General features: G+C 39.8%; 113 protein-coding genes and 2 pseudogenes (1 of these 115 running past the window's edge). 87 read left to right on the forward strand and 28 right to left on the reverse strand.

The genetic code is table 11. The annotated features are described in order from the left end of the window. Window positions 1-79 precede the first annotated feature (79 nt). Entirely contained in the window at window positions 80-1,030 is a 951-nt protein-coding gene (locus MH117_RS03930; protein WP_239327328.1) for an NAD(P)-dependent alcohol dehydrogenase, read from the reverse strand. Between the two features lie 102 nt (window positions 1,031-1,132). Then, window positions 1,133-1,357, reverse strand: a complete 225-nt coding sequence (locus MH117_RS03935) for a helix-turn-helix transcriptional regulator (RefSeq protein ID WP_239327329.1) — start codon at window positions 1,355-1,357, stop codon at window positions 1,133-1,135. Between the two features lie 754 nt (window positions 1,358-2,111). On the opposite strand from MH117_RS03935, the gene MH117_RS03940 reads away from it, so the two are divergent. The 11 genes from MH117_RS03940 (at window position 2,112) to MH117_RS03990 (ending at window position 11,956) form a co-directional block, all read left to right on the forward strand. After that, the gene (locus MH117_RS03940; RefSeq protein WP_481857243.1) at window positions 2,112-2,957 is read left to right on the forward strand and encodes a copper amine oxidase N-terminal domain-containing protein; all 846 of its coding nucleotides are present in this window, start codon (window positions 2,112-2,114) and stop codon (window positions 2,955-2,957) included. A 204-nt stretch (window positions 2,958-3,161) separates the two neighbouring features. Next, complete coding sequence (locus MH117_RS03945; protein WP_239327331.1) at window positions 3,162-3,671, forward strand: DUF2199 domain-containing protein; 510 nt, start codon at window positions 3,162-3,164, stop codon at window positions 3,669-3,671. Between the two features lie 195 nt (window positions 3,672-3,866). Then, window positions 3,867-4,301 (forward strand): GNAT family N-acetyltransferase, encoded by a 435-nt coding sequence (locus tag MH117_RS03950; RefSeq protein WP_239327332.1) that lies wholly within the window; start codon window positions 3,867-3,869, stop codon window positions 4,299-4,301. A gap of 511 nt (window positions 4,302-4,812) precedes the next feature. Then, entirely contained in the window at window positions 4,813-5,868 is a 1,056-nt protein-coding gene (gene vanG / locus MH117_RS03955; RefSeq protein WP_239327333.1) for a D-alanine--D-serine ligase VanG, read from the forward strand. Between the two features lies 1 nt (window position 5,869). Beyond that, on the forward strand, window positions 5,870-6,832 hold the full coding sequence (locus tag MH117_RS03960) for a M15 family metallopeptidase (protein ID WP_239327334.1): 963 nt from the start codon (window positions 5,870-5,872) through the stop codon (window positions 6,830-6,832). Continuing rightward, window positions 6,819-8,048 carry a serine racemase VanT catalytic subunit gene (vanT, locus tag MH117_RS03965; RefSeq protein ID WP_239327335.1) on the forward strand — a complete coding sequence of 410 codons (1,230 nt, stop codon included), beginning with the start codon at window positions 6,819-6,821 and terminating at the stop codon, window positions 8,046-8,048. The genes MH117_RS03960 and vanT overlap by 14 nt, the downstream gene beginning before the upstream one ends. A gap of 451 nt (window positions 8,049-8,499) precedes the next feature. Then, window positions 8,500-8,655 (forward strand): hypothetical protein, encoded by a 156-nt coding sequence (locus tag MH117_RS03970; RefSeq protein ID WP_239327336.1) that lies wholly within the window; start codon window positions 8,500-8,502, stop codon window positions 8,653-8,655. 148 nt (window positions 8,656-8,803) lie between these two features. Then, entirely contained in the window at window positions 8,804-9,781 is a 978-nt protein-coding gene (locus MH117_RS03975) for a phosphotransferase family protein (protein ID WP_239327337.1), read from the forward strand. Window positions 9,782-9,784: 3 nt separating this feature from the next. Further along, a complete protein-coding gene (locus tag MH117_RS03980; RefSeq protein WP_239327338.1) occupies window positions 9,785-10,195 on the forward strand; it encodes a hypothetical protein in 411 nt (136 codons plus the stop codon). A gap of 246 nt (window positions 10,196-10,441) precedes the next feature. Further along, a complete protein-coding gene (locus tag MH117_RS03985; RefSeq protein WP_239327339.1) occupies window positions 10,442-11,365 on the forward strand; it encodes a DUF7638 domain-containing protein in 924 nt (307 codons plus the stop codon). Window positions 11,366-11,563: 198 nt separating this feature from the next. Next, window positions 11,564-11,956, forward strand: coding sequence for a hypothetical protein (locus MH117_RS03990; RefSeq protein ID WP_239327340.1), 393 nt, complete (start codon window positions 11,564-11,566; stop codon window positions 11,954-11,956). Window positions 11,957-12,208: 252 nt separating this feature from the next. Here the strand turns inward: MH117_RS03990 and MH117_RS03995 are convergent, their stop codons facing one another. The 3 genes from MH117_RS03995 to MH117_RS04005 all read right to left on the reverse strand — a co-directional run bounded on the left by MH117_RS03995 (window position 12,209) and on the right by MH117_RS04005 (window position 13,581). Beyond that, window positions 12,209-12,667: an AraC family transcriptional regulator gene (locus MH117_RS03995; RefSeq protein ID WP_239327341.1), complete on the reverse strand. Its 459-nt coding sequence runs from the start codon at window positions 12,665-12,667 to the stop codon at window positions 12,209-12,211. Window positions 12,668-12,881: 214 nt separating this feature from the next. Beyond that, on the reverse strand, window positions 12,882-13,097 hold the full coding sequence (locus tag MH117_RS04000) for a helix-turn-helix domain-containing protein (RefSeq protein ID WP_239327342.1): 216 nt from the start codon (window positions 13,095-13,097) through the stop codon (window positions 12,882-12,884). A 10-nt stretch (window positions 13,098-13,107) separates the two neighbouring features. Continuing rightward, on the reverse strand, window positions 13,108-13,581 hold the full coding sequence (locus MH117_RS04005) for a DUF2975 domain-containing protein (RefSeq protein ID WP_239327343.1): 474 nt from the start codon (window positions 13,579-13,581) through the stop codon (window positions 13,108-13,110). A gap of 425 nt (window positions 13,582-14,006) precedes the next feature. Here MH117_RS04005 and MH117_RS04010 point away from each other — a divergent pair, with 425 nt between their 5' ends. The 10 genes from MH117_RS04010 (at window position 14,007) to MH117_RS04055 (ending at window position 22,201) form a co-directional block, all read left to right on the forward strand. Next, window positions 14,007-14,921 carry a serine hydrolase domain-containing protein gene (locus MH117_RS04010; protein ID WP_239327344.1) on the forward strand — a complete coding sequence of 305 codons (915 nt, stop codon included), beginning with the start codon at window positions 14,007-14,009 and terminating at the stop codon, window positions 14,919-14,921. Between the two features lie 399 nt (window positions 14,922-15,320). After that, on the forward strand, window positions 15,321-15,587 hold the full coding sequence (locus MH117_RS04015; RefSeq protein ID WP_239327345.1) for a translation initiation factor 2: 267 nt from the start codon (window positions 15,321-15,323) through the stop codon (window positions 15,585-15,587). A 630-nt stretch (window positions 15,588-16,217) separates the two neighbouring features. Continuing rightward, window positions 16,218-16,835: a cyclase family protein gene (locus tag MH117_RS04020; protein WP_239327346.1), complete on the forward strand. Its 618-nt coding sequence runs from the start codon at window positions 16,218-16,220 to the stop codon at window positions 16,833-16,835. Window positions 16,836-16,904: 69 nt separating this feature from the next. Continuing rightward, on the forward strand, window positions 16,905-17,708 hold the full coding sequence (locus MH117_RS04025; protein WP_239327347.1) for an HNH endonuclease: 804 nt from the start codon (window positions 16,905-16,907) through the stop codon (window positions 17,706-17,708). Window positions 17,709-17,884: 176 nt separating this feature from the next. Then, window positions 17,885-18,643, forward strand: a complete 759-nt coding sequence (locus MH117_RS04030; RefSeq protein ID WP_239327348.1) for a hypothetical protein — start codon at window positions 17,885-17,887, stop codon at window positions 18,641-18,643. Window positions 18,644-19,405: 762 nt separating this feature from the next. Further along, window positions 19,406-19,825: a DUF1259 domain-containing protein gene (locus MH117_RS04035; protein ID WP_239327349.1), complete on the forward strand. Its 420-nt coding sequence runs from the start codon at window positions 19,406-19,408 to the stop codon at window positions 19,823-19,825. Window positions 19,826-19,879: 54 nt separating this feature from the next. Beyond that, on the forward strand, window positions 19,880-20,302 hold the full coding sequence (locus MH117_RS04040) for a DUF1259 domain-containing protein (RefSeq protein WP_239327350.1): 423 nt from the start codon (window positions 19,880-19,882) through the stop codon (window positions 20,300-20,302). Between the two features lie 465 nt (window positions 20,303-20,767). Further along, window positions 20,768-21,313 (forward strand): hypothetical protein, encoded by a 546-nt coding sequence (locus MH117_RS04045; protein ID WP_239327351.1) that lies wholly within the window; start codon window positions 20,768-20,770, stop codon window positions 21,311-21,313. Between the two features lie 12 nt (window positions 21,314-21,325). Beyond that, window positions 21,326-21,547, forward strand: coding sequence for a helix-turn-helix domain-containing protein (locus MH117_RS04050; RefSeq protein ID WP_239327352.1), 222 nt, complete (start codon window positions 21,326-21,328; stop codon window positions 21,545-21,547). 156 nt (window positions 21,548-21,703) lie between these two features. Then, window positions 21,704-22,201 carry a CPBP family intramembrane glutamic endopeptidase gene (locus MH117_RS04055; protein ID WP_239327353.1) on the forward strand — a complete coding sequence of 166 codons (498 nt, stop codon included), beginning with the start codon at window positions 21,704-21,706 and terminating at the stop codon, window positions 22,199-22,201. A 257-nt stretch (window positions 22,202-22,458) separates the two neighbouring features. Here the strand turns inward: MH117_RS04055 and MH117_RS04060 are convergent, their stop codons facing one another. Both MH117_RS04060 and MH117_RS04065 read right to left on the reverse strand, forming a co-directional pair. Next, entirely contained in the window at window positions 22,459-22,995 is a 537-nt protein-coding gene (locus MH117_RS04060; RefSeq protein ID WP_239327354.1) for a hypothetical protein, read from the reverse strand. A gap of 23 nt (window positions 22,996-23,018) precedes the next feature. Continuing rightward, window positions 23,019-23,210 (reverse strand): hypothetical protein, encoded by a 192-nt coding sequence (locus MH117_RS04065; RefSeq protein ID WP_239327355.1) that lies wholly within the window; start codon window positions 23,208-23,210, stop codon window positions 23,019-23,021. Window positions 23,211-24,145: 935 nt separating this feature from the next. On the opposite strand from MH117_RS04065, the gene MH117_RS04070 reads away from it, so the two are divergent. The 14 genes from MH117_RS04070 (at window position 24,146) to MH117_RS04135 (ending at window position 37,404) form a co-directional block, all read left to right on the forward strand. Next, window positions 24,146-24,301 (forward strand): hypothetical protein, encoded by a 156-nt coding sequence (locus tag MH117_RS04070; protein ID WP_239327356.1) that lies wholly within the window; start codon window positions 24,146-24,148, stop codon window positions 24,299-24,301. 61 nt (window positions 24,302-24,362) lie between these two features. Continuing rightward, window positions 24,363-25,019, forward strand: a complete 657-nt coding sequence (locus MH117_RS04075) for a hypothetical protein (RefSeq protein WP_239327357.1) — start codon at window positions 24,363-24,365, stop codon at window positions 25,017-25,019. A 247-nt stretch (window positions 25,020-25,266) separates the two neighbouring features. Then, on the forward strand, window positions 25,267-27,360 hold the full coding sequence (locus MH117_RS04080; RefSeq protein ID WP_239327358.1) for a DEAD/DEAH box helicase: 2,094 nt from the start codon (window positions 25,267-25,269) through the stop codon (window positions 27,358-27,360). Continuing rightward, window positions 27,353-28,009 (forward strand): DUF2290 domain-containing protein, encoded by a 657-nt coding sequence (locus MH117_RS04085; protein WP_239327359.1) that lies wholly within the window; start codon window positions 27,353-27,355, stop codon window positions 28,007-28,009. The genes MH117_RS04080 and MH117_RS04085 overlap by 8 nt, the downstream gene beginning before the upstream one ends. Before the next feature lie 214 nt (window positions 28,010-28,223). Beyond that, the gene (locus tag MH117_RS04090) at window positions 28,224-29,018 is read left to right on the forward strand and encodes a DUF4145 domain-containing protein (protein WP_239327360.1); all 795 of its coding nucleotides are present in this window, start codon (window positions 28,224-28,226) and stop codon (window positions 29,016-29,018) included. 245 nt (window positions 29,019-29,263) lie between these two features. Further along, a complete protein-coding gene (locus MH117_RS04095) occupies window positions 29,264-29,413 on the forward strand; it encodes a hypothetical protein (protein ID WP_239327361.1) in 150 nt (49 codons plus the stop codon). A 222-nt stretch (window positions 29,414-29,635) separates the two neighbouring features. Next, on the forward strand, window positions 29,636-29,797 hold the full coding sequence (locus MH117_RS04100) for a DUF255 domain-containing protein (RefSeq protein ID WP_343224430.1): 162 nt from the start codon (window positions 29,636-29,638) through the stop codon (window positions 29,795-29,797). Window positions 29,798-30,055: 258 nt separating this feature from the next. After that, window positions 30,056-30,904, forward strand: coding sequence for a HamA C-terminal domain-containing protein (locus tag MH117_RS04105; protein WP_239327362.1), 849 nt, complete (start codon window positions 30,056-30,058; stop codon window positions 30,902-30,904). Beyond that, complete coding sequence (locus tag MH117_RS04110; protein ID WP_239327363.1) at window positions 30,901-33,042, forward strand: DEAD/DEAH box helicase; 2,142 nt, start codon at window positions 30,901-30,903, stop codon at window positions 33,040-33,042. Before MH117_RS04105 ends, MH117_RS04110 begins: the two co-directional genes overlap by 4 nt. A gap of 612 nt (window positions 33,043-33,654) precedes the next feature. Beyond that, on the forward strand, window positions 33,655-34,128 hold the full coding sequence (locus tag MH117_RS04115) for a hypothetical protein (RefSeq protein WP_239327364.1): 474 nt from the start codon (window positions 33,655-33,657) through the stop codon (window positions 34,126-34,128). Further along, on the forward strand, window positions 34,110-35,147 hold the full coding sequence (locus MH117_RS04120) for a serine/threonine-protein kinase (RefSeq protein ID WP_239327365.1): 1,038 nt from the start codon (window positions 34,110-34,112) through the stop codon (window positions 35,145-35,147). Before MH117_RS04115 ends, MH117_RS04120 begins: the two co-directional genes overlap by 19 nt. A 293-nt stretch (window positions 35,148-35,440) precedes the next feature. Next, window positions 35,441-35,803, forward strand: a complete 363-nt coding sequence (locus tag MH117_RS04125) for a hypothetical protein (RefSeq protein ID WP_239327366.1) — start codon at window positions 35,441-35,443, stop codon at window positions 35,801-35,803. Between the two features lie 22 nt (window positions 35,804-35,825). Further along, entirely contained in the window at window positions 35,826-36,458 is a 633-nt protein-coding gene (locus MH117_RS04130; protein ID WP_239327367.1) for a hypothetical protein, read from the forward strand. A gap of 268 nt (window positions 36,459-36,726) precedes the next feature. Then, the gene (locus tag MH117_RS04135; RefSeq protein ID WP_239327368.1) at window positions 36,727-37,404 is read left to right on the forward strand and encodes a hypothetical protein; all 678 of its coding nucleotides are present in this window, start codon (window positions 36,727-36,729) and stop codon (window positions 37,402-37,404) included. A gap of 423 nt (window positions 37,405-37,827) precedes the next feature. Here MH117_RS04135 and MH117_RS04140 read toward each other — a convergent pair whose 3' ends face one another. Beyond that, complete coding sequence (locus tag MH117_RS04140) at window positions 37,828-38,040, reverse strand: hypothetical protein (protein ID WP_239327369.1); 213 nt, start codon at window positions 38,038-38,040, stop codon at window positions 37,828-37,830. Between the two features lie 42 nt (window positions 38,041-38,082). Between MH117_RS04140 and MH117_RS04145 the strand changes: the two genes are divergently transcribed. The 6 genes and pseudogenes from MH117_RS04145 to MH117_RS04170 all read left to right on the forward strand — a co-directional run. Next, the gene (locus tag MH117_RS04145) at window positions 38,083-38,880 is read left to right on the forward strand and encodes a recombinase zinc ribbon domain-containing protein (RefSeq protein WP_239327370.1); all 798 of its coding nucleotides are present in this window, start codon (window positions 38,083-38,085) and stop codon (window positions 38,878-38,880) included. A gap of 927 nt (window positions 38,881-39,807) precedes the next feature. Beyond that, on the forward strand, window positions 39,808-40,950 hold the full coding sequence (locus MH117_RS04150; protein WP_239327371.1) for a hypothetical protein: 1,143 nt from the start codon (window positions 39,808-39,810) through the stop codon (window positions 40,948-40,950). After that, window positions 40,947-41,450, forward strand: a complete 504-nt coding sequence (locus MH117_RS04155; RefSeq protein WP_239327372.1) for a three component ABC system middle component — start codon at window positions 40,947-40,949, stop codon at window positions 41,448-41,450. The genes MH117_RS04150 and MH117_RS04155 overlap by 4 nt, the downstream gene beginning before the upstream one ends. Then, window positions 41,435-43,393 carry a DUF3732 domain-containing protein gene (locus tag MH117_RS04160; protein WP_239327373.1) on the forward strand — a complete coding sequence of 653 codons (1,959 nt, stop codon included), beginning with the start codon at window positions 41,435-41,437 and terminating at the stop codon, window positions 43,391-43,393. The genes MH117_RS04155 and MH117_RS04160 overlap by 16 nt, the downstream gene beginning before the upstream one ends. Before the next feature lie 143 nt (window positions 43,394-43,536). After that, complete coding sequence (locus MH117_RS04165; protein WP_239327374.1) at window positions 43,537-46,053, forward strand: DEAD/DEAH box helicase family protein; 2,517 nt, start codon at window positions 43,537-43,539, stop codon at window positions 46,051-46,053. A 437-nt stretch (window positions 46,054-46,490) separates the two neighbouring features. After that, window positions 46,491-46,643: pseudogene (locus tag MH117_RS04170) on the forward strand (hypothetical protein); the annotation flags it as partial. A 137-nt stretch (window positions 46,644-46,780) separates the two neighbouring features. Here MH117_RS04170 and MH117_RS04175 read toward each other — a convergent pair. The 3 genes from MH117_RS04175 to MH117_RS04185 form a co-directional block, all read right to left on the reverse strand. Then, window positions 46,781-47,413, reverse strand: a complete 633-nt coding sequence (locus tag MH117_RS04175) for a LysE family translocator (RefSeq protein WP_239327375.1) — start codon at window positions 47,411-47,413, stop codon at window positions 46,781-46,783. Window positions 47,414-47,735: 322 nt separating this feature from the next. Beyond that, complete coding sequence (locus MH117_RS04180; protein ID WP_239327376.1) at window positions 47,736-48,023, reverse strand: hypothetical protein; 288 nt, start codon at window positions 48,021-48,023, stop codon at window positions 47,736-47,738. A 4-nt stretch (window positions 48,024-48,027) separates the two neighbouring features. After that, on the reverse strand, window positions 48,028-48,327 hold the full coding sequence (locus MH117_RS04185; RefSeq protein ID WP_239327377.1) for a DUF2089 family protein: 300 nt from the start codon (window positions 48,325-48,327) through the stop codon (window positions 48,028-48,030). A 463-nt stretch (window positions 48,328-48,790) separates the two neighbouring features. On the opposite strand from MH117_RS04185, the gene MH117_RS04190 reads away from it, so the two are divergent. The 3 genes from MH117_RS04190 (at window position 48,791) to MH117_RS04200 (ending at window position 51,209) form a co-directional block, all read left to right on the forward strand. Further along, the gene (locus MH117_RS04190; RefSeq protein WP_239327378.1) at window positions 48,791-49,456 is read left to right on the forward strand and encodes a metallophosphoesterase family protein; all 666 of its coding nucleotides are present in this window, start codon (window positions 48,791-48,793) and stop codon (window positions 49,454-49,456) included. Between the two features lie 444 nt (window positions 49,457-49,900). Then, window positions 49,901-50,848, forward strand: coding sequence for a ketopantoate reductase family protein (locus MH117_RS04195; RefSeq protein WP_239327379.1), 948 nt, complete (start codon window positions 49,901-49,903; stop codon window positions 50,846-50,848). Window positions 50,849-50,888: 40 nt separating this feature from the next. Further along, window positions 50,889-51,209, forward strand: coding sequence for an ArsR/SmtB family transcription factor (locus MH117_RS04200; RefSeq protein WP_239327380.1), 321 nt, complete (start codon window positions 50,889-50,891; stop codon window positions 51,207-51,209). Window positions 51,210-51,462: 253 nt separating this feature from the next. Here the strand turns inward: MH117_RS04200 and MH117_RS04205 are convergent, their stop codons facing one another. Further along, on the reverse strand, window positions 51,463-52,134 hold the full coding sequence (locus tag MH117_RS04205) for a lipase family protein (RefSeq protein WP_481857227.1): 672 nt from the start codon (window positions 52,132-52,134) through the stop codon (window positions 51,463-51,465). Between the two features lie 582 nt (window positions 52,135-52,716). After that, a complete protein-coding gene (locus MH117_RS04210; RefSeq protein WP_239327753.1) occupies window positions 52,717-52,956 on the reverse strand; it encodes a helix-turn-helix transcriptional regulator in 240 nt (79 codons plus the stop codon). A gap of 569 nt (window positions 52,957-53,525) precedes the next feature. Between MH117_RS04210 and MH117_RS04215 the strand changes: the two genes are divergently transcribed. From MH117_RS04215 to MH117_RS04235, 5 genes are all read left to right on the forward strand, one after another. Then, window positions 53,526-55,457 (forward strand): AraC family transcriptional regulator, encoded by a 1,932-nt coding sequence (locus MH117_RS04215; RefSeq protein ID WP_239327381.1) that lies wholly within the window; start codon window positions 53,526-53,528, stop codon window positions 55,455-55,457. Between the two features lie 211 nt (window positions 55,458-55,668). Then, a complete protein-coding gene (locus MH117_RS04220; RefSeq protein ID WP_239327382.1) occupies window positions 55,669-56,253 on the forward strand; it encodes a helix-turn-helix domain-containing protein in 585 nt (194 codons plus the stop codon). Window positions 56,254-56,308: 55 nt separating this feature from the next. Next, entirely contained in the window at window positions 56,309-57,046 is a 738-nt protein-coding gene (locus MH117_RS04225) for a hypothetical protein (protein WP_239327383.1), read from the forward strand. 12 nt (window positions 57,047-57,058) lie between these two features. After that, window positions 57,059-58,744 carry a vWA domain-containing protein gene (locus tag MH117_RS04230; protein ID WP_239327384.1) on the forward strand — a complete coding sequence of 562 codons (1,686 nt, stop codon included), beginning with the start codon at window positions 57,059-57,061 and terminating at the stop codon, window positions 58,742-58,744. 23 nt (window positions 58,745-58,767) lie between these two features. Next, window positions 58,768-59,907: a toxic anion resistance protein gene (locus MH117_RS04235; RefSeq protein ID WP_239327385.1), complete on the forward strand. Its 1,140-nt coding sequence runs from the start codon at window positions 58,768-58,770 to the stop codon at window positions 59,905-59,907. A 209-nt stretch (window positions 59,908-60,116) separates the two neighbouring features. Here the strand turns inward: MH117_RS04235 and MH117_RS04240 are convergent, their stop codons facing one another. Then, entirely contained in the window at window positions 60,117-61,229 is a 1,113-nt protein-coding gene (locus tag MH117_RS04240) for an alpha/beta fold hydrolase (protein ID WP_239327386.1), read from the reverse strand. 143 nt (window positions 61,230-61,372) lie between these two features. On the opposite strand from MH117_RS04240, the gene MH117_RS04245 reads away from it, so the two are divergent. From MH117_RS04245 to MH117_RS04285, 9 genes are all read left to right on the forward strand, one after another. After that, window positions 61,373-61,975 (forward strand): TetR/AcrR family transcriptional regulator, encoded by a 603-nt coding sequence (locus MH117_RS04245; RefSeq protein ID WP_239327387.1) that lies wholly within the window; start codon window positions 61,373-61,375, stop codon window positions 61,973-61,975. Then, window positions 61,975-62,784, forward strand: coding sequence for a GNAT family N-acetyltransferase (locus MH117_RS04250; protein ID WP_239327388.1), 810 nt, complete (start codon window positions 61,975-61,977; stop codon window positions 62,782-62,784). Before MH117_RS04245 ends, MH117_RS04250 begins: the two co-directional genes overlap by 1 nt. Window positions 62,785-62,843: 59 nt before the next feature. Continuing rightward, window positions 62,844-64,457, forward strand: coding sequence for a helix-turn-helix domain-containing protein (locus MH117_RS04255; protein WP_239327389.1), 1,614 nt, complete (start codon window positions 62,844-62,846; stop codon window positions 64,455-64,457). A gap of 112 nt (window positions 64,458-64,569) precedes the next feature. Then, window positions 64,570-65,619 carry an ABC transporter substrate-binding protein gene (locus MH117_RS04260; RefSeq protein ID WP_239327390.1) on the forward strand — a complete coding sequence of 350 codons (1,050 nt, stop codon included), beginning with the start codon at window positions 64,570-64,572 and terminating at the stop codon, window positions 65,617-65,619. Between the two features lie 221 nt (window positions 65,620-65,840). After that, window positions 65,841-67,823 (forward strand): AraC family transcriptional regulator, encoded by a 1,983-nt coding sequence (locus MH117_RS04265; protein WP_239327391.1) that lies wholly within the window; start codon window positions 65,841-65,843, stop codon window positions 67,821-67,823. A gap of 49 nt (window positions 67,824-67,872) precedes the next feature. Further along, on the forward strand, window positions 67,873-68,625 hold the full coding sequence (locus MH117_RS04270; RefSeq protein ID WP_239327392.1) for an alpha/beta hydrolase: 753 nt from the start codon (window positions 67,873-67,875) through the stop codon (window positions 68,623-68,625). A 207-nt stretch (window positions 68,626-68,832) separates the two neighbouring features. Continuing rightward, on the forward strand, window positions 68,833-69,387 hold the full coding sequence (locus MH117_RS04275; protein ID WP_239327393.1) for a MarR family winged helix-turn-helix transcriptional regulator: 555 nt from the start codon (window positions 68,833-68,835) through the stop codon (window positions 69,385-69,387). 102 nt (window positions 69,388-69,489) lie between these two features. Next, window positions 69,490-71,301, forward strand: a complete 1,812-nt coding sequence (locus MH117_RS04280) for an ABC transporter ATP-binding protein (RefSeq protein ID WP_239327394.1) — start codon at window positions 69,490-69,492, stop codon at window positions 71,299-71,301. 9 nt (window positions 71,302-71,310) lie between these two features. Further along, on the forward strand, window positions 71,311-72,537 hold the full coding sequence (locus MH117_RS04285; RefSeq protein ID WP_239327395.1) for an MFS transporter: 1,227 nt from the start codon (window positions 71,311-71,313) through the stop codon (window positions 72,535-72,537). A gap of 229 nt (window positions 72,538-72,766) precedes the next feature. On the opposite strand, the gene MH117_RS04290 is transcribed toward MH117_RS04285, so the two are convergent. From MH117_RS04290 to MH117_RS04300, 3 genes and pseudogenes are all read right to left on the reverse strand, one after another. Continuing rightward, window positions 72,767-72,940, reverse strand: coding sequence for a hypothetical protein (locus tag MH117_RS04290; protein WP_239327396.1), 174 nt, complete (start codon window positions 72,938-72,940; stop codon window positions 72,767-72,769). Between the two features lie 48 nt (window positions 72,941-72,988). After that, a complete protein-coding gene (locus MH117_RS04295; RefSeq protein WP_239327397.1) occupies window positions 72,989-73,198 on the reverse strand; it encodes a hypothetical protein in 210 nt (69 codons plus the stop codon). Between the two features lie 233 nt (window positions 73,199-73,431). Beyond that, a pseudogene (locus MH117_RS04300) lies at window positions 73,432-73,638 on the reverse strand (LysR family transcriptional regulator); the annotation flags it as partial. Window positions 73,639-73,995: 357 nt separating this feature from the next. On the opposite strand from MH117_RS04300, the gene MH117_RS04305 reads away from it, so the two are divergent. The 6 genes from MH117_RS04305 (at window position 73,996) to MH117_RS04330 (ending at window position 80,039) form a co-directional block, all read left to right on the forward strand. Further along, window positions 73,996-75,036 (forward strand): helix-turn-helix transcriptional regulator, encoded by a 1,041-nt coding sequence (locus MH117_RS04305; RefSeq protein ID WP_239327398.1) that lies wholly within the window; start codon window positions 73,996-73,998, stop codon window positions 75,034-75,036. Window positions 75,037-75,161: 125 nt separating this feature from the next. Next, a complete protein-coding gene (locus MH117_RS04310; RefSeq protein ID WP_239327399.1) occupies window positions 75,162-76,106 on the forward strand; it encodes an ABC transporter permease in 945 nt (314 codons plus the stop codon). After that, complete coding sequence (locus MH117_RS04315; RefSeq protein ID WP_239327400.1) at window positions 76,103-76,879, forward strand: ABC transporter permease; 777 nt, start codon at window positions 76,103-76,105, stop codon at window positions 76,877-76,879. The genes MH117_RS04310 and MH117_RS04315 overlap by 4 nt, the downstream gene beginning before the upstream one ends. Before the next feature lie 22 nt (window positions 76,880-76,901). Then, complete coding sequence (locus MH117_RS04320) at window positions 76,902-77,696, forward strand: ATP-binding cassette domain-containing protein (protein WP_239327401.1); 795 nt, start codon at window positions 76,902-76,904, stop codon at window positions 77,694-77,696. 2 nt (window positions 77,697-77,698) lie between these two features. Continuing rightward, window positions 77,699-78,397: an ATP-binding cassette domain-containing protein gene (locus tag MH117_RS04325; RefSeq protein WP_239327402.1), complete on the forward strand. Its 699-nt coding sequence runs from the start codon at window positions 77,699-77,701 to the stop codon at window positions 78,395-78,397. A 49-nt stretch (window positions 78,398-78,446) separates the two neighbouring features. Next, entirely contained in the window at window positions 78,447-80,039 is a 1,593-nt protein-coding gene (locus MH117_RS04330) for an ABC transporter substrate-binding protein (RefSeq protein WP_239327403.1), read from the forward strand. A 198-nt stretch (window positions 80,040-80,237) separates the two neighbouring features. Here the strand turns inward: MH117_RS04330 and MH117_RS04335 are convergent, their stop codons facing one another. Beyond that, on the reverse strand, window positions 80,238-81,434 hold the full coding sequence (locus MH117_RS04335) for an MFS transporter (RefSeq protein ID WP_239327404.1): 1,197 nt from the start codon (window positions 81,432-81,434) through the stop codon (window positions 80,238-80,240). A 124-nt stretch (window positions 81,435-81,558) separates the two neighbouring features. Between MH117_RS04335 and MH117_RS04340 the strand changes: the two genes are divergently transcribed. Both MH117_RS04340 and MH117_RS04345 read left to right on the forward strand, forming a co-directional pair. Next, the gene (locus MH117_RS04340) at window positions 81,559-82,149 is read left to right on the forward strand and encodes a TetR/AcrR family transcriptional regulator (RefSeq protein ID WP_239327405.1); all 591 of its coding nucleotides are present in this window, start codon (window positions 81,559-81,561) and stop codon (window positions 82,147-82,149) included. 153 nt (window positions 82,150-82,302) lie between these two features. Beyond that, complete coding sequence (locus MH117_RS04345) at window positions 82,303-82,980, forward strand: DUF7002 family protein (protein WP_239327406.1); 678 nt, start codon at window positions 82,303-82,305, stop codon at window positions 82,978-82,980. A gap of 688 nt (window positions 82,981-83,668) precedes the next feature. On the opposite strand, the gene MH117_RS04350 is transcribed toward MH117_RS04345, so the two are convergent. Beyond that, window positions 83,669-84,286 (reverse strand): histidine phosphatase family protein, encoded by a 618-nt coding sequence (locus MH117_RS04350; RefSeq protein WP_239327407.1) that lies wholly within the window; start codon window positions 84,284-84,286, stop codon window positions 83,669-83,671. Window positions 84,287-84,401: 115 nt separating this feature from the next. Between MH117_RS04350 and MH117_RS04355 the strand changes: the two genes are divergently transcribed. Together MH117_RS04355 and MH117_RS04360 are read left to right on the forward strand one after the other, a co-directional pair. Then, entirely contained in the window at window positions 84,402-85,310 is a 909-nt protein-coding gene (locus MH117_RS04355; RefSeq protein ID WP_239327408.1) for a LysR family transcriptional regulator, read from the forward strand. Window positions 85,311-85,369: 59 nt separating this feature from the next. Further along, entirely contained in the window at window positions 85,370-85,885 is a 516-nt protein-coding gene (locus MH117_RS04360) for an NAD(+) diphosphatase (protein ID WP_239327409.1), read from the forward strand. 173 nt (window positions 85,886-86,058) lie between these two features. Here the strand turns inward: MH117_RS04360 and MH117_RS04365 are convergent, their stop codons facing one another. Further along, entirely contained in the window at window positions 86,059-86,694 is a 636-nt protein-coding gene (locus MH117_RS04365) for a TetR/AcrR family transcriptional regulator (protein ID WP_239327410.1), read from the reverse strand. A gap of 166 nt (window positions 86,695-86,860) precedes the next feature. On the opposite strand from MH117_RS04365, the gene MH117_RS04370 reads away from it, so the two are divergent. From MH117_RS04370 to MH117_RS04385, 4 genes are all read left to right on the forward strand, one after another. Next, window positions 86,861-87,778 (forward strand): SDR family oxidoreductase, encoded by a 918-nt coding sequence (locus MH117_RS04370; RefSeq protein WP_239327411.1) that lies wholly within the window; start codon window positions 86,861-86,863, stop codon window positions 87,776-87,778. 340 nt (window positions 87,779-88,118) lie between these two features. Beyond that, the gene (locus tag MH117_RS04375; protein WP_239327412.1) at window positions 88,119-88,811 is read left to right on the forward strand and encodes a response regulator transcription factor; all 693 of its coding nucleotides are present in this window, start codon (window positions 88,119-88,121) and stop codon (window positions 88,809-88,811) included. Further along, window positions 88,789-90,348 (forward strand): HAMP domain-containing sensor histidine kinase, encoded by a 1,560-nt coding sequence (locus MH117_RS04380; protein WP_239327413.1) that lies wholly within the window; start codon window positions 88,789-88,791, stop codon window positions 90,346-90,348. The genes MH117_RS04375 and MH117_RS04380 overlap by 23 nt, the downstream gene beginning before the upstream one ends. Before the next feature lie 239 nt (window positions 90,349-90,587). Beyond that, window positions 90,588-91,559, forward strand: a complete 972-nt coding sequence (locus MH117_RS04385; RefSeq protein WP_239327414.1) for an ETX/MTX2 family pore-forming toxin — start codon at window positions 90,588-90,590, stop codon at window positions 91,557-91,559. 187 nt (window positions 91,560-91,746) lie between these two features. Here the strand turns inward: MH117_RS04385 and MH117_RS04390 are convergent, their stop codons facing one another. From MH117_RS04390 to MH117_RS04400, 3 genes are read right to left on the reverse strand one after another with little or no spacing between them, the layout of a single operon-like run. Then, entirely contained in the window at window positions 91,747-93,153 is a 1,407-nt protein-coding gene (locus MH117_RS04390) for a nucleoside recognition domain-containing protein (RefSeq protein WP_239327415.1), read from the reverse strand. Then, window positions 93,131-93,865, reverse strand: a complete 735-nt coding sequence (locus tag MH117_RS04395; protein ID WP_239327416.1) for a FeoB small GTPase domain-containing protein — start codon at window positions 93,863-93,865, stop codon at window positions 93,131-93,133. The genes MH117_RS04390 and MH117_RS04395 overlap by 23 nt, the downstream gene beginning before the upstream one ends. Beyond that, a complete protein-coding gene (locus tag MH117_RS04400; protein WP_239327417.1) occupies window positions 93,862-94,119 on the reverse strand; it encodes a FeoA family protein in 258 nt (85 codons plus the stop codon). The genes MH117_RS04395 and MH117_RS04400 overlap by 4 nt, the downstream gene beginning before the upstream one ends. A 369-nt stretch (window positions 94,120-94,488) precedes the next feature. Between MH117_RS04400 and MH117_RS04405 the strand changes: the two genes are divergently transcribed. From MH117_RS04405 to MH117_RS04445, 9 genes are all read left to right on the forward strand, one after another. Then, entirely contained in the window at window positions 94,489-95,298 is an 810-nt protein-coding gene (locus MH117_RS04405; RefSeq protein ID WP_239327418.1) for a TrmB family transcriptional regulator, read from the forward strand. Window positions 95,299-95,378: 80 nt separating this feature from the next. After that, window positions 95,379-96,107, forward strand: a complete 729-nt coding sequence (locus MH117_RS04410) for an AzlC family ABC transporter permease (protein ID WP_239327419.1) — start codon at window positions 95,379-95,381, stop codon at window positions 96,105-96,107. Next, window positions 96,098-96,424 carry an AzlD domain-containing protein gene (locus MH117_RS04415; RefSeq protein WP_239327420.1) on the forward strand — a complete coding sequence of 109 codons (327 nt, stop codon included), beginning with the start codon at window positions 96,098-96,100 and terminating at the stop codon, window positions 96,422-96,424. Before MH117_RS04410 ends, MH117_RS04415 begins: the two co-directional genes overlap by 10 nt. 389 nt (window positions 96,425-96,813) lie before the next feature. Beyond that, window positions 96,814-97,374: a quinolinate synthase gene (locus MH117_RS04420; RefSeq protein ID WP_239327421.1), complete on the forward strand. Its 561-nt coding sequence runs from the start codon at window positions 96,814-96,816 to the stop codon at window positions 97,372-97,374. After that, window positions 97,346-98,869 (forward strand): AAA family ATPase, encoded by a 1,524-nt coding sequence (locus MH117_RS04425; protein WP_239327422.1) that lies wholly within the window; start codon window positions 97,346-97,348, stop codon window positions 98,867-98,869. Before MH117_RS04420 ends, MH117_RS04425 begins: the two co-directional genes overlap by 29 nt. Before the next feature lie 143 nt (window positions 98,870-99,012). Then, window positions 99,013-99,885, forward strand: a complete 873-nt coding sequence (locus MH117_RS04430) for a 3-hydroxyacyl-CoA dehydrogenase family protein (RefSeq protein WP_239327423.1) — start codon at window positions 99,013-99,015, stop codon at window positions 99,883-99,885. Further along, complete coding sequence (locus MH117_RS04435; protein ID WP_239327424.1) at window positions 99,882-101,099, forward strand: acetate/propionate family kinase; 1,218 nt, start codon at window positions 99,882-99,884, stop codon at window positions 101,097-101,099. The genes MH117_RS04430 and MH117_RS04435 overlap by 4 nt, the downstream gene beginning before the upstream one ends. A gap of 60 nt (window positions 101,100-101,159) precedes the next feature. Further along, window positions 101,160-102,455, forward strand: a complete 1,296-nt coding sequence (gene asnS, locus MH117_RS04440) for an asparagine--tRNA ligase (protein ID WP_239327425.1) — start codon at window positions 101,160-101,162, stop codon at window positions 102,453-102,455. A gap of 185 nt (window positions 102,456-102,640) precedes the next feature. Beyond that, window positions 102,641-103,321, forward strand: a complete 681-nt coding sequence (locus MH117_RS04445) for a DnaD domain-containing protein (RefSeq protein WP_239327426.1) — start codon at window positions 102,641-102,643, stop codon at window positions 103,319-103,321. A gap of 195 nt (window positions 103,322-103,516) precedes the next feature. On the opposite strand, the gene MH117_RS04450 is transcribed toward MH117_RS04445, so the two are convergent. Then, on the reverse strand, window positions 103,517-104,299 hold the full coding sequence (locus MH117_RS04450; protein WP_239327427.1) for a Cof-type HAD-IIB family hydrolase: 783 nt from the start codon (window positions 104,297-104,299) through the stop codon (window positions 103,517-103,519). A gap of 617 nt (window positions 104,300-104,916) precedes the next feature. On the opposite strand from MH117_RS04450, the gene MH117_RS04455 reads away from it, so the two are divergent. From MH117_RS04455 to MH117_RS04480, 6 genes are all read left to right on the forward strand, one after another. Beyond that, window positions 104,917-105,780, forward strand: a complete 864-nt coding sequence (locus MH117_RS04455; protein WP_239327428.1) for an alpha/beta fold hydrolase — start codon at window positions 104,917-104,919, stop codon at window positions 105,778-105,780. A gap of 53 nt (window positions 105,781-105,833) precedes the next feature. Next, a complete protein-coding gene (locus MH117_RS04460) occupies window positions 105,834-106,709 on the forward strand; it encodes a phosphotransferase family protein (protein WP_239327429.1) in 876 nt (291 codons plus the stop codon). Window positions 106,710-107,167: 458 nt separating this feature from the next. Beyond that, window positions 107,168-109,084, forward strand: coding sequence for a threonine--tRNA ligase (thrS, locus tag MH117_RS04465; RefSeq protein WP_239327754.1), 1,917 nt, complete (start codon window positions 107,168-107,170; stop codon window positions 109,082-109,084). A gap of 243 nt (window positions 109,085-109,327) precedes the next feature. Further along, complete coding sequence (locus MH117_RS04470) at window positions 109,328-109,714, forward strand: hypothetical protein (protein WP_239327430.1); 387 nt, start codon at window positions 109,328-109,330, stop codon at window positions 109,712-109,714. Between the two features lie 114 nt (window positions 109,715-109,828). Beyond that, window positions 109,829-110,524, forward strand: coding sequence for a response regulator transcription factor (locus MH117_RS04475; protein WP_239327431.1), 696 nt, complete (start codon window positions 109,829-109,831; stop codon window positions 110,522-110,524). After that, window positions 110,514-111,713 carry a sensor histidine kinase gene (locus MH117_RS04480; RefSeq protein WP_239327432.1) on the forward strand — a complete coding sequence of 400 codons (1,200 nt, stop codon included), beginning with the start codon at window positions 110,514-110,516 and terminating at the stop codon, window positions 111,711-111,713. Before MH117_RS04475 ends, MH117_RS04480 begins: the two co-directional genes overlap by 11 nt. Before the next feature lie 218 nt (window positions 111,714-111,931). On the opposite strand, the gene mtnB is transcribed toward MH117_RS04480, so the two are convergent. The 4 genes from mtnB to proC all read right to left on the reverse strand — a co-directional run. Further along, window positions 111,932-112,573 carry a methylthioribulose 1-phosphate dehydratase gene (gene mtnB / locus MH117_RS04485; protein WP_239327755.1) on the reverse strand — a complete coding sequence of 214 codons (642 nt, stop codon included), beginning with the start codon at window positions 112,571-112,573 and terminating at the stop codon, window positions 111,932-111,934. Window positions 112,574-112,641: 68 nt separating this feature from the next. Continuing rightward, complete coding sequence (locus tag MH117_RS04490) at window positions 112,642-113,328, reverse strand: 2-hydroxy-3-keto-5-methylthiopentenyl-1-phosphate phosphatase (protein WP_239327433.1); 687 nt, start codon at window positions 113,326-113,328, stop codon at window positions 112,642-112,644. Continuing rightward, window positions 113,328-114,542, reverse strand: coding sequence for a 2,3-diketo-5-methylthiopentyl-1-phosphate enolase (locus MH117_RS04495; protein WP_239327434.1), 1,215 nt, complete (start codon window positions 114,540-114,542; stop codon window positions 113,328-113,330). The genes MH117_RS04490 and MH117_RS04495 overlap by 1 nt, the downstream gene beginning before the upstream one ends. Continuing rightward, a protein-coding gene (proC, locus tag MH117_RS04500; RefSeq protein WP_239327435.1) for a pyrroline-5-carboxylate reductase crosses the window boundary here: on the reverse strand, window positions 114,539-115,343 show its 3' portion. It continues 71 nt past the right edge of the window; the window shows 805 of its 876 coding nt (coding positions 72-876); its start codon lies off the right edge, out of view — the gene reads right to left on this strand; it ends in the stop codon at window positions 114,539-114,541. Before proC ends, MH117_RS04495 begins: the two co-directional genes overlap by 4 nt.

Below are 115,343 nucleotides of genomic sequence, written 5' to 3' on the forward strand. Positions count from 1 at the left end.
TGGGCTTGCGGGCGAAACTGAAGTGTTGCTTTTCTACGGTTCAAATTAAGTAGATTGGGTGTGTGATAATCCGCTCTATTTACATCCCCAGTACAATTTTCCCTTTGGTTCGCCCGTTTTCAATATGCCTGTGAGCCTCTACAATCTGTTCTAATGGATAGCATTTCTCAACAACAGAACGTATTTTATTATCCTCTATCAGTTGACTCAAAAATTCCATATCCAAGTCATTCGGTTTTGTAAGATGTAACTTAGCCTTCTTGCGGCCAATCATAGGACCAACCATCAATTGAAATGGGTGGTATTTGGGGCGTAGGGGCTGTTCTGTAATATAGATTCCGGTCTCGGTAAGAGAACGCATACAACTGAAGTAAGTTCTCTTACCAACAGCATCTAGAATAAAATCATATTTTTTTCCGTTGTCCGTGAATTCCTGCTTGGTATAATCGATCACGTGATGTGCCCCGAGGCCTCGCACCCACTGGATATTTGAAGCACTACATACAGCGGTTACCTCAGCCCCATAGTATTTCGCAAGCTGAACAGCAAAGTGACCAACGCCGCCAGAAGCTCCATAGATTAATACCTTTTGACCCTCTTTAACTTGTGCTACATCTCGCAATGCTTGCATTGCCGTCAGGGCTGCACAAGGTACAGCCGCCGCTTCTTCAAACGAGATATTTTTGGGCATAAGAGTTAGTACATTCTGACGAGGACAGACATATTCCGCATGAGATCCAAAACAACTCCCAAATACATCATCGCCAACCTTAAATTTAGTTACGTTATTGCCAACAGCCTCTACTGTACCCGCAACGTCTATACCCAATATGAGATTTTTAGGTTTCGTAAGACCATGCTCTAATCGTATTGGTAAAAATCCTTTACGGCACAGATAATCAAATGTATTGACCGAAGCATTACGTACCCGAATCAACACCCGAACGTCATCCTTGATGGATGGCTGTTGCACATACCTGATCTTCATAACCTCAGGCGATCCATAGGAATTAAAAATCGCTGCTTTCAACCTTTTAACCTCCTATATTATCAACTTAGAGATCGTTAATCCTAGGCAAACTCGTCTTTCCCAAAGAATAAATCCAAATGGTCAACCACAAACCGCTAATTCTTACTGCATTGAATTATCCTCATAAAAAAACACTTCTTCTAAAGGCAAACCAAACGCTCGTGCAATACGAAAAGCCAGTTCTAATGATGGGGAGTAGTTCCCCTTCTCAAGTGCAACAATAGTCTGTCTTGTTACTCCTACCTTGTCAGCTAATTGCTGCTGGGTCATTTCATCGCTGTTAAAACGCAATTTTCTAATGTAGTTGCCGACAAGATTTTTACCCATGTTAGACTCCTTTCCTGTAATGATAAAGTCTCGTAACCGAGCCTGTTACATCAGACATAAATCCCGAAATGATTAGGATAATGAACATTTTTTGTGACGGTTGAAACACGATGAGAGATCCCATTGAAAGAAGAAAACCTAATATAAAAACAAAAAACGAATTTCTTGTTGCTTTCAGAGTTATCATCCGATCAAGTTCGTCCTCAAAAGTTGGTTCCTTTTCTCCTGTTGTTATTCGATACACGATATTAAAAACGATACTGATTATAATGTGGGCAATTATTGAAACCAAAATTAAGATGAAGACAAAAGAACCCCAAAATCGAAAGGTCTCCATTGATTCTAGTCCGCTATTGGGATGCATCGGGTACATGTACAACCAAAAAGAAACGAATATGGTAATAACACTAACTAAAGAAACAACGCTTTTTTTCTCTTGATAAGTCATAATCTCCCTCCCTCAATATTCATCAATGTAAATTGTCTTATTCAGAATGTAAAGCATAGAATACTAAATGTCAAGCAAACTTTACATTGATAATTTGGCATAACTAATACACACTCGTCCCATTGACTTTTTTATTTTTAGCTCTTGATAAACTCTGAAAATAAAGTATTAGACTGACTGGCGATAGTGTTGATTAACGGGCAAGATGGCGCAGTGGAAACAAAGATAGATTGACCCTCAAAATTTCCAATGCGTATTGATGTATAATATAAATACCAATATATCCAAGAAAGGAAGATATAAATGTTGAAAAAAGTTATCTTGGGTGCTTTTCTTGCCATCCTCTCATGTAGTGCATCTACTGCTTATGCAGCAGATACTCAAATAAAAGTTGATGGTATATCTGTCGTATCTGACGTGAAGCCCGAATTTAAGAACAATCGCACAATGGTACCCCTGCGTGTAATTAGCGAAAATTTGGGAGCTAATGTCAATTGGTCGAAATCCGAAGTTACGCTTACGAAAGGCAATATGAAAGTAATTTTAAATCTCAACAGCACTTCAGCGAAAAAGAACGGCGAAAAGATAACACTTGATGCAAAACCATATGTACTACATAATCGTGTTATCGTACCCCTTCGTTTTATCGCAGAAACGTTTGGATGTAAAGTTGATTACAGCAACTCTACAGTAACTGTAGACACCAAGCCATTGGTCATTGATGGTGTGAAAATAAAAGCATTGCAATATGAATACCATATGACGATGGGCGGCGTAGTCCAACAATTAAATGGAAATGCGTATAATGAAGCCATTTATCAACTTATTTCAAAAAACAAGGGTACAAAGGTAAAAGCTCCTGACAGCTTCTCTTGGAGTGTTAATCCTGATACACCTGGCTCTTATTATAAAAATGGGCAGTATAATTTTTTGGACGAGAAGGGAAAAAGCGTAAAGCAATATGATATCTACAGTCTAGTTAAAGCATTCCCAGCTGAATTGATATCAGGACTCCCAGACGTATTGGTTTATGACGCTTCCGAAGACCAATGGTATATATTTAGCAATGCCGCAGGAGATTCCATTGGTCAGATGATAAATAAGGCAGAAAAGAATGGGTTTTTGAAGGTGATCAGTAATAATGTTGCTTAATGATTATCGCACGAACGGGAAAAGATAGCTCAATAAATACAGTTGAAGGCAGCTGACTTTTAAGGGTTAGCCGCCTTTACTTAACTAACGGCCAGGATAACGCAGTAATTTTGCAAATACTCCACATATGGACTTTTTTACAAACTTCACGAATAAGGCAAGGCGTTATCAGAAATCGATGAGGAACTCGAAGGAGCAGAAAACATGAAATGCCCTCACTGTAACAACGAATTAAGTGAACTTCCTTTATGTTACGGAAGTGAAGCACCCTATTATTTTTACACTGTACCAGAAGAGAAAAGAACAGAATTAATTAGAGATTTTTGTGTAATTGATGAACAGCATTTCTATATTAGAGGACATATTGAAATACCAATCATTGATAGTAAAGAGAAATTTATTTGGAGCGTTTGGGTTTCTCTTAGTGAAGAAAACTTCTTGAGAGCTAATGAATTATTGCACGTAGAAGGCAGGGAAACTGAAAAACCTTATTTTGGTTGGTTATCGACAGAACTTTCAATATATCCAACAACTACATTATCGTTAAAGACAATGGTACATACACAAGAAGTTGGTGCTGTTCCGTTAATAGAATTAGAACAAACGAATCATCCACTTGCAATTGAACAAAGAGAAGGAATTACAATGGGCAGAGTTAAAGAAATTGCTCATTTAATATATCATAGTCAGGATGAGCAGAATTTGAAAGTATAGTCGAAGAAGTCGCTGACATCTTATAACATCGTATCTACGCCGCATCGCTGCTGCTATTAAATTTTGACTCCTTTTCTTTAATGAGAAGGAGTTTGTTGTATAATACAGAATTTGAGAAAGATGGCATTATTTAATGGAATAATCTTTGATTGTCATTCACACAGAATTTACAAAAAGAATATAGGGGGAGTATTTATGATAGTCCTTAAGGAAATAGATCGAAGTAATTTTTATGATGTTATCAAGTTGAGTGTAGCTGATGAGCAAAATGAGTTCGTAGCAACAAATTTGTTTTCGCTCGCACAAGCTAAGGCATTTCCAGAGTGTGTTTGCTTGGCTATTTATCATAGTGATGTCCTAGTGGGATTTACGATGTATTGTATGGATGAAGATGACCATGAATATTGGATTTATCGGTTAATGATAGATGCGAAGTATCAGTCAAAAGGTTATGGGAAGGCTGCTATGGAGAGGCTCATTGAAAGGATTAAAGAGGATACACACCATCGGGTCATATACATAAGCTTTGAACCAAACAATGTTTGGGCAAAACATTTATATGAAAAATTAGGATTTAAAGAAGATGGCCGAGTTATCGATGGAGAAGTCGTTTATAAACTGGAGTATTGATCAGACAAAAGAGAAATAGTCGTTCTGCTGTATTTGAGGATTTGTGGATGCAAGAATGTTAGTTGAAACGTATGCAAATTGTAATGGAAAAATTGAATGATAATACTTATCCCAAAGCAAATTTTTGATGGTTAATCAAGAAGGCATATGCATCATCTAATACCGTGACTACGCTGGGGGCTTAGTCCATGATTCGTAAAATGAGGTAAGCATGAAGCGGGCTCAGCTCACAACCAAGCGAGGCTAAGTCCATCGGGCAAGACTGTTGGCGCCCACACGTGAGATAAAGCCTGAAACCATCGGCAAGGCAGCATGGGGCTTGGCCTGTTTATCACGAATCATTTAAGAAATAATTTAGAAATATCCCTATTTCTTCTTAACAAGTTTTCCCTAATCTTAGTTTTATGTAGTACCTAGGGAGAAACCAATGACGAAGAGATAGGGATTTTTGTGTTTCTCCTCCAGCTTATGAGACCACTATGATTTTGATATAGATGTAGGAGGATTACAGATGGAAAAGTTAACGGTTGTCGTATTGTTTGGCGGCTGCTCGAATGAATACGAGGTATCTCTCATATCAGCTGCATCTGTAATTGAGCATATGGACTCGGATAAATACGAACTCGTGCTAGTTGGGATTACGAGAGAAGGAGAATGGTTGAGATATAGCGGTTCTCTAGCGGACATTCGCGATAATCAGTGGCATTTACATCCGAGCTGTATCCCCTCTTTTTTATCGCCGAGCCGCTCTATTCGGGGGCTCATTGAGATTGTGAATACGGAGTATCACGTCACGCCCATTGACGTTGTATTCCCGGTTATGCATGGGAAGTATGGCGAGGATGGAACGGTACAAGGACTTATCGAGCTTGCAGGCATACCGTATGTTGGCTGCGACATGCTGTCTTCTGCCATTTGTATGGATAAAGATATCGCACATGCCTTAGTACAAGCATCTGGAGTCAACACGCCTTATTCGGTAACGATGTATAAAGGTGATCACGAAGAAGAAGGAGTTCAGGATCTTCAAGCATTGAAGTATCCCGTCTATGTAAAACCAGCGAAATCGGGCTCTTCCATAGGCATTACAAAGGCGCATGATATTTCGCAGTTGATGCAGGGCATCAAGCTTGCCTATGAGCATGATCATAAAGTGGTGATCGAAGAAGAAATTAAAGGATTCGAGGTAGGGTGTGCTGTGCTAGGGCATCGAGATCCTATGATCGGTGTCGTTGATGAAATTGAACTAATTGGGGATTTCTTCGACTTTACGGAGAAGTATTCCTTGCAATCCTCAAAGATTCATCTCCCAGCCAGAGTGGACGCTCCTACCGCAGACCGTATCAAGAAGATAGCAAGACAAATATATAAGACACTTGGCTGCAAAGGATTTGCCAGAGTGGACATGTTTGTTACACCTGATGGCAGCATTGTATTCAATGAGGTCAATACGATCCCAGGATTCACATCCAATTCAAGATATCCAAAGATGCTTCAGGCGAGCGGATATACCTATTCGCAAATACTTGATCAATTGATACAGCTCGCAGTTGCGGAGGGATTGTGACATGGAGATGCTATCTATTAGAAAGGAAGATAACAACACCGTTTGTGGGAATAAGAACGTTGTAACCCTTACACGGTCAGATATCTATCGTGGGCATCTTCTTTTAGTGAATCGAAATCATGCAATAAGACAAATGGAGGGCTCACTTGAACTTCATGCTATTGATAATTTGCACGTCTTTGATACAAAGAGAGAATCGATGAGGCTGGAAAAGACATGCTTGAAGCAGCTAACCGCGCTGCTTGAGGCTTGCAACGGGACGCAGGACATTCTGGTTGTAAGCGGCTATCGTTCACAGGACGAGCAGACGGAGCTGTACGAAGCATCGCTCAGAGAGAACGGAGCAGCATTTACATCCAGCTATGTGGCCCGGCCCGGCGAAAGCGAGCATCAGACTGGACTGGCTGTGGATGTTGGACAAAGAACGGAAGAGGTCGATTATATCTGTCCATCATTTCCTGACACAGGCGCTTGCCAAGATTTCAAGCAGCTTGCAGCCCTATACGGATTTATCCAAAGATACAAGGAAAGCAAGGAAGCGATCACGAACATTGCAGCAGAACCGTGGCATTTTCGATACGTGGGTTATCCGCATTCCGCCATCATGGAAGAGTGCGAATGGTGCTTGGAGGAATATATCGAGCATGTAAAGCAATATCAAGTCCATCAAAAGCAAGCGTACGTTGAGGACAAGAATGGAAGGAAAACGATTGAAATCTACTATGTCCCCATTTTTCAAGACATCGCCTGTATCGAGGTACCGAATGGAACACCATACACCGTCTCCGGAGATAACCAAGATGGATGCATCATCACGGTTTATCATGACAAAGGCAGCTTAGAAAAACGCAAGCACGTATCTTCGGAGAATGAGCATATGGATTTACATTATGCACCCCTTAGCGATTATTATCGTTCTAGGAATAGCCAAATTCAATGGGCTGAGTCATATGATGGTCGGTAACAGCCTGATTCACTTTATTCTGGTATCATTTCTTTCTTCTGCAGCAGCTGCCATTGTGGTTTCGCTATGGAAATCGAAGAAGACATCGAATCAATCAGGTCGGTATCGGGCATGGGCAGAAATTAACCTGGCTCATTTGGCGCAGAATGTAAAGGAGCTCAAGCGTCGATTGCCTGCTGATTGTCGGATTATGGCGGTGGTGAAGGCGAATGCATACGGGCATGGCAGTGTTCCCGTTGCAAAATGTCTGCAATCGATCGGCATAAACGCTTATGCCGTCGCAGAGATTCGTGAAGGAGTTGTCCTGCGCAAAGCGGGGATTCAAGGAGAGATCCTCATTCTCGGATACACCTCACCATGGCAATTTGAAGATTTATACCAATATGAGCTCACGCAAACTGTCATAAATGCAGATTATGCCGCTGCTTTAAACCAATATAGCAAAAAGATAAAGGTTCACGTGAAGATTGATACAGGTATGGGAAGGCTGGGAGAGAACGTAGAGCAAGTGGATCGTATCCTCAGCATATACCGTCAGCCCCATTTAACGGTTACGGGTACCTACAGTCATTTTTGTGTTCCAGACTATGATCTGGAAGCGGATATCGCTTTTACAAAGAGACAAATTCAATGTTTCTATGATCTTGTGCATGTGATCAAGTCGAATGGAATCGAACCCGGCAGTCTGCATCTGCAAAGCAGCTACGGGATTTTTCACTTTTCACAGCTGCATTGCGACTTGGCTCGCCCAGGCATTGCTCTGTACGGGGCGATAAGTGCAGTGAAAGACAATGAAGAGTCTACGTTTAGCTTGCTGCCGGTGCTTTCCTTAAAAGCAAGAGTAACCATGGTCAAAAGTGTCAATGCTGGAACCAGCATTGGATATGGGCGCAACTATAAGACGACACAGGACAGTCTCATCGCTACTGTGTCGATCGGGTATGCAGACGGGGTACCGAGATGTTTATTCGAGCAGGGCGGCCATGTATTGGTGAAAGGACAACGAGCGGCTATAGCGGGCAATATATGCATGGATCAGATGATGATTGATGTGACGCATATCGAACATGTTAATGAAGGCGATATCGTAACGCTTATTGGACAAGACGGCGAGTATTGCATTGCTGCAGAAGAGGTTGCGGCACGTTGTCATACGATTCCGAACGAGTTGCTAACCGGCATTGGAAACCGAGTGGATCGAGTATACGTCAATTAAAGGTGCTAATAATGGATGCAAAGAATAGAGAACCTATGGGTGAGTTCCGTGATAGGAAACCATCCATAGGTTTTTTCTTTAGGCTGTTTTCTAAAATATTATTGCTTTTTATAAAATGAAGTTCAAACTATTCAAAACGTATAATTGAAACTAAAGGGTTAAATATTCGTATAAAATATTACAGATAGAAGGGGGCGTTATTTTGAAAAAGCATTTGATAAAAAGCTGAATGATTTTCTATTCGATGCCTCATTAGAGATAATAGAAGTACAATATTCTGCAAATATATTTTTCATAGTGCGTTGATTTTGTATAAGTAGAAAAGTAATGTGATATTTACAAGCAGGTGTCGTCATTTGACGGCATTTTTCACTTCAAGTTGTGGTATTTTTGAATCTAATAGGTTAAGTATTCCTATAAAAGTTTATAGTTTGGAAGGAAGTGTTACAAAATGGACTATACTAAAATATATAATGAGAAACTGATTGCCTCAGTAAAAGAGAAATTAAATTCAATTGGTGAAGTTAAAACGGTGAAGTTTTTGAGAGAAGAAACAGGTATGTCATTAATAGAGGCAAAAAAATTTGTAGATGCTTTTAAAGCATGAGCATAAATTAGAGTGAGTCACTAACTTGTGGCTCTTTTTTATGCACTTCTTACCTTGAAAATGTTCCATCCAACCTTTTAGGCGATGATGAAAGTTATTAACATGTTGAATGTGGTAGATTCCCTTTTTCACAAAGGAGAGATACAAGATGAAAGAGGCATGGGAAAGATCAAGTAAAAGTATGCAGATCAAATTTGAGACGCTAAGTGTTATGATTAGCCAAGTTTTCAGAGGCAAACGGCTCATAAAAGCTGAAAGAACACAAACAGGACTTAGTAATGGCACCTATAAAGTGGAGATTGAAGGGTCTACTACACCCTATCTTTTAAGGATCTTTTCTGGAGGTTCAGACATAGCTATAAAAGAAAAAGCAATCGCTGAGAGATTACGCGGCGTCGTGCCAGTAGCCGATTATATATATCTGGATACAAGCCGAAAGTTAGTGGAATATGATTGGGCTTTAATGGAGTGGAAAGAGGGAGTATTACTGCGTGATATTTTACAAAGAAGAGAAGAACGCCAGATTGCAGAAGTCGCGGAATCTGTCGGCAATATACTAGCTCGGATTCACAGTCATACGTTTGAAAGCCCGGGTCTTTTCGCAGGGGACCTTACGATCGCCCATCCATTTGACATGGATGAGAACGAATTTTTCTCTTTTATTACTGAGAGCTTGGATCATAGTGCGACCAGGCATTGGCTGGGAGCGGAAGCCACGGAAAAGGTTCGATCATTCTGTGTGTCTCACCGTTCGTTATTATCCGAAATTCATGAACCGCCAGTCCTCGTTCATTCGGACTTCAATGGTTTAAACCTTTTGATGATGGAAGGGCTAAATGGGTTCGAAGTATCGGCGGTATTGGATTGGGAGTTTGCTTTTTCAGGAAGACGTTATGTTGATATTGGGAATATGCTACGGTATGAACACGATAAATCCTTGTTCGAACGTCATTTTGTAAAGGCATACCGGAGTTCAGGTGGGTTCTTGAATGAGAATTGGGTTCTATTATCTAAACTGGAAGATTTGATTGCCTTGTGTGATTTATTGAATCGTTCGACTCCGGAAATGACAAACCGGATCGCGGATTTAAGACAGCTTATAAATCAGACTATAGTGGGGGCATAAGCCATGGAGATAACACCTATAAAGACGCAGTACGGCTCACTCGAAGGAAGAGATTGTATATTTTTAGATGATGTTAATTATAAGTACAATGAACGAAAGGTTGAATTGACTGGTGAAATTAGTGGTAGTTTAGCCAGTGAAGGTGAAGAGGACACTTGGATTAGTTATACGATGGTCTTTTCTAATATCCAATATTTTAAGATGGTAGGGCTTGATTTAAGTTATGATCATTTTGATTTGGACTACAGTGAAACGACATCATTTTTTGAAATGACGAACTCAAATCTTTTAGAAATTGTTTTGAAGACAATGGGTGTTCAATCTAGGCACTTTATTGTCGAAACTTACGACGATGTTTTTGAAATCGTTGCAGATCAATATGAAATAAAATTTGGGGATATAACTAGAGATTAAAGCGATTTATGAGTTATTGAGAAGAAGTCCTGAAAGTCACCTAACACCATATTTATGCGTTACAGTCTCAAGGCTGCTAGGTATTCTAGAGTCATTTTAAAGAGCTGAATTTGGATAGGCAACCCTACCAGGCTAAGCCCGTCAGATCCGTCACTTGCGCGTCTTAAGCCAGTGAGGGTTCATGAATAAGACAAGATTATAAGAAATCCACGCAAAATTTAATACTTACAATAGGATGTGAATTATTTGCAGAAAATTCGAAGAACAAAAGAAGTAGAGGGTGTAACTGTACCCGGGATCATTCATAATGGTGGTCATTATTTTTATATCAATGTTGATGTTTATGAAGACGGCATGTCAAATTGCTGGGAACTTGTTGATTTGAATGGACTTAAAGAAAAGCTTAGTTCCAATTGGTTAAATCCATCCATCCCAGAGAGCGAAGACCTATCTATACACGCTTTAGGTATGTATACAGTTCAAAAAGCCGAATGGATATTTGATAAGGATACATATTACGAACATATAAAAGACACAATTAAAACGATTAATCCTAACTTTGAAAATATCTATGAAATCACATCTTGGCAAAAACAATTGGCAGAGAAAAGAAAGATTATGTACTCGCCTCGAGCTACTAATTATTATGTTATGCGTGAAATGTTTTATGAAACTATAGATGGAGATCAGTTCTCCATCTTCATCAAATATGAAAATATAAATTATTTAGCAAATCTAGTTGTTTACGAAGATGGGTTAGTCATTTGTTATTTCCATGAAAATAAACTTACTTTTAGATTAGAGGAGATCTATGAGCTTTTTACGAATGGAACGTTCTTTACAAGCTTTGACGAACCAACAAAAGTAATGTTATCTGATTTAGGTGAAGTGACGTTCTCACAAGTTGTGTATTCAACAGAGATTGAAGATAAATATATCGAGCTGATGGATATTCATAAGAAGCTTAAAGGCGAAAAGACTTCACTGGAAGAGTGCCGAGAAGCATATTATCAATATTTAGAAGATCCAATTGAGTATTACCGTCAAAATCTGAAAGTCAAATATGAACTTGTTCCCGAACATGAACGAATCTTCTTAGGGGATATGGATAGTAAAGATTGGGATTATCAGAGAATCATCTACCGTCCTGAAGAAAAGCGCGAAGTATAAGTGACCCGAAGAAGACAGGGACATTTTATAATAGCATGTTCACACATCGGGCCATTCCGTTCTTGGTTCAGCCGGACACATCCGCATCATCTAACCGCCTCGCGGCCGCTCCTTCGGGGGTTAAGGTAGTAGGACGTCGGAAGCATTAACATTATAAGAAATCCCCGGAAGGGATTTTAAGTGAGGAGTGAGTAAGGGGTGTCGAACGTACATGATAATGAAATACTATCCTATGAGATCAATTTGAAACAAAATAAAATAGTAATCCATACCGAATATATAATTCCAAACAAAACTGAAAATACAACGATTTTCTTTTATGATGTTCTTGCACATTTTTTTGAAACCCAATTACCAGGTAGTATTATATTTGATATCGATACCTATGATATTCATCATTTTATTACAGAAAATAAAGAAATATTGGAAAAACATAAGAACTATAGTTGGCCTATGGACTATACAACGATCGATGAGCTAGAAGGAAAATTGATACAAGAACAATATAAGTATTTTATAATATCCTCGTCGTATGGATTAAGCGGATGGGTCTTAGCAAAAAAGTATGAAATAAATGTAATTGAAATGTAGAAGGATTAGAAATTAGTGTGATTCAACAACTTAGGTGTAAATACTAGGAGTGATTTAATAAATAGGTCTGAGCAAGTATTGCTTAGACCTATTTATTTGTCATTATTATACCGGATGCAGTAAAGGTCAATTACCAGACAATGTAGTTGACGACGTTTTAGTTTTTAGATCAGACGAAACTTTTTTCTAACAACTGTGCCACAATCAGACTCTTAGGAGAGAGGGCTTATAGTACCAAACAAGAAAAACGAATCAAACTTTATCAGGTTTTATAGGTACACATATTTCGCAATAAGGGTTGCTAATCATATCGCCAATATATCTTTCCAAGATGGGCTTGTCGTCCATTTTATAGCCCATGCTTTGTAGAGAAGGGAAAATATCGGCATATGCTTTTTGAATATCTTGTGCTGTGTGTTTCACTTCGAAAATAAGGTATTTGCCACCAGGGAGTTCACCTTCACATATAGAAGCATCGATTTGATAATCCTTTGAAATCACAATACAAGCATCAAATCTACAGTTCTCAGGAAGTGTTGTTTCAGGGTTATCCTGTGGAATTGCAAATAAGGTTGCCGATATAAGAAGATTTTTCTCCTCAGCCCATTTTTTTAACTTCTCCATTACTTCAATATTAGCAGGACCGTATGGACCAACTCCGCGCATATAAGCAATACGATAGTTTGGAAGTGTTTCGACTTTAGATTTCATAAGTTCTTTCTTCCTTTCTTCAATGATATTTGTTGGTTACGTTTCGAATGTAACATGCTTTAAAAAAATATACATGATGATTTTAAAAATATTTGGTAAAAATGTTAAAATGATAATGTGACAAACATGATCTAAGCTGTACGAATAACAATTTCATATAAAAGGGTCAAATAAAAAACCACCCTTAACGGGTGGCCAATGATGAAGAGATTTCCTATGAATCAGTTTCACTTTGGTATTCAAGAATATCTCCAGGCTGACAATCGAGCGCTTTACAAATCGCTTCTAAGGTCGAGATTCGAATTGCTTTTGCCTTTCCATTTTTCAAAATCGAAAGATTAGCCATTGTGATTCCAATTTGTTCCGAAAGCTCCGTCACACTCATTTTTCGTTTCGCCAACATCACATCAATATTTATAATTATCGCCATGGTATTCACCTCAAACCGTAAGTTCATTTTCCGACTTCAGATTAATAGCGTCTTGTAATAATCGTTCAAGTACAGCCCCAAATACGGCAATGACAAACGACGCGAAGGCTACAATCAAACCGAGTAAAATAATACCAGGTGCATCCATGTGCTGTGCCATGATGTACAGTACGGGCTCCATGGCTACAAAAATAATGCCAATACTGATGCCGCAGTATTTGATCTTCTTTAATGCCTGAACTGACAGCTCCGAAAAGGCGATATTTTTATCAATATAACTGAGTAATTTAAATGCCTGATACAGTGCGACGTAATAAGGTATGGTGGCTGCAAAAAATCCGATAACTATTGCATATAATTTGCCTGGGAACGGATCGATTGGTTCTTGAAATAAGGAAACAGCTGACACTACACATATAGCAAGCGCTGGTAAACCCATTACAAATACAGAAATCTTTAAAAACAATGTTGATGCACGTTTCATTGTTAAACACCTCATTTGTATAAATTCAATGTTATTATAATGCCAAATTTATCGTTTTACAATAAATAATAATTGTAATTAAATAAATATATATTGTTTTATTTAGAAAATTAGATAGCGTGAAATTATTAATCTGAATAGTAAAATGGATAATCTCAAAATAATTACAGCGCAAGAAACAGGGAGTGATGATAACAGCTAGTTGAACTCGCATGTTTTTCAAGGAAGCTTGTCTTTCACCTGACAACTTATTCGTGCTGCGGAGCTTACACCTTTTAGTTAGTAGATGTATAATCATGGAAGTGGCTCGGACAACAAACGAGCGAGCATAAGTTAGGAGCATTCTGAGGCTGGTCGAGTCGTTATCGTTAATACGAGAAGCGTTAATGTACGAGAGAAGAAAAACAATCAGAGGAGGTTAAAACATGAAAGCACCAGCACGGACGGATAACAAATTTTCAAGCTTAATCTCATATACAGTAGAAGCAAAAGAAAAGTTTGGGTCCTCTGCCGCGTCTATATTGATCATTCAGGACAACAAAGTTTTAACAGAATGGTATTCAGGAACGCATCATTTAAAGAACGGATCACTCGTCGTAACAGCTGATTCCATGTTCAATCTATATTCACTAAGGAAGACGTATGTCGGACTCGCTACAGCAATTGCTGTTGTGGAAAGTAAATTGTCCGTTGACTGTAAAGTTTCGGATGTCCTCACCCAAATGCCTGAATATGAGTTGGGCAATACTACAATAAGAGATTTAGCAACAAAATCAGGTACTAAATATTTTGGACCCCATCGTGTTGAACGTGAGGAAGTAGCATCTGAACTAATAAAGGAACTTACAGGATATAATATTGCTCAATTAATTACAGATCGAATTTTTAAACCAATGAAGTTAACGGGTACGGAGTGGGTGTCGGTACCTAATGAAAAATTAGTTTGTGATTTTCAAGCTGCTGATGGCTATGCATCCGTTAGAGTGGAGTCAAATGAAGGTCATGAAAGAAATCTGTATTCAAGTACGAGAGAACTGGCACAGTGGGGAAATTTACATCTGAATAGAGGTTTACTTAATCAGAATGAGTTAGTTCCAGCTGACGTTTTTATACTCATCGATCAATTACGAATGGATACCGAAGATAAAAACCGAATTTTTGGATGGTACTATCAGGATAAGTGCTATTATGCATCTGGTGCAGCAGGCTGCCACTGTGTCATTGTGCCAGAGTTTAATGCGGTAGGCGTACGAATGCTAAATAAATATACCGAAAACTACACTGAAGATCAGAATTCTTTTAATGAAATATTCTATGACTGCCTTCAAGCGAGATCGTAAAATATCTTGTGTAAATAGATAAAAAGGAAGACCTTTGTGTCTGATATGACAAATCTTATGAGCAAGCAAGTAGATGCTTTCGTCAAAGGGACGTTAGCTAAGCGTTAGGATTGCGTCTACATCGATGCCGCATACATTGCAGTTAAACTTGAAACCGTCACTAAAGAAGCTGGATGCCTTGCAGTTGATATTCGGGAAGATGGAACTAAGGAAGTTGTATCTGATCGTACAGTATTTAAGATGCTTAACGCTAACAGCGTTTGTAAACGCATCGTTTTGATGTGAACTTAATCATCAACTAAATTATTTTAATTTTTAACATCCTCACCTTTATTAAAAAAATGCATATGATGCACTTAAGGCAATTCACTTTTTCTATGATTGTAAGGAGGATATGAAATGAGTGGAAATGGAAAAAATTCAAAACAATCCTCTGATTCACAAGACATTCAGATCGCAAGACTTGCATTTATTGGGGCCACTATCGCTACATTAGGAGATGGTATAGCTGCGATTGCTGCGGGTCTTGCATTAGAAGCTTTAGAAAAATCAAGTAACCAAGATTCTCAAAATCTGGATGAACAATCAAAACAGTCAGACACCATGCAAAAGCAGATAGACTATATAATAAGTGAGTTAAAACAAATCAAAAGAATGATGAAATAAAATGTTTCCCTAAGCTACATCAAGAGAGCCTAAAATATCTTGTGTAAATAGATAAAGAGCAAAAAGGAAGACCTTTTCTTGTAGAATGAAGTCACATAACACAATTTCCTGAAAAGAGGTCTTCCCTATGAATCATTTAACATCAGACTTGGTCCAAGCCCTAGTCACCAAACAGGATGTGACGGGGGTTTTGTATACCGAGCAGAAGATGAGCAGTTGGTTGAGCGGCCCTAGAGACTTTCTTTGACAAGTGAAACTCTACTTATCCAAGGTCATTAAATCGTTGAGTGAAATCCCGTATATCTTCACGATTTATAGCGTTCCAATGCCGAGCTGAAGAAGGTTTTTTTATTTACACATAATGCTTGACGCTACCCTTCAAGCACAATGATATTAAGTATTTTAATGAAGTCAGAGCCTTTACATAACACAGTATCTACACTGTTTTGGGGATGGGGAATGGTCTCTTGATCGTCTGTAGTATTGCGGAGAAGTGGGATCGGACAAACAATCCTGCAAGATTAAGTCCATCGGCCCCGGCGTGTTCGCTCCTCTCAGTCGCTCGGTTTGTAGATACAAGAAAGATATCGGCAATTTGCGTAATGATAATAAGAAAATGAGGGATGTTTAATGAAGCTTATAGATTTAACTCATGTTCTTCAGCATCAAATCCCTGTATATCCAGGCGACAGTGAGATGGAGCTCGTACAAACGAAGTATTTGTCTAGTGATGGTTATTGTAATCACCAGTTAACGATGAATATGCACACCGGCACACATATAGATGGTCCCATGCATCTAATTGAGTCCGTACTATATTTGAGTGAATTTCCCCTGGATTCATTTGTGGGGAAGGGAACATTACTAGATGTATCTGGCATGAATCGCATTGAGTATAAAGAAGAGTATGAACACTTAATAGGTGAAGGGACAATCTTAATCCTATATACGGGCTTCAGTGTATACTTCGGCCAAGAAAAGTATTTTTCAGAGCATCCGATTATAACAAAAGAATTTGCAGAATTAGTAGTTCGAAAGAAAATAAAACTAATTGGAATGGACACACCATCTCCAGATCGGTATCCATTTGAAATTCATAAATTATGGTTTGATAACCAAGTGCTGATTGCTGAAAATCTCACAAATATTGATCGATTATTGGATGTCAGTTCATTTGAGATAATAGCCCTGCCACTTCTAATTAAGGCAGATTCTTCGGCTGCACGTATTATTGCGCGTACAGAATGAATATACAGCTAAGGAACTGAAGGCCCATTCGAAGAATGCGAAGATATTCGATAACGTAGCATTCACTCAGTGGATCAGCTAGTGCTGATCCTTGGTCACTTGAGAAATGTTGGAATAAAAACAGAAACAGGCGGACAACCCTGCAAGGCAAAATTAATCGAAAGGAGAAGATCAATAATGGCCTTTTCAGAGAAAATCAAATTAGAAGCAAAACGAAGAGCGTGTTTTAGGTGTGTTATATGTCACAAAGTATTTGTAGAAATACACCACATAATTCCACAAGCTGAGGGTGGAAGTGATACAATTGAGAATGCAGCTCCACTATGTGCTTCATGTCACGATCTCTTTGGAGGAAACCCAGAAAAACGTAAACAAATAAGAGAAATGAGAGACGATTGGTATGAACGCATGGAAAGAAGAGCTAATGGTGAAAATGTCATGGAACCAATCATGGAAGAGCATCTTAATATTAATATGTTAAAAAATAGTGGGGTAGCGATATATCATGTTGTTTATGAGCATGAGGATTTTGACACTTCAGCAAGCATACTAGTAAAATTATTACAAAATGCTCAGAAACATAATCCACATCAGAAACGATATTTGTATCTTGATATTGAGGGGCATAAAAATAGTAATGGCGGTTTTGATCATGATATGTTCGAATTACAAAAAGACTTTGCTTTGGGTTTTTTAATGCAATACTTTACGAAAATTTCAATGCCATTAGTTTGTGTCAAGAATAATAAACTACAAAGAAATGACGTCCCTCAGAATTTTGAAATATTTAGTGATGAAAAAATGTTGATTAAAAAATTAAAGAAAGAATCGGGTGAAAGACACTTTATTGTGTATCCTCCCGAAGTCGATTAACTTCGTATCTACGCTGCGGACTTCGCTCTTGAATCGGTTAATGCAGAGAAGCAGATTAAGTCAGGCAACACTACGATCCTGAGTCTGGCGATCTGTTCTCGTTGGTCACTTGAGGATCTCGGGTTTGTGAATTCAAGAACGTTATAAGATATACTACAAAAGGAAGAGTGAAATAATTGAGCCTCACTAATGTTCAATTACCCGTAATAATCTTAGCTATTATTACAGGATTTATTAGTTATCTATATAATTTTAGAGCCAAGAAGAGAGAGTCGTATTTAAAAGAGCTGGGTTTAAGTTATAACGAAGTTTATACCCCAATGTATATTAAATTAAAGCGAATAAAATTTATAAGAGATCATGATAAAAAAATGATCTTAATCAAAGAGTTTTTTGATGAATACAAAGTTGATAATTCTAATGTTAGATTTATTGGAACTACTTCTAATCTAGAGACATATTTTGAATTAGAGGTAATGTATGAAGAATACTTACAAAATCCAGGAAGATCAACAGAATATTTATTTATGAAAAAACTTGAGAGTTTTTATTGGACTATTGAAAATGAGTTTTGGGAAGCACATGACATTATTTATGAGGATCATCTTCAATTTAAAAGTCTAAATAGAAAGAATATTTTTTATAAGTTAGTAATTGAGTTTTTAATTTTATTACATAACGTCTCGAGATTTTTATTGGGAGCCACGTTACTATTTTTATATATTTGTCTTTGGAATCAATATATACAAAAAAATTCATTTTTAAATGCATCTGGATGGTTTGATGTGCAACTAGCCTTGTTATCCCTATTGTGCTCAATAATGTTGTTTTCATTGACTAAAATATTTTATGTATCAGTAAAAAGAGAAAATAGAAAAAGCAATGAAGTATTAAAAAAAATAATTAAAAGGATACCAAAGATTTTTCGTAAATAAATTCTATGAAGATAGTACGTCGTAAAATACTGTGAGTACGCTGAGTGTTTTGCCCATGGTTCGAAAAATGTGGTAAGCGGAGATGTTGAATCAGCTCCCCCTCCCGAGAGGCTTAGTCTGTCGGACTCAGTTCATAGATTAACGATTTGAACGTTTTTTTCGAATATAGAAGGAAGTAGATAGCAAACAGATTATTTAATGAATTAGAACTATCGCGTAAACGATTTTAAGATATATAGGACTGCCGGATGTCTTGCTTAGTATATTTTGTCGATGGCGATCATTTTCACCATTGACCGGCATTGAGGTGAAGGATCGTATATTGGAAAGTGTGAAAACCTCCGGCCAAGGGCTGCTGATACCGAACACAGGATTATAAGGATTTTCACAAATGAATTATGGTCCCGATAAAGCATCATTAAGCAGCATTCATTGAGTACTCAACCAGACTAAGTAAGTATTTTCAAAGAAAAAAAGACGCCTTCAACACACTGATGAGTCAGGGTGAAAGCGTCTTTTTTGTATGAAGACTTGTATTTTAAATATACTCCTATTTCATCCTCGGTATAACACATCTCCTGACTTACCTCTATCCTGATTTTCGCTCGGCTTTTTCTTTTGACAAGCGTTTTGGATTTTCGGGGCAAGTACATCAATAATCAATGCTATAACCTGGTTTATTCGTTTATTCTCAGTGTTTTGCCTATACACTTTCCTTCTTTGATCATAAGATATTTCGATAATGAGCACAGGAGGGTTTATATGGCAGCAAAAGTGAAGGTTAGCCAGCAATTCAAAAGACTTTGTATGCAATTTGGAAAAATTCTAGGTGGTGAATCGGAAGTTGAAGCAGGTCCGGTTTGTTTTGTCATGCGCATGACGAATTTAAGGGAGACGATCCTGGGAAGAAGAACGCGTTCGCCATTGGTACAAATGCAAATGTTTTCGTTTGAATCTCTTGATAAGTCGGGCCGCGCGCTTTGTTTGGGCGAGACTGCCGTACATCAAAATCAAGTGAATCGATTGATGTCAAATCTCCGAAAACGGGGCATAAAAGTGACTTCACTTCATAATCACTGGCTAAAAGAAAATCCTCGTTTAATGTATATGCACTGGGAAGCGATTGACAATCCTGTTGCGTTTGCTAGAAAAACCAAAGAATCCATTGCATTCTTAGGTTAATGCATTGGAGCGGTGAAATTCTATTATTCATTTATTCTGAAAGGATGATTTCGTATGGCGGAACACGTGCAAGCAAGTCCCCGTTTTAGAAGACTATGCAACCAATTTTCAACTATTTTAGGTGGGACCGAGCATGAAATTACTAAGGGCCCGGTTTGTTTTGTTACCAGAAACAGGATAATAAAAGCCTCAATTTTAGGAAGACGTACCACATCTCCATTGGTCCGCTATCAACTGTTCTCGTTTGAATCACTGGACAGTTCAGGCCGCGCGCTGTGTTTAGGGGAAACGGCTCTCTTCCAGAACCAAGTTAATCAATTGCTGTCAAACCTGCGCAGAAACGGGATCACTGTAACTGCAGTCCATAATCACTGGCTATTTGAGAATCCACGTCTTATGTACATTCACTGGGAGTCAATCGATAAACCAGTTGCATTTGCAAGAAAAGTAAAACGTTCGATTGCTTTCCTAGGTTAAAGAAGAGGAATTGTATGAACCTGAAACGTCTTCATCGTCACTGATGTGTCTTTTATTGGGTAATGAGTACTACTGTCATAGTAAGGGTAATTTTCACTTTTGATCTAGTTGAGGCTTATAGGGGAATGCTTAATTATACACATTAAGAGGTGTTTCAAAAGCCATGTAATGGCTGCTGGGGCATCCTCTTTTTTATGTTTGTTAGTACGAGTTGGGGGGAGGTATTCAACGTCTGCCTCAAGATCCACAAAAGGTAGTACATTGAAAAATTACTTCTACGCGCTTAGTGCATTAGGTCGAATATTTATTCGATGAAAATATGAGTCTCAATAAGTCATACCTGAATTTCTTATCTGCCTCAGTTACATTTTTCATAAAATAATTATCGATAAACATTAAATAATTGTTGAAAAACGTAGTTTTTGATGTCATACTTAAATCATCCAAATAAAGGGGGATGATAATATGAACAATAATAAAATTAAGAGAAGTAGTAAATTGTTGGCGGTATGTCTCAAAATCCTTCGCATCATCGTGTTTATAGCTGTTGGCGTTGAAATTTCAGCTATCATTTGGCTTGCGGCAGTGCCAGGGGATGTGAACTCTACAACACTAGGTAGTATTCATATCATTTCACCACTTGGAAATATTGCAGATTACTCCAAATCCGAACTAATTGTTCAACTCTGTGTGAATGTAAGTAAGCAAAGCATTATGATTGTCATGCTATTTTTAGCTGGTGCAATATTTAAGGATATTAGCAGAGAGTATACGCCTTTTGCTGCCAAACATACGAAGCGATTAAAAGCAATCTCCAAGTGGATGGTGCTGCTCGCTATTATTCCCGCATCTGTCGAGATGCTGATGCTGCAGATATTAGCACCTACTGTTAAGGTCTATGATGTATCATTTGAACTATCTTTCATTTTGGTTGCAGTTGTTTTCTTTTGCCTAGCTCAAATTTTTGAATACGGCGGGGTGTTACAACAGCAATCTGATGAAACTCTTTAAGGATGGTGTATGATGGCAATTATTTTAAGATTAGATCGGATGATGGCAGATCGAAAAATGTCGCTAAATGAACTTGCAGAAAAAGTAGGGATTTCTAATGTGAATCTCTCTAACATAAAAACGGGGAAGGTCAGTGCCATCCGCTTTTCCACACTTGATGCGATCTGCAAAGTATTGGATTGTCAGCCCGGTGATATTTTAGAGTATAAAAGGGAAGAAGATGTAGACGGATAAAAACCTGTAAGACTAACTTATAAAATCAAGTTTATGGAGGGGCAGATGACGTTTTCGAGTTTAGTTTCCTCGATCATGCAAGTCGTTCTTGTTAGCGTAATCACTCTCCTATGTTGGTTTACATTTGGGAGAAAAAAGCAGTCATTTTTGAAGTGGATGGGGTTAAAAATCCCAAAAATACATAATAGAATTCGCTTTTTTACCTTTTTAATATTGGGATTTAGTTTGTTTTCCCTAATTGGGGTTGTGATTTTATTGTTCTTTACCAATAAGTCAGCCATTGCAGCATCCCAATTTTATGGAGTTGGCATTTCAGGAATAATAGCCGCTTTGTTATATGCTTTTGTACAGACAGGATTATCTGAAGAAATGTTATTTCGAGGGTTTATTGGGAAACGAGCTATTTCTGCATTTGGATTTGTTGTTGGAAACACAATGCAAGCATTATTGTTTGGCTGCTTGCACGGGATTATGTTCTATTTTAATACTGGAATCTTAAATGCAGCGATAATAAGCACATTCACAGCTGTAATCGGCTGGGTAATGGGTTACATTAACGAAAAATTATCAGATGGATCGATAATCCCAAGCTGGATATTGCACGGATGTGCAAATCTATTTTCAGCGTTCATGATGATGTTTAAAATCTTGTAAGTAGTTAGTTGTATTAGAACATGTTAAAAATGAGAGATTAGGTCATTAGAGCGTGATTATGAATAAATGCTTCAAATATAAAGACGAGTTTAAGGGGCAATTGGTTCAATGATATGAAAATGGGATACCAAGAAAGGATATTGTAAACGGATCAAACAAGTTTAAAGTTGTATGATTTATTGTGGACAGCAAAAAACAGCCCTTAATTTTTATGAGGGCTGTTTTTCTGTTAGATGTATACATTTAATTTCAATATTCTATTTAGCGGGCAAAATGCTAACTCCATCCACATACCATGTGTGAGAACTGGTAATTTTCGTTTTCAACTGAATTACAACGTAAGAACCATTAGCTTTTTCCCAATACACTAAAATTTGTGACTTATCAGGACTTATAAGTAAGGCGGACATTTTATCCCCTATCTCAAGATTCTTGCTTCTCTCCTCACTATAAAAAGCTTCTAGGAAAGAAGATTGTTCTTCTTTAGAGAAAGAAGATAGGATATCTTCTTTTAAGTTATGTGAATTAACAAACGTCCAATTTGTAAGATCTTGGTCTGCATTGACATCAGTTCTGTTTGATACTTTAACCTGTTCACTTTTTTGAATGATTTCCCTTCCTTTATTCCATGAATGGGTTAAACGTTCCTCTACTATTTTGGCTTTATCCTGGTGTTCGGAACTTACTGTTGGAAAAAGAGAAGAGATAGCACCACTGGCGTATACGCTAGTACCAGTTATCAAAATGAAAGTGGCTAATCCAAGGACGATTATTTTTTTATTCTTTCTTTTCATTACTAACACCCCTCATAGAGTAGTTAATTCAAATAATAAGTTTTTTCTCCTGAGTCGGTCCAATCACTACCACTACTATAGTAACCTTTTACTCGTCCGGACCATTTCATTGTATAAGTTCCTGATTGGGTATGCTCACCATCGGTAATATGAGCTGTAGCATATTGGTCAAGATAAAAAAATTCCAATAACATCCATCTTCTCTCAAATTCCATGATATACCATTTGAGAGAACCCCATCACCCGTTAAAGACCAAACTACCACAGGAAAAACTCTAGTGTTCATTCTTTTAGTCCCAATTTATTACTTTGGCAGTACACCTAGTTATAGCCGAAAAAAATGATAGTAAAAGTTTTCGATTAAAAACCGAGGGAGTGAAGCTTAATAATAATATTAAAAGATGTGGTCATATGACAATTCACAGACGGAAAACAAGATACCCACGCCATACAACATTAAGCCTGATGGAAATAATTTAGGCTGTTCAAATATTACTGTTCAACGGTTGCTGACAAGTGAAATCCATTTTTACATCACTTATGGTAAAACCCGTTCAAAACGTGGACAGGTGGAATTGGTTCCCGAATAAGAGTGGTTTAAAGTCATGGGAACTCATGAAAAGTTGAAAACGCCAGAAGAACATGAAGCGGCTGCTTAAGAATCACATGTTGAATCCCAATTCAAGACGTAACATTTTTCCATTGTCAGGCTTGCTTTATTGTGAAAAATGCGGTTCGCTGATGAGCTTCCGGTTGGGAGAGAACAAGAAGCAGGGGCAGCACTGGAGTGCATTGTGCTATCACCAGTATAAAGATGTAAATGTGAGCAGCGCGGCAAGGTAATGGATGTTGATTTTTTCAATGCTCTGTATTGATCGGATTATTCATGTTGACCCGAATATTTTACGGGAGATTGAATTGCATGGAAGTAGGTACAATGTGATACACAGGTCATTATCGAGGTCAAAGAGAAGGAGCTGAAAATGCAGAAACGGGCGCTGGACAAGCTGCATGAATCCTATGAAGAGGACATGATAAACAAGCAAGTATTTTAGAGCAAAAGGCTGTTCGGTCAAGGCAGATACAGAAGCTGGAGGAAGAGTTAAAGGATTTGCGGAAGGTTGTAGTAGATGAAAGGAATTAACCGACTGTGGAGCAGAAATATGAGCGGATAGGTGAGTTTAGGGAGTTGTGGAGCGCTTCGGTGAAGAGTGAAGAGAAGAATCGGGCGTTGAAGAAGCTAGTGAAGCGGATTGTGTATAATCGGGAAGGGAATCGGGTGGAGTTGACGGTTTGTTATAGGTGAGAATACTATACTTGTAGACTTCTGGAATTTATTCTAGAAGTCTCTTTTTATATGGTACAATATGCCTAAAACTATTATTTATCAAAAATATGGAGATGAAAATGTTATGTGGCCTTTAGGGGAATACGAAAGATTAGTACACGAAATTAAAAGGCGAGAAAATTCTGATATTCCTATAACTTTTGGTTTACTTATTGCTGATTATCGACAACAGTTGAACAGGGAGTATATTCTTAACTACATTAACAGATTTAACTATAAGTCTAATAAATATATTAACTTTTATTTGCCAGGCTATTACGAAGAAGAGATTTATGGTTCTGAGCAAACCATTAAAATTAAAGCTAAGAAATATTATTTCAATGAAGAGAAGTACATGGATTTTTTAGAGAAGCTTGAAACTGATTTTGATCTTGAATATTCATATAACCCCAGATTAATTCTAATAGAATATGAGCATGGGAATTTTAAAAACGCTAAAAGAATAATAATTGAGCTGGACAATGAAGGAGCAGATATCAAAAAAACAGGTGAGCTATTTGAAACGATATTTGAAATCGCAAAAAAAGACGTGAATATTAAGGGGTTCTCTAAAGCTTTGACATTACATGAGTTTAAAAAGGGGCTATTTGATCGAATTGTAGAAATAATAGATAACAAATTATTGAATGGAATTGTAGATGACTATAGTAAGGTGAGAAAATATAAAATAATGTAAATGAAACATGTAATATATTTACATATTTCAGCTTTGCTATAGGTGGATACGGATAAGATTCTGGTATAACGTATTTATTCTCGTAGAGGCTCTGCTTTAAACAGGAGTTTCTTTTTTTATATTGGAGATGGAAGGGACTTCTAGCTCATATTAAAGGCGTGGGGTTAATTAATGTTTATTGAGTGTATTATTTTTGGTTTACTTGGTAAAATGGAATAATATCGTACTTTTTGGGGGCAAATCTGTTATGATCAATATTATTAGAGGTAGTTCGGATAAGCACGTTGCTTGCCAAAGTTTGGTTGATTTTTTTGAAAAGTTCAATTCAGAGTACACAGGTATTCTTTATTTAGGTTACCCTATAATTGGCAGCGTAGAAGGGCCATTTAATATTGATGCTATGCTGGTGTCTCCTGATTTTGGCGTAATAATATTTGACTTAGTAGAAGGTATTAGTTATGAAGACAGGTCAGATATTCGTGACGATCTATATATGAAAACTCAATCAAAGCTGGCAGACTATAAGACATTAACTGTTCGTAGAGAATTAAAAGTAATGATAAACGTTGTGACATATGCTTCAGGATGGAGAAATAGTCCTGAGACAGAAGAAGTAATAACCCAGCATGATGAATTGAAATCATATCTAAGTACAATCAAATGGAATGAAAGTGGTTACTACAGTAGTTTACTACAGGCTATTCAAGCTGTGACAAACATCAAAAATACTCCTAAAAGAGACAATGTCAAGCGCGAAAATTCAAAGGGTGCTATATTAAAGTCCTTAGAGGATTCAATTGCTAATTTAGATAATCAACAAAGTGCAGCTGTAATTGAAACATCTGATTCAGTTCAAAGAATTAGGGGATTAGCCGGATCAGGGAAAACAATAGTTCTCGCATTGAAGGTTGCATACTTGCATTCAAAAAATCCCGATTGGGATATCGCGGTGACTTTTCAAACTAGAGCCTTAAAGAAGCAATTCGAAGATTTGATTTCAAGATTTACTTTTGAACACAAAAGAGATAAGCCAGACTGGACGAAAATTAAAATTCTTCAGGCATGGGGAAGTCCGTCGAATAACGGTATTTATTATGAAGTATGTAAAACCCACGGTATTGAATATTTCGATTTTAATAATGCGAAACATTACCTTGGTGGTGGGTTTGATACTGTTTGCAAACGAGCTCTTTCTCAAATAAGTACATTTGTACCTTTATACGATGTAATACTAATTGATGAAGCACAAGATTTTTCAAGCGATTTCTTGAAGATGTGTTATGGGATATTGAGACACCCCAAGAGATTAATATTTGCATACGATGAACTTCAGACCTTGAGTAGGAACTCAATGCCACCTGTAGAAGAAATATTTGGTTTAAACGAGCAAGGGCAACCATTAGTAGAATTGAGAAATGAACGAAATAAGCCCAAACAAGATATTATTCTTAAAGTATGCTATAGGAATTCTAGACCACTACTTGCTACAGCTCATGCACTTGGTTTTGGTGTTTATAGAGAAGAAGGGTTAGTTCAATTGTTTGGTGATAAATCTCTTTGGATGGATGTAGGATATGTTGTTGAAGAAGGGGCATTAAATGATGGTCAAATGGTTAAACTGGGGAGAAATTCTGAATCAAGTCCTGATTTTTTGGAGAACCACTCCGGTATTGATGATTTAATTCAGTTTAAATCATTTAATAATGAACTTTCACAAGAAGATTGGCTTGTGTCAGAAATTATTAAGAATATTCAAGAAGATGAGTTGCGACCACAAGACATAATGGTGATACACACCGATCCAGTATCAACACAAAATGCAATGGGCAATATTAGGAAAAAATTATTTGAAAATGGAGTGAACTCTCATTTAGCTGGTGCTGCAAATCCAGATATGTTTGTAGAAGAAGATTCTGTAACTTTTACTGGAATTTATAGAGCAAAGGGCAATGAGGCAGGAATGGTGTATGTTATAAATGCCCAGAATTGTCATAGTGGACTAGAGCTTTCGAAGAAAAGAAATATATTGTTTACTGCAATTACAAGAAGTAAAGGATGGGTGAGAATTTCAGGTTTCGGTGATGGAATGGAAGCTCTTTCTAAAGAGTACGAGAAGGCCAAGGTTAATAATTTCTTATTGGAGTTTAAATACCCTACAGAAGAGCAAAGAAAAAAAATGAATATTATTCATAGGGATATAACTAAGGATACAAGAAAATTCATTGAATCAAGTATTGAAAATTTGACCGAAGTAATTAAGGCAATTAAACGTAAAGAAATGTATCTTGAAGACCTCCCAGATGAACTTAGAGAAGCATTAAGAGGTATTTTTGATGAGTAGATTAACGCAACAATTGTATAACGAGGTTACTGAGGTAACAAGTCAGCTTATTGACTTTAGTTTAAGTATTGATCAAAACTTTCCGTCTATTCGAAAAAACGACAAATTTGATGTAATTGATTGGGGAAAGTCGGACAATTTATCTATTGTATTCAAAAATATAGAGTACAATTCAATCTATAATGAACTATATACTGATCGGAATTTCAATATTAAAATGGTAGACGGTACTTTAATTCAACTAATGTATATGGTTTATAATGATAAACTAGTTTCTCATAGGTTAGCTGTTTTCCCAAATCCTTATCTGGAACAATTTCAGAATGAACCAGAAATTTATGAAAAAGAAGACCTCTATGCAGATATCCTTGCTAAAAGTATTGTTCCTATACCAATAAGGTTTGATTACAATGAAGATATGCATGATGAATATCATGCTAAATCACATGCGTCATTCGGGCAGTATAAAAATTGTAGAATTCCTGTTCACGCTCCAATTACACCTACTGCCTTTGTGGATTTCATATTGCGTAATTTTTATTCAAATGCTTATCGCAATTTCAATAATCTTCGAAAAACGGAGATTGAATTAGAACGAACAATTTCTATAGATGAAGAGAAGCTTATCCATTTTAACATGACATTATAGTTATGTACTAAAATTAGTTTTTATGGTAATATGAAATCAAATCCGGAAGCATCGGTTAGCCTATTGGAAAGAATCCTATAGGCTTTTTATTTTGCTTAAGCTTAATAAGTAATGTGCTGCTCTCATATGTAGGACAGCAAGAGACATATTGCGTTCAGCTTATTTTTTATTTAGCAGATTCTACCTCTCATTTCATAGAAAAGGTTGGTGTACTGTGAGTCAAGATAGTATCTTATCTGTTACTATTCCACCTTTGATTCCATTCAAACTAATGGATGAATATAGAGATTTTATTAATCCAGAATTAAGGGAAGTAGTTCAAGCTAATTGTTTACGTCGATATTTAGAAGGTGCTATAGATTTATTACTGAAAGATAAACTTAAAAATTTGGCTAATATTTCTGAGGATGAGTGGAGAAAAAGTCAACTTGATGACAAAATTATATTAGTTAAGAATCACATAGATAGAGATGTTGCAAATAAGTATTTTAAAATTAAGAATACCGGAAACAAAGGTGCTCATTATGGTAAAAGATTTACTTCGAATGAAATTAGAATTGCCGTTAATTATGCAGTAAACATATTTGAAGATTTACTTGTCGTCTATTTTAAAAAGAATAAAGTAGGAACTGAACCACAATTATTAACTCTTCTTAGTTCATTACCACCGGTTAAGCGTGTTTACATTCTGGAAAAGGTTTGGCAGCATGATAAGGGTAATCTTATGATTATTGACAAGCTATCTATGGCTTATCTAAAAAGCGGGGAATACCAAAGGAGCTTAAAGTTTCTAGAGACAGTTAAGGGCGATATCGGTGAAACGTATTATGAAGATTTCGTTTGGAAGATAGAGAATCTACAAAAAAATCTACATCGTTTTGAAATCTCTAAGAGTAATGATGACGTAGCAAGGGTATTCAACATATTAAAAGAAGATGAGTATTTTACAAAGTATCCAGAGTTTACAAATATGTTTTGTGTATTGGTATCGGGGTATAACTATAAGTAGGCGTTAGAAAGAGGCAGAAGCCTTGCATATTTAATTTAACAATAGCTTTTGAAGGGGAATATCTAGGGATCCAGGGAACTACAGTGTTTATGGTTTTGATAAGGAAATTTTTTGTGTGCTCTTGGTTGTGTAAATGATCATCTGCGGTAGAGTGCAACGCTGGCAGCGATGAAGTCAAAAGCTCGTTTCCCCATTTTCCTTAGGAGTTTTGGCGAGATTACGGCAGAGATACTGTTTTTTTATTTTTGTCAAAGGAAGTTCAAGTGCTCACCCGCTTGGGCTTTTTTGTGTTGAAGGGAGGAAATGAAATGACAAATACAATTGTCTTGGAGAATCAAAAGGGCGGTGTCGGCAAGATAACAACAGCAATGAGTTTGGGATTTGACTTGGTTTAGTAGGGCAAGTGGGTTGTACTGGTAGATGCAGATGTGCAAGGGAATTTGACGGATTTTCTAGGCTAATTGGAGCGGCCAATATTACTGATTCATTGGCTACGCAGCTTGTAAAAATGATGGTGGAGGAAGCCTACGAAGCAGGAAGGGATTATCCCCACCATTTTGTGTAAACTAACTCTAAGCTACTTAAACCAATTCTAACACGAAACAAAGCGGTGCCCCGTGACAACTCAAAAAGTACTTAAGAGATTAGCCAAGGAAAATTCACCCTATCTACTGCAACACGCACACACCCTAATGACCTGGTTCCTTTTGTCAGAAGAAGCTTTTGAAATCGCTAAGCACAACAACAAATCCATCTTCCTTTCAATTGAGTGTACCTAATTATTTACATTTAGGAGATGCGTTAAGTACATCCGTAAATTGTGCTGAGCTTTTCAAGTCGTAACAATCCATATCAAAATATGAGAAGTTATTTCAGTGAGTATAATAGCGAACTCTTGTTCTTGTTGGTGCGTTTACTTTTGTCGATTTATAGAAAAAAAACAAAAAAACACTTTAATACTGCGAATCCTGTAGAGCAACCAATTTACATGAGATATAATGTATGTAAACCTTGGTAAATTTTAAGCCATTAAGGAGATGGATATTATATCTTTTTTTGGATCACAAACTGTATTGGAGCAATATGTCGATAAATCCCAATTTCGTGGGTTTTCAATAGGATATGAGCTAAATGAATTCAGGTATGATGCGATAGTTGAAATGATCTTTGACGCTTTACCGGATTTTGCTTTAAATTACAGTGAAATTGCAACCTTTGGACCGAATAATTGTGTGAGAAAAATGCGAAGGGCAGCAAAAATGGTCTATGACAGCGAGAAATATAAAAGCCGGGGAGAATTTGGTGAAATACTATTGCACATAATTATGCGAGATTATTACAGTACTATACCTGCAATTTCAAAATTATATTACAAAGATAGCTCTAACGATACTGTTAAGGGCTTTGATGCAGTACATGTAGTGCCTATTGAGGAAGAACTGCAATTATGGTTAGGAGAGGTTAAGTTTTATAGCGATTGTGCTAGTGCAATAAGGGATGTAATCAAAGAGTTGCATATACATTCTAATAAGGATTTTTTGCGTAAAGAATTTCTTTTTGTGAGTAATAAAATCGATAGTTCTTGGCCTCATGCTGAAAAATTGCAGTATTTAATAGATTCAAGAACTTCACTTGACAAGATTTTCAGTAGATTGAAAATACCTGTTCTTTTAACATATGACAGCAAAGTAATTAAAAACTATAAGTATATTTGCGATGATTTTAGGAACGAACTTATTGAAGAGTTAGAAGAAAATAACGCTAAATTCTTGAAAAGTGGTCTTCCGCAAAATATAGATTTTGTTTTAATTTTGATACCTTTAGAAGAGAAGAGAATGCTTGTTGAAAAACTACACCAAAAGCTTAGGATGTGGCAAAGTGTATGAATAATTTGGAATTTGAAAAAATCAAACAAATTATTACTACTGAAGATTTGCATTTTGAGAATATAAGTAGTATTTTATCGTGGATTGACATTAATGAAAAGAAAAGTAATAAACAAGCGGAAATAAGAGAGGTTTTATTTTATTTACTAGATAGAAAAAGTGATATAAATAAAGAATTAATTCCTATTCTATATAATTTTGTAGAGAGGCTCGGGTACTATCCTTATTTAGATACACCAGAAAATGAAATGAATATAAGAAGTCTTTTACACTTTGAATTTTATCGTTCCGAGAACATACCTCATATTGTATTACATCAAAAACAAGCTGAAGTTATGAATAAATTATCAGAAAATAAGAGCGTTATTCTTAGTGCACCAACTAGCTTTGGGAAAAGTTTAATCATTGAAGAAATTGTAGCAGCGGACATCTATAAAAACATTACAATTATACTACCCACTTTGGCACTCATAGATGAAGTTAGACAAAAACTGAGTAAATATAATAATACATATAAACTGGTATTCACGACCAAACAGAGTATGGGAGAAAAGAATATTTTTATATTGACACCTGAGAAATATATTGAATTGGAGAATATGCCTACTATTGATTTTTTTATAATTGATGAATTCTATAAAATTAGTTATCAAAACGATGACAATGAACGAGTAAACGTATTGAATCATGTGTTCTATAATCTTATGAAACAAACTAAAAAGTTTTACCTTTTAGGTCCCAATATAGACTCTATTCCTAAAGATTTTGAGTCGAGATATGGCTGTGACTTTTTCTCTACTGATTTTTCTACAGTAGCAACAGAGGAAATTAGCATTATTAACAATACAAGTGATAAATTTGAACAATTAAAGGTTTTGTTGACTTCATTAGAAGAACCTACTTTGATCTATTGTCAATCACCAGCCTCCGCAGAAAAAAATGCCAAAATGTTCCTTGAAATAATGAGAAAGGTACCAACAATGCAGACTAATTCACATGCAGATGCAATTGAGTGGATTAAGAAAAATATACACTTGGATTGGTCACTTTCTAAAACATTAGAATACAAGATTGCTTTTCATCATGGAGTTATTCCTAGATATCTAGGTAGATATATAATAAACGAATTTAATAAAGGAAATATAAAATACTTATTCTGTACTAGCACATTAATTGAAGGAATAAATACCGCTGCTAAAAATGTTGTTATATATGAGAATAAGAAGGGCATTTCTAAACTTACTCACTTTGATTATAAAAATATAAGTGGTAGAGCAGGTAGAATGAAGCAATATTTTGTGGGTAACGTTTTTACCTTTCATGAGCCGCCAAAAAAATCAACCATGCATGTTGATTTTCCTTGGTTTACACAAGATACTTCTACGGATGAAGTTTTGATACAAATGGAGTATGAAGATTTATCAGCTAAATCTAAAACTAAGATTCAATATTACTTGGATCAAGATGTATTACCATTAGAAGTAATAAAAAAAAATAACAATTTAAATGTGGCAGGACAAATATCTTTAGCCAATGAACTATTAGGTAATATTGATTATTTCCATAAGTTTTTAAGTTGGGATGGTTTACCTACTTCAGCACAGTTAAAAGTATGTTGTGAACTTATATGGAAGCATTTTGTGAAGAAGGGGAGAGATGAAATATACACAGCCAAATCTCTACATTATTTTCTAAATACATACCGTATGTCACAACAACCTGTAGTGTCTTCATTTATTAGATCTATTTTATTAAATGACAATAAAATTACTGAACCAGATGAAGCGGTTCAAAAAGCTTTAAAGATAATTAGAAAGTGGTTTGAATTTAGATTTCCGAAATTATTATTGGGATTGGAGCAGATCCAAAAAAGTGTTTTCTTAAAGCACAAAAAAACATATGGTGACTATAAATTATTCGCTACATCTATAGAATCAGGATTCTTGAATCCTACATTATCTAACTTAGAGGAGTTTGGACTTCCTTTGTCTCTGCTAAGAAAATTAGAATTACATCTTATTAACATTGAAGAAGCAGACTTAGATGAAATTATTAAACAAATTAAGAATCTCGATTTTACAAAAATAGACCTTGATAGGTTTGAGAAGCGACTTATTAATGAATTTATACTTAATTAATTTATAGATTCTATATTGTTTGTTGCTACCATAACGAACGTTATGGTTGAATTCATAATCAGGAGATGTTTAATATAAAAACGTTAATGATTATATTTATTTAGATTGGAATGTAGTTCAGTATTTGAAGAGTCCACGAGAAAAAATTTATTTCAAAGATACAACAACTAAAGAGTTGGTGGTTCAAAATAAATCAAGATATAATTTCCCATATTGTGAAGCACATTTGAGGGATTTGTTGAGTAATTTAAACAAGTCTTCTTATCTATTGGGTATAACTGATGTTGGTAACACACACGTACCTGTCATTGATGGGATGTTTGTGAAAATCAATTATTCAAAGAAGCTTCTGCTGATGTTTTGGTGGGAGTTTTTTGATTTTCAGTCTTGGATTAGTGATCACTATATTGTTTCATTTAATAACATAATAAAAATATACTTCAAAAAAGCAGTTTAAACACGATGTATTCATCTAATTAATTGTATTTCTTATATTTGCGAATTTCGTGAATGTTACGTTAGGTGAAATAATTGCAATACTACTTATGAATATTCTAAAATCTTCAAAAATATGATACATTTGTACTAGATTCAGTACAGGAGGAGAATTCTATGTCAGTTCTTGGAGTCAGATGTACGAAAGAGGAAATATATGTTGCTGTCCTGGAAGGAACAGTTGAGGAACCTATAATCAAAGATGAAGCTAGAATAAAGATTGTTCTTTCTGTACCAAAAACTGCAGAAAGTCGTGCTGAGCAATTGTTCAATTTAAGGAGAGACTTCGAACAAATAATTCAAAAGTATAATCCTACTGTTGTATTAATTAAAGATCAGGAAACGAGTGTACATAAAATTCCTGTGCAGGCGTCGGCACAAAGAGGAGAGATAGAAGGAATTGTTCTAGAAGTGTGTTATAAAAATGAAATACCATCAGATAAAATTTTATATGCGCAAACTAAAACAAAGCTAAATATGGAACAAAAGGGTAAAAGTTATCAATTCACTAAAGTTGACGAAATAATAAATTTTAAACTAAAGGATGAAATGAAGGATGCTTTTTTGTGTGCATGGGCTTGTTTGAAATGAAAGATATAATTGTTAAATATGAAGAGCTAGGGAGTTTAGGTAGTGGAAACTTTGGAAGCGTTTTTAAGGCGCATAATAAAATTGTAGATAGAATTGAAGCTGTTAAGATAGTACATGATATAAGTAAATTAGGGGATAAGGCAAACCTTGAAGCAAGGGTCCAACATAAACTTGAACATACTAATGTTTCTGAGATATATGACGCTTTTATTAAGAATGACAAATTATATATTCTGATGGAGTATCTTCAAGGTGGTTCTATTTTTAAGTTGATTGAGGATAATGGGAAATTACCTATTAAACAGTCGATAAGAATAATAATTGATGCACTTCATGGGCTTCAATACATTCATAACCAGAATTATATCCATCGTGATATAAAACCAAGTAATTTATTATTAGATAAATCAGGAAATGCAAAACTTTCTGACTTTGGTTTAACAGCAGAACTTGACGATTCAGGAAAATATACTTCTTCTTTTGGGTATGTATACCATAAAGCACCTGAAGTGTTGACCAAAGGAGAGTATACTAAAAAGGCAGATATTTTTGCAATTGGTTTGACTCTTTACAGAATGGTAAATGGGGATGGATTTATTTCTATGTTCGATAGATCAACTCTTGGTTACAATATTGTATCTGGTGATTTTCCGCCACGAGATTTGTACTCACCAGATGTCCCCAAAAAGCTCAGAATGATCATAAATAAATCATTAGAAATTGACCCAGAAAAGCGATATCAGAATGCTCATTCGATCAGATCTGAATTAAATAATATCAATATTCCTATTGATTGGCAGTTATCTATAAATACATCTAGAAAGCAAGTTTGGGAAGGAAATGATAGTACAAGTAATTATAGTATTGAAGTGAATAAAAACCTATTTGGGAATAGTTACAATATAAAAACTAAAAAAGGAAAGAATAATCTAAGAGTAGTTAATAAGCATTGTTTTGAGGGGCTTTCATCTAAACAATTAAATAAAGAGTTGCACAAATTGCTTACAATTAAATTGTAACTGTCTAGGAACCTAGTTTATTAACTAGGTTCCTAATGTATCTGTTAGTGTATGGGATGTTCGTGTGAATCAATTATTTTAGAAGCTTCTGCCAAAGGAACTGGCGGAGGCTTTTTGTTTGAAAGTATAAGAATAGTGATCGTCATATTCTTCCATTTAATAGTATAATAAAAACATGCTTCAAAAAGGCTATTTAGACAGGATGGGTTAGTTTAATCAATTGTATTTCTTATATTTACGAATTTCTTGAATATTACGTTAGCTGAAATTTATTGGAAATGAGGAGTGGAAATATGAAATTCACTGTTGATTATTCAGAGTTGAAGGAACAATATAAAAACTTTACACCATATTTTGAAATGCATAGAGAATCTATTAACCAATTATTTGAAGAATTTTTGCAACAAAGTAATTCTCAGGGAATAAATGATTATTTACAAGGAACTAATGATCAGGACATACTAAATGAAATCAGACAAAAGCTTGTTTATCATAGTACATTATGCTTTTTTAGATCATTTGATCTAATGCTAGCGTATATCTCTCTAGATGATAGGAACTTTCATACATGGTCTGAAGTGACTGCTTACTATAGTAAATTTTACATAATTAAGGCAATTAATTTTTTTGCTTCTGAGAGGCTTCCTCACAATTGATCACGATAAGAAAGAAAAATTAGTGGATAACAAGAAAGATACTAACTTTTACTTCTTTTATAATAAGTCGGGGTTTAACATTTACAACTCTAATTCTGAACAATATAAAGAGCTTCGATTTAATCCAGATACTAAGTACAAGTATGGTTCTCATCAAATTTGGTGGAGATTACTTGAAACAGTCAAGGATATTGAAGGAATCGATAAGTTCGATAGAGTAGGGTTCTTACTTGATCATAACTGGACAAATCCTCAGCTAAGGAATCAGATTAATTATTCGTTAGAATATTTAGAAGGTTTTAGAGAATTGGACTGGTTTGATGCTAATCTTAAAGGACATCACAGTTGGAGGAACAAAGACCAGCGAGATTTTACTAGTATGGATAATTTCTTTAAACGAACTAATCCAGAAGATGCTGATTTAGGGGACTACTACACTGATCTTAGAGTGTATTTATGGGAATCTTTAATGTGTTACCTGGAGATTTACAAAGATCTAATAGGTGCGAATTCAATTTTTAAGATTGAGAATTTATTTTATCTGATGGATGTACATGAAATCAATAAGTCGATGCCAGAAGTATTTAGTAGTATAAAGAATATGATTAATGAATTATTTGAAATTGAAACTGAAGAAGACGAATTGCCTTTTTAGCATATTCGAGAAGTCAATGAACTTCAGCTAACAAAACATTCCTGTATCGTCGCTGACGCTTCTTGGTCACCAAGGTGGATTCCCGAGAAGTAGATTCAGGCGACACATCCAACCGGCTAAGTCTGACGACCCGTTCCCTTCAGTCACTTAAGCCGCTTGAACGTCAGGAATGCCAAACGTTATCGGAAAGATAAGGCAAAGAGCAACACTTTCTAAGCGGATTTTGAAAGAATTATAATAAAAGAATATGCCATATAATATCTGTAAAATGCAGCTAAACTGGAATTTGTGGGGGATTAAAATAGAAGAATTAAAACCAAACGAAAAAGAGAAAGAAGTATTATCATTATTTTATAATAGATTCTATGATTTATATGAAGAAGTTGTAAATGATGATTTTATTAATAAGGATGCTAAAATAAGATTTTATAAACTAAGAGAATCATTTTCGATATATAAAGAATTATTGAGTTATGAGCCAATTAAAGAATATATTAATTGGATGAAAAAAGGTGGACGACCTCATTTTGAAGGGATAATTGCGGATGATTTGTTTAGTTTTATAAGAAATTTATTATTACATTTTCCTATTTTTGATACATGGGATGAAGTTTATATAAATAAAAACTTAGCCACGTGGAGTAAAGTGGGACAAATAGATAAATTTCTAACTAAAGGTATTGAAGGGAAAGTTGATGGTAAAGGCACGGTGAAATATAGAATATGGGAAGAAAAAAAGAAAAAAATGACATACTTTTGTATTAATTTTCCTGAGAAATATGATAATACAAATATTTACTTAAAGGATATAATATCTGAAGAAGTTGGAATGAAATTTTGTATGGCATTAATGAGAGCGATATTAGATACTCAGGTAGAGGATTCAGAAGTACCAGATATAAAAATAATGTCTCAAGTATATTTACCAATAAAAACAAATATTTAAAACTGCATAAATCCTAATTTATTAGTGAGATTATGAGTGCAATAGGTATTTTGAAAAATGATAATTCAAGCTCGTATTATCCATGTTATGAAAATAGATTATAGGTATGTAGATAGGTGAACTGCCAGGGGAGAAATCGTTGGTTTGAGGATTCTATCCGCTACTCAGGATTATCTCAATGGTACAAATATCATCAAAACCTTAGGGATATTAGCTATAAAGAAGGCAAGAAAATAATTGGAATATGTATCCAGTATGAACTTATCTCACAACTTTCGAAAGATGATTTCGATGCGCTTGTAACTGCCGCCGACATTTTATGTGGTCCAGGTAACTATAACCTTCGAAAGAGATGGTGAGTGGAACTTAAAACAATCCCATGGCTATTATAGCCATGGGATTGTTTATGTGAGGTTGTTGCATCTAACTGCTCTGTTTCTCTAGATTTTTCTGCTCCAACTGGCTAAAACTCAAATACAAGTCCCCAATCTGCTTCAGAACTTCTTCATTCTCCGGCTGGAAATGCACCGCCCATTCCATATACTTAATGGCTTTACTTAATTCCCCTGACTCCGAGCAAACCTCAGACATGAACTGACTAAGCATAAAAAGTTTTTCTTCCCATTTATTACGCAAGCCCAATATCCAATCATCGGACAATGTTCTAAATGAGTTCTTATGAAGTTGCTCAAACAATTGCGTACAACCCGTTCCAAACGTGGACAGGTGGAATTGGTTCCCGAAGAAGAGCGGATTAAAGTCATGGGAACACATGAAAAGCTGAAAACGCCGGAAGAACATGAAGCAATTATGGAGCGGCTGCTTAAGAATCGCATTCTGAACCCCAATTCAAGGCGTAACATTTTTCCTTTGTCGGGCTTGCTGTATTGTGAGAAATGCGGTTCACGGATGAGATTTAGAGTAGGTGAGAATAAGAAGCAAGGACAGCACTGGAGTGCATTGTGCTATCACCAGTATAAAGATGGCAGCAAATGTGAGCAGCGTGGAAAGGTAATGGATGTTGACTTTTTCAATGCTCTGTATGATCGGATTATCCATGTAGACCCAAACATTCTGCGGGAGAATGAGTTGCATGGGAGTCGTTACAATGATACACAGGTCATTATCGAGGTCAAAGAGCAGGAGTTGAAGAAGCAGAAGCGGGCGCTGGACAAGCTGTATGAATCGTATGAAGAGGATATGCTTACGAAGCAAGTGTTTTTGGAGCGTAAAGCTATCCGGTCAAGGCAGATACAGAAGTTGGAGGAAGAGTTGAAGGATTTGCGGAAGGTTGTAGTAGATGAAGGGAATTATCCGACTGTGGAGCAGATATATGAGCGGATAGGGCAGTTTAGAGAGTTATGGAGCGTCGCGGTAACAAGTGAAGAGAAGAATCGGGCGTTGAAGAAACTGGTGGAGCGGATTGTGTATGATAGGGAAGGGAATCGGGTGGAGTTGACGGTTTGTTATAGGTGAAAGTTTCATTTGGAGAACGAATAATAACCGGCTGGGACAAAGGTGCTGCAAAGTCTCGTACAAGCTGCACAGCGGCGACAATTTGCTTAACTTTTGATACGCCAATACCCTTAATATTAGAAGTTCTTGCTCAGTCACGTCAACTAAAGCTACTGGGTTGGCGTAACGATCAATCAGTTCATTAATTAAACAACTATCGACGTTTTCTCTTAGCGTACTTGCCAGCAAATGTTTATAAGTTTGTTTTTTGCAGTGATCAAATAAGCACAACCTTCCAGATCAGAATTCGGAAAATAAAAGGAGCAGAAGCTACTTGCTTCTACTCCTAGTGGTACTGCTCAATTTCAAAGAAGTCAGAATCCTCGATTTTTCTACCAAGGTTTAATAAATGTGATCATCCCCTTAAGCAATTTTGAAAGCAGTAAGATGTGTGAGACAGTTCGGATCAATCTTTCAAAGCAAGTGCAAGACTATGCGGTATTCTTACGCTTCTTGCTAATAATATATAATTGAAACTGAAAGCTTCTTCGTTATACTAGAGGCTGAGTTCGCTTAGTCGGTCTAATGGAACGTTTTCGACATAATAATCATAAACGCATCTTCACTTGGGTAACTATGCTCACATGAGAATGCGTTTTGTTTTGCAATTTGCTTATTCTAAATTACCATAAATCCAAAATTAAAAATGAGTTTAAAGACCTGGTTCTAATACGCTGATCAAATATGATGATTGCTAAATAATTGATTCAAAAGTCACTCAATTGGTCCGGATTTCTCCAATATCCCTTGATAGCGGCGGAGTACTGGGGCTTAAAGAACTAGAACTAGAACATTCGTTTGGGAGGATTTAGGCGATAAAGCTCGAATTCTGTATAGATAGTGTAGATTAATAAATTAGTCTCTATCAATTGTCAGAGGAGCTTTTGGATGAAGCGAGCAATCAATGATGCGACCCTTACAAGATTAGGGGATATTTTTCAGTATTATATCGCGCTTTTAGAATGTTTCAAAATGGAAGAAGGAGATTCCATTTTGATTGAAGTTAAAGGAGATATAAGTAAGGTCTCTGTGAAAAATTCTTTCCAAATGGAAGTAAAGCATCATTTAAAACCATCATCAATTAGTGATCGCAATATTGAGATATGGAATACTATTGATAATTGGATCAAGGAATTCGATTTAATTAAAGACGTTGATAAGCTACTGCTATACACTACTTCTGGTATTCAGACTAAATCTGTTTTCAATAACTGGAGTAGTAAAAGCAACGAAGAGAAATATGAAGACTTAAAAAAAGTAGGTTCAGAAAAAAAAGCAAGGGAGAAACTATTTAGAGAACTGTATGATTGTGTTTTTCCAGATGATAACTCGTGTGAAGATAAGTTAAGAAGTATTATCGCTAAGTTTGAAATTAAAGACACTCGAAGCAGAATTACAAGTATTAACAACGATTTTAAAGAGTATCTCAGACTAATACCGAAGAGTAACAGAGAAAAATTTATTGCTTCATTGCTGGGCAATATTCTAAGCAAAGTAAAGGACGAACCTCATATTTGGGAGGTTACTTATGAATACTTTGAAGAACTGTTACAAATGACTACTCCGAACTATACAAACTCAAAAGAAACACCATTACCTACTGAGTTTGAACAACTGGAACTTCCGTTAGAAGTAGTTGATAGAAACACTGGCAAGAGATTCGTTCAAGTGATTAAAGCAATTGATTATGATAGCGAGATACCAGAAGCAATCGGTGATTATTGGAAAACCAATATGACGATTGCAAAGTATTACACGGATAACATTTTGTTTAACAGTAGCTTATCTCAGTATACATACAGGCTATCTCAGAAATTGTTAAACTGCAAAAAGCCTTTAATCATTGATAATGATGGTTCTAGCCGGGATACTCAGATTAAAAACTCGAAGAAATTTTATAGTTCTGTAATGGCATGGGATGCAACTCCATTTAGTACTGTTAATCCTAACTTCCCATTCTTTCAAAAAGGGACAATACATAATCATATAGATACCACGGCATTTACTTGGGATGTGGGGGACAAGTCGTGAGTTTTGAACATTTGAGGACATTATCATTAAATCCATTCTTGACAGCCAAAATTGTTCAAAATTTTCTTGAAGGGTATGGTACACCTGCTGACATAAAATTGGTATTCTATGTCCTTCCAATTATAATGTCGAAAGATTCCAGAGAAGTACTTGCTACTGCAAAAACAACGAGTAGAATCGAGACATTATTCGGAACTAAAAAGGAGTATGCTGATACCCAGCTAAAAATATCAAGTCGAGTAAACCTCTCTGGTTTCCTCGAAAGATTTGAACACCTGAAAGACTTGACTAAACTAACTTTAATTGTTTTATCCAGTGAAAATAAAATAAGTATTAATGACAACATAGCTCTTTTGAAAAGTAGTAATTTCAATAAATATTCTGGAAACATAAGAAGTATGTTGAAAGCTTCATTTTATTTAGGGGTAGTATTTAGAAAAACAAATTCCGAAAGTTTAGATATGTATTTAGGGGTGAGTAGTGTATGGAGGGGTACTTAAAAGCAATATTTATTTTTAATAATGAGGGACAAAAACGGTATGTGAATTTGAATCAAGGTGTAAACATAGTTACTGGGGACTCTAAAACAGGGAAAAGTGCTTTAGTTGAAATTATAGATTATTGTCTATGCAGTTCAAGATGTACAGTGCCTAAAGGGAAAATAACTGATTTTGGACATATATATGGATTGTTTCTGGTTATTAAGAAGAAATGTTTGGTTATTGCAAGGGAAACCTGGACGAATGGAGGAAAGATGTACTTTGCGGTTGAAGAAGAATCATTTGATATCAATAATTTTGAAATGAGTTATTTCAACAATCTCAATTTACTTCCTTCAAAAGATGTACAGCATCTTATTGAATATGAGCTAGGATTACAAGTATCAAATGTTGAAAGCGACGAAGAAAGTAAGAGTAAAAAAGCATCTCTACGGAATATGGTCTCTTATATGTTTCAACATCAAAACTTAATGGCCAGTAAGTTTGCTCTTTTTTATAGATTTACAGATTACTATAAGCGGCAAGATGTTATTAATCAGCTCCCTATTTTTGCTGGATTTATCGGTCAAGAATACTATTCAAAAGTAATAGAACTCAATGCTTTGAAGAAACAGTTAAGACAGCTTCAAAAAAACCAAAAACAAAATGCAGATGTTGATAAAAGACTTCGAGTGCGTTTAGTCAGCTTATTTAAAGACTATTATGCACTTGTAGGAGCACCATTTGAGGATAACAAGTCAATTAATGAATTAATTGATTTATCAAGAGCGTTACCTGACCTAGACTTGTCGGAATTTTCATCCAAAGATATTATAGATCGTTACAATTTACTCAATCAAGAGCTAGAGACTTTAAGGAAAAGAGAAGTTGAATTAAGTGTTAAAATCACCGAATTGAAGAATACTGATCAGATTGGAACAAATTATATTGACGTGCTGAATGAACTAAAAGATAACACCCAGATTTCTTCACCAGAAAAAGATCAATACCATTGTCCATTATGTGGTGAACCTAGCACAGAAATAGAGAAATATAAGAATGATTTGTTTGAAGCAAGTAGTTGGCTAGATAGCGAAATTCAATTTACTTATGATTATAGTAGGAACTTTTGGGAAGAGATTAGAAAACTTGACGATGAAAAAGATAAAATAATCTCAGATATTAAGCGCATCTATGGTCAGGTTAAACAAATTGAAAGAACATACTTAAAGTCAGACACTCTTGGTCAAATTAAAGATAAGGCAAGTTATGCAAAAGGTAATATTATGCTCTACATTCAAACCATCAAAGAGGGTATTTTTAATAATGTAGATGATGAAGTTAAAGAATTAAAGGTGCGGATTGACTTATTAGATGAAGAAATTGGTAGCTTTAATGTGAGTGAAAAAATAGGGGCGGCTCGAAAAGCAATAAATATAAACATGAATTTATTAGCTAAAACATTGGATTTTGAAGATGAGTTTAGGCCAATAAACTTGAAATTTGATATTAATAATTTCGATTTATATCACCAGATTGATAGATATGGAAAAGAGGAAAAGATTTTTTTAAGCGAAATGGGAAGTGGGGCTAACTGGGTTTCATGTCATCTTGCCTTGTTTCTTAGCTTGCTGCGTTATTTCACTGAACAAAAGGACAAATCCCCGATGCCATTAATACAGTTCTTCGATCAACCAAGTCAGGTTTATTTTCCACAAAGTATGAGGGAAGTACCTGATGCTGATGAAGAGGGAAATATTAACGTTCAAAAACAAACTGATATTATGGCTGTTAATGGGATGTATAAGACAATATTTGATGAAGTAGCAGGCATACATAAAAAGACGGGTATTCTACCTCAAATTATTATAGTCGATCATGTGGATGGAAAAGAGCTTGAAGTAAGAGATGAGTTTGCACAATTCACAAGAAGAGATTGGAGAGAGGGCAGGGCGTTAATATAGCTCAGATTTTTGATCTGACTAAGATTCAATAGATCAACGATATCGGTTCATAAATAGCCTTTCTAAATTAAATATGAAAGGTGTATTATCATCCGCGCAGTTTTCTTAATATATTGAGATAATTATTCTAGTGAGGTGAAGGTATGGTTGATTTTCGGAAAAAAACTCTAAAAAAACATGTTCAGAAAGTTATCGATCCAAATGAGTTATACGATACATTAGATTTAGCTAGTGATATTGGTCCTATTAGACCTGTACAGGAATCAATATTAAAAATGTGGTTTGAAAAACATAGACATGACAAGGATGTAATTTTAAAATTGCATACTGGTCAGGGGAAAACGCTAATTGGTCTGTTGCTACTTCAATCTAGATTAAACCAAGAAACAGGTCCAGCAGTATATCTTTGTCCAGATAATTATCTTGTACAACAAACGTGTGATCAAGCCGAGAGATTCGGAATTACGTATTGTACAGCAGCTAAAACCGACTTACCTGATGAATTTATTGAAGGGAAAAGTATTTTAATCACTACTGTGAGTAAGTTATTCAATGGTGAATCGAAGTTTAAATTAGGACCCAAATCATTGCCTGTCTCAACTGTACTCATGGATGATGCCCATGCATGTATAGGATACATTAAAAACTCGTATACAATTACTTTGAAAAATACCAGTCCAGTTTATGATGAGATATTAACATTGTTTGGTCCAGAACTTGAAAAGCAGGCTGTTGGTACCTATGCTGATATAAAAAATAAAGACTTTGATTCTTTTTTAGCGGTACCATATTGGGATTGGCAGGACAAGCATGTTGATGTAGCTCAAATATTATCTAAGAGCAGAGCATTAAAAGAAATTAAATTCGCGTGGCCAATTATTAAAGATATTATTAGGGATTGTAGGTGTATCATCTCTGGTGAAAGTCTTGAGATAACTCCGTATGCGCCCCCGTTAGAGTTTTTCGGTTCTTACTTTAACGCTTCGCATCGTGTTTTCATGTCTGCAACCATTAGTGATGATTCATTTTTCATTAAGGGGCTAAGCGTAAGTGCAAAAACTGTGCAAAATCCCTTAATTATTGAAAATGAGAAATGGTCAGGCGAAAAGATGGTTTTAATACCATCGCTAATTGATGAATCTCTAACAAGAACAGAAATTGTTAATCTCTTTGCACAAAAAGGACAAAAAGCTAATTTTGGAATTGTTGCATTGAGTCCGAGGTCCGAGTACTGCGAAGATTGGAAAAAATACGGAAGTGTAATTGCTAAAAAAGAAAATATAATATCAGAAATTGAAAGGTTGAAAAATAAGGACTATAGTTCAACATTAGTTATCGTTAACAGATATGATGGTATTGATCTTCCTGATAATGCTTGTCGTATTTTAGTATTCGATTCAAAGCCTTTTACTGAGTTTCTAGATGATCGATATACTGAAGAATGCAGAAGCAACAGTGAAGTTACTTCAATAAAAGTTGCACAAATAATTGAACAAGGTTTGGGTAGGGGAGTAAGAGGTGAGAAAGATTATTGCGCAATAATTGTTACCGGAACCGAACTTGTTAAATTAATTAGAAGTAAAGAAACAAGAAAGTTTTTTTCTCAGCAAACAAGAACACAAGTGGAAATCGGAATGAAAATTGGTGAATATGCACAGGAAGATATAAAAGAAGGAGTAACAGCAAAACAAGCACTGATTAATTTAATAAATCAGTTGCTTAAACGTGATGATGGCTGGAAAGACTTTTATAAAGAAAGCATGGATGAAATGGAAGAGCAGGTCTCTGAAAAGAAAATTCTTAACATTTTCGAAGCTGAGCAAAAGGCAGAAGTTAAGTACCGACAAGGATATTACTCTGAAGCTGCATCGATTATACAAAGTTTGATTGATACTAACATCAAGTCGGAAGATGAGAAAGGTTGGTATCTACAGGAAATGGCTCGTTATATATACCCCGCGTCTAAGAGTGAATCTAATAAATATCAAATTAGCGCACACAAAAAGAACGAGTATTTGTTTAAACCAAGAGAAGGAATGGTAATTTCTAAAATATCCGCTATTACTTTGAAGCGTATTACAAATATAATTGATTGGTTAAAATCCCATGACAATTTTGAAGGATTAAAATTAAATATTGAAGGAATTGTTTCTCAACTCAGATTTGGTGTTGATTCTGATAAGTTTGAGAAGGCACTTGATGATTTAGCGAAGGCATTAGGTTTCGTAAGCCAAAGACCTGATAAACTTTGGAATGAAGGTCCGGATAATTTGTGGAAAGTTAAGGATGACCAATATTTGCTTATCGAATGTAAAAATAAAGTTTTAAGTACGAGAAAAGAAATTGTGAAGGATGAATCAGGACAAATGAATAATGCTTGTGCCTGGTTTTCTACAAACTATGGTGATGCTAAAGTCAAGAGAATCATGATAATCCCTACAAAAAAAATAAGCCGTGCAGCTGGTTTTAATTTAGAAGTAGATATTATGAGAGAAGGGAATTTGAAAAAACTCAATTCAAATGTATTAAAGTTCTTTGATGAATTTAAAGAAATCGATTTGAAGGATATTCCTGAAAAGAAGGTTCAGGAATTGCTAATGTTACACAATCTAGATGTAGAGGACTTTCTTAATTCGTATACAGAAGTTCCGAGCTACTAAAGTATAGTAGAGTAAAAGAAAGAAATTCGTTGATTGCTTCTCCTATAATGTCTTTCTACAAAGATGGTCAAATATCTAGTCATACGTATTTTGTTATTAAACTCCGATGCCAGAAGACAACTTCATAATGGTACCACGAATCCATTGATATGATTGGGTTTCTGCCTGCTACAAGTTCGTTGCAGATAGTCATTTCTGATCTTGACAGGCTAGGAGTCAGCGACGTACCATATATTTTAGATTACTACATTGGTCACATTTTTGGTCACACTTTTTTTATTTCTGGAATGCCCACGTAGGTATCAACGAGAACTCAATTAGGAGAAGTCTTATAAATTAGTGGGTTTTCGTTCGTTTTACAGGCGTTCCAGAAGCCCATCTCTCCACTGGCAGTGATGAGGTCAGAGATTAGTCCAGTAGACTGATTTCCTTGGTCGGAAGAAGCTTTTGAAATTGCCAAGCGCGACAATAAGCCGGTATTTTTATCTATTGGATATAGCTATTTATTGACCCACACGAACCTCTCATTGATGAGATGTTCGCGTGAATCATTAATCCCTATAGCTTGCATACGCACCAAACATGAATAGATGAACAAAAAAGATGATGTCCCTGTGCCTAACACAGAGATATCATCTTTTTTGATGTGTAAATACAGCAATCATCTATGAGGCAAGTCTGATTCACAAAAGGATTTATATCATGATGCCATCACTTACAATGGCAGCTATAGTATTCCTTTGAGCGCGATAATAAACTGGTATACAAAGTACCCCGAGAAACCTATCAAAATAAATCCAGCAATGATGGATACCCATTTGATCATGGTCGGACTCATTACTTTTCTAGTTAGCGCTACCATCGCAAGTAAGCCCACATCATGCACGAGTATACCAGCTAAAATGCCGGCGCCAACGATTAAAAATTTGGTCGGTTGGGTCATATCATATGAATCAGAAAGTACAGCACCAAACACCGAAACCCAAAACACAAGATTACCTGGTGACAAAGCTACGAGTAAACCGTTACGATATGAGCTGAAAAAGGATTGGCTTGGTTTCTCGCCAGCTAACGTAATATCTTGAGCGGAATGTTTTATGGAATCATAGCCTAAATAGGCCAGGAAACATGCACCAATCAGCCACATTGGAATTTGAATGTAAGAGATAGCAAGTACAGAAGCCAATCCCATATACAATGCAATAATTAATAGAAGATCGACTGTCATACCACCTAATCCTACAGCCCAACCATGCATAAAGCCCTTTTTCAAACCTTGTTTTGTCATCTCAACGGTCATTGCCCCTACGGGCATGGCAATGGCAAGACCTGCTAGTAGATATGTGAAAAATATATCCAAGACACCACTTCTTTCTAAGTTGATAAGCTCATATGTCTATTAATATACACAATTAAGTATTAAAATTCAATAACTGGTTGATTATTATCCCAATGCATCTCTAGCGATTCAGCAGCTATTAATAGCTTTAGTCCAAGATCGTAACGACATTATGAAATGCGAAGTGCTGAAACCTGCCTAAATACGTGGTCTCAAATAAAGGGTATAGAAATAAAGAAGCTAAGATCGTGTGATCTCAGCTTCTTTGATTGTTCATGTGCTGCTATGTAAGTCTCGTATTATGGAATAGATAAGTTAGGGAAGGCTGAGAGTCGTTTCACCATTATCTAAAATCGATTGCATTCATCTTCTCTAGTTCTTTTTGGAGTTTCTTTTGGTAGGTCACTCGTTCTTTACTCCATATGCTAAGTTGTAAGACGAGGTAAAGTGCAAATGGTGCCATATTCGAGTATGTGAAAGATAAATCGTACCTATTAAACATGATGACAGTGCTTACCACGACGATGGCTGGAATGATCCCTCCCCAAGCCCATGAGCTTCTTCTTGATAAATAGATCTGAAGTAACAATCCTCCGATCAGAACGATCCACATGATGATCTTAAACCACATGATGTTATTCCTCCTGTTTTTCTTTCTTGTAATAGTCGATGATTTGTTTGGCTGTATCTAAATCAAGTTTAGAATCAATAGCGAGCTTACTAATAAAAATAGTAAAGGGCTCGCTTTCCTGCTTGTCACTGATCTCGATTTTTTGAATTAATTTATCCAGTCGTAATCGAACGGTGGGGTAAGAGACATCATAAATTTTAGCAATCTCTTTAAGTGATCCTGAATGAACGATGAAATTTTTAATAAACGAAATGTCTTCGATTTCCAGCGATGTGATCCATTGTGGAATTTTATCCCTATCCATTTTTATAGCCTCCTTACAGCAAGCTGTTTAATAATATTTATTATATACTAAACAAAGTTAAAGTAAAAAGTTAAAAATATTTAAATAATATCAATAACAAAGTTTAATTTATGTTTTGAATAAGTGATGTTCATCCTGGATAACGAGTGAGACGGGGAAGAATAGACAGCATAAAAGAAATGACGAATGTGGTTGGGAGAAGAATGGCTTCTTTTTAGGAAGCAAAGAGGTGTAAGGGGAATGTGCAGATTTCCGTTTGCGACACGGACATCATATATATTCATAAATAGAAATTTATAGTAGACTTGATAAATGATCTATTGTCAGAACATGTACGCTTTTATGTACGTTAATTCTAAAATAAAGTACAGATGAATAAATAAATGCGCCTATCAACATTTTAACTAAACATGTTATCGATTCAAAAGTAATTTCCTATTAATCAAAGGAGAAATAATAGCATATGGATCTATTCGTTGTTGGAGATGTGCATGGCTGCCTGCATACGTTTAAAGAGCTTCTAGATCAACATTGGAAGCCTGATGAGGAGCGTCTTATTCAATTAGGTGATCTAATCGATCGTGGGAACGATACACCGGGAACACTCCTTTTTGCTAAACAGTTGAAGCAGCGCCACGGTGCGAACGTTGTTTTTCTCAAAGGCAATCATGAATACGAGTTTGAACAGCATATAGTGAATGGTCCAAACGAATACTGGCTGCCGCAATGTGGCTATGACACGTTGAATCAGCTTCGAGCTGCTGAAATGGAACTGCAGGAGGTATCCGATTGGATTGGTGAGCTCCCACTACTCTGGGAAAACGAACATGTATTAATAAGCCATGCGGGGATTGCTGAGAAGGCAGAGTTCCCCTTGGATGAAGCAAATGAAATCGGTGTACTTTGGAATCGTACTCCGTTAAGGAATGTGGGCAAGCTACAAATTATCGGTCACACCCCGTGCAAGTCCGGCTATCCCGAATATGAAAAAGCGTCTCACTCGTGGAATGTTGATACCGGAGCTTACCGGAAAGTTGCTTTAAGTGCTATTCGCGTGACTTCTCGAGGGGAAGTACTTGAGATCGTTCAGTCAGCGGTTGATCCAAGAGATGTGAGTGAACAGGATTAAGAACCTGTAATGACAATGTCAACTGAAATAAGGTTCAAAGTCGACACAAAGTATCGAATCCCCTTATATTGCATCTCTCATAATAGAGTAGTACTTCACCAGGGTAATCAGAATCAGAGATTCATTATCCCGTAGGAGCGTACATCTACTTTTTCAAATGGGCAGAATAAAACAGAGCCACCGATTGAGTACCGGTACGCTCTATTTTATTCCGAATTGTCGGAAAACCTTAAATTGAACAAAGCTTGGGTATGTTGCTGTGGGCCAGACATAAATACATGTTCCGTTGTTTCAACAAATCAAAAGAAGCCCATAGTAGTATAGGATGTGTCGGAAAGTGAATTGACAATATAGTCCATATTGTATACAATTAATTCGAAAGTTATCGAAATGTAATATTAATATCGGATTTTTAAAACAGAAAAAGTAGGAGGTTTAATGTAAATGAGAATATTGATTTATGGCGCTGGGGTTTTGGGAAGTTATCTTGCCCATGTGTTGGTCCGGGGAGACAATGACGTGACTATGCTGGCGAGAGGGCGACGGGTCGATGAGCTGCAGAAGGATGGACTTGTGATTCGTCATTACTTTCAACTCCATACTACAGTCGATAAGGTGAGTGTGATACGTGAGCTGAGGCCTGAGGATGAATATGACCTTATTTTTGTAGTGATGAAATACTCGGATTTCCAGACGGTACTGCCAGTGCTTGCCGCAAATAACAGCAGGCATGTGGTGATCACGGGTAATAATGCAAGTCCCGCTGAGATGCTGGATTATTTACAGGAAAATAGTCTTGTGGAGAAAAAGGTTGCGTTCGCTTTTCAGAACAGCGGTGGATGGCGGGAAGAGGGGAGAATGATCTGTGTTCGTGGTCCGAAGGTGTACATGTCCATCGGTGGTCTAGGCGAAGAGCTGGTCTGGCGATCGGTGATCGACCAAGCTTTTGTGAATACCAACTATAAACTGACTTATTATGAGGATATGGAGGTATGGTTAAAGAGTCATATGATGCTGATTTTGCCTATGAATTTCATTTCTCCTGCCAGTAACGGTAATCTGCGCCAAGCCGCAGGGAACAAGAAGCTGCTGAATCAGGTCATTGATGCTATAGATGAGGGCCATCAGGTATTGGAAGCACTTGGGTATACGGTTACGCCTGCAAGTCAGCCTAAGTTGGTCCGTGAGAAGCGGAAAATGTTCTATATAGGGCTGAAACTAGTCATAGCAGCCCCTTTCGGAAAAATATTGCTCAGTGATAGGGCAGTGTCTGCAGACGAGATGAATGCGTTACATCATGTCTTTCATGAGTTGAAGCAGCGTGCGAACATTCCGACCCCGAACTGGGATCAGCTTGCAAATCATGGCCCGTCCGTATTCAAATTGACATGAACTCCAGCGTAAGCTAAAATTATTTGATAATTATCGAATAATGACATTGTTTGATTGGGGTTGCTCACTAGTGGATACCAAAAAAATGGCGAAAATCTTTAAAGCTCTTTCGAATGAAAACCGGTTGGAATTATATCTAAAAATCGCGGAGTCCCACGAAGCCAGCTTTGAAGCGGGCGGCGGATTGTGTGTTGCAGATATCATCTCCTGTCTGAATATTGGAGCTCCTACGGTTTCCCATCATATCAAAGAATTGGTGAATGCAGAACTCGTGACCACTGAGAAAAAAGGAAAGTTCTTGATCTGCCGCGTTAATAAACAACTGGTTACGGAGATTACTGAAATGCTAGCTTTACGGTAGATGATTAACATTCATTGATTATATGGCTGAATAATATTTCGATAATTTATAAAGTGTGGAATTGTTGTGAAGCTGTTTCCTAAGATAAGCTTTTCGTTGAACTTCAACAGGAATTTAACATCTACTGATCTCCAATTATAAAAAGACTTTCGCGGCTAGATGTATACCAGCTAGAAATAGGAATTAACTCCCATTACTAAAAGTACGGGAGTTTTTGTTATGCATCCTGTAATACTCATCCTATTTTCAGACACTATTCTACGTTAACGCTTCTTGACTTTTGTGGGTTCACTTCAAGCACTGGACAGAAACCAGGATTCGTTAAACATAACAATTGGGTGAATTTCGGCTTAAGCTGGGCGAGCTCTGCGAAGTAGTTGCCGATCATATGATTAAGGGCTATTGATCCATTTTGGAAAGACAACGATGAGAGGGTCTGAATATGATGGTAGTAATACCTTTTTTCCCGTTTGGGCAGCTTGTATATGGTTGGTGGAGCATGAGGTACGACGTCAAAGTGATTCGCAATCCGGTAGGTGTTTAGAACATATGATGCAAAAGCTTTTGTAAAGGCTGGGTCGCCAACACGAGGAGAGCCGAATGTAAACAAATAAGGCGAGTTACAAGTAGTGTTGGCTGCTATATCAACCGCACATAGTGTCGCGAGTGCTCCACCAAGGCTGTGGCCTGTAATGTATAGGGTTTTGTCGGGTGACAGCTTGCTGATTGTGGAGATAATTCCATTGCGGGCTGAAGAATAGATGTCTGTGAAGCCACGATGTGTTAGAGCGTTTTCTTTAATATATTTGAATCTCTTTTGCGAGGCCTTAATATTAGATACCCAATCGGTCGTTGAGCTGGTTCCCCGAAAGGCAATAATAATCTCTGTCGGAGATTCCAGAATAAATCCAAATCGTTCCTGCACCTTGCTGGCGGACTTTGCTTGAATCGTATGGCGAACTGAATAATGGAGTGGAACGACAAACGAACCATCTGTATTTGTAAATTGTGCATAAGTCTGTCCGCAAACAGCAGCCAGAAAGATAGCACGCTCTTCTAATTCATTATCGTGACGCAGATAAATCCCACCTTTCCCTCCTATCCTATTTATGATAACAACACGAGATCGGTGCTTGTCGATCAGTCGAAACGTACCATTTATTCTAATTTATACTACAAATACATCACTCAATTTTTGAAGTCTCTAACATAATAGTATCCAGCTGATATTGCGCCAACTAATACTGCAATTGAAAAGCACATATAAATGATTTGTTTATAGTATACGGTTTCATCTGGAACAACAACGCTAAAAACCGTGAATAATACAAGGAGCGATATGAACATCGAATTCGTGACATGTAATCTAATTTGCAGACTGTATTCATCTTTTTTTCCAATTTTGTTCAAAAAATAAGTGTATATAATGACACTTATTAGTCCAACAGAAGTAACAATGCCAACAAACAAGTTAAAGTTGCTTCTAATGTCTAACCACGGATCTAAATTATTCAGCATTTTCGTTTCCTCCTTTTTTGTAGGTAAATATTTCCTCAATACTTACACCGAAAAAATTTGCAATTCTGTAAGCAAGCAATAAAGATGGAAAGTAATTATTTTTTTCCATTACAAATATGGTTTGCTTAGATACTCCTACAACTTCTGCAAGATCACTTTGAGACATCCTCTTTAATACCCTGAATTCATAAACTTTATTAACTATTGAGTCTGATTTGTTTTCCAATATTAACTACTCCTTTCGTGTTTAGTGTAAATTATATTTATAAAAAAGTAAAGTTAACTTATATATAATAATGATTTAGTATTATTTTATTGAATACTTATTAAGCTTATACAATCCTGTAGACGGGTACCCGTGAGGCGAAAAACGTTCGCCAAAGTACAGTGGAGAGTAAACCTTTTACTTAAGTAATCGGCTGCAGTATCTGTCATTAATGAGATGTTCGCGTGGGTCTGGATTTTGGTCTGTGGATAACATGCTGTAATAGCCTCGTTCATTGAGAATCACTTGTTGACTAAACAACTGGTGTTTATAATGGATAGACAATCAAGGTGCTCATTTTTTCTTTATGTGTTTATCATGAGTTAAGCAACAGATGAATCTAATTATAGGGCACAATTAGAACAAGAATTTGGAAGGTTTACAGGAATACCCTGTCAACGTAGACCAAAGAGTACTGTCATTATGATGGATGGGGTTGTGTTGTTGAAGAAGAATGATTGGGAAGTAAGGGCTTGATGCTTCTTGAGAAAGGTGCATAAATAAGGATTATGGGAAGGAGCATTCATCATACGATGAAGCAGCAAGAAGAGTACAAAGTCTGGAATCAATTACATATTGAGCTTGCTGATATCCGTCTGCATACACTTGCTGCGGGAGAAGCAGTCAATGACTACCATTTGCCTGCAAGTGCTTTTCTATTCCTGTACAGGGGTAAAGCGAAGATACGGATGGATGGGCTTATTCATCCTGCTGAACATTTTTACTGTTTACATGGCGGCAAGGGCATGAGGCTGGATATTGAAGCAAAGGAATATCTGGAATATTATTTGGTGCTCTATCGTGGTGAATTTTCGCTCCGCCGAAGATATTTTCTGAGCAAGGGAGAAATTCCACCGTATCAGCAAATATTTTCCTTTGCTCCCGCACAACCCGTAGGTCTCTATCAGATACTGCACCGAATGGAAGAGGCATGGAGCGAATCGACGGAGAAGGATAAATTTGTGGTGAAAACACTGTTCTATCAATTTATATTGGAAATGCTTCAGCAAAAGCAGCAGTCAGGAGTTGATCTCCTTCCTACAGAAGTTGTTAAGCAAGTAGTCCAGTATATGCATAAGCACGTAGACGAGCCGTTGACACTGGAGCTTCTAGGACAGAGGTTCGGCTACAATCCACAGTATTTGGCCCGTAGATTCAAGGAATTGACGACGCGCAGTCCAATCGATTATTTAATTGGAATCCGTATTGGCAAAGCGTGCCATATGCTTCAGTATACGGATGCATCGATTTCCGATATCTCCCAGAGTGTAGGTTATGAGGATGTTTTTTATTTTAACCGCATATTCAAAAAGAACGTAGGTCTCTCTCCCAGCCATTTCAGAAAAAAGCTGTGCGATGAAGAGGATGTTCGGTTTAATCCAGATATAAGGTGGGGATTGTCCATATCGGAGTCTACTTCTCGATGTTATATTGATAATGATAATTATTATCGATATAACAAAAGAGGAGAATATTCTATGTACAGAACATCCAGAAAAAATATAATGGCAACACTTTTACTCTGTATGGCCTTATTGGTTACAGCTTGCGGAGGGGGAGCCCCATCGGAAACGTCTGCTCCCGTCTCCAATTCTTCTGAACAAACTCAGAAAGCAACGCCCGTGCCAGCCACCAAGATTGTGAATACCATGTTCGGAGAGGTGGAAATATCAAAAACTCCTGAACGCATCGTGGCTATTCAATATTTGAGCAGTCTTCTGGCAGTAAAGGCTAATGCAATCGCCTCTACGACGCGCATCATGGACAACCCGTATTTCAGAGGTTTAACGGACAATATTGAGATTGTCGGTTCTTCCGGCAATGATGTTTCCTTTGAAAAGCTGATTGATCTTAATCCTGATCTGATTGTTGTAATGACCTCGGATGAGGAAGAATATAAAAAGTACAACAAAATTGCACCAACGGTTGCCATTCCCTATGGGTACTTTTCATCCATTGAGGAGGAAGTGAAGTTCTTTGGAGATCTGCTGGGGCGGGAGGAAGAGGCCATCGCATGGATAGCTGATTATACTGCGCGAATCGCTGCTGCCCATGCGAAGGTCCAAGCAGTGATACCCTCGGATGCAACTTTTAGCATTATGCAAGAGTCAGACAAGACATTAAGTATATATGGCAGTGAGTTTGGCCGTGGCGGAAAAGTTATTTATGAGAATCTAGGACGGAAATCACCTCCATCCTATAATGAAGCTTTTGCGACAGAGAAATATAAGGATATCTCGATGGAATTATTGGACCAATATGCCGGAGACTATATTATCCTGACAACTGAGAAATCACTGGAGGAACTTCGCAAGGATTCAATCTGGGGGAAATTGGAGGCCGTCAAAAATGACAGGCTATATGCTTGGTCCAACAACCGATCTTATTTCATTGACCCGTTGTCGGTGTTGATGCAGACAGAAGAATTGGCTGAGTGGTTGACGAATGTTTCACAGAAAAATTGACCAAGAACCTGATTAACTATTAGAAGCTTCTGCGATCGGACGCAGGAGCTTTTTTTGTTTGGCGGCATCTGACGGCCTTGTTCTATCGCCATTAAAATTATCAAGTTATAAATGGGACAAGGAATGAAATATTTTAATTGTCACGATCTCGTGACGATGGTATTATTTACATAATATAGTACCATTACTTGGAATGTTAGTGGAGGCATGTATGGGGCATCTATTGTGTTTTCAGGTCCTTTTATCGAATGGGGAAAGACTGTGGCCCGCAACTATTTTTCCTGCGTGGGATGAGAGCATGCTGTTAAAGGATTTACATATGGTCCGTGAATTTTTAGAACGAGATGGAAATCTAATCGTTGCTGTTATGGCTTACGACTGCCACGGAGAGAGAATGGAAGGCCATAACCAAGTATTTAAGAAAGAGGAGATCGCTGTGATTCAAGGTCCCATTCTCAGCTTTCCCCCGTGTGGTATTAGCGTCAATGAGGTGTTTGGCTTATCCGAGGCGGCTCGACTGTGGGGAATTGAGGGTGGGGGAGCAACCATACGTAAAGCTCTCGAGCGTGGTGAATTTAGTCCAAGTGAGATTCGTAAATCGGATGGAATATTACTTGTTACTTTTTCTGGAATGCAGCGTAGATACAATGCAGTTATGAAACACCAGTGGCTGGAAATACAGTCTTATTTCGCTCAAGAAGGTGTAATCCGAGAAGAACCTGAGAATCCCCCTACATCACAACACACCTCCTTATCGAACCTTACACGACGTCATCGCAAAGCATCCGAAATTTAATATACCCTCGTTCATTTTAACTTGTCTTGTAGGATTTGCAGAGGAGGATGGAACGTTGTCTAGTACAAATATGATCAAACTAATCGGGCTAATGCTCATCGTAGCTGCTGTGAACATCCTCGTATTTTCACCGGGGTTAATAGGCGTACAGATTGGAACAAGCGCGCTCTCAACAGCAACGGGGGTTACCTTACTCTTTGCCAGTGGAGGGGTTCTTGTTATCGGAATCTATCATTTATTGTTTAAGAAACCGGTTATTATTCCGGTGAAACAAATCAAAACGTATGACGAGTATATTGAACATCTATCTCGATATCGCCATGCGAAAGGAATTGAAAGCGATATAAGTTTGGCGCTAGAACAAATGGAACGTATGCAGAAGAGGAAGCGTACTTTAATCGAAGTTCTACAGCAGCGATTTGAAGAGACAGAGATGAGTTATAAGAAGTTCGCATCTGTCACCCAAGAAGTGGAGCATCTATTCTACCAAAATATCAGGAGTATATTAAACATCCTGCATGTGTATGACGAATCGGAGTTCGAGCGTGTCTTTCAAAAGAAGTCATCAGGTTTTTCCAACGAACTTGTTCAGAAAAAAGCAAGTGTATATCAAGATTACCTGTCAACCATCACAAGCTCAATCTCGAATAATGAGGAAATTTTGTTAAGACTGGATCAACTGCTATTAGAAATATCAAGCCTAGATCATATTGAACCTGGTGAGATTGAGCAGTTATCCTGCGTGCAGGAGTTAGACTCTTTAATCAGACAAACCAAATATTATAAACAGTGAGAGGTGCAGCGAATGGCCAATAGCAAAAAGATTGTATTATCTGTCTTGAGTGTGTTTGTCGTATTTATCCTTGTTTATCTTGGCGTGAACTTTACCTCCAACTTGGGTAAATCCAAATCGCAGGTTACGGCAGAAGATGCAGGTAAGCAGCTAAACAAGCTTTACTCCAATATCGCGGTGACGACCGAAACTCCCGTAAAAGGTCAAATCGATATTAATCCCGCAGATATTGGCGAGACATTGCCTGATATTTCGAAGTTCCCGATTACGGTCAATAATACAACGAATGAGTTTGTAGAAATTTTCTCATCGCCAGAAAAGTCAGGAGCAGGAGTAGATGGCTGGCTAGCGGAAGTTGCAGCCGAGTTTAATAACGCGAATATCCAAGTAAACGGCAAGGCCGCATCTGTCAAGATTCGTAATATTGCTTCCGGAACTGCAGCTGACTATATTAAATCAGGCAAGTATATACCCGATGCCTTTACACCTTCGAACGAGTTATGGGGCGAAATGGTAAAAGCGAGCGGAGTAAAAACTCAGCTTGTCACGAAGCGATTGGTGGGAAATGTTCCTGGTATTGTCATTTCGAAATCGAAACACGATGCATTAGTAGCGGCATATGGTTCAGTGAATGTCAAAACGGTTACGGAAGCGATCGCAAATAATGAGTTCAGCATGGGGTATACGGATCCATTTGCAAGCTCAACCGGCTTAAATTTCCTTATAACTTCGCTTCATACGTTTGATAGTTCTAATATCCTAAGTGATAAAGCCGTTCAAGGATTTGAGAAGTTCCAAGCGAACGTTCCGTTTCTAGCTTCGACCACGATTCAAATGCGCGATGCCGCTAAATCGGGTATGTTAGACGGGTTTGTACTGGAATACCAAACCTATCTTAATACTGCCGACTTCAAAAGCGGCTACGTATTTACACCCTTTGGTATAAGACATGACAGTCCGCTGTATGCATTAGGTGATCTTCCGAAGTCCAAATTGGAAGTCATTAAGAAATTTTCCGAATTTGTAACACAAGCTAAATATCAAACAATGGCTCAAGAAAAAGGATTTAATGAGCTGAACCAATATAAATCGGAGCTTGCTGTTGTAGAGGGCGGTCTGCTTGCATCTGCTCAGAAAATATGGAAAGAAAAGAAAAATGGAAGCAAGCCGATTGCAGCCGTGTTTGTAACCGATGTTTCAGGTAGTATGGCGGGTGAACCGATCAATCGTTTGAAGGAATCGTTGCTGAAAGGACAAAAATATCTGGGGAAAGAGAACAGCATAGGTCTGGTCGCTTACTCCAATGATGTAACCATTCATTTGCCGATCAAAAAGTACGATACGACACAGCAATCGATGTTTGTTGGTGCGGTAAACAACTTATTTGCGGACGGAGGTACAGCTACGTTCGATGGTATTATTGTTGCCTTAAAAATGCTTCAAGATGAGAAAGCCGTTAATCCATCAATAAAACCGATGATTTTTGTACTGAGTGATGGCGAGACCAATCGGGGGAATACCCTCAAAGATATTAAGGATCTGATCGCAACCTACAAAGTTCCGATTTACACGATTGGTTATAATGCAGACATCCAAGCGCTACAGAGCATTTCAAGTATCAATGAAGCAGCCAGTATCAATGCGGATACAGACGATGTCGTCTATAAAATAGCGAACTTGTTTAACGTCCAAATGTAACCCTTATCTATAGGAGGAGCTATATGTCATTTTCAATGGAAGTTGCAAGTCCGGAAGACATCCAAGCTGCAATTGAGCAAGAGGTTAAACCTGTTCCCGAGGAAGTCGCCAAGCTGCAAGCGTTGGCTGATTCCAATGTCGCGTCTATTATGTCTTTAGATCTTGATTCGCTTGAGAAGAGGAAAGAAATACTGCAATCGATTGACTCGTTCGGTATGAATACGATGAGAACATCTTCAGGCAAAAACAATTTACTGCAAGTTTCGGTCGGTAACCTTTCCAAGACAGGAGATGAGGGCGGCCAAGTAGCAAAAGGCTTAACAGAGTTGCACATGCAATTAAAAGACTTGGACCCAAGCGTCATCGACTTTACAAAAACAGGATTTTTAGGCAAGTTGTTTAATCCGTTACGCGCTTATTTCTTGAAATATCAAAAAGCAGATGCGGTGATAGCAGATATTGTCGTCTCCCTGGATAAAGGGAAAACAACCTTGAAGAATGACAATACGACGCTTGAGATTGAACAGCAGGCGCTGCGTGACTTGACAAAAAAGCTGCAAAAGGAAATCGAACTGGGTACTTTAATGGACAGTTCCATTGAAACGCAGATCGAAACAGCCAAGGCTCGCAATGAAGATACAGACAAAATCCGCTTCATCACCGAGGAGGTCCTGTTCCCACTTCGTCAACGGGTAATGGATATGCAGCAAATGATGGTTGTAAACCAACAGGGGATTATGGCGATTGAAGTGGTCACACGTAACAACAAAGAATTGATTCGAGGCGTGGACAGAGCTAAAAACGTGACGATCTCAGCCTTGAAAATTTCTGTAACAGTAGCTAGTGCGTTATACAATCAAAAGATCGTATTGAAAAAAATTGAATTGTTAAATCAAACGACAAATGAATTGATCGCGGGCACTTCAAGAATGTTAAAAGATCAAGGTGCTCATATCCATAAACAATCGCTTGAAACCAACATTTCTGTAGAAACCTTAAAACAAGCGTTCACTGATGTATTATCAGCGCTTGATTCCATCAGCACCTACAAACAAGAAGCACTCCCTAAGATGCGCGACACGATCGATCAGTTCAGGGAACTAGCGGATACTGGTGAGCAGCAAATCCAACGTTTAGAAAAGGGACACAAGCTGGGTTTGTAATGATCTATTTCCAACACCGTATGAGTTCTTGTTCATATTAACGTGAAACAGATGGTTTATCCGTTCAGAGGATACCCGTATCTCAACATGTATAAAGCATGACCAGTCCATGGGTGAATCCGCGGGCTGGTCATGTTTGTGTATTGATTTGGTAAGTTATATCCGAACTCCATGTGACTTCATTGATGTGTGGCAGCTGCCTTTTCTACTTAGAGGAACTTCTTCATTTCATTAAAAGCTAACTCGCGATGACCTGCTTGGCAGTGTTGTTCACCACCTGTTTCTTTCGTAAATACTTTAGTCGTAATGGAAGCCGCATTGCTTAATTCTTGTTGAATTTGCGGCAGGCGGCTGATAGGCACGTATTGATCATCTTGTCCAGCAAGTAATAGAACATCCTGATTAACGAATTGGCCGATTCCTTGCATCGTATGCTTTTCAATAGCTTTAAATAGTTCAAACGGCGTTGCTGCACCCGTATTCTCCATACCCTTGGTAAGTTTCCATTTTAAATCCATACTATTAGCCATCATTTGTTCGAGTAAAGAATTAACTTGATCTGCTTCATTATGGTCAACCAGCTGCATGATACTCTTATAAGTCTCTGCTGGCATCCGATTTTTTAATGCATCTAGTCCACAATAGAAAATGTTAAAGGCAATGACTTTGTCGATTCTTTTTTCGAAAGCAGCAGCACGCATCGCCAGATAGCCGCCCCAAGAAGCGCCTAAAATGCTGACACGATCTAATTTGAAATAATCAATTATCGTTGATATCGGTTTTTCCCAGTTGTGAATGAGTTTAAGGCCGCTCTTCAAGGCGGTTCCTTGGCCTGGCCCATCAAATACGATAATATTGTAATTAATTCCTTTTATAAATTGCATCATTTTAAGCATCTCTTCCATGTAAGAATCGTAACCGCCAAACACAAGTAAGGTTTGGTTAGCCCCAGGCGTCAATAATTTGACAGCAGGAAGATAAGAGTCCTCATAAGGGATTTGAAAGAAATCATAGTCAAATTCAGTATATCCTTTATAGAACGTTTCTCGATATTTTTGATACATGGTGTCTTTATTAGGGTCTTCAGGTGACAAGTAAAATTCTGCTGCTTGATAGTAGACGGAGGCTAAGTCAAAGTCCTTGCTGTTTTCACGCTTCTGTGCAAAATCAAGCCAAGTTTCATACCAGCTGTGTGCATCCTGTAATCTCGGAATCATCTGTTCCAAGTCAGCCTGTGCGCGATCATCTTCTTGGTAATAATCATTCATAAACCGATTGATTTGCAGATTAAATTGTTCATCTTGTACATATGTTTTAAACATGTTGATTCCTCCTTTAGTAGGTATGTGCCTACTATAGAGCAGAGTTATGTACGAAAAAATAAGTAAAAGTGCCGAAAATGTACGATATCTTACAAGTTATATAGGAAGTGTTCAATAACCTACAATTAAGGAGTAATTGGTTGATGAGTGAAGACATCAGAGTGTATAAAACGAAACTAGCGATAAAACGAGGATTTATCGAACTGCTCCAACAACAACATTTTAAAGAGATTACGATCAAAAACATTTGTGATCAAGCGCTTATCGGACGATCGACTTTTTATAGTCATTATTTGGATAAGTACGACTTGTTAGAAAAGATGGTTCAACAACATGTTCTTGATTTTACAAATGAGATTAAACAACGATTTGATTCTATCGATGAGGGCAAGGTGGCTGATGCTATCGAATTTGTCACCGATACGATGATTGAACATCAAATTGAGATTTCCACATTGTTAGAAGTGCACGAAGAAACAGCAGATCTACGCAAAGAATTTGAACACATTTTGTTCCGTACTTGCTTGGATTATTTAACTCGTCATTTTTCTTCAAGTACGATTGCATTAGACTATTTGGCAGAATTATATGCCGCTAACTCGATTGTGTTTTTGAATAGAGTCTTAAGACATGGGAAAGAACCTCCTATCATCCTGCTTGCCAATCAAATGCAGCAATACATTTTTGGTCAGTTAAAGCCTAATCGAATGTTTAATTCAAACAATGACGAAAAGGGGAAAGTATAATGCTAGAATTACAAGCTAATCAATTTAATGTGGTTGAATCTTTTTTTATGAACAAAAAGAGCTGTATCCCAGCGTTATCTGTTATTTATGGCAACTATCCGGGTCGAGTATTTGTAGATGATGAGCAAACACCTCAAATCGTAATCGTTTGGGCTACTGGGAGATGGATGTACCTAGAGGGAAGTCTATCAACAGAGAACAACAAAGTTGATGTGAGCCGTTTTTTACAGCATATCGTTATGCCCGATTGTAAACAGCGTAATGAAAAATGGTTTGAAATTTATACTTCGGATGATGAAGCGTGGAACTATTTTTTTGAAAAGGAAATCGCTTTTTTGAAAGTAAATAAGCATTATGAATCCGTGTATGCACTAAATCTAAATAAATTTGCTCAAGTTAAGCGGCAAGTAAATGTAGTAGAAGAGCCGTTAAAAATTAACCTTGTTCATTTCGATATACTGCCTCAATCATTTTATGCATTTCCATATGTCAGAGATGAGTTTAAAGCGAAGAAGTGCATAGGAGTAGAAGTGAAGAAAGATAATCAGCTCATCACCGTTTGCAAAAACAACGGCTTTATCGTTGGAAATGAGTATTTTATTGATGTTGATACATTTGCTAAAGAAGAGCGAGGTAAAGGATATGCAACAGTTGCTGCCATTCGGTTAATGGATCACTTGTTAGAACAACAAATGTATCCTTTGTGGGAGACCACACATGAAAATATACCCTCACATAAACTAGCTGTAAGGCTTGGCTTTGAAAAAGTTGAAAACTATCCTGTGTATTCGTTTAATCTGGAAATATAAAAAGCATATAATCGAATGCGGCCTCATCACGATTACTATAGGCAAGGATGTGAGTATAGATGTATGTGCTGAGACGGGCAGAAGTGCTCAAATGGAAGAAAGACGAAAAAAAGATGGTGTTTGCTGTTGAGTTTCCTATGCTGCTAAGCTGTGATCATACGGTAAAGATCAAGTGGGACTGGGAGTGGACGACACTTCAAAAGGGGCAGGTAATCTTTCTGCGACCTGGCAAGTCAGTGAATATTGTCCTTGAATCTGATCTCCATACAGCACAACTGTTCAAGGTGTGCTTTCAGAGTTATACGTTAATCGAGGACAGTGGAGACAAGTTGACCTATAATGAGGAGCACTCGCAGCTGCCTGCTCATGGCGCGATGGCGGTCACAGGAGCATCAAGTTATCGTATATTCACCATGCTGGAAGAACTGACGAAGGAAGTGATAACTAACAACGATAGTGCCTGTGACCGCCACCATTATAAACTAAGCGAGCTGCTTCGTTCATTTATAAAGGCGTTAAAACCAGCTGGCGAGAAAGTAGATCCAGTCATATGGAAGGCGCTAGAATATATCAATTGTCATTTTGACCAGCAGCTGACTCGTTCTCAATTGGCGAAGTTGGTCGGATTTAATACCAGTTATTTTTCGCGTCTGTTTCATAAGCAAGTAGGGCGCAGTTTTTCTGATCATTTGACACGCGTGCGAGTAGATAAAGCAAAGCAGCATTTGTTGGCGAGTAATGCTACATTAGGAGAGATTGCGGCAAAGGTTGGTTATGCGGACGGGCTGTACCTAAGTCGTAAGTTTAAACAGACCGTCGGCATGTCACCGACGGAATACCGAAATCTACCTAAGCCTAAGCATGTGGTGGCGATGCAGTATGCAGGTGATTTGCTAGCGCTTGGTATTCAGCCAATTGCGGCCCCTTTCACGCCGTGGGAAGTGTCTCCGCTTGTACACGGAGATTTGGAAGGGACGCTTGATCTGGAGCGGGAAGATCCGGCAGGGAACTTGTATGGACTGCAAGTAGATATGATTGTGGCACCCGAATACCTTTATTATTGGCCTGGTAAAATGGAAAAGTTGGAGCAGCTTGCTGATGTCATCGTACTGCCATGGAACCGTGGAGATCGACTAGAAGCAGTTCGTCTTATGGGGCATATTATGGGCAGGGAAAAAGAAGCTGATCAGTGGATTGAATGGTACATTGGACGTGCGCGTTCAGCAGCTGCCAAATTAAAGACACGGATAGGTCCTCATGAAACGGTGGGGCTGTATGAGGTATGGGAAGATCGTTCGATTTGTATTTGGAATGCAACTGCTAGAGGTGTATTCAATTTATTTGAGGGCTTAAAATTGACGCCTCATCCCCGTATCCAACGAGAGGTGCTGACTCCAGATAACCATCTATTCATTGAGGAATCTCAATTATCAGCTTATGCGGCAGATCACATGTTTGTGGTGCTTCCCTCCGAGTCCTCTGATTTATACGACAGCTTCACAGATAAACTTACCGAGCGTCCTATCTGGAGGGAACTGTTCGCGGACGGACGCCGACGCGTGTATCCACTCAAGCTGGAGGAATTCTGGTGTAATGATGCTGCTGCACTTGTGAGGCAGCTTGATATCATGGCGAATTTAATGCTAAATGCTGCTGATATCTCTATAAAGTAACGATTGTCCATGATGAAGTAGTCACATTTTGAAATAGACGGTTTAGAGATGGGAGGGTACGATGATGTAGTATTAATTGAGAAAGATAATCATTACTGATCGGAGAGAGAACATGATCCATTATAAGCAGAGACGATGGGGAGTCATTTTAATTACGATATTCCTAGTTATACTGAGTGGGTGCAGTGGAGAGAGTCAGTCCGCACAGTCCGAATCAACGACCAATACGGCTGTGACAACAAACAGTGGGGATTCCGGCCAAACAGCCAAGAATACATCTCCTCAGACAAAACAGAATTCCACTGTGGATACAGAAGCCCAGACTCGTATCGTTTCAACGGTACATGGCGACGTTGAGATACCGGCCAATCCACAGCGCATCGTTACGCAAGGTTATTTGGCTGACTTTCTGGCACTAGGCGTTAAGCCAGTTGGTGCTCCTTATTGGGAGATCGAGAGTCCGTATGTCAAGTCGTTATCGGCGGGAATTGAGGACATCGGCCAGATTGATGGCGGTTCCGTGGAGAAGATGTTATCGCTTAGCCCTGACTTGATCGTCACAGTTGGCGGAGATGACAAACTAAACGAACAGTACCGCAAGATTGCGCCAACTGTAGTGATTCCCTACGGCACCTATCACGAGGTGCACATTGAAATGAGAGCGTTTGGAAAGATGATCGGCAAAGAGAAGGAGGCCGAAGCATGGCTAACGGAATTTGACGAGCAGGTAAAAAAGGCAAAGGATGCAATAAAAGGTGTCGTGAAGGAAGGTATAACCTTTACCATCATGGGTCCTTTTGGCAAAGACTTCTATATTTATGGTGATACCGTCAACCGGGGCGGACAAGCCATACATCAGCAATTGGGTCTGACCCCGACTCCAAAGGTGAAGCAGGATTTGATTGATAAAAAGATCAATGCGCTGAGTATTTCGGAGGAGAAGATGGCGGACTATGCTGGGGATTATATTTTCCTGGATATTTCAGGTGGTGCCGAGTTCGACGAGAAGTCACCAGTGTGGGCTTCCCTTGAGGCGGTTAAGAACAAAAGAGTATTTAAGCTGGATGGTGACCGATTCTGGCCGTATGACCCAATTGCTGTCCAATCGCAGGTGCAAGAGGTAGCAGCGATGATTCAGGACCGTCTGGGTACGAAAAAGTAACAGCCAAATTTTATAGATCCTCCAACTGAAGTTGTCATTCTATCGAAACATGGGTGGAATGGTCAGCTTCTTTTACTTTTTTGATGAAAAAAATACTAATCGGTCTGTTCCAAATCTAGCATTGAAGCTGAGAATTGTTATCAACTATAATAAGAGGAGGATTGCTAAGCTTTAGGTGTTAGCATCTGGTCATGGTGTACTAAGAAAGAGAGGATGCAACGATGAACCTTAACGATCTGATTCAGCTGTGGAATCATGCATCCATGAAAGTGATGGACGTTCGTCATTACACGGTGCGACCGAGGAAAGAATCATATACATATCCGCTGCCGACTAGTGTATTTTTGTATGCTGTACGAGGCGATGCGCAAGTACAAGTGCAGCATATCCATTATACAGTTCGCAGTGTGCAGCTGATACATGGAGGCAAAGGACTAACCCTTGATCTGTTGGTGACGGACAGTGAATTTGAGTATTATCTGATTTATTATAAAGCGGTGCTTGCATTGCCCTGCCGTCAAGATATTGTTGGTCTGCTGGAGCGGAGCAATGTGTTTCAAATGCCATATACGTTTACGCCGCAAGAACCCATTTCCTTACTGTATCTGGCGGACAAGCTACTACAGACATGGAACAGCGCGGAGATGGATGCTTTAAGGCCTTTTCATGCAAGAACCATATTTCATCAGTTCGTCTGTGAGCTGCTGCAGCAAATGAATGGACAGCATGATTCGTATGTGAAGCCTGACCTGGTTATGCAGGCAAAGCAGTATATTTATGATCATTATGCCGAGCCGATTACGCTGGAGGCGCTTGCTGCTGCGCTGAATTACAGCATTCCGTATTTATCCAAGCAGTTTAAGCTGAGCACAGGACAGAGTCCGATCGATTATCTGATTGACGTTAGACTCAACAAGGCGCAGGAACTGCTTTCACAGACGGATGCGACAGTGCAAGAGGTTGCTGTAGGTGTTGGTTACATGGACCTCTCTTATTTTATAAGAGCCTTTAAGAAGCATGCGGGTTGTACGCCAGGTCAATATAAAGAACATAGACACCGTAATCGGGGAAGCTCAGATAATCCTATGACGAGGCTAAGATCAGTCCTTGTTCCCTCTCTCCATCCCAACTACAATACATTTATTAGTGAAAATGATTATCAATTAGTTGAAGGGGAGAAAGAGCAAATGTTAAAACAGGGTACAAGGTGGAAGATTCCGATGCTCATGTTGGGAATCGCCTTGTTTTTAGGTGCTTGTTCCGGAACGACAAATGTCATTAGTGGATCTAACGGATCTAATTCTACGCAGTCTGCACAGCAAACTACTGAAGCTTCGACGCAGAAGAACGAATCAGTTACGCAGCAATGGCCGCGAACCTATAAAGACGGAGCAGGCAGGGACGTTGTGATTAACTCGGAACCGAAGAAGATAGTGGTGACTCATTTTGGGATGATGGAGTATTTCTTTGCACTCGATACCCCGCCAATCGCTTCTACGCTTGCGGATCGAATGCTGTCATCGTTTGAAACGCTTAAGCCTTATGCCAAGATGAAAGTCAAAGATATCGGGGAAGTGACAACGCCTGATCTGGAAATGATGGCAGAGCTTGGCCCTGACCTCATTGTGGCTTTTGCGGGCACACATAACGATGTATATGAGGATTTAAGCAAAATATCGCCAGTTGTGATGATTAACAACGCAGATTGGGATTGGTCAGAGACACTGCGTCAATATGCGCAATTAATCGGAAAGGAGCAGCTGGCGGAGGACTATATCACCAAGCTACAATCTTTGATGAAGGAGACCAAAACGAAACTGTCAACAATTCAGGACAAGACGGTGACGTTCTTAAGACCGACCGGAGACGGCAATACCTTCTATGTACTGGATGATAGTACAGTGAACTATGTATATGATCAAGCGAATGGTCTTGGCATGAAGACGCCGGGTACCTATAAGCTTGAAGGGGACGTGGTGTCGCTTGAGGGGATCACACTTCTAGATCCGGATTATATTTTTATCGTGGATCATGTAGAAGATTTTGATGCCCATATCACAGAGTTGAATAAGAGCAAGGTGTGGAAGTCTTTGAAGGCGGCAAAAGGGAATCATGTCTTTCCACTCGATGTATCGATTAGTACGCAGGGACCGCTCGCAATCGAGCATACGACCAAGCAATTAATCCGATTCCTAACAAAGTAATTAAAGTTTGACCTATACAGGGTAACTTGAGGAAGTGGGGGGATTCGAAGTGCAGCCAGTGTTCGTTAAGGATTCGTTGAAGGAACGAGAGTTGTTCATTTATTTACCTGAGGGATATGAGAAAGGCGAACAGCGTTATCCTGTCGTCTATGTGCAGGATAGCGGTGACTTGATTGATCCGCAGGAAAGTGGCTCTCTGCAAGCTGTTAGGGAACTGGCAGCTAGGCAGGAGTTACCGGGCATAATTTTTGTTGGCATTGCGTCGTTCGACCGTAATGAGGAGTATACACCGTTTGTTGCAACGAATGTATTTGATCCCACACGGAATTTTGGTGGAAATGCAGCAGGGTATGCTGCTTACATCGTAGATGAGTTGAAGCCCTATATCGACAGCAAGTATCGGACACTGTCAGACCAGAAGCATACAGGGATAATGGGATTTTCCCTCGGTGGCCTCATTTCATTTTATACAGGGATGCTGTATCCGGACGTATTTGGCCGAATTGGCAGCTTCTCTGGCTCTTTCTGGTTCCCCGGTATCGTGGAATGGGTACAGCAGCATCCCATTCGTAATACGGGCCAACGCTTGTATATGAATGTCGGACACGCCGAAGGAAGCGGGCGGACGAACGGTCAGCAGTGGATGGTGCCAAACACGAAGACAGTATACGAGCATTTGCTGCAGCATGGCTTCTCAGAGCATACGATTCGTCAAGATATTTATGAGAGTGACTTTCATTCTTTTGAGCGCGGAGTACGTTATGTGCCTTGGGCGCTGCAGTGGTTGTTTAACGGGGAATGACTGGTGGTAATACCATTTACTAGCAAAATTACAAGCGTAAGAGGCTGCATGAGCAGTCTCTTTTTGTCTAAGGGCATGGAAGCGGACAACTAGCTTGGAGACTACGATAGAACCATTTGCTGCAAAGTACAACTTGCCAAAATAAAAGAAGTAAGCTATATTGAATGTAATTAGATAATCTAACTATATGGGTGAGGAGCTGTGCAAGTGAATCGAAAGCCTGCCAAAGAATACACAACAGAGCAGCAGCTGCCTAGACTGGGGACCGCTCCGTATTTGAAGCTGATGGAACGTACTGCCGCAGCAGAGACGAATCAATATGCAGCTCATTTGGGGCTGATTATGTTATGGCTGGGAGATAGCGTCTTGGATCTGGTGGATCATGACTTGTCCTCTTTTGACATTACCGAAAGCAAGCTGGATCTGCTGTTGTTATTGTCTCTCCACGACGCTCAGGAGTTGGTAACACCATCGTCGATTGCAGATCGCTTGGGTATTCGACGTTCCTCTGTTACATCATTACTGATTTGGTTGGAGAAAAGGAATTGGATTATTCGTGAACCCTACGCGAAAGACGGTCGTATGACCCACGTTCGGATCAGCCCTGAAGGCAGCTTGTTATTACAGCAAGTATTGCCTACGTTCTGGTCAACCTGTGCATCCCTGGTAGAAGAATTAAATAAAGAGGAGCAGGAGGTGTTCAGGAACGTTCTAGTTAAGCTAAATAAAAATATTGAAAATCGACTAGGAACAGGAAGATAATTTTTTTGCTCATATAGTTAGACAATCTAATTACATGGAAATCCATCCATTTTGGATCGAGCAGCATTTACGTTTATTTTGAAATGAAGGTACGTGATCACAATGAAACACACACAACATTCGATGAATCAGCAGCAGACGCGTGCGCATCATTTGATTACGCTGCGCACAATGGTAAAGGAGATGTTCCTGCACACCCGGGCGCAATGGGTCTTGCTTGTGATTGGTGCTATCTCTGTCATTGCCATCTCCGTACTTGAATTTACGATTCCTCAGCTGACCAAGCATATTATCGATCAGATCATTCCTGATAAAAGGTATGCTGCACTGTTGGAAACGGGAGGTCTTATTCTGTTGGCGGGACTGCTGTTAGGGGCTTTTAACTTCGGCAGCAGTTATGTGATGACACTTGTCAGTCAGAAAGCTGTTTTTCAGCTGCGGAACAAGCTGTATAAACATACCTTAAGTTTGGATCTAACGTTTTTTGATCGCAATCGCACTGGGGACCTGATGACAAGGTTAACAGGTGATGTGAATCAGCTGCAAGAGCTGGTTTCAGCCGACAGCCTGTCCATCCTTGCAGATATGATTACTTTTGTTGCGATTATTGGATACTTGTTTTACACGGACTGGGAACTGGCGCTTCTGACCCTGATTACACTGCCTTTTTTATTTATCACATCCCGATTTTTCAGTCTGCGGATTAAAAGTGCGTATCGGGCGGTTCGTCGTATATCGGCGGAATTAAACAACTCGCTTCAAGATACGTTGTCTGGCATTCGAATGATCAAGTCTTTTGCTAGTGAAGATAATGAGGCCAAGGCGTTTACGAAATGGAGTGAACAGCATCGGGCAGCAACCGTCTCGGCATCTCGGCTATCAGCGATCTTCGCGCCAATTATTGATTGGCTGAATCATGTAGGCATGACCATCGTGCTTCTGTTCGGAGCGTGGCAGATCATGCACAATCGCATGACTGTAGGTGAGATTATAGCTTACTTGGCCTACTTGCGCCTGCTGCAAGCTCCTATTCGCTCTTTCAGCAGATTGATTACTAAATTACAGCAATCTGCAGCGGCATTTGAACGAATTCAAGAAGTGCTGGCAGTTGTTCCGGAGGTTTGTGATAAGGAAGGTGCCATTGCTCTTCCTCCTGTTAAGGGAGAAATTGTGTTTGATGATGTGGAGTTTTCGTATGAAGAGGGCAGACCTATTTTGCAGAACTTCCACTTGCGGCTGCGGCGTAATCAGACGACAGCTCTAGTTGGCTCATCAGGCTCAGGCAAATCAACAATTGCATATCTGATTGCCCGATTATATGACGTCCAGCGTGGCGATATCTATATTGACGGCCATCCATTAACAGAAGTGACAGTAAAATCACTTCGCCAGCAGATGGGCATTGTGTCGCAGGAAGTCATCCTGCTGAATGGCACGATTCGTGACAATATCGCATACGGCAGGCCAGAAGCAACAGCTGAAGAAATTACAGCAGCTGCGGTGGCCGCAAATGCTCATGAATTTATTACTGCATTTCCAGAAGGATACGATACGCCGATAGGGGAAAGAGGGGTTAAGCTTTCAGGTGGTCAAAAGCAAAGATTGTCCATTGCTAGAGCCTTCCTGACGAATCCGCGCATTCTCATCCTGGATGAAGCTACGGCTGCTCTTGATACGGAATCGGAACAACATATTCAGCGTGCGCTGTCCTTGCTCCTGCCGGGGCGCACCTGTCTGGTGATTGCCCATCGACTCTCGACGATTCAGAACGCGGACCAGATCGTTGTGCTGGAGCACGGTCAGATTATGGAGCTTGGAAATCATGAAACACTGCTCCAGCAAAAGGGGAGATACCAAGCACTTTACGATATGCAATTTCCGATCAAGTCCACTTTTGAAACCATATTAAAATAGAGGTGTAACATGAATAACCTTACAAATGCATCGGCTTCAAACAGAAATTATTCGCTTATGACCATCATACTATGCTGGTCTGGCCTTGCCGTCATGTCCAGTTTGTACGTCACGATTCCACTTATTTCTGTGTTCGCACAGCTTTACAGTATATCGCCAACACAGGCTGCGGCTGCGGGCAGCACCTTTTCGATTGGCTTTGCGATCGGCTGCTTGATCTATGGGGCGCTGTCCGACAAATACGGACGGAAAGCCGTCATATTTGTGGGACTGCTTTTTCTAACTATGATCTCGTTACTCCTTGGATTTGTTGATCAATTTGCATGGATTCTCATTCTAAGAGGACTGCAAGGGGCAGCAGCAGCCACGTTCTCCCCAGTCGCTCTTGCCTATGCTGTAGAAATGTATCCTGCGGAAAAACGGGTTACGACTATCGGGTTTATCAGTACAGGATTTTTGGTAGCAGGGATAGTAGGGCAAGTGTTCAGCAGCGTGGTTAGCGAGCAGTATGGATGGAACGCAGTCTTTTATGTACTTGCAGTTGTATACGTATTAACTGCTGTCTTAGTGTTCTTCTTCCTACCAAAGGGAGGCGTTCATCAAGCTCATGCTAATATCTGGGAACCAATTAAGCAAATCGGCAGCGTATTTATCCAGAAACAACTGGTACTGTGTTATTTAGTAGCATTTGTACTGCTTATGTCTTTTGTAAGCATGTATACGGTGTTGGGCAGTTATTTAAGTCAAGCTCCATTTGAACTGAGCAAGCAAGAGATCCTGTATGTCCGAACCATTGGCATTTTAGGTATGCTCGTCTCTCCATTCGCTGGAAGAATATCCAAGCATCTTGGTATACGTGTCACGCTGCGTGTAGGGCTGCTGTTAGCCATCATAGGATTAGCCTCTATGGGGATGATTTCGAATTTGCCGCTGCTTGTAATCATGAGCATCGTCTTTGTGTCAGGCATTGCCATTGCTGTGCCATCGCTTGTATCGCTCGTTGGTCAACTGGGAGGGAAGATGCGGGGGATAGCGGTATCCGTTTATACGTTTATATTGTTTACAGGCACAAGCTTTGGTCCGATCATATCGCTTTATTTCATGAAGAGCGGCAGCTATCTGATTACATTTATCCTGCTGGCATGTATACTGTGCGTTGGTCTGCTGGCTGCCATGCTCATCAATCGGGAGGTTGCTGAGGAGATTAAACCGCCGGTGGCAGCAGTAGAGGTGTGATGTGTAAATAATAGGGAATATATATGGTGTTTGAGATTGAATAAACAGTAAAGTCCCCAAGGAGCATAACCACTTTCCGAGGGGACTTTTCATTCATAAAGGTGAATTCATCTTATTGTATATGCTAAATTCATAGAAATCTAATGTGTCAAAAATCCTATGCCGTCACTCCCGAATTATGTGTGGGTCACAAAGACAATGTTAGAGAAAATCCTGCCTTAGTCTTTTGTCAAGCAAGTAAATTAAACACAACAACGGCAAGTAAAACAAAAACGATAACAAAAGTGATTTTATATCCAACTTGTAGATGTGTGTTGTTTTTCTTCTTTTTCCAATAAAAAATTGGATATGCAATAGAGATCAAAATGATAAGTACTGCTAGTACAGTTGACAGTGTATTCATAATGTTCCTCCTTGCTTTTTCCATACTTATTAAGGTTTGATATCAAACTCATAGTGGTTCGATATCAAATATCGCCAACCACGTTACTGCTGCGTAAACTCCATTTCCTTTGTTATTGGCATTAAACCGTGTAGCCACTAAGTAAAAGTATCCAGATGTAGCCCCCGTAAATCCCGATACTGGAGGCAACCATGCAGTGGCACCTGTAATAATAGCCCCTCCAGCAGCTACAGTATTATAGTAGTCGATGGTTTGCAAAGTTTATTGGTTATTAAAGTTGCGATCATATCCCCACCAATAATAAGTCCATTGACCATAAACTGCAGATGTAGAAAGAGCATTATTATCTATAGACAAATCTGTGTGGATAACAATATCATCCTTTTGTACTTATTTTAATTACAATATGAATATTAACATAGTTATATTGGCAAATGAAGAGATAAAAGTAAAATGATTCAACATACCTAACGATATGTAACATTAGACAGTCTTGCTTCCTCCAAGAATACGACTCCGGCGTGTGTAAGCTGGACTTGCCTCTTGGAACGCTCAAACAACTGTACGCCGAGCTCATTTTCCAAGGCTTGAATTTGCTGAGTAAGAGGTGGCTGGGTCATATTTAATCTCTCCGCAGCATGGTTAAAATGAAGTTCTTCTGCAATTGCAATAAAGTACTTTAATTTACGTATGTCCATGATATTTCCCTTCGCTCCACTGATTGATGCTCCTATTAAGTATAAGGATTCCTGATCTCCAATAAAAGAGAACTAACACAACTGCAGGGTTTTACGAACAAGCCTCTGTGGCTTAGATGCCGCAGGGGCTTGTTTATGCTGCATAGGCTACGAGTTAGAGGGGGCCTGCGTGTGTAAATAGTCGGTTTTGATCTTCAGTGGAGCTTGTGACGTGGCATCACTTCATACGTGCGAGAATGTAAAGGACGGATCCCGATGTTTTATATTTCCATATGGCAATATTTTAGTTATAATAACATTGATAATGATTATCATTGTTATTATAGATATATATTAGCGATGGAAAGGGATGTGAACATGAGACATCATTTTTTTGTTGATAGTCCTGAGCGATTTGAAGAGACGATAAGACGGATGGCCATACAGCGTTACCGAGAAGATTATGGTCATATCCGTACTGTACATTATGAAATGTTGGAAAGATGGGGCACAGGGAGAGTTGAAGTCTATCGTGTACTGAATTGTGCAACGCTTATGTTATATGATGTTACCTTTCATGATGACGTCATCTTTGAATATGAGATGAAACGAGATTATTTTGGACTTTCCTATTGTATAGATGGGGAACTGGAGCTGCAGGAGCAGGGAGAAAATTTGGTTCATTTCAAGAGCAGCAGCCTATCGTTATCCAAATCCTGCGACATGCGAGGCTGTACACGTCATTATGGAGGCCAACGGTATCAAAGTGTATCGCTAACTGCGGATTCAGAGCAGATGTCTTTGCTATTTGGAAGCAGTGGTAGTGTCTTATGGGAGCAAGCCATCCACAGACTCGATAATGCCACCCGCCAACGCTACTTTATAGGGGTGCAAGCAAGTGCCGATATAATCGAGATCTTTAATCGTATCTACAATTGCCGTTTCCCGGAGAAATCAAAGATTCTTTATTATGAAGGCAAAGTCATGGAACTGCTATCTCTCCTGCTAGCCGTCGAACTGCCTAGACAGGAAGATATGGCAACATTTTTGCTGGATGATTATGAGATCCGTCAGATCCGGCTTGGTCATGACAAGTTGATGGAGACACTTGGAAATCCACCGACGTTGACAGAATTGTCCAAGGAGCTGGCCATCAGTCGGAACAAGCTGACCAAAGGCTACAAGTTGATATTTGGTCAAACCATCTATGTCCATTACCGCAAAACATGTATGCAAAATGCTACCGCTATGCTGGCCAACTTAAATAAATCTATCCAGGATATCGCGCTGGATGTGGGATACTCCAATGCCAGTAACTTCTGCAACGCCTTTAAACGCGAGTTCGGCTTGACCCCCTTGCAGTATCGTAAATCCAAATTAAAACGATTTCATCCTCAAACAAGTACGCATGCAACATAAATGGTGCGTGCTGCACAACAATTAAATATCATCCTCCGTTATAGTGATGGTGTATCCGGTTTTCGAATGACAGCATATTGGGGGATGTTTTGTCTGAATGTGTCGAGAGGCAAGGGGGGTCCAGCATGATGCTTAGCCATCGGATGGTCAAGGGAGCGGTAGACATTGTTTTTACTCTGCTTGTCGTAAGTATACTATCCTTCCTGCTAATGCGTGTATCACCTATTGATCCCGCAGAAGCATTTGCCATTAGAAATACGCTCCAACCATCATCAGACATGATTGCAGAGCTAAGAAAAGAGTTGGGATTAGATGGCCCATTAGGTGTTCAATACGCAACTTGGCTGAATCATGCACTTCATTTTGACTTTGGCAAGTCGCTAATGAATAACAAGCCGGTACTGGACCAATTTATTGCTACGATACCGTTCACATTCCGCATCGTGGCCTTATCCGCCGTACTCCAAGCAGTGGGAGCGATCATACTTGGATGTGCTGGCTACATGCTGCGCCATCGATGGTCTGGCGTTGTGGTTAGAGTAATCACGATTGCATGCATCTCGATACCAGGCTTCTATCTGGCTACTGTTTACCTGGATATTGTTGCAGTTAAGCTGCATTGGATATCGGTTGTGGGCGACGAGAGCTTGCTGAAGGTATGGCACCCGGCGTTCTGCCTGGCTGTTCCGATGGCTGCTTTCTATGGACGATTGCTTACTGGCCTGCTGGTCAAGGAGATGGAAGAAGATTATGTGATGTATGCGCGCTGTCAAGGGCTGAATGAGAACTATATTTTGTTCCGCCACGGTATGCCGCACGTGCTCCTTGCTCTGCTGCCTAACTTTATGCAGAGCATTGGATTTACGGTGGCAGGGGCAACTATTATTGAACAAATCTTTTCTGTACCTGGGATCGGCAATGTCATTATCACAAGTGTAATTAACCGTGATGCCCCGATGATTCACTTTTCGATTCTGCTGCTTGCAGCAGTCTTTATGCTGACGAGCCGGATGTCAGACGCAGCTCGGCTGTGGCTCAATCGAGATGCGATAAGGGGGAACAGGGAATGAGCGGCTGGCAAAAGCTACGAATCAGTACAGCTGTGCTCGTATTGTTAGTATGCGCATTTGCTTATATGTTGGCACCACATGATCCCCACTTGGTTGATATCGGCAAGCGGCTGCTACCTCCTAGTGCGGAGTATCCGTTTGGTACCGATTCGATGGGCCGCTGTGTGTTGTCAAGGGTATTGTATGGAGGCAAGACGACTCTTGGCATTGTGCTGCTGACATGGTTGACAACTATAATCGTAGGGATGCCGATAGGTATCGCATTCGGATTTTGGCGTGGGAGACTGCGTTGGCTGGGGGACAGTTTATTAAATGTGTTTGCTTCGTTCCCACCGATTGTGTACCTGATCGTTTGGATTGGGGCTTGGGGAAGTGGTTTGTACACGGTAGTCGTTTCATTATCCATCGCATCACTTGTTAGTCTCATCAAGCTTGTGAAGGCGAAAACGGAGCTGGAACGAGAGAAAGCGTACGTATATTGTGCAGCAGCAGCTGGGGCAACTCGTTTGCGTATTATGTTCTGGCACTTGCCGCCTAACTTGGTTCGGGACGCTGCCGTTCTGCTTAGTTTGATCAGCTCGGATATGATTTTGATGATTAGTGGCTTTTCTTTTATTGGGTTAGGACTTGAACAGAATGGCATTGACTGGGGCGCTATGATGCTAAATGGCCGGGAAGTTGCGATGCTGCGTCCAGATTTAATGTTGTATCCGCTGGTTTTTATTTTTATGTGCGCATTTGCCTTTAATGTATTGGGAGAAGAGCTGAAGTAGGAGTGGATGGGCGATATTAAGCTTGAATCGAATCGGTGTGTCTGCTGCTGATGGAAAAAGATTGTTACACGAAATTACTTGTCACGTGCAGCGTGGGACAGCCATAGGTGTGACGGGAGAAAGCGGATCTGGGAAGACCACTTTATTAAAGGCGACAATGGGCGTATTAGGTAAAGAATGTACGCTGGATAGTGGAAATATGATATTAGATGGATGCGACCTGGCTGCACTTGCTGCAGTTGACAGAAGAAAGGTGGCTGGCAAGTCGATAGGCTTTATTCCGCAGCTGCCAATGACGGCATTTGACTCACGACTTCGTATAGGCAGCCAAATTCAAGCTGTATTCCGCAAACGGCTTGGCCTGAACCGATTGGACGCGGCACAGCTTGCACAGTTGAAGTTAAGACAGGTCCAACTTTCCGAGGTTGAACGTGTGATGCGGAGCCGACCAGGAGAACTGTCCGGCGGTATGCTGCAGCGAGTTGCGCTTGCGATTCTGTTCGGCCTGAATCCGCCCTACATGTTGGCCGATGAGCCAACGGCTGCATTAGATCCTGACAATCGGGCGGCTGTGATTCAGCTGTTGCTGGCCTTCAAACAGACGTCAGGACTCCTAATTGTGTCGCACGATGTTGAGGTGCTGGAACGCATTTGCGATCAAGTACACGTCTTGTACAATGGCGAGTTTGTGGAACAAGGAACGATGAAACAATTGCTTGATCAGCCACGGCATATCTGGACTTCACAGTTTGCACGCAGTGTTGCGCAGCAGGAGAAAGGATACTGGTTATGGGAGAAATCCAAGTATCAAAGTTAAGCATGAGTTATGCTCAGCATCAACGTTTATCGTTAAAGGTGTTAAATGAAATTACCTTTCACTGGCGTGAAGGCGAGAATATTGCAATTATGGGCAGCAGCGGCAGTGGGAAGAGCACACTAGCCCGTCTGCTGCTAGGATTGGAGCGTCCTGTATCGGGAGAGATTGTACTAGATGGAATTAATCTAGTTGGGTTGAGTCCCAAGGCATGGCGTTCCTATCGTAAAGTTATACAAGGTGTATTTCAGGATGCTTCTGGCACGCTGAATCCTCGGTTGTCCGCGTATCGGAATATGGAAGAAGCGTTATTGAATCTGACCGATAAAACTCCGCGGGAGCGCAGAAGAGAGATTGAAGCACTGATGGAACGGTTTAATCTGGAGAAGGCCATTCTCCAAGTACCGGTGCGATCACTCAGTGGCGGGCAACAGCGCAGAGTGTCACTGTTAAGAGCATTGTCGGTTAAACCACGTTATTTAATACTCGATGAAGTGCTGAGCGGCTTGGATACCGTGTCAAGTGATGCCGTTTTGGCTACTTTAGACGATTATCGGAAGTATTATGGCTGTTCTTATCTATTGATTACGCATGATCCTTACAGTGCTTATCGACTAGCAGACAGATGTTTACTAATAGAAAAAGGCCGTTTGACAGCCGAAGGTGTCAAAATGGAGCAAATGCAATCTGCCGTGCACGCCTAGTAAGCACAACAGAACACATATCAATCAAGCTAAATAAAAGGAGATTAAGATGAAAACCAACTTTTTTCGTATTCGGATAGTTGCTGCTTTTCTCTGTTTAATAATTGTGTTAAGCGCGTGTTCTACTAACGGATCTAAACAGGATAAAGATACGCTAGTCATTGGATATATCGGAGAACTGAGCAACTTTTATCCTACTATGACAGACATGCATAATAAACCGTTGATCCAGCTTGTATATGATATGCTTGTCCGTTACGAGAATGGGGAGATCAAGCCAGGACTCGCAACCGAATGGAAATTTAATGAGTCCGGAACAGAGCTTACATTTAAGGTAAGGCAAGGGGTAAAGTTTCATGATGGAGAAGCATTAAATGCAGCAGCAGTCATTGCTAATCTGGACTATTACCAGCATGAAGGCAATGCCTCGTTCCTTAAAGCAGTGTCTACAATCGACAAGTTGGAAGCTGTTGATGAATACACCGTCAAAATAACGTACAAAGCACCTTATTATCCTGTACTGCATGATTTTGCTACACAGTATTTGGCCATTGTGTCTCCGAAATCCATTATTAAAGATAACTATCAGTCCATGAATGGCACGATTGGAACGGGACCTTATATTCATGATTCTTTCAAGAAAGGCGAATACACCTCGTTTAAGAAAAACAAGGACTATTGGGGAGATAAACCTGCATATGAGCAGATCGTGGTGAAGTATGTGCCAGATTCAGCTACACGGCTGAAGGCACTGCAGACGGGTGAGGTTGACGTTATTTTCAGCTCCACGATGATTACGAACGATGAATTTAAACAAGCGACTTCGATGGCTGGCGTCAAAGGCAAGACATCTACGGGAAGCCACACTAGAGCATTGGCGATAAATGCTTCCAGCGAAAATTTAACTGATCTACGGGTTCGTGAAGCAATTGCATACGCGGTTAATAAGCAGGAGCTTGCAGAAGGATTAACCTACGGCAATGAGGCACCAGCCGATCAGATGTTTGATGGAAATATTCCTTATATTAAGCAGGGGTTACGAACTAAAAGAGCCTTTGATCTCCAGCAGGCTGCAGCACTATTGGATCAAGCGGGGTGGAAGCTGAACGAAGGAACAGGTTATCGAGAGTTAAATGGCAAGCCGAAGAAGCTGCGGTTCACGTATGAGACAGGAGATACGTTTAACAAGCAATTGGCTACAGCTTTGCAAGGGCAACTGAAGAAAGTCGGACTTCAGGTTGATGTGGAAGGCACAGATGTGATGACCTGGTGGACGGACTGTGTGGAAGGCAGATATGATATTACAATCTGGAATGCAAAGGGATCGCCAGAGGACCCTCATCATTTTGTTGGTCCTATGTTAGATCAGACTGCACATACAGCGTCAATGTCTAAACTGCCAGAGGTGGCTGATATGAAGAAGCGTATAACCGAAGTATTACATACACGTGATGAAGCAAAGATTACTTCAGGTTATGATTTTATTTTAAACTACTTAAATGACAACGTAATCGTTGTCCCCCTTACTAATGCTAAAGAGTTGATATTATATCGTACAGATAAAGTTGTGGATTACACGTTCGGAGGACTTGAAAATGGATTTAATCCGGTAGGCGTGCATAAACCGGCTGCTAACCAATAAGCAGAATAAGAGTATCAGATCAACCAGGTAAGGATGGTTATGATTAGCGAAATTATCTAACAGGCACATAATTGTAGGTAGACCGCCGTTTCCACCAGTAGGTGAATGAGGCGGTCTATTTTATTCTGTTTTAATGGTTTATAAACATAACGGAAACTAATTGTAGGCCGGTAATATGTGTTAGCCTGCTGCATGAAGTTAATGTTCAGCGTCCAGAACCCCGTTTCCAATTTTTGATGAAGATTTAGTGATTAGCCGTGCCCCCCAGAAGATGGCTGCCCCAAAAGCGAATCCACACGTTAGAAAAAGCGGCATAATGCTGCTGCCAGCATACAACAGGACACCGATCATTGGACCTGCAGCCATTCCTAAATACCGTATGAAATTGTACACGCCAATTGCGGTAGCACGCTCTTCTGGAAACAGCTCCGTAAGCAGGGTAGTAGGTATTGAACCTGTTAATCCCATAAAAAAGCCGAACAGACAAACATCTAAAATGAGAAAAGAAAGCGAGAGCTGTGCAGTAAACGCAAATAAAATAACGGATAAGGCGTGCAAGGCAAATCCATAGACCAGACTTTTTCGAGCTCCGATTCGGTGTAACATCCACCCACCGAGCTTGATGCTAATAATGGTGGAACAAGACATCATAAGCAGGATGACACCAGTCTTGGCAGGTTGAAACAAGTAAGTATTGTTTAATATTTGCGGTACAAAAGTCAAATAAATAAAATACACCATGAACTGAAAAAATCCAAATAGGAGTATGACCAAACTCACTGGGTTTTTAAAGATTAAAGAAAAGTGCTGGGTATTGCTTTGTTTTGAATGAGTGAATGCAGGTTTCGTTTCTGGTAATAAAATAAAGTTAGCGATTAATAGCATGAGACTGATTGCCGCCAACAATAGAAAAGTTGCGCCATATCCATACTGTTCCCCGATTACACCTCCTACTAGTGGGCCGATTGCAGGAGCGAGCATTAGCAATAATTGATAAGTAGCCATGCCTTGCGACAGTTGTTTTCCACGAAATAAATCACCGATAATTGCAGCCGCTACGACGGGAACTGCAGCTGCACCTACCCCCTGCAGCACACGGAAGAAGAGTAAATAACCAATAGTTGGAGCGTAAGCACAACCGATAGAAGCGATAATATACAGCACAAGAGAGGGAATAAGAACTGCTTTCCGCCCCTTTGTATCAGCTAGAGGCCCGAAGACAATCTGCATAACGGCTAAAGCTAACGTAAACAAAGAGACGGATAGACTAACCAAATAGCTTGTAGTATGCAGTTCTGCTTGTACTTGCAGGAGTAATGGATTGTACAAATTTTGTCCCAATGAAGCGATAAAAGCACTAAATCCAATTAGATACAAAATGACACGTAATTTCATCGTAATCCTCCTTTATATATGACTGACTAACAGTCAGTATGATGTATCTTACATGATTGACTTTGAGTCAGTCAACTATTAATATGAAAATGGGATGATGACAACAACTGAAAGAAGGATCTAAATGGCAAGAATAACGAAAAATCCTGAAGAACGAAAAGCGGAAATTATGGATGTCGCTTTAGAGTTATTTGCGCGTAAGGGCTTTGAACATACAGCAGTAAGCGATATCGTCAAAAAAATTGGAGTAGCGCAGGGCACGTTTTATTACTATTTCAAAACCAAAGAAGAGATCATGCTAGCGCTTATTAATCGCTCTTTGGTCGAGCATGAGGCGTCCGTTAAAGCTATTGATCAGGATGTAAACATGTCGCCCTTTGAAAAGGTTAACGCCATATTGTTTCCTCAACCAATCCACCAGAAAGTGGGGGATTTCCTTCATCATGAAAATAATGCTTGGATCCATCAGAAATTTCTAGTTAAAAAAATTAATGAAATGACACCCTATCTGTCACGTATACTGGCGGAAGGAACTAAAGTGGGAGCTTTTAAAGTGAAGCATCCGCAAGCAACAGCCCAATTCTTATTAACTGCGGTTAACTTTATGTTGGATCAGGGTATCTTTGCTTGGGACGATACGAACCTAGTTGAGAAGAAGAGAGCAGTGAAACAAATTGTTGAGAACATACTTCAAAAGGATACCGTGAACGAATAAAAAAATCATTACGGCAGCCAGAAAGACAAACAAATTGCACCCTACATGAAATTACCAGCATGAGTATTTTTTTGTGCTGCACTTATGGTTTGAAATATTGGCTTTTATCCCATCCTGTCTAATGGTAAATCCGATCAGAAGGGGGGAGAGAGAATGCCAAGTGATACTATTGCCGAGATCACCAAATCTAACAACAGGAAGCTCCTTTATCATTTTACAAGAGCGAGAAATCTACCGGCTATTGTTCATTTTGATGCACTATTTTCCAGCAATCACATTTACCCGCAAAATGCCGGTAAACGTCGCTTGGCACTGAAGGAAATCAACTATATGGGATACCTGATGGTTATGAATTCACATCTACGGATTCCTGACAGTATGATTGATCCTGCCTACACACAAGAACAATTTAGAGCATGCTTAGATCGCCATGTATTTTTTTGGCCAACATGGAAAGATTGTCAGAAGATGATAGATACCTATAAGAAAAGGGAACCGGATGAACAGTTTGTTATTCTGGTATGTGATGCATATTCGTTATTATTAGCGCATGCGGGCAGAGTGAAGCTTTCTAAATATGACTCAGGAAGTGCACCACGATTTCCTAAACATTGTACGTATAGAAAAAGTCCACATTTGTTTTTGCCTTTAGAGGATTTTAAGAAAAGAATGCATAAACAGGTGCCTGTAACTGCCTCAGAAATCAAAGAAGTACTAGTCGAAAGTCAGGTATTTAATTTGTCTGCCTATATACGTGCTGTGTACACCGGGGATCTTACATTTATACCTGAATGCTGGGGACATCTGACAAAGCCTTTACCAGTAACCTAAATTTTGTATGCGTTGAACAATCCCGACCTATGTTTATGAACAGGTATCGTGACTTCCTGTCCCTACCTATATATTGGGCTCAATGTGTGTTTTTGTCGCACCTATTTGATTTATGGAGGAAAGGGGGAGCAATGATGAGAGGCAGCGTCTCTCTTCCGCTGCAAAATAAGTCATTTCGCACTTTGTTTTCGGCACAGGCTATTTCAGATTTGGGTAGTTAGTTTGATTTTACTGTTTTATTTGTCCTGTTTGCTTACCATTGGGAGCTTGGGCCGTTTTATTTGGCTTTATTGCCCCGGCAATCGGGGCCTATCTTGCTGGACCATTTCAAGTGGGGGGCGTATTTTTTATTTCTGGATGCGCTATGATTTTGCTCGGGGGATTTACCGCTTACTTCACCAGAAAATCTATGACAGTTAAATAGGTAATGGCCGATTTTGACGAATGATATGTATGAAGCCGTATTATATGATGAGCTTGAACAGCATTTAAAGAGTTCTTACAGCAGAATCAAATGATTTATCTGTACTATGGAGCTGATTGTGTGTATTTATTTTTCTAAAAGGAACTGGAGAAAGCAGTAGTTTATTTAGATTCACTTGATGTAGCTTGATTTTGTCCAGTCTAGAGACAGACAGTATTAATATTTTGCTAGCAAGTGAGTAAAGAGTAATCGAACGAACGTCGATTACTCCCGGTAATGTGTGGTATCACCATATAAATCAACGTTCTGAACATTATTCTGAATAGTAACTTTACATAGTGCAGTTGGGTGAATGTCGGGCATGGTCCCGATTTCATGCAGCTGTTTATTCATAAAATAGCTCATAATCGTTTTGAGGGTAATCCGGTGAGTTACAATAAGCACCTGTTGACCTTTGTGCTTTTCTAGAATCTCTTGGATCGTAGGAATTGTTCTTTGCCTTAATTCACTGTAGCTTTCTCCTTGACCAGTGGGTTGATATAGATGAGGTTTATGAAAAAAATGACTAAATGAGGTCGTGAAGTCTTGAGCGATTTGTTCGATATGTTGGCCTTCCCACAAACCCATGTTGATTTCTTTTAAGGTGTCAAGTTGTATGATTTCATCTAGTCGATAACCGGATATAATACTTGCGGTAGTTATCGCTCTGTGACTTGAGCTGCAATAGACAGCATCAAATGTAATGGCAGACAAGCGCTCTCCTAACCATTGGGCTTGTCGAACTCCAGTTTGTGTAAGCGGGGAGTCCTTATGCCCCTGCATCTTCTTCATTAGATTCCATTCGGTTTGACCATGACGGGTCAAATATAATGTAGTTTCCATCTTTAATTCCTCCATACCCTGTTGTAAATCTACATCTAGTATAAGGTTTAGATACATAATTAAATAATATATAATATCTAATATACATAAATAAATTATATAGGTGGAGATGCAGTTGAACCTTCATGTACTGCGACTATTTTATTATGTTGCGTTAACTGGCAGCGTAACTAAAGCTTCTGAAATACTGCATATCAGTCAACCGGCCATTTCGGCACAAATACGCAAATTTGAAAAAGACAATGATATTCAACTATTGAAAATTCAGGGAAGAGGTCTAATGGTTACGCCGTTAGGAAGCAAGCTGATTAAGCCACTGGAAAAGTTGTTTTTAATAGAGGATCAGGTGCGGCGTTTGATTGAAGATCATCATAACTATCCAGAAGGGAAGTTACGAATAGCGGGAAATTATTTTGCAACGAGTCTACTAATTCCGAAGTGGGCATCCTTATTCAAACAAAAATTTTCCGCAGTTGAAGTTCATATTACGACAGTCAATTCTCATGATGCGATTGAGAAATTAATTAACTTTGATGCGGATATAGCGATTTATAGCAATATTGGAATGCCATTCACCGATTCAGATTTTTTTGAATCAAAAGAGCTGTACAGGGGGGAGTATATGTTTGTAGTCGCCCCCGGACATAAGTATGCCTTACAAAAAGTTTCATTTAAAGAAATAGCTTCTGAACCATTTATTATGAGAGAAGAGGGAAGTGCTGCGCGAGAAAGATTATTTCAGCTATGTCAGGAACAACAGGTCGCCCTCCCTCGAATTGAATTGCAATTTAGCGGGGTGAATGAAACGATTCATGCCGTAAGGGCGGGTTATGGCGTAAGCTTTGTATCTTCTTTGGTTGCTGAACCTTTATTTGAGCAGGGGGTTCTTGCTCGAGTGGATGTGCAGGGGATTTATTCAGCCAATTCTATATTACTAGGCACAAGAAAAAAAGAGCATCAGGAAATGTATGTTAATGACTTCATTTCTTTAGTTGTCAATAATTTAGATACTAATCTCTATTAAGCCGCGGATAGTATAATAAAATGGACGATTGATTTCAAAGAAATGAAGGTGGATAAGAGATGAAGTATTGTTATGCTTGTGGAACTGAATTAGCTTCCAAGGAATGTGACAGCGAGGGACTGATTCCGTATTGTCATACTTGTGAAACATTTCGCTTTCCGATTTTTAGTACGGCAATTAGTACGGCTGTACTGAATAAAGAGCGGACCAAGGTGCTGCTGATCCGACAACACAATATGGCGGATTATATCCTGCTGGCTGGTTATGTTAATCGCGGAGAATCAGCAGAAGAGACGCTGATCCGTGAGGTGAAGGAAGAGGTAGGGCTGGATGTGGGAACATACAAGTACATGCGCAGCCTTTATTTCGAACGTTCTAATACCTTGATGCTAAATTTCGTTTCTGTGACACATGATGAGACGCGGATGCAAATAAATGCAGAAGTTGATCATGCGCAGTGGTTTGCTTTTGATGAAGCCAGAAGGGTGATTATGAAAGGAAGCATGGCAGAGTCTTTCTTATTGACGATTCTTGAACACGTTGAAGCGGAAAATGCTAGGCAATTGAATAGCTGAGCTCAAAACAGCGAACACCTTAAAACACCTTTAAGTTGAAACTGCGACTAATGACTATTAATCGTAGAACTTAAAGGTGTTTTGTATGGATGAGCCTAATTGAAAGCTGTCTATCGTATGAATAGAAGGAATTGATTTCATTACTATGACGTAATTGTGATGTCATGAATAGATTAGTTCAGCTTTTGAATCAATGTCGAAACTATAACTTCCATTGCATTCTCGTCAAGCGCCGATAGATGTGTGGGACTGATCATCTGGTGAGCTTTCATTTGATAAAAATCAAGAATAGATCGCTTCATGGTAATGTCGTATTGAATAGAAAACGAGGGATCTAACAAACGTCGTAAAACGAGTTCATCTTGCATCATAAAAATGTCGGAATTTACAGGGTTAAAAACTCCCTCCTGTATACCCGCAACAAAAAATTGCTTCAGTTGTTGATTGCGTTCTTTTTGTGCAAGCATAATCTTCTCATGCAGCGCAGGGAATAAGGTGAGAAGATCTTGTAGAAAAATATCCGATACATAGGCAGCAAGCATTAACGATTGCTCGGAAATATGCTGAAATTGCTGCACAAAAGTGGTGCTGTTATCGGCAGACACCTCTTGACCACGGATATAGTTTGTATATAGATAGACGACAGACTCCACAATTTCCTCTTTGGATTGGAAATGTTTATATAAAGTCGCTTTGCTGATATCCATATATTTTGCAATATCATCCATCTTTAAAGTGCTGAGGCCGTTCTTCCGCATGTAAGGCATAATCTTATATAAATATTTCTCTCGTTTATTCGCTGTTGTCATCGTAACATCACCCTTATGTCTTTGTAACCTAATTATAACCTACAATAGAAATCAAATAAACAAAATGAACTAATTAAACTAAATATATAAAATTAGTATACTTTGTATATGTTGTGTGCTATGCTGTCTGCAGCGATATCCAAACGTAAAACGAGGAGTGTATACGATGCAGGCAACTAGTTTTAATCAAATCGTGTTAATTACGGGCGTAAGCAGTGGTTTCGGGCAACTAATTGTAACAACTGTGGCAAAGGCGGGGCACACGGTGTATGCCACTATGCGAGACATTCATGGGAAAAATGCTGATAAAGCAGATGAATACAGACGTATGGCTGAACAATCAAATTTGAAGGTTTATGTGCTTGAAGTGGATGTAACTTCATCTGTGCAGGTGGAGCAAGCCGTGAATGAAATAATAGCAATTGAGGGTCGTATAGATGTTGTTGTAAACAATGCAGGAATTGGCGCATTCGGGGCCTCAGAAGCGTTTACGATCGAACAATACGAACATATGCTTAATACAAATCTGCTTGGTTCATTTCGGGTGGATAAAGCCGTATTACCCTTCATGCGTGCGCAAAAATCAGGCTTGTTAGTTCAGATTTCATCCATCGGAGCCCGATGTATTTCCCCATTTTTCGGGTTATATTGCTCAACAAAGTCTGCTGTTGAAACGATGGCAGAGTCGCTGCGTTATGAGCTGTCTAATCTAGGAATAGACTCCGTCATTATCGAACCTGGGGCATTCGCTACACAATTTGCACATAATAATCAACTTCCTCAAGAGCAAGATCGAGCAGCAGCTTATGAATTTATGATTCCGATATTTCAACAGATCATACAAGAGTTTGAACAGATCACACGTGATCCCAACTTGCCAACCAATCCTCAATTGGTCGCAGATGCAGTGTTAGAGCTGATTCAAACTCCGGCGGGAGAAAGACCATTACGCACCGTTGTTGGGATGGATCCCGGTGTTGCGCCTATAAATGAAGCTACGAAGCAGTTGCAATTTCGTACGATGGAGCAGCGTGGCATTGGGCATTTGGTGGATATAGAAGCGGCTCGGGCTCATCATAGCTAAGTTCTGCAAAACTGAGGAGGAATCGATTGCTTTATAGTCATTCGCTGCCAGCATTACGAGCGCCATCGTGGTACAGGTCAGACGTGTGAAGTAGAAAGTTTCGCACTTTACCTGTTTGAAGCGTGATACGATTCAGTAGGGCATTATCAATGGGTGCACCTCTTGGTACATCCTTTTGGTAATGCCTTTTTGCGTTACTACATGCTAGAAATCGGGAGGATGATGACCATACATCGCCCAAAAATTCATCCCTATGTGGAATAAAATGTGAATGCTATGATGGGATCAAGCTAGAGGATCAAGGATTGCTTCAGCATCTCTTTTATAAGGAGTCTTAACGATGAAAACCATTATGATTATTGAAGACGAGATGGCTATTTCACTAGTTCTGTCAGCCTATATCCAGAAGGCTGGTTATAACTGCGTGGTCTTTGCGCAGGGGAATGAGGCACTTGAGCAGTTGGAATTGATCCAGCCCGCACTTATTTTACTTGATATCATCCTGCCAGGGATGGACGGATGGCAGATTTTGCACGAGATACGGTGCAGAAACGCCTGTCCCGTCATCATGCTCACGGCTAAAGGAGATATAAGCGACCGCCTTTGTGGATTAAATAATGGCGCGGATGATTACGTTACGAAGCCATTTGAGCCTGCAGAGGTAGTAGCCAGAGTCCAAGCCGTATTACGTAGGCCACCACAGACTATAATTACAGAACATCAGAAGCATTATGGAAGTCTTAGAATCGATTTCAAAACCCGCACGGTTTACTTGAATGGAGCTAGTTTGTCTATAACTCCCAAAGACTTAGCTTTGCTGCTTTTCCTTGCTGAACATCCCAATCAAATTTTTCACCGTGAGCAATTGATCGAACGCGTATGGGGAATGGATTACGATGGAAGTGATCGTGCTGTGGACCACGCGATCAAACGTCTGCGTCAAGTGCTGATCCATTTGCCATCGGAAGAAGCCGAGATTCGGACGTTGCGGGGAACGGGGTATCAGTTCTATGCCAACAACAAGAACGGCTAGTCGAAACACCTTGCTTCGGTATTGGACTGTGCGTTATGTGATCACGTTAAGTATAGGTTTGCTTATTATCGGAATTTCTTCCATTGCATGGCTTAAACATGAGGCCTTGACTCGTCGATTACATCATGTGCAGAGCTTTGCACAGGAGGCAGCACAATATGTAACCACCGATCGTGGTAACATGGTTGTGCCAGACCAGTTCTATGAGTGGATTGATCTTAATCAAAGGCGCCATAAGCTGCCCGGACAATTTGGTTTAACCCTATTTAATCAAGCAGGCGATATTTTGTTCTATAAAAGTGCCCCTGTTAAAGTGGGTCCATCTTCCTCAAAAGGAGCAAAACCTGCTCCACCCCCCTATAACCTAGGTAAGCAAGTCCCATCTGCAAATAGGCCAGACACGCACACCAGTGAAGGTTCAAGTTATGATCCAGCATTTCCATTTCCGCCGCCACTTGAAGATACGGTAATCATCAATGAGGTCGACTATTATTATCAAATTATTGTCCCAGTTCGTGTTCACCATTCCGTGATCGGGACCATTGCTATTTCTTATGCCAAGAAGGAGCTTACCGATATCAGCCAACAGTATGGACTGATTATTTCGCTGCTGCTTTTATCGGGTTTGCTTGGCTGGTTGATCCTTTATTTATTGCTGCGTAAATTAACGAAACCGATTCATGAGGTTGTGCAGGCGTTTAAACGAATCGAGGCAGGAGACTACCGGTTGCTATTGCAGGAGCATGTAAAAGAGCAGGAGATTTACGATCTTCTAGTTTACTTCAACGTAATGGCAGCCAGACTGGAACAATTGGAGCAGTTGCGTGCAGAATTGATTGCCGGAGTGACCCACGAACTGCGAACGCCGATCACATCGATACGAGGACTTACTCGTGCAGTCAGAGATCAAATCGTTGCCTCTAGCGAAGCAGACGAATTTCTGGATATTTCGTTAAATGAAACGAAGCGGCTGGAGCAGATGGTATCAGATTTGCTTGATTTTAATTCTTTTATTTCCGGAAACATTAGAATTCATTTACAGGCTGTTGATCTAGGCAAGCTGTTGAGTGATATCATCCATCACTGGAGCCTGATCTATCAGGATGATAGCTTAGTTATACAACTCGATATACCTGCTCGAACACAAATGGTGTATGGGGATACCGGCCGTATTCAACAAATTATCGTCAATCTTCTACATAATAGCCGGCAAGCGATCGGCAGCAACGGTAAAATTTCCATTTCTCTATCGGAGTATTCAAGCACACATTATGAAGTCCAGTTTAAGGATAACGGCTTAGGCATTCCTATTGGTGAACAGCTCCGTATATTTGAACGGTATTACCGGGGTCAGAACAAGAAGCCTGCGGTGCATGGACTAGGGCTTGGACTTACAATAAGTCGAATGTTGGCGGAGGCGATGAGCGGGACACTGATTTTGGTAGAAAGCTCTCCCCAAGGAACAACATTTCAGCTTCTGCTTTCTAAAGTTCCAGAGAACATGAATATCGTACATCGTTCAAACTGTGTCCAATAAAACGCTTTTAAAATAAATAAATTCGATTCGGATTTTGCCACACTGCTGCCACACGATCCGATTATTCTGAGATTGTTCGAACTGCTCGATGATCGTGTCGGAGGTGGTACCAATGATTGTCTCAAAATAAAGTGGGTTTCAGTTTCATACTTAATTAGATCTTAGCAAACTCCAATTTATTTGACTTTTATAGTGGATTTATTAAATGTTAACAAAGGTTGAAAGGTGGTTTTAATAATATGTCAAATGTGGTTGAGTACAATACAATTGTGTCAAAGGCAAGAACACATGACAATAAGTTATTAGTCATCACAGCGTCCGAAAAAGAAGATAAGCTATATGTATCTCCACAGCAGTATGGCAATGACCATCAACTGTGGGAAAAAAGACAGGTACGCAGTGGTGACACAAATGCATATGCGCTTGTGAATAAGGCAACAGGCACCTGCATAGGAAGGAAGGACGCCACTAACGGTTCCAAACTTTACTTGGAATCCGTCTCCGAAGCAGACGTAAACGGCTTGATGGTATGGCGGGATGATCACGTGACAGGAACTCACAACGCGATTAATAGTTATGTCGACTGGGAACAAAAGGTGAATATTCCAGGGAACGGCCCGTATGCTGATGGGAATGTCCTTGTTACTTGGGAGTGGTCTAAGGGTCAGCCCAATGAGCTGTGGGTATTTGTCCCAGACAAAAAAACAATCAGTGTGAAGCGAATGGACTTTCAGATGGATAAGGCAATCATATTAAATAGTGTACCCATAGTTTCCTCCAAACAAATCGTTAGCAATCATACGGATACAGAGCAAACCCAGAAAGTGACCCTTTCCTTTTCCAAAGGGTACACGTACAGTTTTACGCGCGAAAGAGGGATCAAAATATCAGAAACGGTTAAATTTAAAGGAGGCTTGCCTTTGGTAGGCGAGTCAGAAGTTGAAATTGTGGTCGAGGGTTCGCGCACTTATTCTGAAACCAACACACAAGAAGATACACAAGAAATAACGACAGAGGTTCCGGTTGTCCTGCCGCCCCGCAAATCAATTGAAGTGTCTGCTATTTTATTACAGGGGATCATTGATGTTCCTTATACGGTTACGTTCGACATTGAATACCCAGGTAAAAAGGTAGAAGAAACCGTCTCTGGCAAGTATACAGGAGTAAACACATTTACGATGAAAACGGATTTTAAGCTGTTGGGGGACTGAATGAACAGATAGTTGCTGGATACAGCGTAAGCGTTAAATGGATTATGAGCTACTATGTAAATAAGGCTTATAGAGTAGAGAATATAAGCCCAGTTGTACTAACTAAAGAAGTAACGGAACAGCAAAAACAGCCTCCTTGCAATAGCCAATTGGCTATTGCAAGGAGGCTGTTTTGTTTGCAGGTTCACTATACCCAGCCAAGCAATCTTGCTGTCTGAGCAACAATAAACGTAACCGCAACGGCAATACCTAGCGGAATTACAGCTGAGAGTACCGTCCACTTCGCACTTTTGGTCTCTTTATAAATATTAAATAATGTAGTTCCGCATGGATAATGAAGCAATGAGAACAGCATCATATTTAAAGCAGTGAGCCAAGTCCAGCCATGCTGGAGGAATATATCTTTGATGTTATCGAGTCCATCGGCATCCACCATTGCACCAGAAGACATGTAACCCATTAATAAAATAGGAAGCACGATCTCATTCGCAGGCAAACCAAGCAAGAAGGCCATAATAATATAACCGTCTAGTCCAATTAAGTGACCAAATGGCTCAAAGAACCCAGCCATGTGGGCCAGAATGCTGTCACCACCGATAAATATGTTCCCTAATATCCACGTGATTACCCCAGCTGGGGCGGCTACAACGACGGCACGAGTCAATACATTCAAAGATTTGTCACGCGACGACAATAAGATGGTCTTCCAAATTTGCGGCCTGCGGTAAGGCGGCAATTCAAGCGTGTAATGGGTAGGGACACCACGCAGTGCCGTCTTAGACATCACCCAGGACACAGTAAGTGTCACGACGATGCCAAACAATACCATTCCCATGACAACACCCGCTGTTGCTAATGACTGCAGTCCACCGCCAACTCCAGCGGCCATAAACAAGGAAGATAGCAGGATCAGTGTAGGCCAGCGGCCATTGCACGGCACAAAGTTGTTCGTCAGAATCGCGAGCATTCGCTCACGTGGTGACTCGATGATCCGAGTAGACAATATCGCTGCGGCATTACAGCCAAATCCCATTGACATCGTCAGGGCTTGTTTGCCATGGCCACCTGACTTTTTGAACAGTCGATCCATATTAAAAGCGACACGTGGTAAGTAACCGAAATTCTCCAACAAGGCGAACACGGGGAAGAAGATTGCCATTGGCGGCAGCATTACGCTTATTACCCACGCAGTCCCACGGAAGAAGCCGAGTACAAGTACGCCGTGCAGCCACGCGGGCGCATGAACAGCTTGAAAGCCTGCTGTTAAGTAACCCTCGATCACCCCGAAGAAGTCAGCGATCCAGCCTGACGGGACATTTGCCCCTGTAATCGTAATCCAGAAAACTACACCTAAAATAGCAAACATAATAGGGTAGCCCCATATCTTAGAGGTGAGTACTTTGTCTAATTTATAAGTGCTCTGCAGTTTCTTTTTGTCTTCATATTGGACGGCCAATTTACAGATTTCCCGGCTTTTGCTGTAGATGTCACTAACCAGTTCATCCCGAATAGAAGCACCTTGCGAAATCGTGCGAGCTGCGCCGAGCAGGGAATCAAGCGGATCAGTGGTGTTAGTGGCAAGCGGTGCGTCCATAACTGATCTCCTCCTTTTGCTGATCCATCACAGGCTGCTCTTGAAGCTTTGCTCTTAACGATGAGATTAAGCTCTCATCCTCATCCAATAGTCTTAAAGCTACCCAGCGAGCAGGAAATCTGTCGCCTAAGGTTTGTCGGATCATCGGCTCCAACTGAGCAATCTTGCTTTCAATGTCGTTGTTATAAGTAATGGGAACAGGCCTAGGAACATTTTGACCCGAAGCGACCTCAGCAACCCTGTCTAACAAGGTATCAATACCAGTCTTATTGCGAGCAGATACGGCTACAACAGGTACACCAAGCTGGCTTGCAATCTGGTCGGTATCTACCCGAATGCCAAGCTTCTTTGCTTCATCGATCAGATTGATACATACAACGACACGAGAAGTCATCTCGAGCACTTGGAGTGCCAGATTCAGGTTGCGTTCCAACGAGGTAGCGTCCAGTACAACAATTGTCACATCAGGCTGTTCAAAAATAATATAATCTCGTGCCACTTCCTCATCCGCGGAATTTGAGTATAAGGAATAAGTACCAGGCAGATCGATCATTCGAAAGGATATATCCTTATGGATAAATTCACCCTCAGCGGACACGACTGTCTTTCCGGCCCAATTGCCTGTATGTTGGCGAAGCCCTGTCAGGGTGTTAAAAAGTGTACTTTTTCCTGTGTTGGGATTGCCCGCCAGAGCTACAGCGTAAGGTCTCATAGCAAATCCCCCTCCTCGTATTGCCCGTAGATAAGGGAGCTTTCTTCTATTCGCAGTGCAATGGTTGTATTGTTAACTCGGAATGCGGTTGGATCACCGAGTGGGCTCTTCTGGAGCACTTCAATTACGTTGCCAGGCACGAATCCGAGATCAAGCAGCCGTCTGCGCAGCACGCCCTGGACTTCGATGCGTTCCAAACGTACATAACGACCTGTGCTTGCATTAGCTAAAGATAGACTTGATGTTGTTGTCATAAGAGCATCCTCCCTTTCATGTTAGTTTAGAGACAAAGTGTTTACCTAGGGCAAAAAGAAAATTGTATTATGGTATATGTACAGACGAAGTAATTTGTTATTTAGTATAGGGCAATTGTATTTCCATGACAACAAAATCTTTCGCAAGGGCAAAACTTAAGTGTTATTTGACAGTCTAATTGGCTGTGTTTGATTGTCTGAAGAGCGTCTGAAAGGACTACCACGCTGCTAATGGTAAATTGTTAATTGGCGTTTATATGTCAGTACCCACTTACATGGTTTGTTGAATATCGGGAGCCTTAAATAACTTTGACATCTAATTTGCTTTGTTTTATAGTGAGTACTACACTAACTACTAAAGGAGTTATCATGGAAGAACTTTATAAAGAACTTCAGAAGTGGGGCTTTTCGCAATATGAATGTAAAGCATATATAGGGCTTTTAAAAAACTACCCCATTACGGGATATGAAATAAGTAAAAGGTCAGGTGTACCTCGTTCAACGATATACGAAGTTTTGGCAAAATTAATAGATAAAGGTGCGGTTTATACCGTACCTTCTGATCCTGTAACCTATGCACCCTTGCCAGCAAAAGAGTTAATCCGCAGATTGCGTAATAACTTCGAAAATTCTATGGAGTATCTTGAAAAGAATTTATCTGCTTTAGAAAGCGAACAAGAAGTAAATGCAGTTCGCCGCATCAGCAGTGATGAGCGTGTTGCAGCCGAAATGATTGACATCATAGATAAAGCAGAAGAAGAAATATGGCTATCGATTTGGGAACCACAAGTCTCATGTATAAAAAGGGCGATAGATAGGCGTGTACATGATGATATTCATGTTTTTTCTATTCTTTTCGGGGCACCTGAGATTGAGCTTGGTGCAACCACCCATCACAATTATATGACTCCCAAAGTAGCTGAGGAACGTATGAATGGTCGATTAACGATTGTTGCACGAGACAATAAAGAAGTATTAATTGCAAATTTTTCTGCAAATACACCTGCATGGGCCATAAAAACAGAAGATCCAGCACTTGTATTAATTGCGATGGAATACATCAGGCATGACATTATGTTCTCAGAATTAGTTAAAGAAGTTGGTCCAGAGAAAACAGAAGCCCTCTGGAAAAACGACCCTAATTTATTTCATGTGGTTACTGGAAAACGGTTCAAATAAATTGAACCGTATTTTCTTTCATTTTTTTCGTAGTAGTTAGTGTGTTAGCTTCTATTTTTTGCGAAGAAGGAGGGAATAAAGTGAGTTTGTCAAACGTCCAAATAAATTCGTCTCAGAGAGATGAAGAAAGCTTTATCAAAGGGGTAAAAGACTGTATCCCTACGCTACTGGGTTACTTAAGCATCGGAATAGCAGCTGGAGTTATCCAAAAGACCGCGGGGTTAAGTATAGCTGAAATAGCTCTGATGTCATTAATTCTCTATGCTGGCTCAGCTCAGTTTATTGCTGCTGGAATGATAGCAACAAGCAGTTCTCATACGGCCATTATTATTACTATTTTCTTTGTTAATCTTCGTCATATCTTACTTAGTGCAGCATTAGCACCTTATTTCCGGCATCTTTCCCCACTTCGGAACATGCTGGTAGGTTCTCTACTCACGGATGAGACATTCGGTGTCGCTATTAGCGAGACTGCGAGAAAAAAGAAAATCAGTGAAAAATGGATGCATGGCCTCAACATAACTGCTTATGTCAATTGGCTTATAGCAAATCTAGCGGGGGCATTTTTGGCACAATGGATTTCAAATCCTGAAAAATTCGGTCTAGAATTTGCCTTGCCAGCTATGTTTATTGGAATTCTTATGTTGACAATGTTAGGTCGAAATAAAATCAAACTTGATATAGTTGTTGCAAGTATAGCAGTTGTTATTGCTGTAGGTAGTACTTTTATGATGTCTAGCAGTATGGGCGTTATTGTTGCTACAATTGTTGCTTCAACAATCGGAATGGTGGTTGAAAAATGGAAGTAAGATGGGAAGTTTTTTTGATTATTTTAGGGGCAGCTTTTGTGACCTTTATTCCAAGGGTAGTTCCTCTTATGGTGCTAAGCCGTTTCGAATTACCAAAATGGGCAATGCGGTGGTTAAATTTTGTGCCCATTTCTGTTATTGCTGCTTTAATTGGACAAGAGATATTTACACATGATGGAAAGATTACATCCCTCACTACGAACCTTGAATTTTTTGCAGCCATACCTACATTCTATATTGCGGTAAAAACACGTAGTTTACTGGGAACTGTTCTGGGTGGAATTATTTCCATCATAGTTTTACGTCTTTTGTTTTAAAATGTAAATTCATTAATTGGACAAGCTACACCTTTTAATACATCAGACCTTGCACGAAAGAATAACTAGTTTATAGTAAGTGCATATTTCGTGGATTAGAAAAGAGAGAGTTAAGAGACATTTTACTTACCAGTTTAGCAAGTTACAATTCTTATTGGTTCGGAATTCAGTTTGATCTATATTCACTTGGAACTCTTTAAATTGGAATAGGTAAAGATCATATTTTTTAGTATGGGTCATATCATTCTTACCAATCATTACATTGCTCAAATGATATACCTATATGATATACTTCTATATGTCTTATTTGATATAAAAATAATATATAATCACTCACTATACAGCCGTCTAGCTTCTTTTTTTATAAATCCACAAAGGAGTGATACTGATTGAAACAAATTCGTTGGATTCCGTTGTTATCAACAATCCTTATTAGTGGCAGCTTATTATTTGGAGGCTGGTATATTTACCGACATCAGCTTATGGAAGCACCGCTGCAAACCAACATTAAAGATATAAGCCATGTACAGCAAGCAGAAGTAAATTGGCAGCCGAAGCAGGTGGTTATTAAGCTGCGAGTTAGCCCGAATAGTGATATACGCGAGGTTGTACAGCATGTATATGAAGAAACGGCAAAGCAAGCCCAGCAGCGTACAGTAGATATTCAGGTCATAAACGATAAAACGTCGCACAAGCTGGAAAAGTGGTGGTCTGAAGCTTTATTTCCTGTGTCAGAGGCTATGGCACATCAACGCTATGGAGATATACCCGATAAGCTTGCAAGCCTAGCCAAAGATAAAGGCGTTAAGGTGCAGACCGAGATGGACAACCAGTATGTATATGTAACAGTTAAGGATGATGAAGGCAACAGCAAAGTCGTGTTATTGCCATTACAAGGACAACCAATGGGGGTGTGGCCAAATGCGAAATCGGACGATGGCGTGGCCTGAGTTAGCGATCGGTTTGTCGATAGTCATACTTGCTTTTCTTGCTTACATTGGTATTAATGTGTGGCCGATTGTCATTGCGGCTGCGGCTATCGGTATTTTGGCTTTTGCAGCACGATATCGCAGTAAAGCTACAGGGATGACCGGCGGCAACGGCAGCACACGTTCGAAGTCACGATCCGCTAAGGTACAATCCATTGGATTTGAAAGGATTGGCGGTCAAGATCGTGCGAAGCATGAACTTGTTGAAGCTTTGGACTTTCTTGTCAGACCGGAAGCCATTAAAAAATTTGGCATCCGCCCCTTAAAGGGGATTCTGCTGACAGGACCACCGGGTACAGGCAAGACGTTGATGGCAAAAGCTGCAGCGAGTTATGCAGATGCCGTCTTTCTTGGCGCATCAGGTAGTGAATTCGTGGAGATGTATGTGGGTGTAGGCGCAGGACGTATTCGTAGTTTATTTAAAGATGCACGTCAGCTCGCTGCCAAAGAAAAGAAGGAAAACGCGATTATTTTTATCGATGAAATTGATGTGATTGGTGGAAAGCGTGAAGGTGGTCAGCAGAAGGAATATGACCAGACGCTTAATCAATTATTAACAGAGATGGATGGTTTGTATGCAGATGAGATGCCTCGTATACTGATTATGGCAGCAACCAATCGCAAAGAAATGCTTGACGGTGCGCTGCTGCGCCCAGGACGGTTTGATCGACATATTCAGGTGGATCTTCCCGATAAGAAAGGCAGACAGCATATCTTGGAGCTGCATACTTTGAACAAACCGATTGCAGATGAAGTACAGCTTGAAAAGATTGCAGAAGAGACATTTGGTTTCTCCGGTGCTCAGCTTGAAAGCGTGCTGAACGAAGGTGCTATTTATGCAATGCGCGAAGAAAAAGAGCAGATTGAGATGCGCCATCTGTCACTGGCCATCGATAAAGTGATGATGGGGGAGAAGACGGATCGGGAGACCAATCAGGAAGAACGGCGCCGTGTTGCTTTGCATGAACTCGGTCATGCTATTGTGGCGGAAATAGTTCGTCCAGGCAGTGTATCCCAAGTGTCGCTTAGTCCAAGGGGTCAAGCGTTAGGGTATGTTCGACATCAGCCTCAGCAGGAAAAATATTTATATACACTACCATTTCTGGAAGAACAGATTATGATCTCTCTTGGCGGCGCTGTGGCGGAAGAAATGTTCTATGGCCATCGGAGTACAGGCTCGCAAGGAGACTTTGATCAGGCATTAAACATAGTGGAGACCATGGTAAACGCAGGTCTGACAAGTCTTGGTATAGTTAAAATGAAGCATGTATCGATTGAGGCTTTGTCTGCTGAGATGAATACCATCATGGAGCAATTAACGGCACGGACTAGACAGATGTTGGAACAGCATCGGGATACGTTCCAGCATTCGTTGGAGAAGCTGATTCAAGATGAGCAGCTTTCGGGGGACGATTTCCGGTGTCTAATATGTGAAAGTAAACAATTACCAGCGTGAAAATGCGCTGGTAATCTCCTTTTTTTAACCTTAAACATGTTAAGATATCGTTAGGTACCTATGCGTTAATCCTTTTGATAACGATACCCCATGTTCGGGTACAATACCAGAAGAGCATAGAAACATGAAAGGTGGAAGAGACCATGTTTTTCAAAAAAATCGGCGTCATTGGCGGCGGTACAATGGGCCAAGGCATCGCAGAAATGCTTGCTGTGAAAGGCCTGGACGTGCTGTTGGTGGAGCAAACGCCGGAGAAGCTAAACCATGCTTATGAAATGATCGAAACAAGCTTGGACAAGCAATTGGAGAAATGGGCCATTACACAAGCCGAGAAGAAGCTTATCTTGTCCCGCATTCACAAAGTAACTCATCTCGCTGAACTTAGCGCTTGTGACATGGTAATTGAGACGATCTCGGAAGATTTGGAAGCGAAGAAAGCGATCTTCGCAGAGCTTGATCGTGTCTGCCCTAGCAGTATCATTCTGGCAAGCAATACATCGACTTTGTCGTTGACTGAGCTTGCAAGTACGACTAAATATCCTGAGCGTGTCATTGGCATGCACTTTATTTATCCAGTATCCAAGGTTGACTTGGTTGAAATTATCCGTGGGTTGAAGACTTCGGACGCTACGTTCTCGGAAACGAAACGTTTTGTAGAGGAAGTTGTACAGAAGAAAGGCGTTATGGTTTATGAATCGCCTGGCTTCGTTACTACACGGATTATTTGCATTCTTATCAATGAAGCGCTGCATGTGCTTCAAGAAGGCGTTGCAACTGCAGAAGACATCGACAATGCGATGAGAATCGGATATAATTTCCAATATGGCCCGCTTGAAATGGCAGACCGTTTTGGCTTAGATTCGGTATTGGCGGCTATGGAGCGTATGTTCCGTGAATTCGGAGATATCAAGTATCGTCCTTCCGTGTTGTTGAAAAAGATGGTTCGCGCTAACCAACTCGGTATTAAGACCGGCGTCGGATTCTTCAAGTATGACAAGGATGGGGATAGACTATGAAAATTCTCGTAATTAACGCAGGAAGCTCCTCGCTTAAATATCAAATTTACGACATGACGACAGAAGCCGTCTTGGCGGCAGGTCGAGTGGAACGTATTGGCATGGATTCATCCATCCTCGTTCACGAACCACATCATGTAGACGAGATTACTGAGGTTAGTGAAATACTAGACCACACAACAGCAATCCGTAAAGTGTTGGATAAGTTGACTGACCCTCAGGTTGGTGTTGTCGGTTCGATCGGCGAAATTGAGGCTGTTGGTCATCGTGTCGTTCACGGCGGCGAGACGTTTAAGAGTTCTGTACTCGTGGATTCCGAGGTTAAATCGGAAATTCGTCGTTTGTTTGACTTGGCGCCGCTACATAACCCAGCTTGTATGATGGGAATCAAAGCGGCTGAAGCCAACATGCCTAACGTGCCGCAGGCAGTTGTATTTGATACAGCTTTCCATCAAACAATGCCTGCTAAAGCGTATATGTATGCCATTCCTAAAGTGTTGTACAAGAAACACAAAATCCGTCGTTATGGCTTCCATGGAACTTCCCATGATTATGTGAGCAAACGTGCGGCACTGGTTGTTGATCGTCCACTGGAGGATCTGAAGATTATTACTTGTCACATCGGTAATGGCGGTAGCTTGACGGCTGTCAAAGGCGGCGTGTCGGTCGATACGACGATGGGTATGACTCCGCTTGAAGGCTTGATGATGGGTACCCGTAGTGGTGACCTTGATCCAGCAATCGTACCATTTACGATGATGAAGGAAGACTTAACGGTCAATGAAGTGAATTCCATGCTTAACAAGCATAGCGGCTTGTTGGCTGTGTCCGGGCTATCCAGTGATATGCGTGAGATTACAGACGGCATGGAAGCAGGCGAACCGAATGCGACTCTAGCATTTGAGATGTATGAGTACCGTCTTCGTAAGTATATCGGTGCATATGCGGCAGCAATGGACGGTGTGGACGTGATTGTCTTTACTGCTGGTGTTGGGGAGAACTCTGCGATTGTTCGCAAGCACGTGTGTGACAACCTGACATTCTTGGGCGTAGAAATTGACCAAGAGTTGAATAAGGTTCGTTCGAAGGAACCACGTGTCATTTCCACACCTAACTCACGAGTAGCGGTACTTGTTGTCCCTACTAATGAGGAGCTTATGATTGCACGCGATACGTATCGCCTTGCACAAGAAGCTAACTCTAACAAAGCATAAGCATACGCTTCCGGTGCCATGAGGGCTGTGGCGAATTAACAAATAGGGGAGATCGAAACGATGGCGACAACTTGTGTCATTCGTGAAGTAAGCAAACATGTGGGCGCGGAAGTCCGCATTGGCTGCTGGCTGCACAACAAGCGCAAGAGCGGTAAAATTCAATTTCTGCAATTACGCGACGGTACGGGATTTATGCAGGGTGTCGCGGTGAAGACAGAACTGTCGGAGGAAGCTTGGGAAGCGGCGAAGAGCCTGACTCAAGAGAGCTCCTTATATGTGACAGGGGTTGTACGGGAGGAGCCACGCTCCAAGTCCGGTTTTGAATTGACGGTTACGAATGTAGAAGTCATTCAAATTACGCAGGACTATCCAATTACACCAAAGGAACATGGCGTCGATTTCTTGATGGATCACCGTCATCTGTGGCTGCGTGCACCTAAGCAGCGTGCAGTCATGGCGATTCGTGGCCAAATTATCGCAGCTGTGCAGCAGTTCTTTAATGATCGTGGGTTTACGTTAATGGATCCTCCGATCTTAACACCTTCTTCTTGTGAAGGCACAACGGAGCTTTTCCATACGAAATACTTCGAAGAAGATGCGTTCTTGACGCAAAGTGGTCAGCTTTATATGGAAGCGGCGGCTATGGCACTTGGTAAAGTATATTCCTTTGGACCAACGTTCCGTGCCGAGAAATCCAAAACTAGACGCCACCTGATCGAGTTTTGGATGATTGAGCCGGAGATGGCGTTTGTAGACCACGATGAGAACTTGCGTGTGCAGGAACAATTTGTGTCGCATATCGTACAATCCGTCTTGACCAATTGCAAGTCTGAGCTGGAAACGTTGGAGCGCGACACAACCAAGCTGGAAAAGGTTATCGGAGCATTCCCACGCATCACGTATGACGATGCAATTAAATTCCTGCAAGAGAAGGGCTTTGACATCCCGTGGGGCGAAGATTTTGGTGCGCCACATGAGACAGCAATCGCTGAGCAGTATGAGACACCTGTCTTTATTACGCATTATCCGACGAAGATTAAGGCATTCTATATGAAGCCAGATCCTTCGAACCCAGACGTCGTGCTTTGTGCGGATATGATTGCGCCTGAAGGTTATGGTGAGATTATTGGCGGATCACAGCGAATTGACGATCCTGAATTGATGGCAGAACGCTTCCGCGAGCATGACTTAGCAGCTGAAGCTTACCAATGGTATATGGATCTTCGCAAATACGGTACAGTTCCTCACTCAGGCTTTGGTCTTGGGCTAGAACGCACAGTAGCTTGGATCTGCGGACTGGATCACGTACGCGAGACAATTCCGTTCCCACGTATGCTGTACCGCTTGTATCCTTAAACTAATAAATTACCTATCATCCCGTATCACTTCGTTGTGATACGGGATGTGTTGTCTATGTGGACATGGGACTTACTAAACTTGCCAAAGTATGAGACAATGTAAAGGTTGTGAAGAAGAACAGAGATCACTAAGCCATCAGTATAGGGATAAACTTACTCAAAATACATAAAGGGGGAGCGATCATGAGTGGAGAAGCTTATCGGGCTTATGCTAAAGGCATATCACACGCATTGATGACAGGTCAGGTATCGCTGCCTTATTTGCTGCTTAAGCATTATAAGCGGCTTGGACTTACGGATACGGATACGATGGTTATCATTCATTTGACCGCATTTAAACAAAATGAGTGGAAGGACTTCCCAACTATTGAAGAAATTCAAGAGCGCATGAGTGTTCCTGCAAGCCATGTGATTACTTCCCTGCAGCGTATGATGAAGGATGGTTTTCTGACCATTGATGAAGAAATTGATCCGGAATCGGGTGTTCAATTTGAACGCTACAATTTAACAGGTTTATACGACAAGCTTGGCCATCTGTTAACTGATGAGGCAATCGCTGAACGCAAGCGACAGCGTGCTGCTGCGCCCGCAGCCGGAGAGCAAGAATCATTAAACTTGTTCGAGATATTCGAGAAGGAATTTGGCCGTCCGTTGTCTCCGATGGAATATGAGACGATTGCTGGCTGGATAGATGACGATCGGTATGCACTGGAGCTTATCCTGCTAGCCTTAAAGGAAGCGGTATTTGCAGGCAAAATACATTTCAGATACATCGACCGTATTCTATTGGAGTGGAGTCGAAATAAAATTCAGACCGTCGAAGAGGCTCGCGCACATACTCAAAAATTTAGAGGATCACGATGACGCGGCGTTAAATGATACTTTCCCATTAGGAATGAAGAACGTGATCCATTTATCACTATAATCAATCATGTTATTCTGGCATGACTGATTATAGTGATAGTAAATTTGCGGATCAGTTGAACAAACAGTTCGTTTATGATCTTATCAAGGCAAGGCATGCTCAAATATATGTGCTTCATCTCAGCGGTCGAGCTATTAAATTACATTTAATGTTTTAAGTGCATGGTATATTCCATCATCGTCTACATTTTTTGTTATAAAATCGGCCTTTTCCTTCAATCCTTCTCGCGCATTCCCCATAGCGACTCCAATTCGAACTGTTTGTAACATCTCGATATCATTGATCCCATCACCAAAGGCAATAGCTTCATCTGCGCTAAAATTAAAATGTTGAAGTACTTTTTGAATTGCATTCGCTTTGTTATTGCCTTTTCTCTCTATATTATATGCGTTTGGAATGTTTTCTCCCCAATGGTAAAATTGAAGTTCGGTCGAGATGTTATGATAATCATTGATATTACCATTACTTAAAAATAAACACATACCCATATATTCAACTTTACGATGAGGGAATATACTTGGGATTTCGTGACAGTCAATATTTTTTAATATAGGTAGTGCTACCTCTTTTGCTAATCCATTGGAATAACTATCTTCTACACCAAAACAAGACAGATGATCCCCGTTTAAGCTGCATATTTGCACTAAATGATCAAAATCATTTTGAGAAATCGGATCTTTATAGACTTCTTCGTGACCTAATCTAACATATGAGCCACTACAATTAATAAAATTTTGAACCTTAAGTAATCTGCCGACTGATTTAGTAAAAAAATAGGAGCGCCCGGTGGCTAATACAACTTGGATACCTTTGCTATGCAATGCTTTAATGCTTTGAATAGTTGAGATAGGTACTTGATCGGTTTGATTATCGACAATAGTACCGTCTAGATCAAAAAATACAATCTTTATAGTCAATGTCGTTCCTCCTTTATCTGTGGGTCCATCTCATCAAACTATAATAAGGCAAAACATTAAATAAACTATTAATTAGCAAACTTTTTTGGTCAAATGTAGTATATCATTCCTCATCCCAATAGATTTTTATCCGATCGCAAATTATCGGTACAATAAAATGGATAGAGTTGTTAATTAACGGCAAGTTCAGGTTAAAGGATGAACGGACTGCCCAGACCATAACTGTCAGTTAAGTCGTGATGGATGGTATTAAGCAGTATGAAGCTGCTAATTGATACAGGGAGGCGTAGATTTGTAAAAAAGATTGATTATTTGTAATAAAAATTTATAAAAATCACCTCTTTTTCATTCTTTGAGGTGATCTTTTGATGGGTATTTATGTTATATTAATGTTTATCTTGTAAGAAACTGTACTTAAACCTAACGGTGCAGTTTAGTAGAAGAAGGATTTTTGAATATATTAGCGAATAACAAGTCAAGATGGAATTAAGGTTTCATCTTAAATGGGGTATCCAAAAGCGGCTATTATTCACTTGAATCATAGCCTAATTAAATTAATGAATGAGATAACTTTTAAATAAGACGTGTAAGAAAATACGGATATAAAAGAGGCCTATATGAGTATTTACAAAACACCATCTGGAAGAGAAATGTCACTTAAGCTTTATGAAGCTCAATTGAAGAAATTGGATTATTCCTGCGAGGATATTTACGTGCATACTCGTTTTGGGAAAACACATATCATTGAAACTGGCAATCTATCGGGTGAACCATTGTTAGTATTTCATGGTGGAAATAGTACAACTGCCTATAATTTATTAATGTACAAATTCCTGCTTAAGCATTTTCACATCTATGCGGTTGATATTATTGGGCACCCTGGAAAAAGTGATGAGGTTCATCTCTCTCCTCGCAATTATGATTATGGAAAGTGGGCAAGCGATGTTATAACAGCGCTTGGATTTGATAAAATAGCTTGTTTTGGGGTTTCATTTGGAGGCGGAGTTCTGGCAAAATTGATGTGTACCGCACCGGAGAAAGTAAAGAAATCTGTATTAATTGTGCCATCAGGCATTAACAATGCCTTTCCAATCAGTACTGTAAAAATGATGATACCACTCCTCAAATATAAACTAACAAAGAAAGAAAAATATATAAAAGAAACAGCTTTATTTATGGCTATTAAAGAAGAAATTCTTGATATAGATACTTTGGATATGGTGAAAGATAGTTTTGATCATGTAAAAACAAAAGTGGGGATGCCATCCAATGTGAGTGAACAATTAATGCAACAGTGCAAAGCGCCAACACTTATTATGGCAGGAGAAAAAGATTGTTTATTTCCAGCGAAAAAAGTATTACCAAGGGCGAAAAGAATCATTCCAAATAACACGACTCATATGTTAAAAGGGTGCGGGCACATGCATATGATGCCAGAGCGTGAAAAGAACATGATCATTGATTTCTTTAGTGTTTTGTAACTTGAAAGTCCTTTGAAAAATAAAGAAAGAGACAAAAAAGGGGGGATTACTAAATGACTAATAACTTTATTGAAAATATTCAATTGTTTTATTCTGACCTTCCCATTGAAGACTGTTATTTTAATGAAATTGGACAGAATAATGATGTGTTAATTGTAAACAAATCTTTGGTTTTTAGATTTCCAAAATATAAAAATGGAATAGTTCAATTAAGAAGAGAGACGGAAATTTTGAATTATATTAAAGGTATCGTCTCCACACCTATTCCGAATCCAATTTATCAGTCTTTTGAAGAGTTAGAACCAGGTAAGGTCTTCACTGGCTATAACCTAATAGATGGTGTTCCTTTGTGGAAGGAAAGTTTAACAGGTGTTAAGAGTGTTGAATTGGTTAAAGGGTTGGCAAAACAACTTGTTTCTTTTCTAGTAGAACTCCATTCTATTTCAGAAGAAAAAGCAAGTCGAGATTTGAAACTAGAGGTTTGTAATCCTCGTGAAGAGATGGGTAACCTATATGATAAGATTCAAAATAAATTATTTCCATTTATCAGAAAAAACGCTCAAAAGGAAATATCACATTCCTTTGAAACGTTCCTAAAAGGCGAAAGATTTTCAAATTTAGAAATGACACTTATACACGGAGATTTTGGAGCGTCTAACATCTTGTGGAATCCAGAGACAAGTATGGTTTCAGGGATAATAGATTTTGGTGGTTCTGGCTTAGGAGATCCAGCGTATGACTTTGCTGGAATACTTTCCAGCTATGGTGAAGATTTTTTTGATATGTGTATTAACCTGTATCCTAACGGCAATGAAATATCTGAACGAGTGCAATTTTATAAAAGTACATTTGCTTTACAAGAAGCATTACACGGAATTGAGCATGACGATCGACAGGCTTTTGAAAGTGGAATTAAAGATTATAGATAGATTGCTAGTTCAACGAATATACTTTAATGTTTGTACCAAATATTTACTTGATATTTCATATATTGATTTATTTGTTGTTGACTTTGTGGAAAATGAATGCTAGTGTTAATTTCAATAATTATATATGAGGCATTGATCAGAGAAATGATCTCCTTCACGGACTGTCCAGAGAGAGAAGTGTAAGCTGAAAGCTTCTTCCGTTACGGATGTGAGATTACCCCTTTGTAGCTGTGGCATTGAACCCCTAGATCTATTGATCTTGGCAGTATGTGGCACCGACTTATCCTCGATAACGGATACTAATAAGGACCTTATCCTTCATGCACGGGCAATAGCGCGGTATGACTTGATAATGGTCGAATTAGGGTGGAACCACGAGCTGAACGCACTCGTCCCTTAGTGGAGAGAGGCGTTTTTTTGCATTCAAATTCATAATGATAAAGAATGGAGACGAGATCATGGAGATCAAAGTAACATTGCCAGATGGAGCTAAAAAGGGGTATTCACAAGGCACAACGATAGCACAGGTAGCGGAATCAATTAGCATAGGCTTAAGGAAGAATGCCGTTGCGGGTAAAATGGATGGCAAACTAGTTGATCTGAACGAGCCGATTGCAGATGAATGCCGAGTGGAAATTGTAACGTTGGACAGCAAAGATGGTGTAGATGTGTATCGGCATACGACAGCACATATCATGGCCCAAGCATTGAAACGAATGTACGGTACAGAGCGTGTTAAGCTTGGAATCGGACCCGTTATCGATAACGGATTTTATTATGATATCGATATAAATACACCAGTATCAAGTGATGATCTCCTGAGTATTGAACGTGAAATGGAGACTATCATACAGGAGAACTTGCCGATAGTTCGTCGTGTTGTAAGTCGGAAAGAAGCGATGGACATTTTTGAACAATTAGAGGAACCGTTAAAGATTGAACTTATTCAAGGGCTGCCAGATGAGGCGGTTATCACCCTATATGAACAAGGCGAGTTTGTTGACCTTTGCAGAGGTCCACATCTTCCTTCGACAGGAAGAATTAAAGCTTTTAAGCTGCTAAATGTGGCAGGTGCCTACTGGCGTGGAGATTCAAATAACAAGATGCTGCAGCGCATTTATGGCACTTCATTTCCAAAAAAAGCAGAGCTGTCGGAACATTTGCAATTGTTAGAGGAAGCCAAAAAGCGCGATCACCGCAAACTTGGTAAAGAACTTGAGTTATTTATGTTCTCCGAAGAAGCACCAGGAATGCCTTTTTATTTGCCAAAGGGGATGACGATCCGCACAGAGTTGGAAAACTTCGCGCGTGATATTCAGCAGCAAAGAGGGTACGACGAGGTGCGTACACCACTAATGTTAAATAATCGCCTTTGGGAGCAGTCCGGACATTGGGATCATTATAAAGATAACATGTACTTTACAAATGTGGACGATAAGACTTTTGCGCTTAAGCCGATGAACTGCCCAGGACATATGCTTGTTTTCAAGAACAGCATGCATTCGTATCGGGAATTGCCTATTCGGCTTTCTGAATACGGGCAAGTCCACCGTCATGAATATTCGGGGGCACTTAACGGAATGATGCGTGTCCGTACGTTCTGTCAAGATGACGCTCATTTATTTGTACTACCGAGTCAGATCGAGGATGAGATTGGTCAGGTCATCGCATTGATTGACCATATTTATCAAGTGTTTGGTTTTGAATACAAGATCGAGCTATCAACACGACCTGAGGATTACATGGGTTCAGATGAACTGTGGGATGAAGCGGAGAAGTCGCTGCAGCAAGTACTGGATAAGCGCGGCATTCAGTATCACGTAAATGAAGGAGATGGCGCGTTCTATGGTCCTAAGATTGACTTCCACATTTTAGATGCTCTTAAACGAAGCTGGCAGTGTGGAACGATACAACTTGATTTTCAGATGCCGGAGAAATTTGATCTGACTTATATTGGTGAAGACAGTCAGAAGTACCGACCTGTCGTAATTCATCGCGCGGTATACGGCTCTATTGATCGTTTCATAGGCATTATTACCGAGCATTATGCAGGTGCATTCCCGCTATGGCTTGCACCTGTTCAGGCGAAGCTGCTGCCTGTGTCGGAGCATTATAACGAATATGCTTACTCAGTTAAAAAGGGATTAGCTGAGGCGGGGATTCGGGTTGAGATGGATGTGCGCGATGAAAAGCTTGGTTACAAAATTCGCGAAGCCCAGTTGGAAAAAGTACCTTATATGCTGGTGCTCGGTGAAAATGAGAAAAACACAAATAGTGTATCCGTTCGCAAGCGTGGCAAAGGGGATTTGGGCATGAAGAGTATACTTGAGCTGATTGAACAGATAAAGCAAGAAATTTTGGCTAAAAAGGAGTAGGATTAAGCCGATCTTACAAGTAGTTGGCCATAATCACTCAGTTGCACAACGTTACTATCCATCCGTTTGATGGATAAATAGCTGTTCACTTTATTCAGGCGACCCGCATGACTTAGGGTCGCTTTTTTATTTTTTAAAACGAATTGAAGCTGGTTATTTTCTAACCTTGTCCTAACTTACTGCTCTTTATAATAAAGCCATGGATGTAAGACAAATCATATTAAACTTTAGGAGGAAATAAAAATGAAAATGAAAAAATCAGTTATTGGATTGCTTAGTGCGTTTTTGGTTGTAGGGGGATCTGCATCGGCGTTTGCTGCTAGTTCAGGTTCTGGCAACTCTCTGGACAACATTTCTGCAAAGATTACTGAAATAACAGCTGACGCTCTAGGTATTCAGACAGCAGGAAAAGAGAAGCTAATAAAAGATAAAAAAGAACAGAAGAACGTATCTAAAGAAAATGTTACCGGAACAATCAAAACGTTCGAATCGGGTACAATGGATACTAAAGTAAAAGGAACCCCTCTGAACAAGCAAATGGTAAGCGACCTGTCGGTGGATTTTAAGGTGTTAGCACCAGGTAAATTATCGCAAGATACCAAAGGGAAAGTCCAGTTAAACAAACAATAAAAACAACTTTATAAGAGCATAACTATACGATCTTACACCATCCTAAAAGAGTCGCACTCTATGTGCGGCTTTTCGGTCGGTGTTACGACAGGTACGGATAAACAGGAGGTATTCATGAAAATATTGCTGGTAGAAGACGAATTGCTGCTCAGTTCGGTTATTAGCAAAGGGCTTAGAAAGTGCGGATATGCTGTCGATTGCGGATATGACGGAGAAGAAGCATTGGATTTATATGATGTAAATACTTACGATATTATCATATTGGATTTAAACTTGCCTAAAGTGGATGGGTTAGAAGTACTGCAATCTATTCGTCAGCTTAACGCTGAGATCAAAATCATTATTTTATCTGCTCGTAGTGCAGTAGAGGACAAGATTAAGGGCTTGGACTTTGGAGCTAACGATTATTTGGCAAAACCCTTTGATTTCTTTGAGCTGGAGGCTCGCATTCGGAATTTGCTCAGACAATCGTTTGTTCAGCAACGGACACAGCTGTCTTGCGGACCAGTTTGTATGGATACAGCCAAAAAGCTAGTGACTGTTCATCAGCAAGCGCTAGAGCTAACTAAAAAAGAACATAGCTTATTAGAATACTTGCTTTATCACCAGGATAGAGTGATAAGTGCTGAGGAGATCATTGAACACGTCTGGGACAGTGAGGTTGATTTGTTTTCCAACTCATTAAAGTACCACATTCATTCTTTAAAGAAAAAATTGTCGGCTGTCGCAGGAGACAGCGAAATCATTAAAAATTATAGGGGACACGGTTATGTGATTTCCTATGCAGCGGAGGACGTCAGTGATCAATAACGTTTCTTTAAGAGTGAGAATAACGGCACTCGTCGGAATTGTAATTATCATTATTTCTGTTGTGCTTACAATGGCCTCCATCAGAGGAGCGCAAGATTACTTTTCTGGAACCATGTTAAATAAAACAATAGTGGATGATCGCAGTACGGAAATTCGTCTGGATGAGAATATGCACCGTAAAGGAGAAGGAAGCTCTCCACTTTCCAATATATCGGCTACTATACGTGTGGTGGAGGCGCAGAAGAATTTTTCGAACCAGAGCCTTACGGTAATGACAATTATTATCCTGGTGGGTATTGGCGGAACCTACATGATGGTTGGTAGGGCATTGCGACCGCTCTCAGAACTGAACGAGGCTGTAAAGGGCATTCATGAACTTAATTTGGAACAGCGGATACCTGTGCCGAGCAGCAAGGATGAGTTGGGAAGTTTGTCTGTCTCGTTTAATCGTATGCTTGACCGGCTTGATCGATCGTTCGCTAGACAGCGAAGATTTGCAGCGGATGCAGCTCATGAGCTTAAAACACCATTGACCACGATTAAGACCTCCATACAAGTTCTGCAGTTGGATCAATACCCGACGATGGAGGATTATAAGCTGAATGCAGAAGTGACACAGCAGAGCACTGATCGTTTAATACAAGTGGTGGATAATTTGCTCGAGCTGGCTCTGGAAGATAGTACGACATATGATGATTTGATCGGGATCTATGACATGTTTAAACGTATCAGGAGGGAATTGCAACCATTGGCGGATCAACATCAGGTGAGCATCGGTATTCATAAATGCACGTGCCAATTGAACGGAAATTATGCCATGTTGTACAGCGCGATATTTAACCTCGTGGCCAATGCGGTAAAATACAATAAGCCTGGTGGCAAAGTCGAACTGTTAACATCCACAGAGCATGAGTACTTAACTCTAACGGTAAGTGATCAGGGAGTTGGCATACCAGAACATGAGATTGATCTGATATTTGAACCTTTTTATAGGGTGGATAAATCACGTTCCCGCGCAATTGCAGGTACAGGTCTTGGTCTTGCGCTCGTCAAGTCGATTATAACGAAGCATCATGGAACGATTAAGGTGCAAAGTATCGAAGGAATCGGGACTACCATGCAAGTCACATTGCCTATAAGACAGATGATACAAAGCCAAGGAGAAAAAAGTGGGGGGATTGGAGGATAATGTAAGATGGGGCAGGGGCCAATCCTAGCTCATTCTTCTAAAATTGAGTTTATTTCCCTTATCAGACACAGACACTTATTACAGCAGTTGGAACAATGGACATACTGAAAACCGGAACACCTCGGCAGGTATTCCGGTTAGTATTGCTTATTAATTTGCCCAGTAGAGTAGGGACATCATATTAGCATACTCAGCTGTTGCAGCATAACGCGAATCTTCTAGGCAAGTGCTTTCATACGATACACATATTCAAATAAAAACTCAAACGCCTCTAGATGTCGTTTTGCTTCGAAGCTATTAGCCCCCCATGCATATATGCCATGGTTACGCAAGATAATACCCGGAATAACGGGATTCAGCTTCTCAGTAACACAAGGGACGATACTCGGAATATGGGTGTAGTTCGGTACAACCGGGATCTCAATTCTCGCATTTTCCTCCCAAATGTTAAACGCTTTGATCAGCTCCACACCTTGAACAGGAATATAGCCCTCATCTCCGTACAACTCAGATACAATGTTATTAAAAACAGTGTGTACATGGAAGATAGCACCGCAGCCAGTTAGACGATAAATTTCGCAATGAATTAACGTCTCGGCGCTTGGCTTTAACGAAGTCCGCTCTGTAGGCTGACCAAGTTCGTTAACAAGCAGGAAATCCTCAGGCGTATGTACGGTTTTATCTTTGCCGCTTGCGGTAATCGCAAACTGAAATTGTCCTTCTTGGATATCGCCTACACGTACCGACAAATTGCCGCTCGTGCCTGGAAACCAATTGCGTGATGCAAATAATTCTTTTACGGATCGTAATTCATGGAATGCCTGCTGTTTGTGCTCTAATGTGATTTCTAGACTCACTATTAAGTTCCTCCCAATACGAAATTCCTGCCGGATTCCTGCATCACAGCAGCGCGCTTAACAAGATAGGGTTATTTTGACTCAAATGCGTCAAGTACCGCGCTCGTGGACATATGTTCAATGATGTCAAAAAACGTCTCGAATCGTGTGAATGGCAGTTGCAGTTGTTCGCATTTATCAATTAGATGAGATCTGGCATAAATAGTCTCCACAAGCTTGGCCGCTGCAAAGTCAGTTACACTGTCGCCGATAACGATTCGTTCGTATTTCTCGGCTGGGAACTGTCTTACAATCGTTGTCTTACACATCCCGCAGTCATTTGTGCATGGCGGTTGGCAGGCATTAGGCCATGTGATTTGGATCGATTCTCCACTGAAATCACTACCATTGCAATAAATATGGTCTGTCGGAATGCCAAATGGTTCCAATAGCGGGTAGACAAAAAAGTCGATCCCTCCGCTGGTGACATAAAAATCAATATCTTGCTCTTGACAATATTGGAGAAACTCTGCAAATCCAGGGCGGATCTGAGCTTGCGCGATAGCTTGCTGTGCTGCTTGCTCTTGCAGAGAAACAGGCAGCAGGGCGAACATTTCGCCGACGCCTTGACGTACAGACTTCCGTTCATGGATCACATCTTCTACAATATTAGACCAGCCATCCGGGTTAAAATGCTTCATAAGTGCAACGATGTTATCATTTATAGTAATGGTGCCGTCAAAATCGCAAAATACGATTCGACGTTTCTTGGTGTGCATTATTTGTTCCCCCACATATCTAATGCTGCTTGTAATTCTGTATGCGATGCGGCGTAGTCTGCCAATGGAATGCCCTGCGTCGTAGCTTCGATCGCTTGGACAAAGGCTTGACCGCCGCTTGCCGTTCCATCGGGATGTCCGTGCACACCACCGCCCGCATTAACAACGACATCTATGCCGAAGTCTTTAATAATAAGCGGAACGAGTGCAGGATGAATGCCAGCAGAAGGAACTGGTAAGCTGCGGTTCATCGGCATCTTCGTATCCAGACAAGCTGCTCGAATGCCTTGAGTATCTTCCCGCGGCATCGTTACTGAGCCGTAAGGAGACGGGAAGAGGATAAGGTCTGCACCAGCCAGCCGCATAAGCTTGCCTAACAGCAGTGCTGCGGATATGCCATAATGCGGCGAAGGGTACAGGGCACCAGCCATCGCAGGGTGCGCAAGGATCGGCACGTTAATATCCGTATCGGCGCTTAAACCATGCAGCGCATCGTATCCATAACTTAACGTGTTAAACAATAAAGCATTCGCACCTGCGTCAATCGCACGGAGTGCTTGCTCACGCAGCTTAAAGGTTGAGCCTGTCAAGTTGGCGGCATACAGCAGCTTTTTGCCGGTTGCTTGCTCGGCCTGCTGTGCGGCCTCCATGCATGCACGAACCCGATCTTGGATCGGGGTTAGCGGATTCTCAAACAAGATCTCATCATCCTTGATAAGATCTACACCACCCAGCGCCTGCTGGTAGAATTGCTGCTTCAGCGTCGGCAGATCGTGGCCGATGACTGACTTGAATATACTCATCAGCAGTGGACGGTTATAGACGCCTAGCTGTTCGCGCACGCCATCAACACCGAACTTTGGACCGGCAAATGCTTGCTGGAAGTCATCGGACCATTGCAAGTCGATCAATTTCACCCTGCCGTCCATTGACAGCTTGCCGAACACGGTAACAAGCAGCGCTGGAATGTCATGGCTGAAGTTGACGTCCGGGTAGGCGATGGCAATGTCCGCGTAGCGTTCGCCTGCTTGATCCGATTCGTATACTTTTATCCATTCTACTTGGCCAAGATGCTTGCGCATGGATTCTTTCTGCAGTTCCGGCAGGTCGGTCCAGCTTCCTACTGTAAGCCCAATCGCAATCCCTTCTGCTTTCTTTTGAAAATCAGCGCGATCATCATATAAGCGATATGTGGCGATGCAGTTATGATTCACCTGAGTTCCCTCCCTATTTGTTCTCCCATCTCGGCAGCGCGTGCACGGGCCTGAACGATTGCCTCTTTGACCGCTTCTTTTACGCCGCGTTCATTCAATACGTTCAGAGCTGCTTGTGTGGTTCCTCCAGGTGACGTCACTTTCTGCCGTAGAACAGCAGGAGATTCACCCGTCAGTCGGACCATCTCGGCAGCACCACGAACAGTCTGTATGACCAGTTCATGCGCCTGCTGCATGCTTAACCCTTCATGAGCAGCTGCTTCTATCATCGCTTCCATTAAATAGTATACATAAGCAGGACCACTTCCGGATACCCCTGTCACGGCATCTAGTAAACTTTCTTCCACTTCCGCTACGATACCAATTGCTTTGAGCATTTGTTCGGCAATGAAGCGCTGCTCTATAGTGGTTTCGGCAGAATAGCAGACACCAGTTGCGCCAAGTCCTATCGTACTGGAGGTATTGGGCATCGTACGTACAACAGGGGTTTCTCCAAGAATTTGTTGAATAGTTGAGATGGATAAGCCTGCGATTATTGAAACAATTAAGCTTTTGTTATGCAGGAGAGGGCGCAGCTCCTTACAGGCTTCGATTGCGTCTTTAGGCTTCATAGCCAAAATAATGACATCAGCCTCATGCAGCCATTTTGCTTTGATTTCGTCATGATTGCTTGCGCTGACACCGTATTTCTCACGCAAATAACCAAGCCTTGCTTCGCTATTACGATTAATCATCGCAACATGTTGAGGTGTTGTGATGTTATTATCCAGCATGCCTTTAACAAATGCTTCTGCAGCAGAA

The sequence above is a fragment of the Paenibacillus sp. ACRRX genome, assembly GCF_022346885.1.
Taxonomy (GTDB): Bacteria; Bacillota; Bacilli; order Paenibacillales; family Paenibacillaceae; genus Paenibacillus_B.

Bases quoted from the DNA above. Each gene is read 5' to 3' on its own strand.
- MH117_RS04340 (WP_239327405.1), top strand. From the start codon at position 81,559: ATGGCAAGAATAACGAAAAATCCTGAAGAACGAAAAGCGGAAATTATG.
- MH117_RS04335 (WP_239327404.1), bottom strand. From the start codon at position 81,434: ATGAAATTACGTGTCATTTTGTATCTAATTGGATTTAGTGCTTTTATC.
- MH117_RS04240 (WP_239327386.1), bottom strand. From the start codon at position 61,229: ATGTTTAAAACATATGTACAAGATGAACAATTTAATCTGCAAATCAAT.
- MH117_RS03980 (WP_239327338.1), top strand. From the start codon at position 9,785: ATGGAGATAACACCTATAAAGACGCAGTACGGCTCACTCGAAGGAAGA.
- MH117_RS04105 (WP_239327362.1), top strand. From the start codon at position 30,056: ATGGATATTATATCTTTTTTTGGATCACAAACTGTATTGGAGCAATAT.
- MH117_RS04055 (WP_239327353.1), top strand. From the start codon at position 21,704: ATGGGGTTAAAAATCCCAAAAATACATAATAGAATTCGCTTTTTTACC.
- MH117_RS04325 (WP_239327402.1), top strand. From the start codon at position 77,699: ATGAGTTATGCTCAGCATCAACGTTTATCGTTAAAGGTGTTAAATGAA.
- MH117_RS04345 (WP_239327406.1), top strand. From the start codon at position 82,303: ATGCCAAGTGATACTATTGCCGAGATCACCAAATCTAACAACAGGAAG.
- MH117_RS04060 (WP_239327354.1), bottom strand. From the start codon at position 22,995: ATGAAAAGAAAGAATAAAAAAATAATCGTCCTTGGATTAGCCACTTTC.
- MH117_RS03970 (WP_239327336.1), top strand. From the start codon at position 8,500: ATGGACTATACTAAAATATATAATGAGAAACTGATTGCCTCAGTAAAA.
- MH117_RS04350 (WP_239327407.1), bottom strand. From the start codon at position 84,286: ATGGAAACTACATTATATTTGACCCGTCATGGTCAAACCGAATGGAAT.
- MH117_RS04005 (WP_239327343.1), bottom strand. From the start codon at position 13,581: ATGAAACGTGCATCAACATTGTTTTTAAAGATTTCTGTATTTGTAATG.
- MH117_RS04120 (WP_239327365.1), top strand. From the start codon at position 34,110: ATGGGCTTGTTTGAAATGAAAGATATAATTGTTAAATATGAAGAGCTA.
- MH117_RS04405 (WP_239327418.1), top strand. From the start codon at position 94,489: ATGGAAGAACTTTATAAAGAACTTCAGAAGTGGGGCTTTTCGCAATAT.
- MH117_RS04020 (WP_239327346.1), top strand. From the start codon at position 16,218: ATGAAGCTTATAGATTTAACTCATGTTCTTCAGCATCAAATCCCTGTA.
- MH117_RS04015 (WP_239327345.1), top strand. From the start codon at position 15,321: ATGAGTGGAAATGGAAAAAATTCAAAACAATCCTCTGATTCACAAGAC.
- MH117_RS04380 (WP_239327413.1), top strand. From the start codon at position 88,789: ATGCCAACAACAAGAACGGCTAGTCGAAACACCTTGCTTCGGTATTGG.
- MH117_RS04395 (WP_239327416.1), bottom strand. From the start codon at position 93,865: ATGAGACCTTACGCTGTAGCTCTGGCGGGCAATCCCAACACAGGAAAA.
- MH117_RS04455 (WP_239327428.1), top strand. From the start codon at position 104,917: ATGAGTATTTACAAAACACCATCTGGAAGAGAAATGTCACTTAAGCTT.
- MH117_RS04065 (WP_239327355.1), bottom strand. From the start codon at position 23,210: ATGGAATTTGAGAGAAGATGGATGTTATTGGAATTTTTTTATCTTGAC.
- MH117_RS04215 (WP_239327381.1), top strand. From the start codon at position 53,526: ATGAAGCAGCAAGAAGAGTACAAAGTCTGGAATCAATTACATATTGAG.
- MH117_RS04185 (WP_239327377.1), bottom strand. From the start codon at position 48,327: ATGGATAGGGATAAAATTCCACAATGGATCACATCGCTGGAAATCGAA.
- MH117_RS04360 (WP_239327409.1), top strand. From the start codon at position 85,370: ATGAAGTATTGTTATGCTTGTGGAACTGAATTAGCTTCCAAGGAATGT.
- MH117_RS04180 (WP_239327376.1), bottom strand. From the start codon at position 48,023: ATGTGGTTTAAGATCATCATGTGGATCGTTCTGATCGGAGGATTGTTA.
- MH117_RS03950 (WP_239327332.1), top strand. From the start codon at position 3,867: ATGATAGTCCTTAAGGAAATAGATCGAAGTAATTTTTATGATGTTATC.
- MH117_RS04415 (WP_239327420.1), top strand. From the start codon at position 96,098: ATGGAAGTAAGATGGGAAGTTTTTTTGATTATTTTAGGGGCAGCTTTT.
- MH117_RS04220 (WP_239327382.1), top strand. From the start codon at position 55,669: ATGGGGCATCTATTGTGTTTTCAGGTCCTTTTATCGAATGGGGAAAGA.
- MH117_RS04255 (WP_239327389.1), top strand. From the start codon at position 62,844: ATGTATGTGCTGAGACGGGCAGAAGTGCTCAAATGGAAGAAAGACGAA.
- MH117_RS04460 (WP_239327429.1), top strand. From the start codon at position 105,834: ATGACTAATAACTTTATTGAAAATATTCAATTGTTTTATTCTGACCTT.
- MH117_RS04260 (WP_239327390.1), top strand. From the start codon at position 64,570: ATGATCCATTATAAGCAGAGACGATGGGGAGTCATTTTAATTACGATA.
- MH117_RS04235 (WP_239327385.1), top strand. From the start codon at position 58,768: ATGTCATTTTCAATGGAAGTTGCAAGTCCGGAAGACATCCAAGCTGCA.
- MH117_RS04010 (WP_239327344.1), top strand. From the start codon at position 14,007: ATGAAAGCACCAGCACGGACGGATAACAAATTTTCAAGCTTAATCTCA.
- MH117_RS04390 (WP_239327415.1), bottom strand. From the start codon at position 93,153: ATGGACGCACCGCTTGCCACTAACACCACTGATCCGCTTGATTCCCTG.
- MH117_RS04265 (WP_239327391.1), top strand. From the start codon at position 65,841: ATGAACCTTAACGATCTGATTCAGCTGTGGAATCATGCATCCATGAAA.
- MH117_RS03935 (WP_239327329.1), bottom strand. From the start codon at position 1,357: ATGGGTAAAAATCTTGTCGGCAACTACATTAGAAAATTGCGTTTTAAC.
- MH117_RS04250 (WP_239327388.1), top strand. From the start codon at position 61,975: ATGCTAGAATTACAAGCTAATCAATTTAATGTGGTTGAATCTTTTTTT.
- MH117_RS04400 (WP_239327417.1), bottom strand. From the start codon at position 94,119: ATGACAACAACATCAAGTCTATCTTTAGCTAATGCAAGCACAGGTCGT.
- MH117_RS04285 (WP_239327395.1), top strand. From the start codon at position 71,311: ATGAATAACCTTACAAATGCATCGGCTTCAAACAGAAATTATTCGCTT.
- MH117_RS04290 (WP_239327396.1), bottom strand. From the start codon at position 72,940: ATGAATACACTGTCAACTGTACTAGCAGTACTTATCATTTTGATCTCT.
- MH117_RS04305 (WP_239327398.1), top strand. From the start codon at position 73,996: ATGAGACATCATTTTTTTGTTGATAGTCCTGAGCGATTTGAAGAGACG.
- MH117_RS04475 (WP_239327431.1), top strand. From the start codon at position 109,829: ATGAAAATATTGCTGGTAGAAGACGAATTGCTGCTCAGTTCGGTTATT.
- MH117_RS04075 (WP_239327357.1), top strand. From the start codon at position 24,363: ATGCCTAAAACTATTATTTATCAAAAATATGGAGATGAAAATGTTATG.
- MH117_RS04135 (WP_239327368.1), top strand. From the start codon at position 36,727: ATGCAGCTAAACTGGAATTTGTGGGGGATTAAAATAGAAGAATTAAAA.
- MH117_RS04110 (WP_239327363.1), top strand. From the start codon at position 30,901: ATGAATAATTTGGAATTTGAAAAAATCAAACAAATTATTACTACTGAA.
- MH117_RS04385 (WP_239327414.1), top strand. From the start codon at position 90,588: ATGTCAAATGTGGTTGAGTACAATACAATTGTGTCAAAGGCAAGAACA.
- MH117_RS04430 (WP_239327423.1), top strand. From the start codon at position 99,013: ATGTTTTTCAAAAAAATCGGCGTCATTGGCGGCGGTACAATGGGCCAA.
- MH117_RS04165 (WP_239327374.1), top strand. From the start codon at position 43,537: ATGGTTGATTTTCGGAAAAAAACTCTAAAAAAACATGTTCAGAAAGTT.
- MH117_RS04230 (WP_239327384.1), top strand. From the start codon at position 57,059: ATGGCCAATAGCAAAAAGATTGTATTATCTGTCTTGAGTGTGTTTGTC.
- MH117_RS04035 (WP_239327349.1), top strand. From the start codon at position 19,406: ATGGCAGCAAAAGTGAAGGTTAGCCAGCAATTCAAAAGACTTTGTATG.
- MH117_RS03975 (WP_239327337.1), top strand. From the start codon at position 8,804: ATGAAAGAGGCATGGGAAAGATCAAGTAAAAGTATGCAGATCAAATTT.
- asnS (WP_239327425.1), top strand. From the start codon at position 101,160: ATGGCGACAACTTGTGTCATTCGTGAAGTAAGCAAACATGTGGGCGCG.
- MH117_RS04445 (WP_239327426.1), top strand. From the start codon at position 102,641: ATGAGTGGAGAAGCTTATCGGGCTTATGCTAAAGGCATATCACACGCA.
- MH117_RS04310 (WP_239327399.1), top strand. From the start codon at position 75,162: ATGATGCTTAGCCATCGGATGGTCAAGGGAGCGGTAGACATTGTTTTT.
- MH117_RS04330 (WP_239327403.1), top strand. From the start codon at position 78,447: ATGAAAACCAACTTTTTTCGTATTCGGATAGTTGCTGCTTTTCTCTGT.
- MH117_RS03960 (WP_239327334.1), top strand. From the start codon at position 5,870: ATGGAGATGCTATCTATTAGAAAGGAAGATAACAACACCGTTTGTGGG.
- MH117_RS04045 (WP_239327351.1), top strand. From the start codon at position 20,768: ATGAACAATAATAAAATTAAGAGAAGTAGTAAATTGTTGGCGGTATGT.
- MH117_RS04125 (WP_239327366.1), top strand. From the start codon at position 35,441: ATGAAATTCACTGTTGATTATTCAGAGTTGAAGGAACAATATAAAAAC.
- MH117_RS04370 (WP_239327411.1), top strand. From the start codon at position 86,861: ATGCAGGCAACTAGTTTTAATCAAATCGTGTTAATTACGGGCGTAAGC.
- MH117_RS04085 (WP_239327359.1), top strand. From the start codon at position 27,353: ATGAGTAGATTAACGCAACAATTGTATAACGAGGTTACTGAGGTAACA.
- MH117_RS04145 (WP_239327370.1), top strand. From the start codon at position 38,083: ATGAAGTTGCTCAAACAATTGCGTACAACCCGTTCCAAACGTGGACAG.
- MH117_RS04000 (WP_239327342.1), bottom strand. From the start codon at position 13,097: ATGGCGATAATTATAAATATTGATGTGATGTTGGCGAAACGAAAAATG.
- MH117_RS04080 (WP_239327358.1), top strand. From the start codon at position 25,267: ATGATCAATATTATTAGAGGTAGTTCGGATAAGCACGTTGCTTGCCAA.
- MH117_RS04435 (WP_239327424.1), top strand. From the start codon at position 99,882: ATGAAAATTCTCGTAATTAACGCAGGAAGCTCCTCGCTTAAATATCAA.
- MH117_RS04200 (WP_239327380.1), top strand. From the start codon at position 50,889: ATGACATTGTTTGATTGGGGTTGCTCACTAGTGGATACCAAAAAAATG.
- MH117_RS04470 (WP_239327430.1), top strand. From the start codon at position 109,328: ATGAAAATGAAAAAATCAGTTATTGGATTGCTTAGTGCGTTTTTGGTT.
- MH117_RS04190 (WP_239327378.1), top strand. From the start codon at position 48,791: ATGGATCTATTCGTTGTTGGAGATGTGCATGGCTGCCTGCATACGTTT.
- thrS (WP_239327754.1), top strand. From the start codon at position 107,168: ATGGAGATCAAAGTAACATTGCCAGATGGAGCTAAAAAGGGGTATTCA.
- MH117_RS04150 (WP_239327371.1), top strand. From the start codon at position 39,808: ATGAAGCGAGCAATCAATGATGCGACCCTTACAAGATTAGGGGATATT.
- MH117_RS03945 (WP_239327331.1), top strand. From the start codon at position 3,162: ATGAAATGCCCTCACTGTAACAACGAATTAAGTGAACTTCCTTTATGT.
- MH117_RS04490 (WP_239327433.1), bottom strand. From the start codon at position 113,328: ATGCACACCAAGAAACGTCGAATCGTATTTTGCGATTTTGACGGCACC.
- MH117_RS04160 (WP_239327373.1), top strand. From the start codon at position 41,435: ATGGAGGGGTACTTAAAAGCAATATTTATTTTTAATAATGAGGGACAA.
- vanT (WP_239327335.1), top strand. From the start codon at position 6,819: ATGATGGTCGGTAACAGCCTGATTCACTTTATTCTGGTATCATTTCTT.
- vanG (WP_239327333.1), top strand. From the start codon at position 4,813: ATGGAAAAGTTAACGGTTGTCGTATTGTTTGGCGGCTGCTCGAATGAA.
- MH117_RS04040 (WP_239327350.1), top strand. From the start codon at position 19,880: ATGGCGGAACACGTGCAAGCAAGTCCCCGTTTTAGAAGACTATGCAAC.
- MH117_RS04425 (WP_239327422.1), top strand. From the start codon at position 97,346: ATGCGAAATCGGACGATGGCGTGGCCTGAGTTAGCGATCGGTTTGTCG.
- MH117_RS04195 (WP_239327379.1), top strand. From the start codon at position 49,901: ATGAGAATATTGATTTATGGCGCTGGGGTTTTGGGAAGTTATCTTGCC.
- MH117_RS04280 (WP_239327394.1), top strand. From the start codon at position 69,490: ATGAAACACACACAACATTCGATGAATCAGCAGCAGACGCGTGCGCAT.
- MH117_RS04315 (WP_239327400.1), top strand. From the start codon at position 76,103: ATGAGCGGCTGGCAAAAGCTACGAATCAGTACAGCTGTGCTCGTATTG.
- MH117_RS04115 (WP_239327364.1), top strand. From the start codon at position 33,655: ATGTCAGTTCTTGGAGTCAGATGTACGAAAGAGGAAATATATGTTGCT.
- MH117_RS03995 (WP_239327341.1), bottom strand. From the start codon at position 12,667: ATGAAATCTAAAGTCGAAACACTTCCAAACTATCGTATTGCTTATATG.
- MH117_RS04050 (WP_239327352.1), top strand. From the start codon at position 21,326: ATGGCAATTATTTTAAGATTAGATCGGATGATGGCAGATCGAAAAATG.
- MH117_RS04365 (WP_239327410.1), bottom strand. From the start codon at position 86,694: ATGACAACAGCGAATAAACGAGAGAAATATTTATATAAGATTATGCCT.
- MH117_RS04375 (WP_239327412.1), top strand. From the start codon at position 88,119: ATGAAAACCATTATGATTATTGAAGACGAGATGGCTATTTCACTAGTT.
- MH117_RS04245 (WP_239327387.1), top strand. From the start codon at position 61,373: ATGAGTGAAGACATCAGAGTGTATAAAACGAAACTAGCGATAAAACGA.